General features: G+C 54.2%; 108 protein-coding genes, 3 tRNA genes, 3 rRNA genes, 3 pseudogenes and 2 riboswitches (2 of these 119 only partly in view). Of the genes and pseudogenes, 69 read left to right on the top strand and 48 right to left on the bottom strand.

Going from position 1 to position 114,628, the window contains the following annotated elements; all coding sequences use genetic code 11:
- The 4 genes from ACLM7Z_RS00800 to ACLM7Z_RS00785 form a co-directional block, all read right to left on the bottom strand.
- A protein-coding gene (locus ACLM7Z_RS00800) for a P-II family nitrogen regulator (protein WP_087020931.1) crosses the window boundary here: on the bottom strand, nucleotides 1-315 show its start. Its footprint begins 384 nt before the window's first position; 315 of the gene's 699 nt are visible here — the first part of the coding sequence; its start codon is at nucleotides 313-315; the stop codon falls past the left edge of the window.
- A 28-nt stretch (nucleotides 316-343) separates the two neighbouring features.
- Nucleotides 344-1,885, bottom strand: coding sequence for a DUF1538 domain-containing protein (locus ACLM7Z_RS00795; RefSeq protein WP_242969850.1), 1,542 nt, complete (start codon nucleotides 1,883-1,885; stop codon nucleotides 344-346).
- A gap of 168 nt (nucleotides 1,886-2,053) precedes the next feature.
- On the bottom strand, nucleotides 2,054-2,752 hold the full coding sequence (gene sigK / locus ACLM7Z_RS00790; RefSeq protein WP_087020928.1) for an RNA polymerase sporulation sigma factor SigK: 699 nt from the start codon (nucleotides 2,750-2,752) through the stop codon (nucleotides 2,054-2,056).
- 52 nt (nucleotides 2,753-2,804) lie between these two features.
- Complete coding sequence (locus ACLM7Z_RS00785; protein WP_087020925.1) at nucleotides 2,805-3,143, bottom strand: hypothetical protein; 339 nt, start codon at nucleotides 3,141-3,143, stop codon at nucleotides 2,805-2,807.
- A 110-nt stretch (nucleotides 3,144-3,253) separates the two neighbouring features.
- Between ACLM7Z_RS00785 and ACLM7Z_RS00780 the strand changes: the two genes are divergently transcribed.
- Entirely contained in the window at nucleotides 3,254-3,523 is a 270-nt protein-coding gene (locus ACLM7Z_RS00780) for a helix-turn-helix transcriptional regulator (RefSeq protein WP_273349397.1), read from the top strand.
- A 58-nt stretch (nucleotides 3,524-3,581) separates the two neighbouring features.
- Here ACLM7Z_RS00780 and ACLM7Z_RS00775 read toward each other — a convergent pair.
- Together ACLM7Z_RS00775 and ACLM7Z_RS00770 are read right to left on the bottom strand one after the other, a co-directional pair.
- Nucleotides 3,582-4,987, bottom strand: a pseudogene (locus ACLM7Z_RS00775) (IS1182 family transposase).
- A gap of 131 nt (nucleotides 4,988-5,118) precedes the next feature.
- Entirely contained in the window at nucleotides 5,119-6,132 is a 1,014-nt protein-coding gene (locus ACLM7Z_RS00770; RefSeq protein WP_087020919.1) for a Gfo/Idh/MocA family protein, read from the bottom strand.
- A gap of 260 nt (nucleotides 6,133-6,392) precedes the next feature.
- Here ACLM7Z_RS00770 and ACLM7Z_RS00765 point away from each other — a divergent pair, with 260 nt between their 5' ends.
- The 7 genes from ACLM7Z_RS00765 to ACLM7Z_RS00735 all read left to right on the top strand — a co-directional run bounded on the left by ACLM7Z_RS00765 (nucleotide 6,393) and on the right by ACLM7Z_RS00735 (nucleotide 16,606).
- On the top strand, nucleotides 6,393-7,403 hold the full coding sequence (locus ACLM7Z_RS00765; RefSeq protein WP_165761136.1) for a LacI family DNA-binding transcriptional regulator: 1,011 nt from the start codon (nucleotides 6,393-6,395) through the stop codon (nucleotides 7,401-7,403).
- Nucleotides 7,404-7,622: 219 nt separating this feature from the next.
- Nucleotides 7,623-9,338: a Na/Pi cotransporter family protein gene (locus tag ACLM7Z_RS00760; protein ID WP_087020911.1), complete on the top strand. Its 1,716-nt coding sequence runs from the start codon at nucleotides 7,623-7,625 to the stop codon at nucleotides 9,336-9,338.
- A 568-nt stretch (nucleotides 9,339-9,906) separates the two neighbouring features.
- Nucleotides 9,907-11,428 (top strand): 16S ribosomal RNA (locus ACLM7Z_RS00755).
- 342 nt (nucleotides 11,429-11,770) lie between these two features.
- Nucleotides 11,771-14,608: ribosomal RNA gene (locus ACLM7Z_RS00750) — 23S ribosomal RNA — on the top strand.
- Nucleotides 14,609-14,695: 87 nt separating this feature from the next.
- Nucleotides 14,696-14,812: ribosomal RNA gene (rrf, locus tag ACLM7Z_RS00745) — 5S ribosomal RNA — on the top strand.
- The 16S, 23S and 5S rRNA genes sit together here, the layout of an rRNA operon.
- Before the next feature lie 105 nt (nucleotides 14,813-14,917).
- Nucleotides 14,918-16,096 (top strand): suppressor of fused domain protein, encoded by a 1,179-nt coding sequence (locus ACLM7Z_RS00740; RefSeq protein ID WP_435645459.1) that lies wholly within the window; start codon nucleotides 14,918-14,920, stop codon nucleotides 16,094-16,096.
- A 30-nt stretch (nucleotides 16,097-16,126) separates the two neighbouring features.
- A complete protein-coding gene (locus ACLM7Z_RS00735) occupies nucleotides 16,127-16,606 on the top strand; it encodes a YcxB family protein (protein WP_165761005.1) in 480 nt (159 codons plus the stop codon).
- A gap of 54 nt (nucleotides 16,607-16,660) precedes the next feature.
- On the opposite strand, the gene proC is transcribed toward ACLM7Z_RS00735, so the two are convergent.
- From proC to thiS, 7 genes are all read right to left on the bottom strand, one after another.
- On the bottom strand, nucleotides 16,661-17,470 hold the full coding sequence (gene proC, locus ACLM7Z_RS00730; RefSeq protein WP_087017012.1) for a pyrroline-5-carboxylate reductase: 810 nt from the start codon (nucleotides 17,468-17,470) through the stop codon (nucleotides 16,661-16,663).
- Complete coding sequence (locus tag ACLM7Z_RS00725; RefSeq protein ID WP_165761006.1) at nucleotides 17,467-18,609, bottom strand: MGDG synthase family glycosyltransferase; 1,143 nt, start codon at nucleotides 18,607-18,609, stop codon at nucleotides 17,467-17,469. The genes proC and ACLM7Z_RS00725 overlap by 4 nt, the downstream gene beginning before the upstream one ends.
- Nucleotides 18,610-18,752: 143 nt before the next feature.
- Nucleotides 18,753-19,322: a thiamine phosphate synthase gene (locus ACLM7Z_RS00720; protein WP_242969758.1), complete on the bottom strand. Its 570-nt coding sequence runs from the start codon at nucleotides 19,320-19,322 to the stop codon at nucleotides 18,753-18,755.
- Between the two features lie 11 nt (nucleotides 19,323-19,333).
- The gene (gene thiH, locus ACLM7Z_RS00715; RefSeq protein WP_087017018.1) at nucleotides 19,334-20,521 is read right to left on the bottom strand and encodes a 2-iminoacetate synthase ThiH; all 1,188 of its coding nucleotides are present in this window, start codon (nucleotides 20,519-20,521) and stop codon (nucleotides 19,334-19,336) included.
- Nucleotides 20,522-20,534: 13 nt separating this feature from the next.
- Complete coding sequence (locus ACLM7Z_RS00710) at nucleotides 20,535-21,299, bottom strand: thiazole synthase (protein ID WP_087017020.1); 765 nt, start codon at nucleotides 21,297-21,299, stop codon at nucleotides 20,535-20,537.
- Nucleotides 21,300-21,349: 50 nt separating this feature from the next.
- Complete coding sequence (thiF, locus tag ACLM7Z_RS00705) at nucleotides 21,350-22,156, bottom strand: sulfur carrier protein ThiS adenylyltransferase ThiF (protein ID WP_273349503.1); 807 nt, start codon at nucleotides 22,154-22,156, stop codon at nucleotides 21,350-21,352.
- Nucleotide 22,157: 1 nt separating this feature from the next.
- Entirely contained in the window at nucleotides 22,158-22,352 is a 195-nt protein-coding gene (gene thiS, locus ACLM7Z_RS00700; RefSeq protein ID WP_087017024.1) for a sulfur carrier protein ThiS, read from the bottom strand.
- An 88-nt stretch (nucleotides 22,353-22,440) separates the two neighbouring features.
- Nucleotides 22,441-22,549: riboswitch (TPP riboswitch) on the bottom strand.
- A gap of 163 nt (nucleotides 22,550-22,712) precedes the next feature.
- On the opposite strand from thiS, the gene ACLM7Z_RS00695 reads away from it, so the two are divergent.
- The gene (locus ACLM7Z_RS00695) at nucleotides 22,713-23,597 is read left to right on the top strand and encodes an aldose 1-epimerase family protein (RefSeq protein ID WP_087017026.1); all 885 of its coding nucleotides are present in this window, start codon (nucleotides 22,713-22,715) and stop codon (nucleotides 23,595-23,597) included.
- Between the two features lie 56 nt (nucleotides 23,598-23,653).
- On the opposite strand, the gene ACLM7Z_RS00690 is transcribed toward ACLM7Z_RS00695, so the two are convergent.
- Complete coding sequence (locus ACLM7Z_RS00690; protein WP_087017028.1) at nucleotides 23,654-24,151, bottom strand: YbhB/YbcL family Raf kinase inhibitor-like protein; 498 nt, start codon at nucleotides 24,149-24,151, stop codon at nucleotides 23,654-23,656.
- A 172-nt stretch (nucleotides 24,152-24,323) separates the two neighbouring features.
- On the opposite strand from ACLM7Z_RS00690, the gene yajC reads away from it, so the two are divergent.
- From yajC to ACLM7Z_RS00660, 6 genes are all read left to right on the top strand, one after another.
- On the top strand, nucleotides 24,324-24,641 hold the full coding sequence (yajC, locus tag ACLM7Z_RS00685; RefSeq protein ID WP_407922947.1) for a preprotein translocase subunit YajC: 318 nt from the start codon (nucleotides 24,324-24,326) through the stop codon (nucleotides 24,639-24,641).
- A gap of 65 nt (nucleotides 24,642-24,706) precedes the next feature.
- Nucleotides 24,707-25,111, top strand: a complete 405-nt coding sequence (locus tag ACLM7Z_RS00680; RefSeq protein WP_087017030.1) for a DUF3792 family protein — start codon at nucleotides 24,707-24,709, stop codon at nucleotides 25,109-25,111.
- Nucleotides 25,112-25,155: 44 nt separating this feature from the next.
- A complete protein-coding gene (gene scfA, locus ACLM7Z_RS00675; protein WP_087017032.1) occupies nucleotides 25,156-25,299 on the top strand; it encodes a six-cysteine ranthipeptide SCIFF in 144 nt (47 codons plus the stop codon).
- A 79-nt stretch (nucleotides 25,300-25,378) separates the two neighbouring features.
- Nucleotides 25,379-26,752 carry a thioether cross-link-forming SCIFF peptide maturase gene (scfB, locus tag ACLM7Z_RS00670; RefSeq protein WP_087017034.1) on the top strand — a complete coding sequence of 458 codons (1,374 nt, stop codon included), beginning with the start codon at nucleotides 25,379-25,381 and terminating at the stop codon, nucleotides 26,750-26,752.
- 169 nt (nucleotides 26,753-26,921) lie between these two features.
- Complete coding sequence (locus tag ACLM7Z_RS00665) at nucleotides 26,922-27,407, top strand: hypothetical protein (protein ID WP_133058241.1); 486 nt, start codon at nucleotides 26,922-26,924, stop codon at nucleotides 27,405-27,407.
- A gap of 74 nt (nucleotides 27,408-27,481) precedes the next feature.
- Entirely contained in the window at nucleotides 27,482-28,081 is a 600-nt protein-coding gene (locus ACLM7Z_RS00660; protein ID WP_133058242.1) for a hypothetical protein, read from the top strand.
- Nucleotides 28,082-28,123: 42 nt separating this feature from the next.
- Here ACLM7Z_RS00660 and ACLM7Z_RS00655 read toward each other — a convergent pair whose 3' ends face one another.
- The 4 genes from ACLM7Z_RS00655 to ACLM7Z_RS00640 all read right to left on the bottom strand — a co-directional run bounded on the left by ACLM7Z_RS00655 (nucleotide 28,124) and on the right by ACLM7Z_RS00640 (nucleotide 30,886).
- The gene (locus ACLM7Z_RS00655; protein ID WP_087017040.1) at nucleotides 28,124-28,954 is read right to left on the bottom strand and encodes a glycosyltransferase family 2 protein; all 831 of its coding nucleotides are present in this window, start codon (nucleotides 28,952-28,954) and stop codon (nucleotides 28,124-28,126) included.
- Between the two features lie 277 nt (nucleotides 28,955-29,231).
- Nucleotides 29,232-29,798 carry a chromate transporter gene (locus tag ACLM7Z_RS00650; protein ID WP_087017042.1) on the bottom strand — a complete coding sequence of 189 codons (567 nt, stop codon included), beginning with the start codon at nucleotides 29,796-29,798 and terminating at the stop codon, nucleotides 29,232-29,234.
- A gap of 3 nt (nucleotides 29,799-29,801) precedes the next feature.
- Nucleotides 29,802-30,344: a chromate transporter gene (locus ACLM7Z_RS00645; protein ID WP_087017044.1), complete on the bottom strand. Its 543-nt coding sequence runs from the start codon at nucleotides 30,342-30,344 to the stop codon at nucleotides 29,802-29,804.
- Nucleotides 30,341-30,886 carry an SLOG family protein gene (locus tag ACLM7Z_RS00640; protein ID WP_273349170.1) on the bottom strand — a complete coding sequence of 182 codons (546 nt, stop codon included), beginning with the start codon at nucleotides 30,884-30,886 and terminating at the stop codon, nucleotides 30,341-30,343. The genes ACLM7Z_RS00645 and ACLM7Z_RS00640 overlap by 4 nt, the downstream gene beginning before the upstream one ends.
- Before the next feature lie 78 nt (nucleotides 30,887-30,964).
- Here ACLM7Z_RS00640 and ACLM7Z_RS00635 point away from each other — a divergent pair, with 78 nt between their 5' ends.
- The 4 genes from ACLM7Z_RS00635 (at nucleotide 30,965) to ACLM7Z_RS00620 (ending at nucleotide 33,966) form a co-directional block, all read left to right on the top strand.
- Complete coding sequence (locus tag ACLM7Z_RS00635; RefSeq protein ID WP_087017048.1) at nucleotides 30,965-31,909, top strand: putative RNA methyltransferase; 945 nt, start codon at nucleotides 30,965-30,967, stop codon at nucleotides 31,907-31,909.
- A gap of 95 nt (nucleotides 31,910-32,004) precedes the next feature.
- Complete coding sequence (locus ACLM7Z_RS00630; RefSeq protein ID WP_165761007.1) at nucleotides 32,005-32,904, top strand: YihY/virulence factor BrkB family protein; 900 nt, start codon at nucleotides 32,005-32,007, stop codon at nucleotides 32,902-32,904.
- Between the two features lie 15 nt (nucleotides 32,905-32,919).
- Nucleotides 32,920-33,543 (top strand): flavodoxin family protein, encoded by a 624-nt coding sequence (locus ACLM7Z_RS00625; RefSeq protein ID WP_087017051.1) that lies wholly within the window; start codon nucleotides 32,920-32,922, stop codon nucleotides 33,541-33,543.
- A 180-nt stretch (nucleotides 33,544-33,723) separates the two neighbouring features.
- A complete protein-coding gene (locus ACLM7Z_RS00620; protein ID WP_087017053.1) occupies nucleotides 33,724-33,966 on the top strand; it encodes an HPr family phosphocarrier protein in 243 nt (80 codons plus the stop codon).
- Between the two features lie 97 nt (nucleotides 33,967-34,063).
- Here the strand turns inward: ACLM7Z_RS00620 and ACLM7Z_RS00615 are convergent, their stop codons facing one another.
- From ACLM7Z_RS00615 to ACLM7Z_RS00605, 3 genes are all read right to left on the bottom strand, one after another.
- On the bottom strand, nucleotides 34,064-34,831 hold the full coding sequence (locus tag ACLM7Z_RS00615; protein WP_435645458.1) for a 4Fe-4S binding protein: 768 nt from the start codon (nucleotides 34,829-34,831) through the stop codon (nucleotides 34,064-34,066).
- Between the two features lie 125 nt (nucleotides 34,832-34,956).
- Nucleotides 34,957-36,279 carry an aspartate--tRNA(Asn) ligase gene (gene aspS / locus ACLM7Z_RS00610; protein ID WP_087017057.1) on the bottom strand — a complete coding sequence of 441 codons (1,323 nt, stop codon included), beginning with the start codon at nucleotides 36,277-36,279 and terminating at the stop codon, nucleotides 34,957-34,959.
- A 150-nt stretch (nucleotides 36,280-36,429) separates the two neighbouring features.
- A complete protein-coding gene (locus ACLM7Z_RS00605; protein ID WP_087017059.1) occupies nucleotides 36,430-37,014 on the bottom strand; it encodes a hypothetical protein in 585 nt (194 codons plus the stop codon).
- A 207-nt stretch (nucleotides 37,015-37,221) separates the two neighbouring features.
- On the opposite strand from ACLM7Z_RS00605, the gene csaB reads away from it, so the two are divergent.
- The 10 genes from csaB to ACLM7Z_RS00555 all read left to right on the top strand — a co-directional run bounded on the left by csaB (nucleotide 37,222) and on the right by ACLM7Z_RS00555 (nucleotide 48,667).
- A complete protein-coding gene (gene csaB / locus ACLM7Z_RS00600) occupies nucleotides 37,222-39,978 on the top strand; it encodes a polysaccharide pyruvyl transferase CsaB (protein WP_435645457.1) in 2,757 nt (918 codons plus the stop codon).
- Nucleotides 39,979-40,400: 422 nt separating this feature from the next.
- Nucleotides 40,401-40,895, top strand: a complete 495-nt coding sequence (gene purE / locus ACLM7Z_RS00595) for a 5-(carboxyamino)imidazole ribonucleotide mutase (protein ID WP_435645456.1) — start codon at nucleotides 40,401-40,403, stop codon at nucleotides 40,893-40,895.
- Between the two features lie 32 nt (nucleotides 40,896-40,927).
- Nucleotides 40,928-41,629 (top strand): phosphoribosylaminoimidazolesuccinocarboxamide synthase, encoded by a 702-nt coding sequence (locus tag ACLM7Z_RS00590; RefSeq protein WP_087017065.1) that lies wholly within the window; start codon nucleotides 40,928-40,930, stop codon nucleotides 41,627-41,629.
- Between the two features lie 64 nt (nucleotides 41,630-41,693).
- Nucleotides 41,694-43,169, top strand: coding sequence for an amidophosphoribosyltransferase (gene purF / locus ACLM7Z_RS00585; RefSeq protein WP_087017067.1), 1,476 nt, complete (start codon nucleotides 41,694-41,696; stop codon nucleotides 43,167-43,169).
- Entirely contained in the window at nucleotides 43,162-44,199 is a 1,038-nt protein-coding gene (gene purM / locus ACLM7Z_RS00580) for a phosphoribosylformylglycinamidine cyclo-ligase (RefSeq protein ID WP_087017069.1), read from the top strand. The genes purF and purM overlap by 8 nt, the downstream gene beginning before the upstream one ends.
- Nucleotides 44,193-44,822 carry a phosphoribosylglycinamide formyltransferase gene (gene purN, locus ACLM7Z_RS00575; RefSeq protein WP_087017071.1) on the top strand — a complete coding sequence of 210 codons (630 nt, stop codon included), beginning with the start codon at nucleotides 44,193-44,195 and terminating at the stop codon, nucleotides 44,820-44,822. Before purM ends, purN begins: the two co-directional genes overlap by 7 nt.
- A gap of 33 nt (nucleotides 44,823-44,855) precedes the next feature.
- Nucleotides 44,856-45,560, top strand: a complete 705-nt coding sequence (locus ACLM7Z_RS00570; RefSeq protein ID WP_435645455.1) for an IMP cyclohydrolase — start codon at nucleotides 44,856-44,858, stop codon at nucleotides 45,558-45,560.
- A gap of 20 nt (nucleotides 45,561-45,580) precedes the next feature.
- Nucleotides 45,581-46,756: a phosphoribosylaminoimidazolecarboxamide formyltransferase gene (locus ACLM7Z_RS00565; RefSeq protein WP_087017075.1), complete on the top strand. Its 1,176-nt coding sequence runs from the start codon at nucleotides 45,581-45,583 to the stop codon at nucleotides 46,754-46,756.
- Between the two features lie 84 nt (nucleotides 46,757-46,840).
- Complete coding sequence (purD, locus tag ACLM7Z_RS00560) at nucleotides 46,841-48,100, top strand: phosphoribosylamine--glycine ligase (protein ID WP_087017077.1); 1,260 nt, start codon at nucleotides 46,841-46,843, stop codon at nucleotides 48,098-48,100.
- Nucleotides 48,101-48,136: 36 nt separating this feature from the next.
- Complete coding sequence (locus ACLM7Z_RS00555; RefSeq protein WP_087017080.1) at nucleotides 48,137-48,667, top strand: hypothetical protein; 531 nt, start codon at nucleotides 48,137-48,139, stop codon at nucleotides 48,665-48,667.
- A 56-nt stretch (nucleotides 48,668-48,723) separates the two neighbouring features.
- Here ACLM7Z_RS00555 and ACLM7Z_RS00550 read toward each other — a convergent pair whose 3' ends face one another.
- The 3 genes from ACLM7Z_RS00550 to ACLM7Z_RS00540 form a co-directional block, all read right to left on the bottom strand.
- Nucleotides 48,724-48,969: a hypothetical protein gene (locus ACLM7Z_RS00550; protein WP_087017082.1), complete on the bottom strand. Its 246-nt coding sequence runs from the start codon at nucleotides 48,967-48,969 to the stop codon at nucleotides 48,724-48,726.
- A 64-nt stretch (nucleotides 48,970-49,033) separates the two neighbouring features.
- Nucleotides 49,034-49,107 (bottom strand) — tRNA-Gln (locus ACLM7Z_RS00545).
- A 3-nt stretch (nucleotides 49,108-49,110) separates the two neighbouring features.
- A tRNA-Gln gene (locus tag ACLM7Z_RS00540) sits at nucleotides 49,111-49,184 on the bottom strand.
- Nucleotides 49,185-49,413: 229 nt separating this feature from the next.
- Between ACLM7Z_RS00540 and typA the strand changes: the two genes are divergently transcribed.
- The 22 genes and pseudogenes from typA (at nucleotide 49,414) to ACLM7Z_RS00430 (ending at nucleotide 71,312) form a co-directional block, all read left to right on the top strand.
- On the top strand, nucleotides 49,414-51,234 hold the full coding sequence (gene typA / locus ACLM7Z_RS00535; protein ID WP_087017084.1) for a translational GTPase TypA: 1,821 nt from the start codon (nucleotides 49,414-49,416) through the stop codon (nucleotides 51,232-51,234).
- Nucleotides 51,235-51,252: 18 nt separating this feature from the next.
- Nucleotides 51,253-51,630, top strand: a complete 378-nt coding sequence (locus ACLM7Z_RS00530; protein WP_087017086.1) for a RidA family protein — start codon at nucleotides 51,253-51,255, stop codon at nucleotides 51,628-51,630.
- Nucleotides 51,631-51,874: 244 nt separating this feature from the next.
- Nucleotides 51,875-51,965, top strand: a tRNA-Ser gene (locus ACLM7Z_RS00525).
- A 212-nt stretch (nucleotides 51,966-52,177) separates the two neighbouring features.
- Nucleotides 52,178-52,894 carry a UMP kinase gene (pyrH, locus tag ACLM7Z_RS00520; RefSeq protein WP_087017088.1) on the top strand — a complete coding sequence of 239 codons (717 nt, stop codon included), beginning with the start codon at nucleotides 52,178-52,180 and terminating at the stop codon, nucleotides 52,892-52,894.
- Nucleotides 52,895-52,927: 33 nt separating this feature from the next.
- Nucleotides 52,928-53,482 (top strand): ribosome recycling factor, encoded by a 555-nt coding sequence (gene frr / locus ACLM7Z_RS00515; RefSeq protein ID WP_087017090.1) that lies wholly within the window; start codon nucleotides 52,928-52,930, stop codon nucleotides 53,480-53,482.
- 108 nt (nucleotides 53,483-53,590) lie between these two features.
- A complete protein-coding gene (locus ACLM7Z_RS00510; RefSeq protein WP_087017092.1) occupies nucleotides 53,591-54,340 on the top strand; it encodes an isoprenyl transferase in 750 nt (249 codons plus the stop codon).
- A 5-nt stretch (nucleotides 54,341-54,345) separates the two neighbouring features.
- Complete coding sequence (locus ACLM7Z_RS00505) at nucleotides 54,346-55,170, top strand: phosphatidate cytidylyltransferase (protein WP_087017093.1); 825 nt, start codon at nucleotides 54,346-54,348, stop codon at nucleotides 55,168-55,170.
- 2 nt (nucleotides 55,171-55,172) lie between these two features.
- Nucleotides 55,173-56,315, top strand: coding sequence for a 1-deoxy-D-xylulose-5-phosphate reductoisomerase (locus tag ACLM7Z_RS00500; protein WP_087017095.1), 1,143 nt, complete (start codon nucleotides 55,173-55,175; stop codon nucleotides 56,313-56,315).
- A gap of 11 nt (nucleotides 56,316-56,326) precedes the next feature.
- Nucleotides 56,327-57,349: a site-2 protease family protein gene (locus ACLM7Z_RS00495; protein ID WP_273349151.1), complete on the top strand. Its 1,023-nt coding sequence runs from the start codon at nucleotides 56,327-56,329 to the stop codon at nucleotides 57,347-57,349.
- A gap of 30 nt (nucleotides 57,350-57,379) precedes the next feature.
- Nucleotides 57,380-58,441: pseudogene (ispG, locus tag ACLM7Z_RS00490) on the top strand (flavodoxin-dependent (E)-4-hydroxy-3-methylbut-2-enyl-diphosphate synthase); the annotation flags it as partial.
- Nucleotides 58,442-58,444: 3 nt separating this feature from the next.
- On the top strand, nucleotides 58,445-62,797 hold the full coding sequence (locus ACLM7Z_RS00485) for a PolC-type DNA polymerase III (RefSeq protein ID WP_087017102.1): 4,353 nt from the start codon (nucleotides 58,445-58,447) through the stop codon (nucleotides 62,795-62,797).
- Between the two features lie 181 nt (nucleotides 62,798-62,978).
- Entirely contained in the window at nucleotides 62,979-64,163 is a 1,185-nt protein-coding gene (gene hisZ / locus ACLM7Z_RS00480; RefSeq protein ID WP_087017104.1) for an ATP phosphoribosyltransferase regulatory subunit, read from the top strand.
- Nucleotides 64,160-64,807 (top strand): ATP phosphoribosyltransferase, encoded by a 648-nt coding sequence (gene hisG, locus ACLM7Z_RS00475; RefSeq protein ID WP_087017106.1) that lies wholly within the window; start codon nucleotides 64,160-64,162, stop codon nucleotides 64,805-64,807. The genes hisZ and hisG overlap by 4 nt, the downstream gene beginning before the upstream one ends.
- On the top strand, nucleotides 64,804-66,093 hold the full coding sequence (gene hisD / locus ACLM7Z_RS00470) for a histidinol dehydrogenase (RefSeq protein WP_435645454.1): 1,290 nt from the start codon (nucleotides 64,804-64,806) through the stop codon (nucleotides 66,091-66,093). The genes hisG and hisD overlap by 4 nt, the downstream gene beginning before the upstream one ends.
- A complete protein-coding gene (locus ACLM7Z_RS00465; RefSeq protein ID WP_273350515.1) occupies nucleotides 66,090-67,157 on the top strand; it encodes a histidinol-phosphate transaminase in 1,068 nt (355 codons plus the stop codon). Before hisD ends, ACLM7Z_RS00465 begins: the two co-directional genes overlap by 4 nt.
- 32 nt (nucleotides 67,158-67,189) lie before the next feature.
- Nucleotides 67,190-67,807, top strand: a complete 618-nt coding sequence (gene hisH, locus ACLM7Z_RS00460) for an imidazole glycerol phosphate synthase subunit HisH (protein ID WP_087017113.1) — start codon at nucleotides 67,190-67,192, stop codon at nucleotides 67,805-67,807.
- Nucleotides 67,804-68,523: a 1-(5-phosphoribosyl)-5-[(5-phosphoribosylamino)methylideneamino]imidazole-4-carboxamide isomerase gene (gene hisA, locus ACLM7Z_RS00455; protein WP_087017115.1), complete on the top strand. Its 720-nt coding sequence runs from the start codon at nucleotides 67,804-67,806 to the stop codon at nucleotides 68,521-68,523. The genes hisH and hisA overlap by 4 nt, the downstream gene beginning before the upstream one ends.
- A gap of 4 nt (nucleotides 68,524-68,527) precedes the next feature.
- Nucleotides 68,528-69,301: an imidazole glycerol phosphate synthase subunit HisF gene (gene hisF, locus ACLM7Z_RS00450; RefSeq protein WP_087017117.1), complete on the top strand. Its 774-nt coding sequence runs from the start codon at nucleotides 68,528-68,530 to the stop codon at nucleotides 69,299-69,301.
- Between the two features lie 11 nt (nucleotides 69,302-69,312).
- Nucleotides 69,313-69,645, top strand: coding sequence for a phosphoribosyl-AMP cyclohydrolase (gene hisI, locus ACLM7Z_RS00445; protein ID WP_087017119.1), 333 nt, complete (start codon nucleotides 69,313-69,315; stop codon nucleotides 69,643-69,645).
- A gap of 33 nt (nucleotides 69,646-69,678) precedes the next feature.
- Nucleotides 69,679-70,005, top strand: a complete 327-nt coding sequence (gene hisE / locus ACLM7Z_RS00440; protein ID WP_087017121.1) for a phosphoribosyl-ATP diphosphatase — start codon at nucleotides 69,679-69,681, stop codon at nucleotides 70,003-70,005.
- Nucleotides 70,006-70,293: 288 nt separating this feature from the next.
- Complete coding sequence (locus ACLM7Z_RS00435; RefSeq protein WP_087017123.1) at nucleotides 70,294-71,049, top strand: exodeoxyribonuclease III; 756 nt, start codon at nucleotides 70,294-70,296, stop codon at nucleotides 71,047-71,049.
- A 59-nt stretch (nucleotides 71,050-71,108) separates the two neighbouring features.
- Complete coding sequence (locus ACLM7Z_RS00430) at nucleotides 71,109-71,312, top strand: rubredoxin (RefSeq protein ID WP_242969761.1); 204 nt, start codon at nucleotides 71,109-71,111, stop codon at nucleotides 71,310-71,312.
- Nucleotides 71,313-71,382: 70 nt separating this feature from the next.
- On the opposite strand, the gene ACLM7Z_RS00425 is transcribed toward ACLM7Z_RS00430, so the two are convergent.
- Complete coding sequence (locus ACLM7Z_RS00425) at nucleotides 71,383-72,315, bottom strand: AEC family transporter (RefSeq protein WP_087017125.1); 933 nt, start codon at nucleotides 72,313-72,315, stop codon at nucleotides 71,383-71,385.
- A gap of 171 nt (nucleotides 72,316-72,486) precedes the next feature.
- Here ACLM7Z_RS00425 and thiM point away from each other — a divergent pair, with 171 nt between their 5' ends.
- The 12 genes and pseudogenes from thiM (at nucleotide 72,487) to ACLM7Z_RS00365 (ending at nucleotide 82,578) form a co-directional block, all read left to right on the top strand.
- Nucleotides 72,487-73,311: a hydroxyethylthiazole kinase gene (thiM, locus tag ACLM7Z_RS00420; RefSeq protein ID WP_087017127.1), complete on the top strand. Its 825-nt coding sequence runs from the start codon at nucleotides 72,487-72,489 to the stop codon at nucleotides 73,309-73,311.
- Nucleotides 73,298-73,954, top strand: coding sequence for a thiamine phosphate synthase (thiE, locus tag ACLM7Z_RS00415; RefSeq protein ID WP_087017129.1), 657 nt, complete (start codon nucleotides 73,298-73,300; stop codon nucleotides 73,952-73,954). The genes thiM and thiE overlap by 14 nt, the downstream gene beginning before the upstream one ends.
- Nucleotides 73,951-74,595: an HAD family phosphatase gene (locus ACLM7Z_RS00410; RefSeq protein ID WP_273350518.1), complete on the top strand. Its 645-nt coding sequence runs from the start codon at nucleotides 73,951-73,953 to the stop codon at nucleotides 74,593-74,595. Before thiE ends, ACLM7Z_RS00410 begins: the two co-directional genes overlap by 4 nt.
- Entirely contained in the window at nucleotides 74,588-75,367 is a 780-nt protein-coding gene (gene thiD, locus ACLM7Z_RS00405; RefSeq protein WP_435645453.1) for a bifunctional hydroxymethylpyrimidine kinase/phosphomethylpyrimidine kinase, read from the top strand. The genes ACLM7Z_RS00410 and thiD overlap by 8 nt, the downstream gene beginning before the upstream one ends.
- 40 nt (nucleotides 75,368-75,407) lie before the next feature.
- Nucleotides 75,408-75,656 carry a hypothetical protein gene (locus tag ACLM7Z_RS00400; protein ID WP_435645452.1) on the top strand — a complete coding sequence of 83 codons (249 nt, stop codon included), beginning with the start codon at nucleotides 75,408-75,410 and terminating at the stop codon, nucleotides 75,654-75,656.
- Between the two features lie 185 nt (nucleotides 75,657-75,841).
- Nucleotides 75,842-78,151: an anaerobic ribonucleoside triphosphate reductase gene (locus ACLM7Z_RS00395; protein WP_087017136.1), complete on the top strand. Its 2,310-nt coding sequence runs from the start codon at nucleotides 75,842-75,844 to the stop codon at nucleotides 78,149-78,151.
- 97 nt (nucleotides 78,152-78,248) lie between these two features.
- A pseudogene (nrdD, locus tag ACLM7Z_RS00390) lies at nucleotides 78,249-78,413 on the top strand (anaerobic ribonucleoside-triphosphate reductase); the annotation flags it as partial.
- Nucleotides 78,414-78,424: 11 nt separating this feature from the next.
- On the top strand, nucleotides 78,425-78,940 hold the full coding sequence (gene nrdG / locus ACLM7Z_RS00385; RefSeq protein WP_087017140.1) for an anaerobic ribonucleoside-triphosphate reductase activating protein: 516 nt from the start codon (nucleotides 78,425-78,427) through the stop codon (nucleotides 78,938-78,940).
- A 423-nt stretch (nucleotides 78,941-79,363) separates the two neighbouring features.
- On the top strand, nucleotides 79,364-80,200 hold the full coding sequence (gene modA / locus ACLM7Z_RS00380) for a molybdate ABC transporter substrate-binding protein (protein WP_087017142.1): 837 nt from the start codon (nucleotides 79,364-79,366) through the stop codon (nucleotides 80,198-80,200).
- Nucleotides 80,201-80,230: 30 nt separating this feature from the next.
- Nucleotides 80,231-80,911, top strand: coding sequence for a molybdate ABC transporter permease subunit (gene modB, locus ACLM7Z_RS00375; RefSeq protein WP_273350521.1), 681 nt, complete (start codon nucleotides 80,231-80,233; stop codon nucleotides 80,909-80,911).
- Complete coding sequence (locus ACLM7Z_RS00370; RefSeq protein ID WP_087017146.1) at nucleotides 80,908-81,906, top strand: sulfate/molybdate ABC transporter ATP-binding protein; 999 nt, start codon at nucleotides 80,908-80,910, stop codon at nucleotides 81,904-81,906. Before modB ends, ACLM7Z_RS00370 begins: the two co-directional genes overlap by 4 nt.
- Before the next feature lie 93 nt (nucleotides 81,907-81,999).
- Nucleotides 82,000-82,578, top strand: coding sequence for a xanthine phosphoribosyltransferase (locus tag ACLM7Z_RS00365; RefSeq protein ID WP_087017148.1), 579 nt, complete (start codon nucleotides 82,000-82,002; stop codon nucleotides 82,576-82,578).
- A 77-nt stretch (nucleotides 82,579-82,655) separates the two neighbouring features.
- On the opposite strand, the gene ACLM7Z_RS00360 is transcribed toward ACLM7Z_RS00365, so the two are convergent.
- Together ACLM7Z_RS00360 and ACLM7Z_RS00355 are read right to left on the bottom strand one after the other, a co-directional pair.
- Nucleotides 82,656-84,062, bottom strand: coding sequence for an IS1182 family transposase (locus tag ACLM7Z_RS00360; protein ID WP_435644792.1), 1,407 nt, complete (start codon nucleotides 84,060-84,062; stop codon nucleotides 82,656-82,658).
- 117 nt (nucleotides 84,063-84,179) lie between these two features.
- Complete coding sequence (locus ACLM7Z_RS00355; RefSeq protein ID WP_087017150.1) at nucleotides 84,180-85,523, bottom strand: butyryl-CoA:acetate CoA-transferase; 1,344 nt, start codon at nucleotides 85,521-85,523, stop codon at nucleotides 84,180-84,182.
- 221 nt (nucleotides 85,524-85,744) lie between these two features.
- Here ACLM7Z_RS00355 and ACLM7Z_RS00350 point away from each other — a divergent pair, with 221 nt between their 5' ends.
- On the top strand, nucleotides 85,745-86,677 hold the full coding sequence (locus ACLM7Z_RS00350) for a DMT family transporter (protein ID WP_273350523.1): 933 nt from the start codon (nucleotides 85,745-85,747) through the stop codon (nucleotides 86,675-86,677).
- Between the two features lie 184 nt (nucleotides 86,678-86,861).
- A complete protein-coding gene (locus ACLM7Z_RS00345; protein ID WP_435645753.1) occupies nucleotides 86,862-87,059 on the top strand; it encodes a helix-turn-helix transcriptional regulator in 198 nt (65 codons plus the stop codon).
- A 111-nt stretch (nucleotides 87,060-87,170) separates the two neighbouring features.
- Here the strand turns inward: ACLM7Z_RS00345 and ACLM7Z_RS00340 are convergent, their stop codons facing one another.
- Complete coding sequence (locus ACLM7Z_RS00340) at nucleotides 87,171-88,526, bottom strand: MATE family efflux transporter (protein WP_273350524.1); 1,356 nt, start codon at nucleotides 88,524-88,526, stop codon at nucleotides 87,171-87,173.
- A gap of 280 nt (nucleotides 88,527-88,806) precedes the next feature.
- Here ACLM7Z_RS00340 and ACLM7Z_RS00335 point away from each other — a divergent pair, with 280 nt between their 5' ends.
- A complete protein-coding gene (locus tag ACLM7Z_RS00335) occupies nucleotides 88,807-90,030 on the top strand; it encodes an MFS transporter (RefSeq protein WP_435645451.1) in 1,224 nt (407 codons plus the stop codon).
- 70 nt (nucleotides 90,031-90,100) lie between these two features.
- Here ACLM7Z_RS00335 and ACLM7Z_RS00330 read toward each other — a convergent pair whose 3' ends face one another.
- The 8 genes from ACLM7Z_RS00330 to ACLM7Z_RS00295 form a co-directional block, all read right to left on the bottom strand.
- Nucleotides 90,101-91,891, bottom strand: coding sequence for a [FeFe] hydrogenase, group A (locus ACLM7Z_RS00330; RefSeq protein WP_087017160.1), 1,791 nt, complete (start codon nucleotides 91,889-91,891; stop codon nucleotides 90,101-90,103).
- Complete coding sequence (locus ACLM7Z_RS00325; protein ID WP_087017162.1) at nucleotides 91,885-93,723, bottom strand: NAD(P)-binding protein; 1,839 nt, start codon at nucleotides 93,721-93,723, stop codon at nucleotides 91,885-91,887. Before ACLM7Z_RS00325 ends, ACLM7Z_RS00330 begins: the two co-directional genes overlap by 7 nt.
- 249 nt (nucleotides 93,724-93,972) lie before the next feature.
- Nucleotides 93,973-95,388 (bottom strand): [FeFe] hydrogenase H-cluster radical SAM maturase HydG, encoded by a 1,416-nt coding sequence (hydG, locus tag ACLM7Z_RS00320; RefSeq protein WP_205703596.1) that lies wholly within the window; start codon nucleotides 95,386-95,388, stop codon nucleotides 93,973-93,975.
- Between the two features lie 30 nt (nucleotides 95,389-95,418).
- Nucleotides 95,419-95,667 carry a TM1266 family iron-only hydrogenase system putative regulator gene (locus ACLM7Z_RS00315; RefSeq protein WP_087017166.1) on the bottom strand — a complete coding sequence of 83 codons (249 nt, stop codon included), beginning with the start codon at nucleotides 95,665-95,667 and terminating at the stop codon, nucleotides 95,419-95,421.
- A 265-nt stretch (nucleotides 95,668-95,932) separates the two neighbouring features.
- The gene (locus ACLM7Z_RS00310; protein WP_273350526.1) at nucleotides 95,933-96,757 is read right to left on the bottom strand and encodes a L,D-transpeptidase family protein; all 825 of its coding nucleotides are present in this window, start codon (nucleotides 96,755-96,757) and stop codon (nucleotides 95,933-95,935) included.
- Between the two features lie 156 nt (nucleotides 96,758-96,913).
- Entirely contained in the window at nucleotides 96,914-97,702 is a 789-nt protein-coding gene (locus ACLM7Z_RS00305; protein WP_087017169.1) for a sporulation initiation factor Spo0A C-terminal domain-containing protein, read from the bottom strand.
- A 351-nt stretch (nucleotides 97,703-98,053) separates the two neighbouring features.
- Nucleotides 98,054-99,583, bottom strand: a complete 1,530-nt coding sequence (locus tag ACLM7Z_RS00300) for a sodium/proline symporter (RefSeq protein ID WP_435645450.1) — start codon at nucleotides 99,581-99,583, stop codon at nucleotides 98,054-98,056.
- A gap of 156 nt (nucleotides 99,584-99,739) precedes the next feature.
- Complete coding sequence (locus ACLM7Z_RS00295; protein WP_087017173.1) at nucleotides 99,740-100,327, bottom strand: TetR/AcrR family transcriptional regulator; 588 nt, start codon at nucleotides 100,325-100,327, stop codon at nucleotides 99,740-99,742.
- Between the two features lie 341 nt (nucleotides 100,328-100,668).
- On the opposite strand from ACLM7Z_RS00295, the gene ACLM7Z_RS00290 reads away from it, so the two are divergent.
- The gene (locus tag ACLM7Z_RS00290) at nucleotides 100,669-100,962 is read left to right on the top strand and encodes a hypothetical protein (protein ID WP_087017175.1); all 294 of its coding nucleotides are present in this window, start codon (nucleotides 100,669-100,671) and stop codon (nucleotides 100,960-100,962) included.
- A gap of 73 nt (nucleotides 100,963-101,035) precedes the next feature.
- Nucleotides 101,036-101,623 (top strand): imidazoleglycerol-phosphate dehydratase HisB, encoded by a 588-nt coding sequence (gene hisB / locus ACLM7Z_RS00285; RefSeq protein ID WP_087017177.1) that lies wholly within the window; start codon nucleotides 101,036-101,038, stop codon nucleotides 101,621-101,623.
- A gap of 100 nt (nucleotides 101,624-101,723) precedes the next feature.
- Here hisB and ACLM7Z_RS00280 read toward each other — a convergent pair whose 3' ends face one another.
- From ACLM7Z_RS00280 to ACLM7Z_RS00230, 11 genes are all read right to left on the bottom strand, one after another.
- On the bottom strand, nucleotides 101,724-101,906 hold the full coding sequence (locus tag ACLM7Z_RS00280) for a hypothetical protein (RefSeq protein WP_087017179.1): 183 nt from the start codon (nucleotides 101,904-101,906) through the stop codon (nucleotides 101,724-101,726).
- 322 nt (nucleotides 101,907-102,228) lie between these two features.
- Nucleotides 102,229-103,107 carry a transporter substrate-binding domain-containing protein gene (locus tag ACLM7Z_RS00275; RefSeq protein WP_165761009.1) on the bottom strand — a complete coding sequence of 293 codons (879 nt, stop codon included), beginning with the start codon at nucleotides 103,105-103,107 and terminating at the stop codon, nucleotides 102,229-102,231.
- 28 nt (nucleotides 103,108-103,135) lie between these two features.
- Nucleotides 103,136-103,882, bottom strand: coding sequence for a sulfite exporter TauE/SafE family protein (locus ACLM7Z_RS00270; protein WP_087017183.1), 747 nt, complete (start codon nucleotides 103,880-103,882; stop codon nucleotides 103,136-103,138).
- A 30-nt stretch (nucleotides 103,883-103,912) separates the two neighbouring features.
- The gene (locus ACLM7Z_RS00265; protein ID WP_435645449.1) at nucleotides 103,913-105,202 is read right to left on the bottom strand and encodes a dicarboxylate/amino acid:cation symporter; all 1,290 of its coding nucleotides are present in this window, start codon (nucleotides 105,200-105,202) and stop codon (nucleotides 103,913-103,915) included.
- Between the two features lie 14 nt (nucleotides 105,203-105,216).
- Nucleotides 105,217-105,480 (bottom strand): sugar nucleotide-binding protein, encoded by a 264-nt coding sequence (locus tag ACLM7Z_RS00260; RefSeq protein WP_435645752.1) that lies wholly within the window; start codon nucleotides 105,478-105,480, stop codon nucleotides 105,217-105,219.
- 35 nt (nucleotides 105,481-105,515) lie between these two features.
- A complete protein-coding gene (locus ACLM7Z_RS00255) occupies nucleotides 105,516-106,514 on the bottom strand; it encodes an IS3 family transposase (protein ID WP_435645448.1) in 999 nt (332 codons plus the stop codon).
- Nucleotides 106,451-106,927 (bottom strand): transposase, encoded by a 477-nt coding sequence (locus ACLM7Z_RS00250; protein WP_435645000.1) that lies wholly within the window; start codon nucleotides 106,925-106,927, stop codon nucleotides 106,451-106,453. Before ACLM7Z_RS00250 ends, ACLM7Z_RS00255 begins: the two co-directional genes overlap by 64 nt.
- Nucleotides 106,894-107,550 carry an SDR family oxidoreductase gene (locus tag ACLM7Z_RS00245; protein WP_435645447.1) on the bottom strand — a complete coding sequence of 219 codons (657 nt, stop codon included), beginning with the start codon at nucleotides 107,548-107,550 and terminating at the stop codon, nucleotides 106,894-106,896. The genes ACLM7Z_RS00250 and ACLM7Z_RS00245 overlap by 34 nt, the downstream gene beginning before the upstream one ends.
- Nucleotides 107,551-107,825: 275 nt before the next feature.
- A complete protein-coding gene (locus tag ACLM7Z_RS00240) occupies nucleotides 107,826-108,857 on the bottom strand; it encodes a hypothetical protein (RefSeq protein ID WP_165761010.1) in 1,032 nt (343 codons plus the stop codon).
- A 186-nt stretch (nucleotides 108,858-109,043) separates the two neighbouring features.
- Complete coding sequence (locus tag ACLM7Z_RS00235; RefSeq protein WP_087017191.1) at nucleotides 109,044-109,910, bottom strand: response regulator; 867 nt, start codon at nucleotides 109,908-109,910, stop codon at nucleotides 109,044-109,046.
- The gene (locus ACLM7Z_RS00230) at nucleotides 109,903-111,147 is read right to left on the bottom strand and encodes a sensor histidine kinase (protein WP_165761011.1); all 1,245 of its coding nucleotides are present in this window, start codon (nucleotides 111,145-111,147) and stop codon (nucleotides 109,903-109,905) included. Before ACLM7Z_RS00230 ends, ACLM7Z_RS00235 begins: the two co-directional genes overlap by 8 nt.
- Nucleotides 111,148-111,352: 205 nt before the next feature.
- A riboswitch (glycine riboswitch) is annotated at nucleotides 111,353-111,461 on the top strand.
- A gap of 75 nt (nucleotides 111,462-111,536) precedes the next feature.
- Here ACLM7Z_RS00230 and ACLM7Z_RS00225 point away from each other — a divergent pair.
- The gene (locus tag ACLM7Z_RS00225) at nucleotides 111,537-112,985 is read left to right on the top strand and encodes an alanine/glycine:cation symporter family protein (protein ID WP_087017194.1); all 1,449 of its coding nucleotides are present in this window, start codon (nucleotides 111,537-111,539) and stop codon (nucleotides 112,983-112,985) included.
- A gap of 63 nt (nucleotides 112,986-113,048) precedes the next feature.
- Here the strand turns inward: ACLM7Z_RS00225 and ACLM7Z_RS00220 are convergent, their stop codons facing one another.
- Nucleotides 113,049-114,628: the 3' portion of a Tex family protein gene (locus ACLM7Z_RS00220; protein ID WP_087017195.1), read on the bottom strand. 571 nt of this gene lie beyond the right edge of the window; only the last 1,580 of its 2,151 coding nucleotides appear in the window; its start codon lies beyond the right edge, outside the window — the gene reads right to left on this strand; the stop codon is at nucleotides 113,049-113,051.

Below are 114,628 nucleotides of genomic sequence, written 5' to 3'. Positions count from 1 at the left end.
GAGGAAGAACAGCGGCTTTTTCCCGCCAATGCTGCTCAGCGGGATGAGAAATGCGATGCCCGTGCCGGGAACATCGATTTTGATTTCCTTTTCCAGACTGGCTTTGATTTTCTTCCAGGTGGTGCGGGTTACGACGGAAAAAACAATTCCCTTTTCCGCCTGCTCCAGTCCGAGAGAATCCAGTGTTTCACTCACCGCAGTGCCATCACCGAGTGTGCTGAAGGTCACATCGACACCGTGTCTTCGGTACAGCTCGATGAATTTTTTTGCCTTGCTGCGGTCGGTGATGGTTGTCATAAAATATAATTCACTCATATGGCTCTCCTTTTTCTTTTATGCAGCCTCAGAGCTCAATGATGGCATCATCGTCGAGCAGCTCAAATTCCAATGCGGGTGTGAGCGCAGGCGGTTCCGTCTTGGCATCGCGCCGCTTTTGCAGCTGGTACAGCATGCCGAGCAACTGGATAGTGATGAGCGGTGTCATGGCGACCATGGATACGACGCCGAACGCATCGGTTACAATATTGCCGCCGACTGCAATGCAGGCGCCCTGTGCAAACGGCAGCAGGAAGGTTGCTGTCATCGGACCGGAGGCGACGCCACCGGAGTCGAATGCGATTGCGGTAAAGATTTTGGGGACAAAGAAGGAAATCCCGAGTGCAATGGCATAGCCGGGGATCAGAAACCAGAGGATTGGGATTCCGGTCAGCACACGCAGCATGGCGATGCCGATAGAGACCGCCACGCCGACAGACAATGCGGTTCCCATCGCTTTTGCGGAAATGCCGCCGTCCGTGATCTCCTCGACCTGTTTGTTGAGGACATAGACCGCCGGCTCTGCCTTGACGATAAAGAAACCGATGAGCATGCCGATCGGGATGATGATCCAGTTGTAATGGAGGGAGGCCATGACCTGTCCGAGGTAGTTGCCTGCCGGCATAAAACCGACATTTGCACCGGTCAGGAACAGTACAAGGCCGATATACGTATAGACCAGGCCGACGATGATCTTGCGCAGGCGGCGTTTGGACAGCCGGAGTACGGCGATCTGGAAAATTCCGAAAAAGACGACGATAGGCAGCAGGGAGACTGCAATTTCCTTCAAATAGGTCGGAAGGGCAACGCGGAATAAATTCCACAGCTCCACAGAATTGCTGATTTCCGGCACAGCTGCCGGCGTATAGGTGCTCTCGTTTGGCTGGAACACCATGCCGAGGATGAGCACAGCGAGCACAGGCCCGATGGAGCACAGCGCGACAAGGCCAAAGCTGTCATCTGATGCATGCCGGTCGTTTCGGATGGCGGCAATGCCGATGCCGAGTGCCATGATAAACGGTACGGTCATTGGGCCGGTTGTGACGCCGCCGGAATCGAATGCGACCGCAAGGAAATCCGGTGAGACAAAGCCTGCCACAATAAAAACAGCCAGATAAAAGACAACAAGCAGCTGAGGCAGCGGAATACCGAACAGCATGCGCAGCAGCGCAACGACGAGGAAAATACCGACGCCGACTGCAACCGACAGGATCAGTGTCATGTTGGGGATAGACGGCACCTGCTCTGCCAGCACCTGCAAATCCGGTTCGGATATCGTGATGATGAAGCCGAGAATGAAGCCGATTGCGATGATGAGCAGCAGATTTTTGCTTTTGGTGATCGCGGTACCGACGCGCTCGCCCATCGGTGTCATGCTCATCTCCGCACCCAGCGTAAAGAACATGATGCCGACAACGATCATGGCGGCGCCCATCAGGAAGCACAGCAGGATGCTGGCGGAAATCGGTGCGATGGTGAAGCACAGAACCATCACAATTGCGATAACCGGCAGCACCGCGCGCAGTGCTTCTGACAGCTTTTCGTTGAGATTTGCGAGGGAATGTTTCAATGTGTCAACTGCAATCCTTTCTGTTTTGGGGATATCAATACTATATCATACCGGTCCGTAGGTTTGCGATGGGTAATGTATACATATTTCATATGATTTTATAATTGTAACAACTTCCTAACGGCCTTCCAACGGAAACCCGGCATGAGAGGACTGCCCGCGTCCATCTTACAGGATAGTGCCGAATTCTGCGCGGAGCTTTTGCAGGGCTTTTTTTTCAATGCGTGATACATAAGAACGAGAGATGCCGTGCAGGCGGGCGACTTCGCGCTGTGTGAGTGGCGTATGCCCGCCGAGACCGTAGCGCAGGGAAATAATCTCCTTTTCGCGCGGCTCCAGCACCTGCATGGCACCGGAAATCAGACGAATGCGGTCATTCAGTTCAATGCGTTCGAGGGCATCATCATTGCAGCTGAGAACATCCTTCAGTGCCAGCGCGCTGCCGTCGCTGTCCGGCTCAATCGGCTCTTCAAGCGAGACTTCACAGGACAGCTTTTTGGAGGAACGGAAGTACATCAGGATTTCATTTTCAATACAGCGGGAAATATAGGTTGCCAGCCGGACATTTTTCCCCGGATCAAAGGTTGAGACACCTTTAATCAGACCGATGGTACCGATGGAAATGAGGTCATCGGAATCCGCGCTGGAGGAATAATATTTTTTGACGATGTGTGCGACCAGCCGGAGGTTGTGTTCGATGAGCTTTTCCCGCGCCTGTTTGTCGCCGTGCTGCATGGCCTGAATGCAGGCGGCTTCCTGTTCGGCGCTGAGCGGGCGCGGGAAGGAGCCGGACGGCGAGGAGACACGAAGGATACAAAAGGCTGCGCCGCAGAGCAGTGCAGTTGTGATGGAGAACAGCACGATCATACGCCCTTTCACAATCAGGATGGTTCAGCATATGCAGGCGGATGCTGTCCGGTTACTCCGGCTTCGGAAAAAGGGGAACGGGACAATAAGAAGATGCATTCATTTCATCGAACCAGTGGCCGAGCAGTGTGAGCTTGTAGGCGACATATTCTTCCGGCGTAGGCGAAGAACCTGCAAGCCGGACATCACCCCATGCGATCCGGTTGCTTTCGCGGGCAATCCGGTTGATCTGGTCTATTTTGCGCTGAAAAAAGGCGCGCTCTGCTGCCAGACTGTGCTGATGTTGGGCTGCCCACATTTTGAGAAGAATTTCGGCACAGGCGAGGTCAGTCTCGCTGAGCACAATATATTCCTTCGCCAGCCAAGAGGAGCATTCCGGTACATAATTCATAAAATCCCTCCGTTCACAGAATTGACATTTAGTGAATGTCCAATTTATCCTCAGTTTAACATAAGATAAATCCGTAATTGACAAATTGTGTGTGTCATACGGGGATACAGATGTATAAAAATAAATTGGTGAACGGATGGAACAATGTCTGCGGATTAAAAATAAAAGAGCTTCGCAAGGCGATGCCGGAGCATCCGTCCCAGCGTCGGTTTGCAGATATGCTCCAGATTGTCGGACTGGATCTGGATAAAAATGCAGTACAGCGCATTGAGAGCGGCAGCCGGTTTGTGACAGATATTGAACTGGTCTGTATTGCCAGAGTGCTGGGCGTATCCTATGAGGAACTGTTGGACAGCACGGCGGAACACCTGCGAACATAAAAAGAGGATCACAGATGATCTGTGATCCTCTGAGCCTGTCGAAGAACCCGGCTGCGCATTAAGCGAGAGCCAGATTTTGGCACATATAGGGAAAAAGCCGGAAAACTGGAATAGGGAAATGGATCTTCCACTTCCACATAGCCAGCTTTTTCAGATTCATGGCAGCAAATTTAAGCTTCACCCAGTTGGTAACTTGAGCCAAGCCTCGATATTGTGTATAGCGCATACCATGCTTTTCTTTGGCATCTGCAAATACACGTTCAATCTTTTGTTGTCGGAGTTTATATAAGTCACGATATTCAGTCATATGACGTGCGTCTTCTGCCAACTCTACATAATCAGCCCATACGTGTCTGGTGACAGTCTTTTCAAACTTTGCACTCGATGTACACAGCTCTCTGGTCGGACAATGTTCGCAGACGTATGACCTGCTCTTATATTCACGATATCCATCTTTGTTCGTTGTTGCATAATGAAGTGTTTTATACTCCGGACAGATTACACAATCATAATACTCATCATAAACATATTTCCACCATTCATGACCGCCTTTCTTTGTCATTGGACGTTTATATGCTGTAGATAATACTCTTCCACTCTCAAAAATACGTTTACAAATCGAAGGAGTTTTGTAGGCGCTGTCTGCTACTATCGTTTTATGTTCTGGGTAATGTTCGCAAAGCTGGTCATATAACGGGTCAAATGCTACACTGTCATGTACATTTCCTGCTGTTACTTCTACGTCGAGAATAAAATTATGCTTGTCACAGGCTGTATGCGCTTCGTAGGCAAAACACTTCTTGTGTTCACCTTTATGGAATACGCCGGCATCCGGATCCGTTGTCGAAACTGTTATTTCTTTCTCCTTTGGCGGTGTTGAATCGTCATCATCGTTGAATGGCTTTTTGTCGTGTTCTTCGCGATCTCTGTTAATTTCTTCCGCAGCTCCTTTGCATATCGTTTTGCTTCAACTGGAACAGCTTTTCGTGCTTTTTTCTTCATGTTTGCACTTGCTTTGATATGTGTCCCATCGATAAAAATTGCACTCGTATCCAGAAATCCTTCCTTTGCTGCTGTGTTCAATATCCACCGAAATATATATTCTACAGTTGCTGTTGTAAAACGATGCTTAAAATTATAGCTTACTGTTGAAAAATGCGGCACCTGCTCATTCAATGGATAACCGATAAACCACCTGTATGCAACATTCATATTCACTTCTTCCAGCGTCCGCCGGAGCGATGGTATCCCATATATGTGCTGTATCATTACAATCTTAAACAATACTACCGGATCGATACTTGGCCTGCCGTTGTCCTTGCAGTACAAATCATCTACAAATTCATAAATTTGTTTGAAATCTACTGCTGCATCTATTTTCCTCAGTAGATGATCCTCGGGCACTAACATATCCAGACTTACAATCTCTACTGCCTCTCTGTTTTCCTTCCCTTTTACTATCATTTTATCACCTGTCTCTCTTATCTTTATTATAACAGAAAAAGCCGCCTTTCGGCGACTTTTTCGACAGGCTGAGAGGATCACAGATGATCTGTGATCCTCTTTTTATATAAAGATGGGGGCTTTGATGAAAATTACAGCGCGACAACCTTGCCGGATTTCCATGCTTCGGTGGTGCCGAAGGCAATGGCGGTGGACTTGGTGCCGTCATAAACGGTTACGCCCGGCTTTCTGCCTTCGCAGACACAGTTGATGAATTCCTGCATCTCGAGCAGATAGGCTTCTGCAAAGCGCTGCGGGAAGCCTTCGACGCATTCGGTGACAACGCCGTTGGAATTGTACAGCATAGCCAGATTCTTTTCCGGTACCGGGCTGATGCGGATGCTGCCTTCCGTGCCGACGATTTCCGTTTCAACATGGTAACCATGCGGTGCAGTGCGGCCGACATGGATGACACCGATGCCGCCATTCTTGAACTTATAGGTTGCAACTGCGGTTTCGTCGTCGCCGACGGCCTTGAATTCCGGATGTTTGAAGGTAGAGCCGATGGCATAGACCTCAGTCGGCTCGTCGTCGAGGAACCAGCGCATCAGGTCGATGTCATGAACGGCCATGTCGATGAAGATGCCGCCGGAGGTTGCCGCGAACTTGATCGAGCCTTCGACCAGTGCTTCCGGGTCAATGCCGGTTGCCTTTACCATGTACGGCGTGCCGATGGCACCTTCCTGAATCTTCTGCTTTGCATAGGCGTAGGAAGAATCATAGCGGCGCATAAAGCCGAGGAAAAAGATTTTGTCCGGATGGCGCTCGACAGCAGCTTCCGCCTGCTTGCACTCCTCCAGATTGACGCCCAGCGGCTTGTCGGAGAAGACATGCTTGCCTGCGTCCAGTGCTGCTTCAATCTGCCAGCAGTGTTCGGAAGAGGTGGTGACAATAGCAACGGCATCGATGTCAGCCTTTGCGAGCATTTCGCGGAAATCGGTGTAGACGTCGGTGACGCCCAGCTCCTTCTGTGCGTATTCCAGCTCAGCCGGAACAATCGAGCAGGCTGCGGTCAGTTCCGCGTTCGGGATTTTGAATGCGATGTTGTTTGCATGTACCTTGCCCAGACGGCCGAGGCCTGCGATGCCAACCTTGATCTTTTTCATGACAATACCTCCAAATTTATGGTGCTGTTTTTGGGAATCCTCTGCGGGTTTGTTTTTGCTCTCTTTGTTGTGACTGTATTGTATAATGTTTTCAAAAAGAAGTCAATATGCTTTAAAATGCTTTGTATACATGCTTAAAAGTTATTTTTTTATTCATGCATTGTCAACAATGAAAGGCTGGAATTTTGCTCGGAATTTCCGTGACGCGTGACAAAAATGCGGCAGACTGTGGTATACTGAGACAGATGGGAGGAGAGCATATGAAGCATACGGTGCGAAGTATAGCCGCATTGGCAGGTGTCTCGCGTGGGACAGTCAGCCGGGTATTGAACAACCAGCCGGATGTCAGTCCGGAGGTGCGTGCCCGCGTCCTGCGTATTATCGAGGAAACCGGCTATCGCAAGGACGATCGGTTTACAGGCGGCGACCGGATTTGTATTGGCGTCATTGTCGCGCACTGGCAGGATGAATATTTTACCAACGGCACGCTGCGCGGCGTGCATATGGCGGCGCGCGAGATCAATGCGGGAAAGGTCACACTGGAGGTGCGGCGCATGAACAGCCGTTCAGATGAGGAATATATCCGCCTGTGTGAGCAGATGCTGGAGTTAGGCGTGCGTGGTTTGGTGCTCAATGTACCGGATAACATTTATATAGCGGCAGAAATCGAACGGCTGCATCAGGCGGGCGTGGTTGTCGTGACGTATAATTCCGACCTGCCGGACAGCGCACGCGTCTGCCATGTGGGACAGGATTTAATCAAATCCGGCCGCATTGCCGCCGGATTGATGGCGCGCTGCATTTCGCCGCGCGACCAGCTGCTTGTTGTCACGGGTAATATGGAATTTCGTTCCCACCGCCTGCGGGTAGATGGTTTTCTGGAGCGGTGGAAGGAGCTCGGTTTTGCATCGGACAGCTATCGGCTGGCAGAATGCTATGAGCAGTATGAACTGACCTATGATACGGTGCGCTGTGCCCTGGAGGAAAATCCGCACCTTCATGGGATTTATATGGCGACGGAAAACGTGCGCGCCTGTGTGGATGCGCTGGCGCGCGTGCGGCGGCGGGTTGCCGTCGTGGTCAACGACCTGACGCCGGAGGCACGGCGTTCCCTGCGCAGCGGCCGGATTGATTTTGTTGTGGAACAGGATTTTTCTGCGCAGGTTTATCGTGCAATTATGATTCTGCATGAGCTGCTGGTTTACGGGCACAGCGTGAAGCTGCCGGTTGTCTATGTCAATACGTCTATTATTACGCGGGAATTATTGTAAAACGCGAGAAAATTGCAAACAAGGTAAAAATTAGGATTTCGACACAAAAAGTCACAAAATAGCTGTTCAAAGTAAAATTTTCTTTAAGAAACAGAATGATTTCCGGGTATTTCACTGGCTTCTTTGTAAAAAACCATACAAAAACTTTACATAGAACAGGGCGAAAACTTTACATGCGCCTGTTAGGATGATACCAGGAATGACAAAAGGAGAAAATTTATGAACAGTGAAATGGTAACAACCATTACCGGCTTGCTCGGCGGTCTGGCCGTATTCATCTACGGCATGAACCTGATGAGCGAGGGTCTGCAAAAGGCAGCCGGTGAGAAAATGAAGAAAGTGCTTGGCATTCTAACCAAGAATCCGATTGTCGGCATGCTGGCGGGCGCACTGGTTACAGCAGTTTTACAGAGCAGCTCGGCGACGACTGTTATGGCAATCGGCTTTGTCAGTGCGGGACTGATGACTCTGCCACAAGCAATTTCTGTTATTTTTGGTGCCAACATCGGTACAACGATGACCGCTCAGATCATTGCATTTAAAATTGATGACTTTATCTGGCCGATTGTCTTCATCGGCTTTGTACTCTACTTCTTCCCGAAAAAGGAATCCATTAAGAATATCGGTCAGTCTGTTTTTGCGTTTGGCCTGTTGTTCGTTGGCATCACGACGATGAGCAATGTCATGAAGCCGCTTGCGGACAGCCCGGTATTCCTGAGTATGATTGAACAGGTTGCACATATCCCGATTCTTGGTGTCTGTGTCGGTGCGCTGATGACGCTGGTTGTGCAGTCCAGTTCCGCGACAATTGCTGTGCTGCAAAACTTTGCGTCCCAGCCCATGGCGGATGGTGTAACCAGTATCCTTGGCCTGACCGGAGCGATCCCGATTCTGTTGGGTGATAATATCGGTACAACCATCACTGCACTGCTGGCATCTGTCGGCCAACCTAAAAATGCGAAGCGTACAGCTGCGGCACATTGTGTCTTTAATGTTACAGGTACGTTTGTATTCATGTGGTTTGTCCCGTTGTATGCAAAGTTTATCCAGTTTATCTCGCCGAAGGGTCCGGAAATTGAGGTCATTTCACGCCAGATTGCAAACGCACATACTTTCTTTAATATAACCAATACGATTATCTGGCTGCCGCTTATTCCGCTTATGGTTAAGATCGTTATGAAGCTGATCCCGGATGGCAAGCAGCAGGCCGCAGAGCAGCCGTTGTATCAGACACGGTTTCTGGATACCAATGTCCTGAAGCAGCCGGAGGCTGCCATACGCCTTGCCATGCTTGAGCTGACCCGCATCACCGAGTATGTCACCGAAATGGCGGGTCATGCAAAGAAGGCATTCCTGCGCGGAGATACCGATGCAATCGGTGCCGTGGACAGCCTTGAGGATGTGGTAGATATTTTGCAGGACAGCATCACGAATTATCTGTCCAGCCTGTGTAAGACAGGTAAGCTGACGCAGGGACAGTCGCAGCGTGTCGCGGGAATGATCCGCGCTGCCAGCGATATTGAACGCATCGGCGACCAGTACACCAGCATCACCAATTTCGCAAAGCTCAAGCGCGAGAAGGAGTATACCTTTACGGAGGAGGCAATGGGCGAGCTGGAGGAAGGTTTTAATCATGTACAGGAAATGCTGCGCCTGACGATCCGCACACTGCATGACAGTGATCTCGAAACTGCCCGGCAGGTTGTCCACCAGCAGGAGAGCGTTGAAGATCTGGAGCGTCGCCTGAGCCGCAAGCATATGGAACGCCTGAACCTCGGCTCGTGCTCTCCGGAAAATACCGTTGCGTTTACTGATGTTCTGCATGATTTGGAGTGCATTGGCGAATACTGCTCGGATATCGCGGAAATGCTGTTGAATGAGAAGGACAGTGTGATTAAAATGGAAAAAATCGATCAGAGAATGAACGAAGCATAAGAATAAACACATGGACAGCCGTCGGACAGAGCAAGAAGTTTCTGTGCCTGACGGCTGTTTTGCATCGCCAGAATGTTACGGTAAAAAGGTTTTTAAGAAAAACATCAAATTTTCTGAAAGTTTTTGTTGACATCGCGTGCTCAGGGTGGTATTATATACAGGCACTCAACGAGAGCGACACGAAAAACCGAAGAATTTGTTGAGATTACTGGCCGGGAGGCAAAAAAGTGCTTGACAAAGTGGTTTGAATGTGTTAAAATAAATAAGTTGCCGCTGAGAGATCGGCGAAACAATCGAATCAAGTTTGAAAAAAGAAATGAAAAAAGTTCTTGACAAACCTCTGGTGAGATGATATAATAACTAAGCTGCTACGCTGAAAGGTGAACAGCGAAAAGCATTGTACCTTGTAAATTAAACAACGCAAGTTTGAACGAATTACAAACCTGAAATTCTTTTGAAGTTTATACTCAGAAGACCACCGGAAGCTGTAACTTCGGTATAAAAAACAACAGCAAGCCAGCTTAAAGCTGAAATTTGATTATAACGGGCTTTGCTCGTGATAATACAATTTTTAGAGAGTTTGATCCTGGCTCAGGATGAACGCTGGCGGCGTGCCTAACACATGCAAGTCGAACGGAGCACTGAGACTTCGGTTTTTGTGCTTAGTGGCGGACGGGTGAGTAACGCGTGAGCAATCTGCCTTTCAGAGGGGGATAACGACTGGAAACGGTCGCTAATACCGCATAACGTATTTTGCAGGCATCTGCGAGATACCAAAGGAGCAATCCGCTGAAAGATGAGCTCGCGTCTGATTAGATAGTTGGTGAGGTAACGGCCCACCAAGTCGACGATCAGTAGCCGGACTGAGAGGTTGAACGGCCACATTGGGACTGAGACACGGCCCAGACTCCTACGGGAGGCAGCAGTGGGGAATATTGCGCAATGGGGGAAACCCTGACGCAGCAACGCCGCGTGATCGAAGAAGGTCTTCGGATTGTAAAGATCTTTTATCAGGGACGAAGAAAGTGACGGTACCTGATGAATAAGCTCCGGCTAACTACGTGCCAGCAGCCGCGGTAATACGTAGGGAGCGAGCGTTATCCGGATTTACTGGGTGTAAAGGGCGAGTAGGCGGGCTGGTAAGTTGGAAGTGAAATGTCGGGGCTTAACCCCGGAACTGCTTTCAAAACTGCTGGTCTTGAGTGATGGAGAGGCAGGCGGAATTCCTAGTGTAGCGGTGAAATGCGTAGATATTAGGAGGAACACCAGTGGCGAAGGCGGCCTGCTGGACATTAACTGACGCTGAGGAGCGAAAGCGTGGGGAGCAAACAGGATTAGATACCCTGGTAGTCCACGCCGTAAACGATGGATACTAGGTGTGGGAGGTATTGACCCCTTCCGTGCCGCAGTTAACACAATAAGTATCCCACCTGGGGAGTACGACCGCAAGGTTGAAACTCAAAGGAATTGACGGGGCCCGCACAAGCAGTGGAGTATGTGGTTTAATTCGAAGCAACGCGAAGAACCTTACCTGGTCTTGACATCCCGGTGACCGGCATAGAGATATGCCTTTCCCTTCGGGGACAGCGGTGACAGGTGGTGCATGGTTGTCGTCAGCTCGTGTCGTGAGATGTTGGGTTAAGTCCCGCAACGAGCGCAACCCTTATTGTTAGTTGATACATTTAGTTGATCACTCTAGCGAGACTGCCGTTGACAAAACGGAGGAAGGTGGGGACGACGTCAAATCATCATGCCCCTTATGACCAGGGCTACACACGTACTACAATGGCAGACATACAGAGGGAAGCAAAGCTGTGAGGCAGAGCAAATCCCTAAAAGCTGTCCCAGTTCAGATTGCAGGCTGCAACCCGCCTGCATGAAGTCGGAATTGCTAGTAATCGCGGATCAGCATGCCGCGGTGAATACGTTCCCGGGCCTTGTACACACCGCCCGTCACACCATGAGAGCCGGTAATGCCCGAAGTCCGTAGTCTAACCGCAAGGAGGACGCGGCCGAAGGCAGGACTGGTAATTAGGGTGAAGTCGTAACAAGGTAGCCGTATCGGAAGGTGCGGCTGGATCACCTCCTTTCTAAGGAGACCATGAAGCTTGAAACAGAGCTTTGTAAATTCCTAGGTCAATTCAGGAATGAGTCATTCAAACGAACGTTGTTTAATTTAGAGGGCATAATGCCTTCTACTCTGCACCTTGAAAACTGAACAGCGAGAAAACGACAAAGCAACAATAGGAAATTAAAATTGTTATTCTGGAAATTGCGAAAAGCAAACTGAAATAAAAGGTTTTAACGATCCAATTGTGGCGAAAGTACGAAAGTACTACTACAAATTAGCTATAACAAAAGATAACCGAGATTACTCACAATCTTAAGTTACTAAAATAATTCCTGATCTGACCGGATCAGGTCTTACAGCTGGTCAAGCTGTAAAGGGCGCAAGGGGAATGCCTTGGCACCAGGAGCCGATGAAGGACGTGACAAGCTGCGATAAGCTTGGGGGAGCTGCAAATAAGCATTGATCCCAAGATTTCCGAATGGGGAAACCCGCATGAGAGAAGCTCATGCAGCTCATACTGAATCAAATAGGTATGAGTGGGGAACCGCCTGAACTGAAACATCTAAGTAGGGCGAGGAAGAGACATCAACAGAGATTCCGCTAGTAGTGGCGAGCGAACGCGGAAGAGGCCAAACCTGAGGTAGCAATATCTCAGGGGTTCGGACTGCAATATGTAGTGTGAAAGATAGCTGAACGCTTTGGGAAGAGCGGCGAAACAGGGTGACAGCCCCGTAAGCGACATCGGAAGCACGCTAGCAGTATCCAGAGTACCACAGGACACGAGGAACCCTGTGGAAGACGGGTGGACCATCATCCAAGCCTAAATACTACCTGGTGACCGATAGCGAAGCAGTACCGTGAGGGAAAGGTGAAAAGGACCCGGGAGGGGAGTGAAAGAGAACCTGAAACCTTGTGCCTACAAGCACCGAGAGCACGTTCATGTGTGATCGGGTACTTTTTGTAGAACGGTCCGGCGAGTTAATGTATGTAGCAAGGTTAAGTGACTGGAGTCACGGAGCCGCAGCGAGAGCGAGTCTGAACAGGGCGAATTAGTTACATGTATTAGACCCGAAACCGGGTGACCTATCCATGAGCAGGCTGAAGTTGCGGTAAGACGCAATGGAGGGCCGCACCCACGTCCGTTGAAAAGGCCGGGGATGACTTGTGGATAGCGGAGAAATTCCAATCGAACTCGGATATAGCTGGTTCTCCCCAAATAGCTTTAGGGCTAGCGTTATGATAGATTACCGGAGGTAGAGCACTGAATGGGCTAGGGGCCGCGAGGTTACTGAACCCTATCAAACTTCGAATGCCGGATAATTGGTTCATGGCAGTCAGACCATGTGAGATAAGTCGCATGGTCAAAAGGGAAACAGCCCAGATCCGCAGCTAAGGTCCCAAATGAATACTAAGTGGAAAATGATGTGAAATTGCTAAGACAACCAGGATGTTGGCTTAGAAGCAGCCACTCATTCAAAGAGTGCGTAATAGCTCACTGGTCGAGTGATTTTGCGCAGAAAATTTAACGGGGCTAAGTATTCAACCGAAGCTCGGGCAATGTTTGAAACATTGGGTAGGGGAGCGTCGTATGCGGGGTGAAGCGTGATCGGAAGGACACGTGGACTTCATACGAGTGAGAATGCCGGAATAAGTAGCGAGAATTATGTGAGAATCATAATGGCCGAAAATCTAAGGTTTCTTGGGGAAGGTTCGTCCGCCCAAGGTTAGTCGGGAGCTAAGGCGAGGCCTAACGGCGTAGTCGATGCACATACGGTTGATATTCCGTAACCACCGAAGATGTTAAGCTGAGGGACACTTTCATTAAGTCTGACCCGGGCGATGGTTGCCCCGGGCGTAAGGGACCGAAATATAGTAGGGAAGCAGATGGCGTGAGAGGCGAGAAAAGCTCAGTGTATTGTCCAGGTGCCCGTACCGCAAACCGACACAGGTAGATGGGATGAGTATTCTAAGGCCAACGGGAGAATGGTTGTTAAGGAACTCGGCAAATTGGCCCCGTAACTTCGGAATAAGGGGCGCCTCTGAGAAGAGGCCGCAGTGAAAAGGCCCAAGCGACTGTTTAGCAAAAACACAGCTCTCTGCTAAATCGAAAGATGACGTATAGGGGGTGACGCCTGCCCGGTGCTGGAAGGTTAAGAGGAGATGTTAGAGCAATCGAAGCATTGAATTTAAGCCCCAGTAAACGGCGGCCGTAACTATAACGGTCCTAAGGTAGCGAAATTCCTTGTCAGGTAAGTTCTGACCCGCACGAATGGCGTAACGATTTGGGCACTGTCTCAACAGCCAGCCCGGCGAAATTGTAGTACCGGTGAAGATGCCGGTTTCCCGCAACTAGACGGAAAGACCCCATGGAGCTTCACTGTAGCTTGATATTGGATTTCGATATTTCATGTACAGGATAGGTGGGAGGCTTGGAAGCAAGTGCGCCAGCATTTGTGGAGCCAACCTTGGGATACCACTCTTGGAATATTGGAATTCTAACCTGCGGCCATGAATCTGGTCGGGGGACACTGTCAGGTGGGCAGTTTGACTGGGGCGGTCGCCTCCTAAAGAGTAACGGAGGCGCTCAAAGGTTCGTTCAGCACGGATGGAAATCGTGCAGTGAGTGTAAACGCAAAAACGAGCCTGACTGCGAGACTGACGGGTCGAGCAGGAACGAAAGTTGGAGTTAGTGATCCGGCGGTATGTGAATGGAAATGCCGTCGCTCAACGGATAAAAGCTACCCTGGGGATAACAGGCTGATCTCCCCCAAGAGTCCACATCGACGGGGAGGTTTGGCACCTCGATGTCGGCTCATCGCATCCTGGGGCTGAATTCGGTCCCAAGGGTTTGGCTGTTCGCCAATTAAAGCGGTACGCGAGCTGGGTTCAGAACGTCGTGAGACAGTTCGGTCCCTATCTGTTGCGGGCGTAGGAAATTTGAACGGAGCTGTCCTTAGTACGAGAGGACCGGGATGGACATACCTCTGGTGCACCAGTTGTTCTGCCAAGGGCATAGCTGGGTAGCTAAGTATGGACGAGATAAACGCTGAAGGCATCTAAGCGTGAAACTCCCCGTAAGATAAGATTTCCCATTCTTCGGAAGTAAGACCCCACGTAGACGATGTGGTTGATAGGTCAGGAGTGGAAGTACAGTAATGTATGCAGCGGACTGATACTAATAGGTCGAGGGCTTGACCTGAATTATGATTTGGGTAAACTCGGAAAAAGCTTCTGTCACGAGTATTGCTGTTCAGTTTTGAGGGCGCAGATAATGCAAAACTCAATAGTAGGTGTTTTTTGTGATGAGGGTACACCCGTTCCCATTCCGAACACGGTAGTTAAGCTCATTTACGCCGACAATACTTGGCTGGCGACGGCCCGGGAAGATAGGTCGATGCCTACATATTTGACCGGAACTGATTTCAGTTCCGGTTTTTTCTTGTTTGTTGATACGGATTGCCGTATCCTCTACAATAGAGAAAACAATGCATGTAAAGGAGGTATCCCGGTGTATTTCAGTGAATCGGAGTTATATGACGACGAGCAACGGATTGCTGTAGAAGACCATATTGAGACATATTTCGGTGAATTTGACTTTGTCTTTCACGAAACGGTGGAACAAGGCATTCGTGTCGATGTATATGTCATTGAGCCGAATGCGGAACGGGATTTCTATACGCTGGTGACAGTTGGTATGGGTGCACATGAGATGAATGTCCCTGTTGAACCGGAATTCCGCAATAAATCCAGAGCAGAGCTGGTGCTCTGTGTTCCGTCAGATTGGGATATGGAAACAGGCGGCTGGGCTGTCCAGCTGCTGATGGAAACCGCACATTTTCCTGTAGAGGAAAATGCCTGGCTGGAGGCCGGACATTCCATTGAAATGGATGGGCCGGTTGATGAAACGGCAGCGTTTACCGGCGTTATCCTCACCAGCACCTATGTACAGGAACGTGAGGCGGACAGCTGCGTTCTGCCAGATGGCGATACCGTCTGTTTTTATCAGGTCATCCCGTTGTTTTATGAAGAAATTCGCACTTATTCATCGACGGATCTCGTGGATTTTGCGGAACAGTGCCTGAGCTATATTGGGTTTATCGCTGATCCGGAACGTGAAAATACCTGTATTACCGTGCAACAGGAATGTTCAGATATTCAAAAGCAGGTTTTTGCCAGCATAGAGCAGTGTATGGATGATGCGCAATGGCATTACAGCAAAATTGAGGAAAAAGGTCTTCCGCTCAATGAGGCCACCGGATACCAGCATCTGGCGATTTATCTGCGCTGGTGTATGGAGCATCAGCTGATGAGCGCGACATTTATGCAGGAATATGGAGACATTGCCGACTATGTGAGAGAACAGGGCAGTCGGCCTGACAACCGCTTGCTGTTGGAATGTGATTTGCGTCATTTCCTCCGGGAGGAATTTGACGGGATTCTGCATCCTGCGATGTTCAATCCGGAAGGACAGGCTTTTGCTGCGTGGTATTACGGCGAAGGGCAGACAGAACCATATTTCCCGGCGGATATCGACCTGTATGCCTGCGCCTATTTTGGAGAAGAACGATATCACAGCGAGGTATTCCAGGATGAAGCCTATCTGTTTCTTCCGTGGGAAGAGATGTATTATCAGAATATGGCAAGACTGATGGACAAACGGTTCCGTCAATGGAAGGCACAGAAATAAAAGAAAACAGTTATGAGGAGAGAAGACCGTATGAAACTATTATTTGAAACGAAATCTGAATACACCTATGACGAATACCTCAAGTTCAGTCGCACTGTACAGAACAAAGTTCAGCGCCTATGGCTGCTCCAGCTGGCGATGGTTGCGGCGTTTTTGGTGCTGGCATGGCTTGGCTGGAAGAAAGGCAGTACCGTAGAGGCTATCGCTGGAATCATTGTGGCAGTACTCATTCCGGTGATTTTTTATCTGGTCAACAGTTGGGTCATCAAGCGGCTGTATCAATCCAATCATGCGCTCCAGGGACAGGTTTCCACCTTCCGGTTTTACCGCGACCATTTTGAGCAGGACAATGCCCTTGGTCATACCAGCATTCCATATGACGAGCTCACGGAGATTGTGGAGACAAAGACCAATTTTTATCTGATGGTGGATAAAAATCAGGGTATGATTTTGATAAAAGAGAATTGTACGCCGGAGTTGACAGCTTTTGTACAAAATCTGAAAAAATAACGAATCCCGCACGGAATTGTGTTTACCGTGCGGGATTTTTGCATATTTCAGCGATTATTTGCTCATTTCCTTTGATTTTCTAACACAGGTGTCCACTGCGTCGATGACAGCAGCGCGCAGGCCGTTGCTTTCCAGCGCGGCGACCGCTTCAATCGTCGTGCCGCCGGGCGAGCAGACGTTATCCTTGAGCGCTCCCGGATGCATGCCGGTTTCCAGTACCATTTTCGCCGCGCCGAGCACCGACTGTGCTGCGAAAGTATAGGCCTGTGCACGCGGCATGCCGTGCAGGACGGCGGCATCTGCCATTGCTTCAATGAACAGGTACACATAGGCCGGAGATGAGCCGCTGACACCGGTGACAGCATCCATCAGCGTTTCCGGAACTTCTTCCGCACGGCCAAAGCTGTTCAGCATATCCATGACAATTTTTTTGTCGTCTGCGGTAATGTTTGTATTGAAGCAGACAGCAGACATTGCTTCGCCCACCAGTGCCGGTGTGTTCGGCATGACGCGGACGAGTTTGACCGGTCTTCCAAAGCGAGCTTCATTTGCGGCAATGGTCTGGCCTGCGGCAATCATAACCACAATGGCATCCGGTCTGACCATGTCCTTGATTTCGGCGATCACACGCTCATACAAATATGGCTTGACCGACAGGATGACTACATCAGACAGCTTTGCGGCGGTCTTGTTGTCTTTCAGGATGGTTTCAATGCCGAATTCTTCTTTCAGCAGGTCGAGCTTTTGGGCGGACGGATTGCTGGCGACCACACAGTCCGGCTTTGCCAGACCGGAGGTGACGATGCCGCCGATCATGGCCTTTGCCATGTTGCCGCTTCCGATAAATCCGTAGGTAATGCTCATTGCAGTTCCTCCTTTTTCTCTATGATGGTTTTTGCGATGATACGGCACAGATCGCGCGCCGCGTTTGGTTTTGCAATGCTGCGGATGCTCTCTTTGATGCGTTCCAGTCGGCCGGGATTGCGGAACAGCAGGAACAGTGCATCCTCAATTTGGAAGGTCTTGGTGATATAAATCGCTGCGCCGTTTGCCTGTAGAAATTCGACATTACGGTCTTCCACACCCGGCAGTGGGTCAATCATCAGCATAGGCAGCGTCTTTGCCAGCGATTCACAGGTTGTAATGCCGCCCGGCTTGCTCAGCAGGCAGTCGCAGGCGTCCATAATTTCATCCACATTGGTGACAAAGCCATAGACAGTCATCGGCTTCTGTGTCTCCATCTTGGAAATTTTCTGATGCAGCTTTTCATTTTTTCCGCAGATGACGACGATTTGCAAATCGAGCGGGGTTTCATCGATGGCTTTGACGTCTTCTTCAATGTTGCCGAACCCCATGCCGCCGCTCATGACGAGCACAGCCGGGCGGGTTTCGTCCAGACCGAGCTTGCGCCGCATGGCCTGCTGATCCTGCTTCTGAGCAAACTGTTCATGAATCGGGATACCAAACGGCAGGACACGGTCAAAATCAATGCCGCGGCGTGTGAACTGCGGCTCGAGATATTCACTCGGCGCAACAATATATTCAAAGTTCTCAACGTCACACCAGTAATTCTGTACGGTGAAATCCGTGATGATGCCAAAGCACGGGCAGGTGACCGCGCCGCGCTCTTTGAGCAGGTCGACAACCTGTGCGGCAAATACCATGGTGCAGACAATACAGTCGGGCGCATAGTCATGGATGGCATGGCGCAGTTCAGATGCCATAAATTCGTTGGTGAGCCGGGCGGGCGTGTATTCATTGAATTCACGTTCGCTCTGTATGTCGATGATGCCGGACGCCATGCCATGAAATTTGGATAGCGTTTTCATCGAGAGAAAATAACCGCTCGCTGTGGCTTTTTTCAGGTTCGGGCTGATATATTCGTACATATCCAGAATTTTGCATTCGGATTCCGGAAACATCCGGAGAAAGCAGTCAGACACAGCGCCGGCAACCGCATTGTGCCCGTTGCCGAGTGGAGCTGTCACAATCAGTAATTTCATGAAATCCATTCCTCCTGTGATCCTTTACCATTTTAGTATAAAGCAACTGGAGGAAAAAGCAAGCGAAGGCGGGGGAAGTTTGCAGAATAGAAACAAAATCCCCTCCTGTATCCGGTGCAGACCGGACAGAGAGGGGATTGCACTTATAAAAAGGGCCGCATGGTTTCTTCCATGTTCTGACAGGTCATCAGACCGGACATGACGCAGGCGCCTGCCGCGCCGGTTTTCCGCACGGCGGGATAGCGGGCCGCTGTAATGCCGCCGATGCCGAAGACCGGCAGACTGGTCGCTTGACAGACATTGCGCAGGAAGGACAGGCCGCGCGGTGGCACCCCTGCCTTGCAGTCGGTCGGGAATACATGACCCGCCTGCACATAGGTTGCGGGTGTGCCTGCCAGCTGTGCGGCTTCTTCCGGCGAATGCAGCGACACGCCGACGCGCGTGAAATCCTCCAGCTCGTCTTTGTACTGCATCAGCAGGTGGAACGGCAGATGGACGCCGCCGCAGCCGATGCGCCGCGCCACTTCGATGTGTGTGTTGACATTCAGCGGGACATGATAGCGTTTGCAGATGGCGAGACAGTCGCGCGCCAGCGCTTCATATTCGCTCTCAGACAGGTCTTTTTCGCGCAGGACAATGGCATATGGGTGCTGCGCTGCAATGCGCTCCAGCCGTGCCGAAAAATCATCGGGGCACAGCAGCCGATGCGTCACACAAATCAGCATCAGCCAACATACATGTAGTCGGAGAATACCGGCTGAAGACCCTGGTCGAGAATTGCCTGACGAACTTCATCGACATTGCGGCCGTCATCGATGATGAACTGCGGATCGCCCTTGGATTCGCCTTCGTCGATGTGCTCGCCGATGCCGGTGGAGACACCTGCGGAAATTTTGGTTGCGGCAATGTTGATGATGCCGTTGCGGAAGCCCGCGCGCTCACGCGTGGAAATCGTGATGCTGGCAAACGGCATAAACAGGCGATAGGCACAGACAATCTGTGTCAGCTGGGTCTCGTGTACATCCTTCGGGTTGATCTTGTCGTTGTTAATAATCGGACGCAGGCGCGGGCAGGAGAATGCGATTTCCGCATGCGGATATTTTTTCTGGATCAGATAGGCATGCATGCCGGTCGCAAAGGCATCCTTGCGGAAGTCATCCAGACCGAGCAGCGCGGCAAAACCGACACCGCGCATGCCGCCCATCAGTGCGCGCTCCTGTGCGTTCAGACGGTACGGGAAAATGCGCTTGTGACCGCCCAGATGCAGCGTTTCATATTTGTCCGGGTTGTAGGTTTCCTGAAAGACAGTGACATAGTCGACGCCGCATTCATGCAGATAGCGGTATTCATCCGAGTTGAGCGGATAGATTTCGACACCGATGACAGTGAAATACTTGCGGGCAATTTTACATGCTTCGCCGATGTAGTCCACCGGGGACATGGAGCGGCTCTCGCCGGTCAGAATGAGGATTTCCTTCAGACCGGACTTGGCGATGGCAGACATTTCCTTGTCCACCTCCTCCATGTTCAGCTTGCCGCGGCGGATCTTGTTGTGGCAGTTAAAGCCGCAGTAGATGCAGTAGTTTTCACAGTAGTTGGCAATGTAGCACGGGGTAAACATCATGACAGAATTGCCAAAATGCTTGCGGGTTTCCTGTTGGGCGCGTTTTGCCATCTGCTCGACATATGGCTGTGCCGCAGGAGAAAGCAGTGCAGCGAAGTCCTCCGGCGCCAGCACATCCTTTGACAGGGCACGGATGACGTCCGCGGCAGTGTATTTTGTTTCGTCATAGCTTTCGCGCGCATCCAGAACCTGATCGATGATATTGCCGGGGACAATTTCCATGCCCGGCTGGTATTCCATATGGTTGGTTTCGCGTGTGATATATTTTGCGTTGATGATTTCACTCATGATGCTGTCCTCCTTAGTCCGCGAGGAAGCCGGTCAGCGGGGAAGAAGCGGATGCTTTTTCCAGAATACGGCCCATACCGGACAGGTAAGCGGTACGGCCAGCCTCGATGGCCTGCTTGAAGGCGCCAGCCATCGCCGGAATATCGCCTGCGGTTGCAATCGCCGTGTTGGACATGACAGCGGCACAGCCCATTTCCATTGCCTCACATGCCTGGCTCGGCTTGCCGATGCCCGCGTCAACGATGACCGGCAGGTCAATTTCATCGACGAGAATCTGGATAAATTCCTTGGTAACAAGCCCCTTGTTCGTGCCAATCGGCGCACCGAGCGGCATGACAGCGGCGGCACCGGCATTGACGAGGTCGCGCGCTGCGTTCAGATCTGGATACATGTACGGCAGGACGACAAAGCCTTCCTTGGCGAGGATTTCTGTCGCCTTGATGGTCTCATAGTTGTCCGGGAGCAGGTACTTGGACTCATGGATGCATTCAATCTTGATGAAATCACCGCAGCCGACCTCACGGGCGAGGCGTGCGATGCGGACAGCTTCTTCGGCGTTGCGCGCACCGGAGGTGTTCGGCAGCAATGTGACGCCCTCCGGGATGTAGTCGAGGATGTTGTCGATGCTGCCGAGGGTGGCACGGCGCAGGGCAAGCGTGACGATCTGTGCGCCTGCATATTCGACAGCTGCCTTGATGAGGTCGAGCGAGTATTTGCCGGAACCGAGGATAAAGCGGGAGGTAAATTCATGTCCGCCGAGGGTAAATGTATCAGCCATTGGTGTCAGTCTCCTTTGAAAGATGTTTTTGATAAAGATAGGTAGGGGCGTCACGGCTGCCCGATCCCGAGCAGCAGGCGAAGAGCCATATTTGCCTGATGACCGGCACAGACCGAGACGCGCGGCGCCATCAGGCCGACGCCGTTTGCCGCGGCAGTTTCGCCATCGCCGCAGACATACAGGCGTGACATTCGTTTTCTGGTCAGAATTTCGTTGGAAGAGCCATAGCCTGCCATACCGGAACCCGCGACAATGCGGATCGTGTCCGAGCTGCTGAGCAGCGCGGAGACCAGTTCCGCCTTACAGACGGGGTTGTCGAATGCCTCACAGACCACATCACAGCCGCCAAAGATGTCCGCCGCATTGTCCTCTGTGATGCGAACCGTGTGCGTTTCTACTTCGATAAACGGGTTGATCTGGCGGATGATGTCCGCTGTCGCGTCGGTTTTGTGCATCCCGAGGTGCGAGACATAATAGTTCTGGCGGTTGAGATTGCTCGGTTCGACAACGTCGAAATCCGCGAGGATCAGATGCCCGACGCCGGTGCGCGCGAGCATGGCAGCGATGTTGGAGCCGAGCCCGCCGAGGCCGGCGATGCCGACACAGGCGCGCTTGACCGTTTCATGCACGTGTGGGGAGTGCCGCGCTGCCATCATGTGCTCGAGCACCTCCTGCGGCGGCAGGACGCCCTTTTCAATCAGTGTGATGCTGTCGCCGTCCTCGAGGAGGACATCTTCGTTTGTCTGAAAGCCGTTGCGGATGACCACGGATGCGGACGGCATCAGCGCATGTGCGGTCTGTTGCAAGCGTGCGCCGTCTTCCAGCACCAGCGGCTTTCCGTTACAGGTGATGGTCATGTCAGCCACCGCCCACGAAGCAGACAATTTCTACTGTATCCGCATCGTGCAGTGCGAACGTATCGTATTGCGCCTTGGGCACGATTTCGCCGTTGACTTCGACGGCAATGCGCGTGAGCGGATAGCCCTGCTGTTCGAGCAGCGCGCAGATGGTCATGCCCTCTTCTGCCGGGACAGATTTGCCGTTCACCTTCATGCAGCATTCCTCCTTGTGTGCTGAAAATAAAATACAAAAGAAAAAGACCACCGGCACCCGGAAGCCGTGGTCTCATATCGTTCAAAACTGTGAATACCTCGAAACTCCCTACGTCGGTACTAACCAGACAGGTTCAATGAGTAAGGAGGCAGTTACTCCACTCTCAGCCGCTTGCCGCGGATCCCCAGTTCAAGAACAAGTGTTCAGTTGTCTTTCGGGTGTATTATACGGCGAATCCGGCGAAATGTCAATGATTTTTTATGTGGCTCTGTGTGACATTGACGAACGGCGGGCTGCATGTTACACTGAAATTATGAAAAAACCGCTGAACCACCCGGCGGGCACAGAGGAGAGAGAACGATGCAATATACGATTCAGAATGAAGTTTTCACGGTTGTCATTGACAGCAAGGGCGCGGAGCTCAGCTCCATGAAATCCAGAGCCTCCGGCACGGAATATGTCTGGCAGGCAGACCCGTCGATCTGGGCACGCCATGCGCCGATCCTGTTTCCGATTGTCGGCCGCCTGAAGGACAAGACGTATACTGTCGGAGGGAAAGAATATACCATCACACAGCACGGCTTTGGCCGCGATCTGGAATTTGCCTGCACGGCGCAGACGGAAACCAGCATCGACTTCACCCTTCTGCCGATTGATTACACCCGTGCGATGTATCCGTTTGATTTTGCGCTGACCGTGCGCTATACGCTGGACGGCGCGACGCTCAAAAAGGAACATATCACGAAGAACAACGGCGATACCGACATGTATTACGAGGTCGGCGGACATGATGCGTACAATGTCGCACTGGAGGACGGCGAGACGATGGCGGATTATTATGTCGATTTTGGTGACGGGGACGCCGTGCACCCGCTCATCAACAACGAAGCGCTGATGATTACGAAGGAAAAACGTGACGTGCCGCTCACCGACGGAAAGTTGTACCTGACCGATGAGCTGTTTGCGCTGGATGCGCTCATTCTGGACGACGTGCAGACGCGGTCGGTCTGTGTAAAAAGCGACAAATCCGCACACTGCATCCGCATGGATTTCGAGGATTTCCCGTATCTCGGCATCTGGAGCAAGTACACGGGCAAGCCAACCAATTATGTCTGCATTGAGCCGTGGAGCACGCTGCCGGATACGGCCTATCTTGACCACGCGCTGGAAAACAAAATTGGCGTGCGCTGCCTGAAGCCGGGCGAGAGCGAGACGCTGACCTTCTCCACAACCATTACGGAATAACGCGATTGGGCGAAAAAAAGCCGGAGGGCGGGGGCCGTCCTCCGGCAGCGCTGCCATTAAGCCCGGTACATCGCGGAAACGCGTGCGTGTGCCAGCACATGCCCGCGCATGGCGCGCAGCATTTCGTTGAGGTAAAAGCCCTCTGTGAGATCCAGCGTGCAGTCGAGCGCGTATACCGTCAGGGTGTATTCGTGGTCGGCGTCCGGGGGTGCCATGCCGCCGTAGCAGGAGGCTTCGGCGCGCGTCTCGTCGCCCGCTGCGCTGTGGAAACTTGTCGAGCCCTGAATAAAGTCAGGACTGTTCCGGCTGGCATCCTCCGCGACCTCCGCCTGTGTCAGGTTGCACAGCGTCCAGTGAATCCAGTTGAATCCACAGACCGGGATGGCGTCCTTGTCGTCGAGAACGACGGCAAAACTAACTGTGCCTGCCGGCGCGTCCGAGATGGAAAACGGAACGGAGCGGACATTTTTTCCCTTCGCGGAGAGATCACTGCCGAATTTTCCGAACCGGTCGGCCCAGAAGCCGTTTTCGATGCCTGTACTTGTCACTTTCATGGTTTCAAACCTCCTGTCAGAGCTGATCTGTCCCCATTATACACCGAAATGCATGCGGCGCAAAGACAAAGCGTCAAACATTTCATGGACAAACGGGAAAAATGCTTGTAATTTGCAGGTTGATTGTATATAATTGACTTATTGTGAATTCGACAGGAGGTGTAAAGTCGAAATGATTCCATTTGCACTGGATACACAGATGCCGGGTGCGGAGACCTATCTTTCGTTCGTCCCGCTGATTCTGATTTTTGTACTGTTCTACTTCATGCTGATCCGTCCGCAGAAGAAGCGCGACAAGCAGGACAAGGAAATGCGCGATTCGATCATTGTCGGTGACCGCATCTGCACAATCGGTGGCATCATCGGCAAGGTCGTATCGGTACGTGACGACGAAATTGTCATCGAGACCAGCGGCAACCGCATGAAGTTCTATAAGTGGGCGATTCGCTCCAAGATTGAAAAGGACTCTGATGCGTCCGAGGAAAAATAATCCGTATGATTTTCCGGCGTCCCGCGTAACGTATTCGTGAGAACGAATGCGGGAGGGATTTTTGGATGAATCGTGCGGAATCGACAGACGGCAGGGCGGCGGTATACTGGGCAGCTCCCATGCTGCTCGGCCTGCTGCTGGTGTTCGGCGGCACGCTGGGCGGCGCGGCTCTGCTTTCGACCGGTACGCTCGGCCAGCAGCTTGCACCGCTGGCGGCGTATGTGCCGCTGGCAGCCGGCAGCTTTGCAGCGTCCTTCTGGGGCGCGCGGCGGGCGCCGGCGCATAAGCTGCCGATGGGGCTGCTCATCGGCGTGCTGCTGCTGGGCTGTCTGTTCCTGCTGGGGCTGACGCTGCGCGATGCGGCGTTTGCCGCTCCGGCCGCCGGACTGACCTCCGGCATCACATTGGTCGCTTCGCTGCCGGGTGCATTTGCCGGCGCGGCGGCAAAAAAGAAAAAAAGGCGCAAATAGTAATATCTGCGTTTCATAGTTTAACTTAGGAAGGAGAAATTACCATGACTCACATCAAGACTCTGAATTCCTGCACGTTTAAGGAAACTGCTGCCAAGGGCGGCTGCGGCGAGTGCCAGACTTCCTGCCAGTCTGCCTGCAAGACTTCCTGCACGGTAGCAAACCAGAAGTGCGAGCACGACAAGTAAGACACAGCTTATCCAATACAGGATCGGGACTGGCGTTTTGTCAGTCCCGAAATTTTTGTTTGACAGGAGTACATTTTTTATGATACATCGTTTTTCCATGAAGGGTGTCAATATCCTGATGGACATCAACAGTGGATCGGTGCATGTTGTCGACGATGCGGCCTATGCACTGTCTGCCGTTGTCGCGCCCGGTATGACGGAGGAATGTCCGGAGGATATCCTCCGCAGCTTGTCTGACCAGTTCACTCCGGAACAGCTGCGCGAGGCATACCGCGAACTGTATGAGCTGGAACAGGCCGGCTATCTGTTCGCAGACGACGATTACATCAACATTGCGGCAGCCATTCCGACCGGCGCGCCGATCAAGGCGCTGTGCCTGCATGTCTCACATGACTGCAATCTGCGCTGTAAGTACTGCTTTGCCGATACCGGTGATTTCGGTATGGGCAAGCGCATGACGATGGATTTTGATGTGGCGAAAAAGGCGATTGACTTCGTTGTCGAGAAATCCGGCGCACGCCGTAACATTGAAATCGATTTCTTCGGCGGTGAGCCGCTGATGGCGTGGGATACTGTCACGAAGACGATTGACTACGCCCGTTCCATCGAAGAGGAAAAGAACAAAAAATTCCGCTTCACCATCACCACCAACGGTTTGCTGCTGGATGATGAAAAGATTGACTACATCAACGCAAATATGGACAACTGTGTCCTGTCGCTTGACGGCAGAAAGTGCGTCAACGATGAGATGCGCCCGACAGCGGGCGGCTGCGGCAGCTATGATGTCATCGTGCCGAAGTTCAAAAAGCTGGTGGCACAGCGCGGCAAGGATCGCGACTACTATGTGCGCGGCACATTCACCAGCAAAAACCTCGACTTTACCAACGACGTGCTTTCGATTGCGGATGAGGGCTTTGACCAGCTGTCGGTTGAGCCGGTCACCAGCGAGCCGGGAACCGGTTATGACCTGAGCGAAAAGGATCTTCCGCGCATCGGCGAGGAGTATGAAAAGCTGGTTGACATCATGCAGCAGCGCAAAAAGGAAGGACGCAGCTTCAATTTCTTCCACTTTATGGTCGATTTGCAGCAGGGTCCGTGCGTCATCAAGCGCCTGCGCGGCTGTGGTGCAGGCTATGAATATGTCGCCGTGACGCCGGACGGCGAAATCTATCCATGCCATCAGTTTGTCGGCCATCCGGAGTTCCTGATGGGCACGCTGGATGACGGAAAATTGGACATGGATATTTCCAACCATTTCTCCGGTCTGAACGTCTGCACCCGTCCGAAGTGCAAGGACTGTTGGGCAAAATTTTACTGCTCCGGCGGTTGTGCGGCGGCGAATTTCAACATGAACGGCGACATTGAAACACCGTATGAGATGGGCTGTGAGTTACAGAAAAAACGCCTGGAATGTGCAATTTATCTCAAAGCGGCCGAGATGATTGGGGAATAATCTGGCAACACGCCAAAATATCAAAACAAGACAATAATTTAGTTGAAATTTCGCAAAATCGCTCTATAATGAAAATAATAATACTCGATCTTTGCCTGCACAGGCAGACAGAATTCCGGTGAATCCTTTCCCCGCGCCGGGACAGAGTAATATGACAGAGGTGATTTTCATGCCACATAGCATAGGACTTGGTATGATCGGAATGACGGAGTTTTCCGAACGTATCCTGGACGGTATTTTAAAAAATAATGTAGTAACTCCGAAGCATATTCATATTGCGGAAAAGGATGCCATCCGCCGCGAGCATTATCTCGGCCTCGGCATTGACTGCGCACCGGATGTCTCCGCATCCATGCTGCGCTCTGAGATTATGATTGTCTCCAGCGCACGGCAGGAGTTTTCTACCCTGCTCTCGTCTATCTGCGGAACGACACGCGGCCGCGTGCTTGTTTCCACCATTCCGGGACGGAGCTGCGAATACATTCAGGATCGCGTTGCGAAGGCGACCAATGTCGTCTGCGTGGAGAGCGAACAGCGGGAGGACGGCACACAGTTGAGCCGCCTGACCTATTCCAAGCGCTTCCCGAACCACATGAAATCTGCGGTGGAGGACATTTTCCGATCGATCGGCGAAATTGAGACCGTCCAGCTGTAACAGGCGGACAAAAGCGAATAACAGAAACAGGCTGAGAATATCTTGTTAGCAGGGAACCGGAAAGGGGAACGGCGATGAAACGAGGTATGCTCAGCTTTTCTGATGTCCGGCGGCTGCGGCAGTCGCCGGTGTTCGCATTTCTGGTGGCGGCGCTGCTGTGCGGCGTGCTGGCAGGCAGCTTTACCGGCATGCACATCCCGCAGTCCGCGGGCAGCTATGCCGGCGATCTCGCGGCGCTGGTGGCGGAGAATGCCACCGGGGAACTGCCCTCGCTGCGCACGGTCGTGGCGTGTATCGGCGGTACATTCGGCTGGGCAGTCGGCGCAGTTTTGCTCGGCGCACTGCCCGGACGTATGATGTGGGTCGGACTGCTGACCGCGCTGCGCGGTTTTCTGCTGGCATTTTCGGCGGCAGCAGCGCTGGTCGAATCGGGCTGGCGGGGGATTTATATTTCCGTCGTGTCCATCGGCATTTCAGCGGTATTCTGGATTCCGGCGCTGCTGCTTGTGTGCGCGGCGGTGTTGGATGCGGCACAGGGGCGCGGCAACCGCGGCTATTTTACCGCGCTCGGACGGTTTGGCGGCGTGCTCGGTATCAGTACAGCGCTGCTATGCGGCTCAGCACTGTGGCGGCTGTTGGCCGTGCCGGTGCTGCTGGGGCTTGTGGGCGCATAGAAAAAGGATGTGTGCGGCGTATTCCGTACACATCCTTTTTTATCAGCCATCTTTGGCTGTAGCGACCAGAAATTTGTAAATTTGTTTTTTATTTTCCTCAAACATGCCCAGCTCGGTGCAGAATACCTTGTAGTATTCAAACAGCTGCCGCCGGATGGCGATGGAGGAATGTGGTGTCAGCGTGGTTGCCGTCAGGCTTTTGTCGTTTTTCACGTAGTAGTACAACGGCGTGCGCACGGCACAGATCCGGTTAGTACACAGGATATAGGTCAGATTAAACAGGAAATCCTCGCACCAGCTGAGCTGCTCATAGCAGTAGATGCGATGGCGGCGGATGATATCGCGGCGGTACAGCTTGTTCCACATGACGCCGTAATAAAAGCTGGCGGGATTGCGGATGAGCTCCTGTGCGAATTCCAGACGGTTCATGCAGGCTGAGGTCTCCAGAAAGCCGTGCACGGTGGTTTTTTCCCCATCCACACGGCAGTAATGTGAGATGATGAAATCTGCCTGCTCGCGTTCCGCGCGCTGCACCAGCAGGAAGGTCATGTTTTCATCAATCCAGTCATCGCTGTCGACGAACTGGATGTATTTCCCCGTGGCGGTCTCGATGGCGTTGTTGCGCGCGGCGGAAACGCCGCTGTTCGGCTGAGACAGCACATGAATGCGCGCGTCACGGTAGGCGAACTTGCGGCACACTGTCAGGCTGTCATCCGTTGAGCCGTCATCGACGAGAATAATTTCAAGGTTCTGATAGGTCTGTGCGCAGATGCTGTCCAAACAGCGCGGCAGCGACTGCTCCGCATTGTATACGGGCACGATTATGCTGACAAGCGGCTGGTCTGCGACAGAAACGAGATGATTGTCCGGCATAGCATATGACAGGGGAGAAATTCCCCAAACCTCCAAAATAGTACTAGGGCGTATCTGAAAAGTCGAAAATTTTGACTATTTATAGAAATATGGACTGCTTCTTCGTTAAAAACACTTGAAATCCGAAAGGCTTTCAGCGTGCTTTTGTCTTGAACCAGTCTCGCCTTTGCGAAATATTCGTCATTTCTTGGTTTTCAGACAGCGCCTAAATTTGATTGTATTCTATTTATTGCACAATTTCAAGGGATATGTGCAAAACAAGCGAAAGAAGTACGCGTTATAGCCGGAGAACGATGCCGAGAACTGCACCGCAGATAATAAACACGATAGGGTGCAGCTTGGGCAGGCGGAAGACGCCGACCAATGCCGCAAGATAGACGACAATCGGAATAAAACGGAACAGGTCGAGCAGTGAGCCGCTGGCAGCATAGGCCTGTGTGTCGAACAGCGACAGTACAAATACCTCAAACATGGCGCCTGCAATCAATCCGGCAGTTGCCGGACGAATGCCGTAAAAGATGTTGTTGACCAGCGGGGAGTTGCGGAATTTCTCCATGAAGCGGGATACAATCAGGATGATAAAATAAGACGGCAGTACCAGCGACAGCGTGGATACAATTGCACCCGGGATCCCGGCGGCATGGAAGCCCGCATAGGTCGACATATTGATGCCGATCGGGCCGGGCGTCGATTCGGAAATGGCGATCATGTCGGTCAGCTGGCTGACCGAAAACCAGGAATGCGTCTGTGCGATTTCCTTGAGGAAGGGGAGAGTGGCGAGACCGCCGCCGATGGCGAGCAGACCGGTTTTAAAGAACTCAACAAACAGCTGGAGATAAACCATTGCTTACACCCCCTTCTTTGTTCCGCCGTGCAGCAGTGCGCCCGCAAGGCCGCAGACAAGGACAGCGGCAACCGGCGAGACACCGAGCAGCGCAACCGAGCAGAATGTCAGGATAAAGATGACAAGCGTCGCTGCGTCGATTACATTTTTCTTTACGAGTGTGTAGATGGTCTTGGTGACCAGAGCACAGACCGCGATGCGGATACCGGCAAAGGCATGCTGGACGACCGCATATTCCGCGAAATGCGTCAGACACGAGGCGATGACCGTGATGATTACAATAGACGGGAAAATCACGCCCAGTGTGGTGAAAATGGCACCGACCGGTCCGCGTTTTTTATTGCCGATATACGTGGCGACATTGACGGCGATGACGCCCGGCGTGCACTGGCCGATGGCATACATATCGGTCAGCTCATCGTCGGTACACCAGCCTTTTTTTTCGACGACCTCGCGCTGTAAAATCGGCAGCATGGCATAACCGCCGCCAAAGGTAAACGCGCCGATGCGCGCAAAGGTCAGGAACATGGAAAGCAGTTCTTTCATGGGACATTTCCTCTCATAATGGTTTCGTTTTCAAAAAGGGACAGCTGTGGGTCTGCCAGATTGACAATCTCCAAACCGCGGCGGCGCGCGAGCCCGACAGTATATGCTGTTCCGCCCGGTGTGCCGTCAAAAAAGCAGATGCATGCGCTGCTTTGCTCGACGAGAAACCGGTCGCGCGTCGTGTAGCAGTCCGGCTGATACCGGTCATACAGGGCGAACACACGGGCAGCCTGGTCGAGCACGGCGTCATAGCGTCGGCTCCATTCCGGCTCCCAGTATTTTTGCATGCCGGGAAACGCGATGGCAGCCCAAAGGTCAATCGGGCAGCCCTCCCGCGCCAGCTCGAGTACGGCCTCTGCTGCCCAGAGGTCAAAGCCGCGGCTCATGCCGGACAGGAAATGCCGGCAGCCGCTGTCAGCCTTTCGCCGGACAGCGCGCCGCAGGCGCTGCTGCATGTCACAGAACGCAGGGGAACCTTCCGGCATATCGGCGGGCATTTTTTCCGGGCGGTAGCCGGAAAAACAGCATACGGATGAATTCAGAGAAATCCCTCCCTAAAGTAGGATTTGGCAACCATTATTGTAGCACCGCAGGAAAGAAAAGGCAACCGGAGTCGGATTGTGTCATTTGTTTCGGATTTGAAACCGACAGGACACCTGTGCTATAATATCAGCTATGTGAATAACGAAAGGAACGAGGAAATCATGTTGATCTGTCCGCACTGCGGCGCGCCGCTTGTCCGCGAGGAGCATGCCCTGCGCTGCCGGAATGGCCACAGTTATGATATTGCGCGCGCAGGCTACTGCAATTTATTGCAATCGTCGCGCCCAGGAGAGCACACCGGCGACAGCCGGGAGATGGTGATGGCGCGCCGCCACTTTCTCGACCGCGGCTATTATGCCGGGCTGGCGGAAGGTCTGTGCGCACAGGTGCGCCGTCTGGCGGCGGGAAACTCTGCCGTGCGGCTGGTGGATGCGGGCTGCGGCGAGGGCTATTATACGCGGCAGCTGGCACAGGTGCTGCACGAAGGCGGGCAACTTGCGGGCAGCGTCGGCATAGATATCTCCAAGTCTGCGACACAGTACGCGGCAAAGCGCGATGCCTTTACCCAGTATGTCACAGGAAGTGTGTATCATATGCCTGTCGCCGACAGCTGTGCGGATATCATCTGCTCGATTTTCGCGCCGACACCTGCGGAGGAATTTCATCGGGTGCTCAAGCCGGATGGCGCCGTGCTGTGTGTCGTGCCGGGGGCAGACCATTTGTGGGAGCTCAAATGCGCGGTATACGATACCCCATATAAAAACCGCGAAGAAAAGCACGGGCTGGACGGATTTCAGCTGGCAGAGCGGCACAAAATAACCTATCAGGTGCATATTGACGATGCGGCGGACATTCAGACGCTGTTTGCAATGACGCCATATGCACACCGCACACCGCGCCGCGGATTGGAACGCCTGCACGCCCTGCGCGAGCTGGACGTGACGCTGTCCTTTTTGTTGCTGACGTTTCGTCAGCAAATGGAACAAAGTGCTTTCCCTGAAAAGAGAAATATGGTATACTGAATAAAAGCAGAGGGGAGGCGGGGATCCTGTCAAACCGGTCGAATCATATCAATCATCCAAACGAGCCAGGTACAAAGGAAGTCATAATACAGCTCGTGCGCAGCTATTTTTCGGATAATATTCCGAAGGCGTCTGCGGAGCTGTCCTATTACCTGCTGTTTTCTATTTTTCCACTGCTGCTGATCGTCAGCTCCCTGTTGTCTGTAACAAAGGTTTCGCAGACAACGCTGCTGCATCTGCTCAGCGTGCTGCCGGGAGATATTCAGCGCATTGTTTCGCCGATTATCACGCGATATATCGGGAATATTTCTTCCGCTGAACTGATCTGGCGCATGATCGGCTTCATTCTTCTCGGCATCTATTTCCTGAGTCGGACGATGAGCTCAATCATGTACAATGTCAACCGCATTTATAATATCCCGAACCGCCGCGGCGGCATCGGTCAGCTGTTGTTCGAGATTTTGACAGCGGCGGGCTTTATTTTTGCCATTGTGTGCAGCTTTATCCTGCTGATTCTCGGGCGCAGCATCAATGCGCTGATTACCAAATATATCGATATTCCGCAGCAGCTGATGTGGCTGATGGATCTGTGGCATTATGGGCGGTATATCATCCCAATCGGGCTGATGTTTCTGTTTCTGCTGCTGCTGTGTTATCTCGCGCCGAACTGCATCATGAAAATACGAGATGCGCTGCCGGGCGCAGTGTTCACACTGCTCGTGTGGATTGTCTGCACGATGATTTTTACGTTCTATATCAACAACATCAGCCGGTATGATGCGCTGTATGGTTCGCTCAGCGCAATCATGGTGCTCATGTTGTGGATGTATATGACAGGAATTATTCTGTTTCTGGGCTTTGAACTGAATTTTATTTTGATGAAGCGCAGGCACAGGAATTTTATCTGCAAGGGAAAACCCTGGTATATCCGTCTGATGTCCCACGCTGTCCGCAGCCACCGGCAGAAGCGGAAAAAGCAAAGAAGCAACCGATGAAAGGAAGGTTATCATATGAAAGTAGTTGCATTTAACGGCAGCCCGCGCAAGGGCGGCAATACGGAGATCTGTCTCAACCTGATCGGCGAGGAGCTGAACAAACAGGGCATTGAGCTGGAAATTGTACAGGTCGGCAATAAGGCAAAGCCGTGCATGGCATGTAATTATTGCCTGAACACCGGCAGCGGATACTGTGCGCAGAAGGACGATGAGGTTAACGCATGGATTGACAAGATGGTGGAGGCAGATGGCATCATTCTCGCATCCCCGGTCTATTACGGCGGCATCGCCGGCGGCATGAAGTGCTTCCTCGACCGCGCATTTTTTGCCGCAGGCAGCAAGCTGCACCACAAGGTCGGCGCAGCTGTCGTCACCCTGCGCCGTTCGGGCGGTCTGGAAACCTACCAGCAGCTCAATGCGTACATGAATACCATGGAAATGGTCATGGCCACCTCGGATTACTGGCAGGCAGCACATGGCCTGAACAAGGGTGACGTCATGCAGGACACCGAAGGCGTCGAGGTCATGCAGAAGCTCGGCCGCAACATCGCCTGGCTGCTCAAGCTCATCGAGAACGGCAAGGGTGTTGTGGATCCCCCGGTGACCGGCCAGCGTACGATGACAAATTTTGTCCGCTAAAATGAGCTTGGATGGGGTAATTTTTGGTGCTTTTGTGGAAAATTCCACAGCATTCAAAAAAATAAGGCAATCCCTTTGACAAAATAAAACACTATGATATAATGAAGCCAATGAAGTACAATCCGGCTTTTCTTCACCCATACAGCCGGAGTCGCATGATACTTAAGGAGGTCTATTGAAATGACAAGATCCATTCGCGTAAAGAACACTGAGGACATTCAGAAGATCAACAAGATCGTTACCCAGTTCCCGTATGATATCTGGATTCACGGCAAGTCCGGTATGGTTGACGCAAAGTCCCTGCTCGGCATGTTCCTGCTCAGCCTGAACGAGCCGCTCAAGCTGGTTGTTGAGGACGACATCGATACCAAGAAGCTGTTCAAGGCTCTGGAAGATTACCTGGATATCGAGGACGACGACTAATTGTCTGCTGCAAACGGCGGAGCTGAAGCTCCGCCGTTTTTTGTGCGCAAAAATGGGCGGTATCCGTGGAAAACAGATACCGCCCGTACGATTTTTGTTACAGGAACAGCTCGTTTTGCTTTCGTTCACCGCATACTGCGCCCAGTTTCTGCGCGAGGCCGGCGAGCATGTCCGGGTTGAGGGCGCGTGCGCCGTTCGGACAGACTGCAATACACCGCATGCATGAGATACATGCGTCGGCATTGGTTTCCGCGGGCGTGTCCGCCGGAATTGCGCCGACCGGACATAGGGAAGCACATTTGCCGCAGCTGTTACAGGCAGTCGGATCGGCCTGCGGTTTGAGCGGCACGCCGCCGAACGCGCGGTAGGGCACATTGCCCGGTACGGTAAGCGGTTCGGGGATTTTGCCGCTCTCCAGCCGTTCCCGAATTTTGGCAGCAAAGCCTGAGAGCTGCGCTGCATCGGCGGCATCCGGCTGGCCGGCGGCAATCTGCCGTACAATCGAATGCTCGGCGAGAGCTGCGACCGCTGCAACCGGGCGGAAGCCTGTGGCTTGCAGTGTGTCGCGCAGCTCAAGCAGTGTGTCCTCAAATGCGCGGTTGCCATAGACAGCGACAAGAACGGCGCGTGCACCGCTGCCGTGCAGCTGCCGCAGGCGTAAAACCGCAATATCCGGCACGCGTCCGCCGTAGACGGGTACCGCGACAATGCAAACATCATCGGCAGAAAACGGGATGGATGCAAAATCCAACGTGCGGTCGGTCAGGTCGATCACGGTATGAGCCGGGGAGAGAGCGTTTGCCAGCAGGTCAGCGCATTTCTGCGTGCCGTCGGTCGGGCTGAAGGTGATGGTAAAAACAGTCATGATACAGGCACCTCTGTGTGTTTTTTTCTATTTTTTATTGTATCGCGCTGTGCGCGGTGCGTCAACCTGCGAAAAAAGACATGGCCCGGAGGCCATGCCTTTGCTTGTATCTGTGTGTTGTCCGCTTACGGGATGAGGCGGGACATGTCGCGCGGGAAGTATGCGGCTTCGCGGATGTTCTTGAGACCAAGCAGCTGCATGGTCAGACGCTCCAGGCCGATGCCCAGACCGCCGTGCGGCGGCATGCCGTACTTGTGCAGCAGCAGGAACGATTCAAACAGGCTGACATCCATATCGCGCGCGTTCAGCTTGTCCACCTGCTCCTGATAGTCGTTGATGCGCTGGCCGCCGGTCGTGATTTCCAGGCCGCGGAACAGCAGGTCGAAGCTCAGTGCGAGCGACGGGTCAGACGGATCGTCCTTTGCATAGAACGGACGCTTTGCGGACGGGAAGTGGGTGACGAAGATAAATTCGCTGCCCAGTTCACTCTTGGCGTAATCGCACAGCATCTGCTCCTCATCCGGGTTGAGGTCAAAGCGGTTCTTCGACTTGTGACCGAACTTGTCCAGCATGATCTGCTTTGCGTCCTTGAACGTGATGGACGGGATGGTATCGATGGTCGGGATATCTGCCTTCAGCAACTCCAGCTCCGGCTTGCAGTGTGCACGGATATAGTCCATGACATACTTGAGCATGCCGGTTTCCATCTCCATGACGTCCTTCATCGAATCGATATAAGCCATCTCGAAGTCAAGGCCGATATATTCATTCAGGTGGCGGGAGGTGGAGTGGCGTTCTGCGCGGTAAACGCCGCCGATCTCAAAGACGCGGCCGAATACGCCCGCGAGGTACTGCTTGTAGAACTGCGGGGACTGTGCCAGATATGCCTTCTGACCGAAGTAATCCAGCTTGAAGATATTTGCGCCGCCCTCAGCGCCGGCAGCGACAATCTTCGGCGAGTTCATATGGACAAAGCCCTGCGACATCATATATTCTGCAAAGCCGTCGCACAGTGCACCCTGAATGCGGAAGATGGCCTTCATGCGCGGATGGCGCAGCGTAACCGGACGGTATTCCAGATTGGTGTCCAGATTGATGCCCATATATTTTTTGCCCAGCGGTACCGGCATTTTGTCGTACGGCTTTGCAAGCACGGAGACAGCGGAAAGCTCGACCTCGAAGCCGTTTTCTGCGCGCGGCTCCTCATGAACCGTGCCGGAGACCTCGACGACCATGCCGTCACGGATGTCAGACTTGGTGATGCCGTCCAGCTCATTCTTGAGCAGGCACTGAATCAGACCGCGGTCGACGCGGACGATGACGAAGGCGAAGTCGGACATGTCGCGTACACGGTGCACCGTGCCGCGGAACGTAACCGATTCACCGATATGTGCGGCGCAGAGCTCAACTGCATCCACATACGGTTTGGGAAGGGAAATAGATTCCATAGTTAGTCCTCTCTATTCTTGTTTCCGGGCTTCCCCTGGCGGGAAAGCGCGGAATCAGTAGTAAAAACGAATGTCATACTTTACTATTATAATAAATGACCGGCGATGAATCAAGCATGCCGCATAAAAAAGTTAGAAATTCTGTGAGAATTACACACAATCCGCGCCGTATTTCGCGCGCAGCCAAGCAATCAGGACAGGCGTCCGCGTGTCGATATCTTCGCGGGAGATGCCGCGCAGGCAGGTGATGCGGTCGGCGAGCGTATCTGAGCCGGTGACAAGGCAGTAGCCGGTGGAGGTTTCGGCGCAGATGCGCACCGGCATCGGTGACCATGAGAGGCCGCACCCGGCAGTGCGGCGCTCAAATGCTGCCTGTTGTTCGGTGTACAGCGCACATCCGGTGTCGGTATTTGAGACCTCCATGCAGCGAATGTCCAGCCGCAGGGTTTTCGCGAGCGGGAGTGCGGCATCCAGCCGGGCGTCGGGGTCATGCGGCAGCCAGTCCGCATCTTCCGGAAAAGCGGTTTCAATGACGGCGAGTGCCGTGCGTGCGCACTGGATGTCATCCGGCGGAAGCTGGATGAGCGGATATTCCGCCTGTATCTGTGTCAGAACATCGGACAGCGGCATTTCGCACGGTACGAGCGCGGCGGCATGCCGCTCCAGCAGGCGGTCGACGAGGTCGGCGGTTTCGCTGTCAATGCGTTTGTCTGTCAAAGCGTCAAAATAATCCATTGGTCGTCCCTCCGAGTGTCAGTATAGCAGAAAATGCGCCGAATAGGAAGGGGAGGCTGCGTTGACATTGCAGGAACGGTGTGCTATCATTTTCGTGAAAACGCATGGGAACGGTTTCTGTGCGCAGTTTTTCCGGACAGCTGTAAAACATGCAGAGAAATGCGGTTGTCTGAAGATATTTCCAGATTATTGGTAAGAGGATATTGAATGAAGATTATCCATATTATGGACGGCGGCACTGCCGGACAGGGTATGACGGGTACAGCGGCGCTGGCAGAGCAGCTCGGAGAGGGCTATGAGATTGTCCCTGTCCGGATGAAGGCGGGCGGCGTGCCAGAGGCCGTGCTGCACGGCGCGCAGCTGCTGTATTGCCACGGCGCTGTGGCAGCACGCTGCGGCAGCAGAATTGCAAAACAGCGCGGCATCCCGTTCGTGTTTGAATGCGCGGGCGAGGACGTCATGGCATATGGCAGACGGGAGTGCGCGCTGCTGCATGCGGCGGACTGCTGTGCGGCAGACGGTGCGCAGCTGGATGCGTGTATGCTGAACGGGTTGGGTGTTGACCCGGCGCGTGTGCGCGCGGTAAGTGAAACGCCGGAGCAGCTCGCGGAGCTGTACCGGCATACCGTACATATGACACAGCGGAGTGCGGACAGACGGCGCGACGGTGCGGTGATCTGCGGCGCTTATGGGCGCGGCAATGCGGGGGATGACGCGATTTTAAATGCGATCATCCATGAGCTGCATCAGGCGGATGCAGAAATGCCGGTCTATGTCACCTCCCGCCGCCCGGAGGAGACACGGTGCAGAAACGGTGTGCAGGCGTGTCATACGTTTGACTTTCCGGCACTGTGGAAGGCACTGGGACAGGCTGTACTGTTTATCAGCGGAGGCGGCAGCCTGATTCAAAACGCGACATCCCGCCGATCACTGTATTATTATCTGCTGCTGCTGTGCATGGCAAAGCTGCGCGGCTGCCGCGTGATGATGTATGGCTGCGGCATCGGGCCGGTCTACGGCGGCCTGCACCGCTGGGCAGCGGCACGCGTCATTGACAAATGCGTCGATATTATCACGCTGCGCGATGACGATTCCGTGCAGGAGCTGGCGAACATGGGGGTTTCCCATCCGCATATTGTGCGCACGGCAGACCCGACCATCTGCATCCAGCAGCTGGAATCCGGGCAGACGGAGCAGCTGTTCGCGCGGCTGGGCATCCCGGCAGACGGGCGCTATATCGGCTTTGGTCTGCGCGAATGGAAGGGGTTTGACCGCGCGGCGCCGGAAATTGCGCGCGCAGCCCAATATGCGTGGGAGACCTATGGACTGGTTCCGGTTTTTGTCCCGATTGAATACCCGCACGACTGTGACGCGGCGGAAAAAGTCATCCGCCAGTTGCATTGCCCATATTTTCTTATTTCGGAACAGATTGCCATCAATGAGACCATTTCCGTGCTCTCGCGCATGTCGCTCGTTGTCGGCATGCGGCTGCACTCACTGATTTTTGCCGTGGAAAACGGCGTGCCGAGCATCGGCATTTCCTACGACATGAAGGTCGATGGCTTTTTGAAGTCCATCGGGCGGCAGGATGTGACACTGCATGTGCAGGATGTCACGGGTGAGCAGCTGATGGAGCAGATCGACCGCTTGCAGGGCGAACAGGAACGCAGCCGCTGGAAACAGGCAGCCGGACAGCTGACTGCGGAGGAGAGCGGAAATCTGGAACAGATGCGGGCGCTGCTCGCATCCATCGCACAGCAAAGCCCGGATGCTGCTCCGGACAAACAGGGCGGATATCTTAGCAAAAGAGGATCATCTAGTGTGAAAACGAACAAAATATATCTGACCAGCCTGCATCTGAAGCATGGCGGCGTGGAGATGGTAATTTCGACGCTTGCCAACGCACTGGTGGAGCAGGGGTTTGAAGTGGAAATATTGTGTACCTATCGATTGGGTGAGCCTGTGTATCCGTTGAACGACAACGTCGTTGTGACCTATCTCACGAAGGATGCGCCGAACCGTCGGCAGTTTTCCGATGCACTGCATCAGAAAAATCCGATTCGGATTTTGCAGGAGGGTGTGCGCGCGGTCAAAATACTGTACCGCAAGCACAGCACGATGAAGCGCGCGATTCAGGCGATTTCAGACGGCACGGTCATTGCCACGCGCAATGAACATGCCATTCTGCTGTCCAAATATGGTGCGTCGCAGGTGAAAAAAATTGTACAACTGCATGCCGACCATCAGTTCGACAAAAAGCTGATTCACGATTTCCAGACAAAATACCAGAATATCGATTATTTCGTGCTGCTGACCGACCAGACTACACGGGAAATCCGTGAATTTATGCAGGGGCACAACAGCAGAATTCAGTGCTTGACCATCCCGAATTTCATCGAGCCGCCGGATATCCCGCCGGTTTCGCACAGGGAAAAACAGGTCATCGCAGCCGGACGCCTGCATGCGGACAAGGATTTTCCGTCGCTGCTGCGCATCTGGGCAAAGGTCGTTCCGACCCATCCCGACTGGATGCTGAAAATTGCGGGCGAGGGCGAGCTGGAACAGATGCTCAAACAATACGCGGCCCAGCTGAAGATACAAAACAATGTCTGTTTTACAGGCGCGCTGGAGCACCGCGTGCTGCTGACGGAAATGGCGAAATCCGCCTGCTTTGCGCTGACCTCGGTTTCAGAGAGCTTTGGACTGGTGCTGGTCGAGTCCATGTCGTGCGGCACGCCGCCGGTTGCCTTTGACATCCGTGTCGGCCCGGCGACCATTATCGAAGACAATGTCAGCGGATTCCTCGTGCCGAATCGCGACGAAGACCTGTTCGCACAGAAGCTGATTCAGCTGATTGATGACGCGGAACTGCGCGCCGCGATGAGCGGCCGCGCGACCGAACGTGCAGCGGTTTTCTATAAGGATCATGTTTTACAGCAGTGGTTGAAACTGCTGGGTGCATAATCGGCACAGGCGGGCGGCATCTGCCCGAAACGTCAGCACAAAAAGGTCAAAAACTGTCGGAAAAGCACCGCGTTCGTTGGTAAATTTTCCGAGATTTTTACAAAAGTAAAACTTTGTATTGCACAGATTACATAACTGTAATACAATAATGATATACGATCGATTCTTTCGCGGTTTGGCTGAAAGGAGCCCTGAAACACATGTTTGCTGGATATTCCGACAACATAGCTCCGTCCCTGGGCTGCGCTGTACAGCGTTTCTGCCAGGGGGATTTTTGCAGCCATTTTTCAGCGGAAAACGGTCAATGATGCAAAACAACAGCAGGACGTCGCCTTTTGTGCGCGATGTCCTGCGTTTTTGTTGCAGATGGTTTTGAATGGTTGTTCAAAAAACGGTCTGTGTACAAGAAAGAAGGAGCCTGTATGAAGAAAGTATGTATTGTCATGGGATCGGACAGCGATCTCAAGGTTATGGAGGGCTGCATCAACAAGCTGGAATCGTTCGGTGTTCCGTTTGATGTGCGCGTTATCTCTGCGCACCGCACCCCGGCGGCAGCGGAGAAGCTGGCAAAAAATGCGGCAGCGGATGGCTATGGCGTCATCATTGCGGCAGCAGGCAAGGCAGCACATCTGGGCGGCGTGCTTGCGGCATACACGACGCTGCCGGTCATCGGTGTGCCGATCAGGTCGTCGTTCATGGACGGACTGGACAGCCTGCTCTCCATGGTACAGATGCCGTCTGGCATCCCGGTCGCGACGGTAGCAGTCAACGGCGCGGACAACGCTGCCATTTTGGCGGTACAGATGCTGGCACTCGGCGATCCGTCGCTGACCAAAAAGCTTGCACAGTTCAAGGCGGACATGCAGGCGAAGGTGGAAGCAAAGGACGCGAAGGTTTCCGCCGAATACAGCAAGTAAGGCACGCGCCGGTACGGTAGGAAGTGTTGTTCATGGAGAAGAAACAGCTGCTGTATGAGGGCAGGGCCAAGCAGGTCTATGCGACCAACGACCCGGAGCTGCTCATCGCCGCGTATAAGGACAGCCGGGGAACGGCTGCCGTTCCGGGGCGGGGCGCGGTCAACAACCGCGTATCCGTCTGTCTGATGCAGATGCTGGAACGGGAGGGTGTTCCGACCCACTTCGTCGAACAGCTCTCCGACAGGGAAACCGTCATTCGGCGGGCGCACATGGTTCCGCTCAAGATCGTCGTCCGCAACGTGGCCGCAGGTTCGCTGTGTCCGCGCATCGGCCTGCCGGAGGGCACGCGGCTGCACGCTGCGATTCTGGAGTACTATTACCGCAGCGCGTCGCTGGGCGACCCGATGATAAACCGGTACCATGCGTTTGAGCTGGAGCTGTGCACCCCGGAGGAGCTGGCGGTGATCGACAGATATGCATTCCGTATCAATGATATCCTGAAGCCGTTTCTGCGCGGGCTCGGTGTTGATCTGATCGACTTCAAGCTGGAGTTCGGACGGCTGTCCGACGGAACGATTGTTCTGGCGGACGAAATCACACCGGACACCTGCCGACTGTGGGATGCGGAAACCGGCGAAAAGCTGGACAGGGATCGCTTCCGACGTGACCCCGGCGGTGCAAAGGATGTCAGTGAGGCAATCCTGCACAGGATGACCGGAGGAAATTTTATGTAATCTCGGGCGGGCAGACCCTCGCCTAAATCCACGGCAAATCTCAATTTTCGGACAAAGGGCTTATATGAAATATAAAATGAGAAAAGCAGACTGCACGCCGTTCGGCATGCAGGACAAGCTGCATGAAGAATGCGGCGTATTCGGTATCTATGTAAACGAGAAGGACGTCGACAAGATCAGTCCGGCGCATGACACGCATACCGCGCTGTTCGCACTCCAGCACAGAGGACAGGAGGCGTGTGGCATCGCGGTCAACAAAAACGGTGTCATCAAGTGCCATAAAGACCTCGGCCTGGTCAACGATGTGTTCAACCAGGAGATTCTGGACGGCATGCCGGGCACGATGGCAATCGGCCATGTCCGCTATTCCACGACCGGACTTCAGTCGCGTGAAAACGCGCAGCCGGTCTGCATCACGCACTGCAAGGGCAATCTTGCAATTGCACACAACGGCAACCTTGTCAACGCAGGCGAGCTGCGCAAGGCAATCGAGCTGGACGGCGGCATTTTCCGTTCCTCTTCGGATACAGAGGTTCTGGCGTACACCATCGTGCGCGAGCGCCTCAAATGCGGCAGCATTGAGGACGCGGTGCTCAACGCAATGTACCGCGTGCAGGGCGCATATTCGCTGCTCGTCATGTCGCCGCGCAAGCTGATCGCGGCGCGCGACCCGCATGGCTTCCGCCCGCTGGTACTCGGCAAGCTGTATGATTCGTATATCTTTGCCTCGGAGACCTGTGCGCTGGATGCACTGGGCGCGGAGTTCATCCGCGACGTCGAGCCGGGCGAGGTCATCATCATTGAGGATGGCCAGATGCGCACTATGAAGTGCGATATCCACTGCAACCACACCACTTGTGTGTTTGAGTATATTTACTTTGCCCGTCCGGATTCCGTCATCGACGGCGCTTCGGTCGCGTATGCGCGGCAGGAGGCGGGACGCTATCTGTATGAGGAAGACCCGATTGAGGCGGATGTCGTCATCGGCGTGCCGGACAGCGGTCTGACCGCTGCCATCGGTTATTCCAAGGCGTCGGGCATCCCGTATGACGTCGGTCTGATTAAGAACCGTTACATTGCCCGCACGTTCATTCAGCCGGGACAGGACAACCGCGAGCGTTCGGTACGCATCAAGCTGAATGCCCTGCGCAACAACCTCGAAGGCAAGCGCGTCGTCATGGTCGATGACTCGATTGTTCGCGGCACGACCTGTGCCCGTCTGGTCAAAATTCTGCGCGACGCAGGTGCAAAGGAAGTGCACATGCGCGTTTCCGCGCCGCCGTTCCTGCATCCGTGCTTCTTCGGCACCGATGTACCGGATCGCAAGTATCTGATTGCCTACGGCCGCACGGTCGAGGAGATCCGCGATCTGATCGGCGTTGATTCACTCGGTTATCTGTCGCTGGAAGCGACAAATAAAATAGCAGTTGGCGCAAGATGCGGCTTCTGCAACGGATGCTTCAGCGGAGAATATCCGATTGAGGTTCCGGACACCATCGAAAAGAATATATTTGAAAGTGGGATTGGAGAAAATGCTTAACAGCCGTTCTGAAAGTTACAAGGCAGCCGGTGTCGACGTTACCGCCGGCTATGAAGCTGTCAAAAAAATGAAGCCGTTTGTCGAGAGCACCTACATTCCGGGCGTCCTCGGTTCCATCGGCGGCTTCGGCGGCATGTTTGAGCCGCCGGTACAGGGCATGAAGCGCCCGATTCTGGTTTCCGGCACCGACGGCGTCGGAACCAAGCTCAAGCTGGCCTTCCTGATGGACAAGCATGACACCGTGGGCATCGACTGCGTTGCGATGTGTGTCAACGATATCGCATGCTGCGGCGCACAGCCGCTGTTCTTCCTCGACTACATCGCAGTCGGCAAGAACTATCCGGAGCGCATCGCAGAGCTGGTCAGCGGCATCGCAGAGGGCTGCCGTCAGGCAGGCTGCGCACTGGTCGGCGGAGAGACCGCGGAAATGCCGGGCTTCTATCCGGTGGACGAGTACGATATGGCGGGCTTCTCTGTCGGCATCATCGACCACGACAAGATGATTGACGGCTCGAAGCTGGCAGCCGGCGACGTCCTCATCGGTGTAGCGTCCTCCGGCGTACATTCCAACGGTTATTCGCTCGTACGCAAGACGCTGGGAATCAATGAAAAGTCCGTCCGCCGCTATATTGCCGAGTTCGGCAAGACGCTGGGCGAAGAGCTGCTGACCCCGACCAAGATCTATGTCAAAACCATCCAGTCGCTCATCAAGGCAGTCGATGTCAAGGCGATGAGCCATATCACGGGCGGCGGATTCTATGAAAACATTCCGCGCATGCTGCCGGACAACATCTCCGTCTTTATTGAGAAGGGCGCGCTGCCGACCCCGCCGATCTTCGACCTGATCGCCAAGACCGGCAACATCCCGGAGCGCGACATGTACAATACGTTCAACATGGGTGCAGGCCTCGTCGTTGCCGTTCCGGCTGACCAGGCGGAAAAGGCACTTCAGGCAATCGCTGAGGCGGGCGAGACCGGCTACATCATCGGCGAGTGCAGAAACGGCGAGAAGGAAGTTCAGTTATGGTAAATATCGCAGTCCTGGTTTCCGGCGGCGGTACGAATTTACAGGCAATTCTGGATGCGCAGGCGCGCGGCGAGATCAAAAACGGCCGCGTGCGCGCAGTCATTTCGTCCAACGAAAGCGCGTATGCACTGGAGCGCGCCAGAAATGCGGGCGTTCCGGGTTATGTCATGAAAAAGCGGGATTATGCGTCCGGCGCAGAGTACTGTGCCGCGCTGGCGCGGTTCCTGCACGAAAAGGATGTGGAGCTGGTCGTGCTGGCGGGCTTCATGACCGTGCTGGACGAGGGCTTCTGCCGTGAGTTTGAAAACCGCATCATCAATGTGCATCCGTCGCTCATCCCGTCGTTCTGCGGCGATGGCTATTACGGTCTGCATGTGCATGAGGCGGCACTGCGCAAGGGCGTGAAGGTCACGGGTGCAACCGTGCACTTCGTCAACGCCATTACCGACGGCGGCCCGATTATCGCACAGAAGGCAGTTGAGGTACTGCCGGGCGACACGCCGGAGGTGCTCCAGAAGCGTGTTATGGCACAGGCGGAGCATGTGCTCCTGCCGCATGTGGTCTCCCTGTTCTGTGAGGGAAGACTGTCGGTATCGGACGACGGTATCGTCACGATTTCGGAATAAATCCGCAATTTCGAGTAAAGGAAGACATATTTCATGGAAATTTTTGATCTTGCAGCGCAGCTTCGCGCGAACAGCTATCCTGGCCGCGGCATCGTGCTCGGCCGCAGCGCGGACAACAAGTCTGCGGTGATTGCATATTTTATCATGGGCCGCAGCGAAAACAGCCGCAACCGCATCTTTACGGAGACCGAGGACGGCATCCGCACGGAGGCATTTGATCCGTCCAAGATGGTCGATCCGTCGCTGATTATCTATCAACCGGTTCGTGCGTTCAACGGTGCGACCATCGTCACCAACGGCGACCAGACCGACACCGTCCGCGACGGCCTTGCAGCTGGCAAGAGCTACATCGAGGCACTGCGTACCCGCCAGTTTGAGCCGGATGGCCCGAACTATACCCCGCGCATCTCCGGCATCGTGGAGCCGGACGGCGCCTATGAGCTGTCCATCCTCAAGAGCTTCGACGGCGATCCGGCCTGCAACAAGCGTTTCTTCTTTGAGTATGACGCACCGCGCGCCGGTCTGGGTCATTTCATCCACACCTATATGGGTGACGGCTCGCCGCTGCCGTCTTTCGAGGGCGAACCGGAGACCGTCCGCATCGAGGGCGATCTGGAGTCGTTTACCGATCTGGTATGGGAGAACCTCAACGAGGACAACAAGGTTTCGCTGTACGTCAGCTTCATCGACCTGGAGACCGGCAAGGCATCCAGCGTAATCCGCAACAAGCATTGCTGAAAACGGGAGGAAATGGAATTATGACAGAACTCGAATTGAAATACGGCTGTAACCCGAATCAGAAGCCGTCCCGCATTTATATGAAGGAAGGCGAGCTGCCGATCACTGTGCTCAACGGCAAGCCGGGCTACATCAACTTTATGGATGCCTTCAACAGCTGGCAGCTGGTGCGTGAGCTGAAGGCCGCAACCGGCATGCCGTCCGCCGCTTCGTTCAAGCACGTCAGTCCGGCAGGTGCTGCCATCGGCACGCCGCTGTCCGACGTCGAGAAGCAGATTTATTTTGTCGATACTGACGAGGAGCTTTCCCCGATTGCCTGTGCGTACATCCGCGCCCGCGGCGCAGACCGCCTGTGCTCCTACGGTGACTGGGTTGCTCTGTCCGACGAGTGTGACGCGCAGACCGCAGCATATCTGAAGGGCGAGGTTTCTGACGGCATCATTGCACCGTCTTATTCGGATGAGGCGCTGGAGATTCTTAAAAGCAAGCGCGGCGGCCGTTACACGGTCATCCAGATTGACCCGGCATATGAGCCGGCAGCAATCGAGCGCCGTGAAATCTTCGGCATTACGTTCGAGCAGGGACATAACAATCTCAAGATCGATGCGGACATGCTGACCAACATCGTAACCGAGAACAAGGAGCTGCCGGAACAGGCAAAGCTCGATATGATTGTATCGCTGATTACGCTGAAGTACACCCAGTCCAACTCCGTCTGCTACGTCAAGAACGGCCAGACCATCGGTGTTGGTGCGGGCCAGCAGAGCCGCATCCATTGTACCCGTCTGGCAGGAAACAAGGCGGACAACTGGTTCCTGCGTCATCATCCGAAGGTACTCGGCTTGCAGTTTGTCGACGGCATCCGCCGTCCGGACCGCGACAACGCGATTGACATCTATATTTCCGACGAGTATGAGGACGTTCTGGCAGAGGGCGTATGGCAGACCAAGTTCAAGGTCAAGCCGGAGCCGCTGACCGCAGAGGAGAAGAAGGCATGGGTTGCAACCCAGTCCGGCGTCACCGTCGGTTCGGATGCATTCTTCCCGTTTGGCGACAATGTCGAGCGCGCAAAGAAGTCCGGTGTCGCATACATCGCACAGCCGGGCGGCTCGATCCGCGATGACAATGTCATTGAGACCTGCAATAAGTATGGCATCGTGATGTCGTTCACCGGCATCCGCCTGTTCCATCACTGATTGAAACAAAACCGTGACAACAAAGTCAGGTGCGCCGGGGTCGGCGTGCCTGGCTTTTGGCGGTATATAGAGGAGGATTTCCATATGAAGGTTCTGGTTATCGGCGGCGGCGGACGCGAGCATGCAGTCTGCATGACGCTGGCAAAAAGCCCGAAGGTAGATAAAATCTGGTGCGCACCGGGCAACGGCGGCATTGCCGACATTGCGGAGTGTGTCAACATCAAGGCGACCGACATCGACGGTGTCGTTGCATTCTCGAAGGAGAACAAGCCGGATCTGGTTGTCGTTACGCCGGATGATCCGCTCGCACTGGGCATGGTCGACGCGCTGGAGGCGGAGGGCATCCGTGCCTTTGGCCCGCGCAAAAATGCGGCGATCATCGAGGGCTCCAAGTCGTTTGCAAAGGATTTGATGCACAAATATAACATCCCGACGGCGGGCTATGCAGTATTTGAAAACAGCGACGAGGCGATTGCATATATTAAGGAGAACGGCGCGCCGATCGTCATCAAGGCGGACGGCCTTGCGCTCGGCAAGGGCGTCACGGTTGCCATGACTGAGGACGAGGCAATTGCAGCCGTACATGACGCGATTGACGGCGGCCGCTTCGGCGGCGCGGGTGCGCGTGTTGTCATCGAGGAATTCCTCACCGGCCCGGAGGTCTCCGTGCTGGCATTTGTCGACGGCGAGCACCTGTCCACCATGCCGTCGGCACAGGATCACAAGCGCGCTTACGACAACGACGAAGGCCCGAACACCGGTGGTATGGGCGCATTTTCTCCGTCCCGCTTCTATACGGATGACATTGCGCAGACCTGCATGGATACCATCTTCAAGCCGACGGTTGCTGCAATGAAGGCGGAAGGCCGTCCGTTCAGCGGCGTGCTGTATTTCGGTCTGATGCTGACTCCGAAGGGGCCGAAGGTCATCGAGTACAATGCGCGCTTCGGCGACCCGGAGACGCAGGCAGTTCTGTGCCGTCTGGAAAGTGACCTGTTTGACATTATGAATGCGGTCATCGACGGCAAGCTGGATGAAATGGATATCAAGTGGGCAGACAATGCGGCGTGCTGTGTTGTCATGGCGTCCGGCGGCTATCCGCTTGCCTATGAAAAGGGCAAGGAAATTACCGGCATGGACAACGTCACCGAGTCGATTGTGTTCCATGCGGGCACGGCGCGTACCGATGACGGCAAAATCGTCACCAGCGGCGGCCGCGTGCTCGGCGTGACGGCGACAGCGGCGACGCTCGATGAGGCCATCAGAAAGGCATATGCCGATGTGGAAAAGATCCACTTTGAAAAGGCACATATCCGCCACGATATCGGCATTAAAAAGGGCTGAGAGACCCAAAATTAACTTAGAGTGAAGGTGAAAGCAATGGAAGAAACCAAGCAGCGCGTGCTTGCCTGCATGGCAGACGTCATCAAGCAGAACGGATTCCGCACGGAATTTTTTGACGGCAAGGACGGCAATCCGGCGATGACGCGGGTAGAACTGGTCAAGCAGGGCAAGGTACAGCAGGATGTCATCATCGACATGTGGTTCCCGCCCGCAAAGATGGCGCGCGAGGAAACCGCACTGTTCCAGATGCATGCGACCCTCCTTCAGATTGATCCGAAGGGCATGGAGCGCAACCTGCCGGAGCTGAAGCGTGCGATTTTCTACAGTAATAATTTCTGCACCATCGGCCAGTTCGGCCTGTACGAAGAGGACGGCGTGATTTATATGCGCCATAACATCGTGCTCAACATGCAGGATGACCTCGAGCGCATGGTGACCGATATCTGTGATTATTTCTCACTGATGCTGTCCGGCATCCAGCGCTTTGTCGATGCGCTGGCACAGATCGCGATGGGTGCGGCAAATATAGAAGTCGCAAAGGAAATGGATCTTCTGCCAAACATCTGATTGCGTTGCATACAAAAGCAAAACCGCTCCGGAGCTTCCGGGGCGGTTTTTTCGTGTCAGTTCAGTTCTACATAGCCGACAATCATCCCGCTGATGCCGTCGGCTTCGTCCTCCAGCTCGAGGACTTCGGCAAATTCGCGCCCGTCGCGCGTGTGGTAGTTGGGCTGGCCATCGTCGAAAATCACGCAGCCGTTTTCCAGCCGCAGCCCGCAGGTATCTCCGTCGAAAATACCGCTCAGAACCGGCTCGCCGTTCAGCGGGCGCAGGCCGGTGTGTTCGTCTGCAATCATCATGCGCGGCATAGGGAGGCCTCCTTTTCACAGGGATAAAGAAAAACCGCTCAGAGGATTCTGAGCGGTCAGATTCTGGTTGCCGAAGAAGGATTCGAACCCTCACAAACAGAGTCAGAGTCTGTCGTGCTACCCTTACACAATTCGGCAATATGGTTGCCGAAGAAGGATTCGAACCCTCACAAACAGAGTCAGAGTCTGTCGTGCTACCCTTACACAATTCGGCAATATTGGTTGCTGTGCTCTCGTGAACCAGCGAATATTATTATACGCACAATCCGACTGCTTGTCAAGAAAAAGTTTAAAAATATTTCTGAAAAAAATGCACAAAAACAGGCGAAATTTTGACGATATCGGAGATAGAAAAAGCATAGTATACGGGGTATAATAAGATACGTATAAAAATCAACGAAATTATTTTAATATTCGCATTTGTTTTGCGTTTGGAGGATCTTCATGGTCAGAAATGATTTGAGAAACATTGCAATTATCGCACACGTCGACCACGGCAAGACGACGCTGGTTGACCAGATGCTCAAGCAGGGCGGCGCATTCCGCAAGAACCAGGTTGTGGAAGAGCGCGTCATGGACAGCAACGATCTCGAAAGAGAGCGCGGCATTACCATTCTTGCAAAGAATACATCGGTACACTACAAGGATACCAAGATCAATATTGTTGACACCCCGGGACATGCGGACTTCTCCGGCGAGGTCGAGCGTATCCTGAAGATGGTAGACGGCGTTATTCTGCTGGTCGATGCCTTTGAGGGACCGATGCCGCAGACCCGCTTCGTGTTGGAAAAGGCACTGGAATTCGGCCACAAAATTATCATCGTTATCAATAAGATTGACCGTCCGGATGCGCGTCTGTCCGATGTCGGCGACGAAGTCCTCGAGCTGCTGCTGACACTGGATGCCAATGATGAGCAGCTGGACAGCCCGATTCTGTACTGCTCCGGCCGTGACGGCACGGCAAGCCTGTCTCCGAATATCCCGGGTGAAGACCTGACCCCGCTGTTTGAGACCATTCTGAACCACATCCCGGCGCCGCATGTCGACACCGAGGGCGACCTTCAGATGCTGGTTTCTTCCATCGATTACAACGATTATGTCGGTAGAATTGCCATCGGCCGTGTCGAGCGCGGCACGATGCATGTCGGTCAGGACGTGACGGTCTGCAATTACAACAAGCATACCGATCCGTACAAGGCGAAGATTGCGTCGATGTACACCATCGACAGCCTCGGACATACACCGGTTGAGGACATTTCCGCAGGTGATATCGTCTGTGTTTCCGGCATCGAAAATGTTACCATCGGCGATACGCTGTGCGCACCGGAAAATCCGAAGCCGCTGCCGTTCGTCAAGATTTCCGAGCCGACGGTTGAGATGTATTTTTCCGTCAACGACTCCCCGTTTGCGGGCCGTGAGGGCAAATATGTCACCTCCCGCCAGCTGCGCGAGCGCCTGCACCGTGAACTGCTCAAGGATGTCTCGCTCCGCGTACATGAGACCGAAAACACGGATACCTTCCGCGTTGCGGGCCGCGGCGAGATGCATTTGTCCATCCTGATCGAAACCCTGCGCCGTGAGGGCTATGAATTCCAGGTTGGTGCACCGCGTGCGCTGTATAAGATTATTGATGGCAAGCGCTATGAGCCGATTGAGCGCATGGTTGCGGACGTACCGGCAGATGCACTCGGCTCTGTTATGGAGAAGATGGGTGCGCGCAAGGGCGAACTCCAGCATATGGCACCGCAGGGCGACCGCATGCGTGTCGAGTTCCTGGTTCCGGCGCGCGGCCTGTTCGGCTATAAGAACGAATTTTTGACCGATACCAAGGGCGAGGGCATTCTGAGCTCGGTATTTTATGATTACCAGCCGTACAAGGGCGAGATTTCCAAGCGTTCCACCGGTTCGCTGATCGCATTTGAGACCGGTACGGCAGTCGCTTACGGTCTGTTCAATGCGCAGGAGCGCGGCCAGCTGTTTATTGGCGCAGGCACGGAAGTATATGAAGGCATGATTGTCGGCGTATCCCCGAAGAATGAGGATATGGCGGTCAATGTCTGCAAGAAGAAGCAGCTCACCAACATGCGTGCATCCGGTTCGGACGATGCCCTGCGCCTCGTTCCGCCGCGCATCATGTCGATTGAGGAAGCAATGGAGTTCATCGGTGAGGATGAGCTGATTGAAATCACGCCGAAGAGCGTTCGCATGCGCAAGGCAATTCTGTCCAATACCGAGCGTATGAAGAAGGCAAAGGGCGGCAAGTAACGAGAGGAGATGCGCGAAATGAAAAAGGTAATTTCCACCCCGAAGGCACCGGCAGCAATTGGCCCGTATTCGCAGGCGATTGAGACCGAGGGCTATCTGTTCACCTCCGGCCAGATTCCGATCAATCCGGCAACCGGCGAGGTCGAGGGAACAACCATCGAGGAACAGGCAGAACAGGTCATGCAGAACATCGGCGCGATTCTGGAAGAAGCTGGTCTGACGTTTGCAAATGTCGTGAAGACCACCTGTTTTCTGGCTGATCTTGCGGATTTCGCCGCATTCAACGCAGTTTATGCGAAGTATTTCCCGGAAGCGGCTCCGGCACGCTCCTGCTTCGCAGTGGCAGGCCTGCCGAAGGGCGCAAAGCTCGAGGTAGAGACCATCTGCATCAAGTAATCCGAACAAAAGCCGGCTGTATGTGCAGCCGGCTTTTTCTGTCAGGTGGAAGCTTTTTCTGTCAGGTGGAAGATGATGGAGAATATTCTGTAAAACTGGCATTTCACTCAAGAATCGGGTATTTTAGATGCGAAAAAAGATAAAAATAAAATTTTTAAAAAAATTCAAAAAAACTCTTGACGAAAACGGGAAGATTGGATATAATATTACCTGTCGCTGAGAGAAAACGACAAAAACCGAAGATGGAGAGTTGGCTGAGTGGTCGAAGGCGCACGACTGGAAATCGTGTGTGCGTGATGAGCGTACCCAGGGTTCAAATCCCTGACTCTCCGCCATTGAAACCCCGAAAAGCTTGCTTTTCGGGGTTTTTGTTTTGCCGAAAACCAGCGTCGCGTCCGGGAAGAAGAATTCTGCCCGTGCAAGGGAGGTTTTTGCCGGAAACCGTTTGCAATCTGTACGGCAATCATGTATGATATAGAATGAAAAACAATACAGGGTTTTACTTTGCAGCCTGATTCAAACAAATCGCACATGGAGGAAATAGTTTATGGATACACCGAAGTATAAACGTGTTTTGATTAAGATCAGCGGCGAGGCACTGGCGGGCGATAAGAAATTCGGCCTGAATTTCGACGTCATCGGGCCGGTATGCGATGTCATTCAGAGATGCGTTGAAATCGGTACACAGGTCGGCATTGTTGTCGGCGGCGGCAACTTCTGGCGCGGCGTCAAGGACGGCGGCGGAAAGATGGAGCGCTCCCGCGCGGACCACATGGGCATGTTGGCCACCACCATCAACTCTTTGGCACTGGCGGATGCGCTGGAGCAGCGCGGCGTCGATGTGCGCGTACAGACCGCCATTGAGATGCGCCAGATTGCAGAGCCATATATCCGCAGCAAGGCAACCCGTCATCTGGAAAAGGGCCGCGTTGTCATCTTCGGCTGCGGCACCGGCAACCCGTATTTCTCTACCGACACGGCAGCAGCGCTGCGTGCGGCAGAAATCAATGCAGACATCATTCTGCTGGCGAAGAACATCGACGGCGTATATGATTCCGACCCGGCGGTCAATCCGGATGCGAAGAAGTATGACCAGTTGTCCTATATGGATGTGCTCAAGGAGCGTCTCGGCGTCATGGACACCACGGCGACCAGCCTGTCGATGGACAACAGCATTCCGGTTCTCGTGTTCGCACTGAAGGACCCGGAGAACATCTACCGCGCCGTTCTGGGCGAGGATATCGGTACACTGGTAAAGGTATAAATTGATTCCAAACAGAGAGAGGAGTTTGACGATATGAAACCCGAGATGAAACCGTTTGAAAGCAAGATGCAGAAGACGCTGGACGTTCTGGATTCCAATCTGGCAGGCATCCGCGCAGGCAGAGCCAATGCAGGCGTGCTCAACAAGATCAATGTGGACTATTATGGTGCCGCAAGCCCGATTTCCCAGGTCGCTGCGATTTCTTCCCCTGACCCGCGCACGCTGACCATTCAGCCGTGGGACGCATCCCTGCTCAAGGAGATTACCAAGGCCATTCAGACCTCTGATATCGGCATCAACCCGCAGAACGATGGCAAGGTCATTCGCCTGACCTTCCCGCCGCTGACGGAGGAGCGCCGTAAGGAGCTCATCAAGCAGGTTTCCAAGGAAGGCGAGGCTTCCAAGGTTGCCATCCGGAATATCCGCCGCGATGCAATGGATAAGTGGAAGGCTGCAAAGAAGAAGTCCGAGATGACGGAGGATGAGCTGAAGGACGCCGAGAAGGAGATGCAGAAGCTGACGGATAAATATATCAAGCAGATCGATGCTACGACGGTGAAGAAGTCGGAAGAGCTGAAGTCTGTCTGACACGCATTTGCTACACGTTCGGGACATGTGGGCGGCTGGAGAGCAGCCGCCCATATCGCGTATTCAGCGGATTCATGCCTGAAAAGGAAAGGTCGGTGTTATAGTAGCGTGGCGTTGTTCAATATACTGAAAAAAGACGCAGAGCAGCCGCAGGAACGTCCGGTTCCGCAGCATATCGCTGTGATTATGGACGGCAATGGGCGATGGGCGAAAAAGCGCGGCCTGCCGCGCACAGCGGGACACAAGGTCGGTGCGGAAACCTTCCGCACGATTGCCACATACTGCAAGGATATTGGCGTCAAATACTTTACCGTGTATGCGTTTTCCACGGAAAACTGGAAGCGCCCGGCGGAGGAAGTAGAAACCCTGATGAACCTGTTCCGCCGGTATCTCAGGGAAGCGATTGATACAATGGCGGAAAACAATGTCGCCGTGCAGGTGCTGGGCGATCTGTCCGTGCTGCCGGAGGATATCCGCGCCCTCATCGACGAATGCAACGAGGCGGCGGCAAAGCTGGAACATCCGGCAATTGCCAGCCTGTGCATCAATTACGGCGGGCGAGATGAAATCAAAAATGCCGTGCGCGCGATTGCAAGGCGCGTACAGGCAGGCGAGCTTGCACCGGAGGACATCACGGAGGACACGGTTTCCGAAAGCCTGTACACGGCGCATATGCCCGACCCGGATCTGATTATCCGTCCGAGCGGTGAGATTCGCATTTCTAATTTCCTGCTGTGGCAGGCTGCGTATGCGGAGTTTTATTTCACCGATGTTCTGTGGCCGGACTTCAAGCCGGAGCATCTGGAACAGGCAATTGAAAGCTATAATGGAAGACAGAGAAGGTTCGGAGGCGTTTAAAAGATATGAAGACTCGAGTCACATTTGGCGTGGTCGGTGCGATCGTTGTCGTAGTCGTGCTGTTTTTCTGCCCGCCGATTGTCGCACAGCTGTGCATGATGGCGCTGTCGGTCATCGCGGCGCAGGAATTTACGGCGGCGGTCGCAGGAAAGGACGGCAGGCATTTGCAGGTCGCTGCGATGCTGCTGGCGCTCGGCACCTCGATGGCGAGCGCGCGCAACAGCTACAATGAATACTGGCTGCGCGCGATGCTGCTGGCGGGCGTGGTGGTACTGTTTGCCATTCTGCTGCGCTGCCACAAAAAAATCGGGTTTACCGAAATTGCGGGTGCATACTTCGGCGGTATTATCATTCCGTATATGCTGATGAGCCTGATCCGCATGTTCACCATGACCGAGGCAAACGGCAAGGTCTATATCCTCATCCCGCTGCTGGCGGCGTGGGGCTCGGATACGTTTGCACTGTTTGCAGGCATGGCGTTCGGCAAGCACAAGCTCGCACCGGTTATCTCGCCAAAGAAGACCATCGAGGGCTCGGTCGGCGGTGTGGCCGGCGCTGTGGTGCTGATGGTGCTCTACGGCCTGGCAGTCAATGCATTGGCGGATGCGGGTATGTCCATCGCACTGTGTGTTGCCATCGGTCTGTTCGGCGCGGTGCTCGGTCAGGTGGGCGACCTGTCGTTTTCCATTGTCAAGCGCAAGGTCGGCATCAAGGACTATGGCAAAATCTTCCCGGGACACGGCGGCGTGCTCGACCGCTTTGACAGCGTGATCTTTGTTGCACCGGCAGTGGAACTGCTGTTGCATTTGTTTACGACTTTGGGGATATAATCATGAAGAACATTGTTATTCTCGGCTCTACCGGTTCCATCGGCACGCAGACAGTCGATATTCTCGATTCGATCGATGCGCGCGTGTGTGCGATTTCGGTGAACACCAACATTGTGCGTGCGGAGGAGCAGGCGCGTCTGCTGCATCCGTCGCTGGTTGCGGTATACGATGCGGCAAGCGCCGCAGAACTGGCAAAAAAGCTGGCGGATACCGATATCCGCGTCGTGTCCGGCATGGACGGACTGATTGAAGCGGCGACGCTGCCGGAGGCAGACGTTGTTGTGACTGCCGTTGTCGGCATGGTCGGACTGCTGCCGACGATTGCCGCGATTGACGCGGGCAAGGACATCGCGCTCGCCAACAAGGAAACGCTCGTGTGCGCGGGACAGATTGTCATGCAGCGTGCGCGGGACAAGGATGTCGCCATTCTGCCGGTTGATTCCGAACACTCGGCAATTTTCCAGTGCCTCCAGGGCGCGGCGGGCAACCGCCTCAGCCGCATTTTGCTGACGGCTTCCGGCGGCCCGTTCTTCGGCATGAGCGCACAGCAGCTGCGCCATGTCACCAAGGAGCAGGCGTTGCGTCATCCGAACTGGAGCATGGGCGCAAAAATTACCATTGATTCCGCGAGCATGATGAACAAGGGTCTCGAACTGATCGAGGCAATGTGGCTGTACGATGTGGAGCCGGATGACATTGATATTGTCGTGCACCGCGAGAGTATCGTGCATTCGGCAGTGGAATTTGAAGATGGTTCGGTTATCGCGCAGCTGGGCAACCCGGATATGCGCCTGCCGATCCAGTACGCACTGACGTATCCGCAGCGTGTACCGTGCAAGGTGCCGCCGCTCGACCTGCCGCGCCGCCACAATCTGACGTTTTTTGCGCCGGATGAAGAGGCATTTCCGGCACTCGGACTGGCTCGCCGTGCGGCAGCTGCCCGCGGCAATCTCGGTGCGGTCATGAACGGTGCGAATGAAGCGGCTGTCGATCTGTTTCTGCATGACCGCATTCCGTTTTACCGCATTCCCGAGCTGGTGCGTGGGGCGATGGATGCGGTGGATTATCTGCCGGAGATCACGGTGGATGATGTGCTTGAGAGCGACCGCGCGGCGCGCGAGGTCGTCTATTCCCTCGCAGAGTAAGAGGTGTTTTTTTGACCATAGCAACTGTAATTCTGGCCATTCTTGCGTTTGGCTTCCTCATCATTGTGCATGAATTTGGCCATTTCATGGCGGCGAAGGCGGCAGGTGTGCGCGTCCTGGAATTCTGGGTGGGCATGGGTCCTGCGATCCTGCACCATAAATTCGGTGAGACTGATTTTAAGCTGTGTCTGCTGCCGTTTGGCGGCGCCTGTGTGATGGATGGCGAGGATTCGGAGGACGAAGCGCCGGGCACGCTGTCCGGTGCGCCCATCGGCTGGCGTGCGCTCATTCTCGCCGCCGGTGCGCTGATGAATTTCCTCATCGGCTTTCTCATCGTCCTGCTGCTCGTTCTGCCACAGAAAGAGGCTGCGATTCCGGTGATTGAGTCGTTTGCAGACGGCTTCCCGTCGCAGGGGGAGAGCATGCTGATGGAAGGCGACCGTATTGTGCGCATCGATGGCTTCCGCATCCTGCTCTCCTCGGACATTTCGACCGGGCTGAGCCGCGGCGATGATACAACGTATGAAATTGTCGTCGAGCGTGACGGCAAAAAGCTGACGCTGACCGATGTGCCGTTGGAGCCGGCGGAATATGACGGCACCCTGCGGTACGGTCTGAATTTTGAGGTGACGGAGCTGGGGATTGCAGGCAGGCTGCAACAGGCGGCGTATAAATCGATTGATTTTGCGCGGCTGGTGTGGATCAGTCTGGGCGATCTGGTGACCGGCAAGGTCGGCATGGATCAGATGTCTGGCCCGGTCGGCGTCACGGATGTGCTCGCACAGACCGCACAGAGCAGCATGCAGAGCTTCTTCCTGCTGGTCGCATTTATTTCGATTAACCTTGGCGTGATGAACCTGCTGCCGATTCCGGCGCTGGACGGCGGGCGGCTGCTGTTTGTTCTCATCGAACTGGTTGCGCGGCGTCCGGTTCCGCGCAAATATGAAGGCTATATTCATCTGGGTGGATTTGCCGTCCTCATGCTGTTTATGCTGTATGTCACCTGTCAGGATATCCTGCGTATGGTCGGCTGAGCGGTGTGAAAACGGGCAAAAACAAGGAGACAGCATATGAATACCAAACAGATTATGGTGGGAAGTGTTCCGGTCGGCGGCGGCGCGCCGATTGCTGTGCAGTCGATGACCAACACGGATACGCGCGACACGGCGGCCACGCTGGCACAGATTGAACGTCTGGCGGCGGCGGGCTGCCACATTGTCCGCTGCACCGTGCCGGACATGGAAGCCGCAGAGGCCATGCAGACCATCTGCGCGCAGTCGCCGATTCCGGTGGTTGCGGACATTCATTTTGATTACCGGCTGGCGCTGGCGTCTGCCGAAGCGGGTGTGGGTGCAATCCGTATCAATCCGGGCAACATCGGCGCGGAGGAACGCGTGAAGGCGGTTGCAGAGGCGTGCAGAGAGCGGCATATCCCGATCCGCATCGGCGTCAATTCCGGCTCGATTGAAAAGGAAATCCTGAAAAAATACGGTTCGCCGACGCCGGAGGCAATGGTGGAAAGTGCGCTGTATCATGTCTCGCTGCTCAATAAATATGATTTCGATGACATCTGTATTTCGCTCAAGTCGTCCAGTGTGCCGACGACCATGCGCGCGTATCAGCTGATGCATGAGAAGACCCATTATCCGCTGCATCTCGGCGTGACGGAGGCGGGCACGGAATACATGGGTACGATCAAGTCGGCGGCGGGTATCGGCGGACTGCTTGCGCTGGGTATCGGCGACACCATCCGCGTTTCGCTGACGGCAGACCCGGTGCATGAAATCACCGCGGCGTATGCGATCCTCAAGGCAGTCGGCCTGAATGACACGGGTGTGAACATTGTTTCCTGCCCGACCTGTGGCCGGACAAAAATCAATCTGATTGAGATTGCCAATGAGGTCGAACAGCGCGTGGCAGGTTTGGATGCCAAGCTGAAGGTCGCTGTCATGGGCTGTGCGGTCAATGGGCCGGGCGAGGCGCGTGAAGCCGATATCGGCATCGCGGGCGGCGACGGTGAAGGTCTGATTTTCCGCAGGGGCGAAATCCTGCGCAAAGTGCCGCAGGAGCAGCTTGTCGATGAACTGATGAAGGAAATTCATGCGATGATAAAGGAGAGCAGATAACCCTTGACAACATTGGGAGACCTGTTTGAACGATATGACGACCAGGATCATGGAGCATACCTTTCCGGCGGAGAGGTATGCTCCGTTGCGGTCAGTCATGACAAAAAAGCAGTGATTTGCAAGGTGCATTTTGACGAAATTGTGCCGCGAAAGGCACTGTTTGATATGGAAAAGGGCATCCGCTCGGCCTATGGCTTTTCGCGTGTGCGCATCGCGCCGCGCTATGACCTCGGCAGCTTGACGGAGCCGTATCTCCAGAGCCTGCGCGATTATCTTGTGCTGCGCAGGCCGTCTGCACAGGGCTATCTGGCGGATAGCCGCTGGCAGGTGACGGACGACGGGCTTTCGGTTTCTATGCTGTCCACCGGCGCGGAATACCTTTCCACCGACCTGCGTCAGCTGCCGGAGATCATTCGCACGGAAACCGGACTGGAGTGCCCGGTGAATATGGTGCACGCGGATGAGGAAGCCGAGCGGAAATTCGACGAAAAAACCGCGGAAAAGCGCGCGGAGCGCCTGCAAAAGGCGGCTGAGGCGGAAGTGTCCGCTCCTGCGCCGGATAAGCCCAAAAAGGAGGAGCCGCGCCCGGCGAAGAAGGAAAAGAGCTATCGCCCGCGCAAGTCGTTTGCGGTTAAAAAGAACGAAAATGTCCTGTTCGGCAAGCTGTTTGACCAGCCGATTGTGTCCATTCGCGAGGCAATGGGTGCGGTGGACAGCGCGACCATCCGCGGCGAGGTGTTCTTTGTCGAGCACCGCGAGATCAAGAGTAAAAATACCGGAAGGGAATGGATCAAGGTCGGCTTTGATATCACCGACTGGACGAGTTCCATGCGCGTCAGCAAGTTTATGGCGAAGGAAAAGGCCGGGGAACTGATGGACGTCATCAAAACCGGCATGTATCTGACCGTGCAGGGCAAAATCAGCTATGATACCTATGAAAAGGAGACCATCCTTGAACCGACCGGCATTGTACTCAGCAAGAAGCCGGAACGCCAGGATACGGCGGAGAAAAAGCGCGTCGAGCTGCATCTGCACACGAATATGTCCACCATGGACGGCATTTCCCCGATGAAAAATCTGATGAAGCGTGCCAAATCGTGGGGACATACGGCGATTGCCGTGACGGACCACGGCGTTGCACAGGCATTCCCGGACGCAATGCACGCCATCGAGCGCAACGGCATCGACCTCAAGGTGCTGTACGGCGTCGAGGCATATTATGTCAACGATTCCGGCGGCGTTTCGGTTGTCAAAGGCAAGTATGACGCGCCGCTGGATGAGACCTTTGTCTGCTTCGATACGGAGACTACGGGTCTCAAGCCGGAATTTGAGGAGATTACGGAAATCGCGGCGGTTAAAGTGCGCGGCGGCGAGGTGCTGGAGGAATTTCAGACCTATGTCAATCCACACAAGCCGATTCCGGCGAATATCACCGAGCTGACCGGCATTTCAGATGAAACCGTTGCCAATGCGCCCGACCTGTCGGACGCACTGCCTGCTTTTTTGGAGTTCGCGGGCGATCTGCCGCTTGTCGCGCACAACGCGGGCTTTGATATGGCGTTTGTCAACAAGGGCTGTGAGCGGCTGGGCATCCAGCGGGACTTTACCTCGATTGACACCGTGGAAATGTCCAAAATCCTGTTTCCGGACATGGCGCGCCACCGCCTGGACAGCATGGCAAAGGCACTCAAGGTCGGCCCGTTCGACCATCACCGCGCCAGCGAGGATGCGGCGGTGCTGGGGCGTATCTTTATCAAGCTGATTGAAAAAATGCGCACCGAGCTGCATGCGGAGAAAATCTCTGACATCAATCCGTTGCTGGCGGGCCTGAAGGCGAAGACGGGCAGTCTGAAAAACCTGCGCCGCTATCATTTTATTATTCTGGCAAAAAATCAGGTGGGTCTGAAAAATCTCTACAAGCTGATTTCCTATTCTCATCTGAAGTACTATAATAAGAAGCCGATTATGCCGCGCAGCGAGCTAATCCGTCACCGAGAAGGCCTGATTTTCGGCTCGGCATGTGAGGCGGGCGAGCTGTTTTCCGCGCTCATCGGCGGCGCATCGCATGAGGAGCTGCTGCGCATCGCGGACTTTTACGATTATCTGGAAATTCAGCCGATTGGAAACAACAAATTCCTCATTGCAAACGGCACGGCACGCGATGAAGAGGATCTGCGCAATTACAACCGCGAGATTCTGGCGATTGCGGACGAGCTGGGCAAGCCGTGTGTCGCTACGGGTGATGTGCATTTCCTCGAACCGGAGGACGAAGCGTTCCGCCGCATTCTGATGGCAGGCATGGGCTTTAAGGACGCAGACAATCAAGCGCCGCTGTATCTCAAGACGACGGATGAAATGCTGGAAGAATTCTCTTATCTCGGAGAAGACCGTGCGATGGAGGTCGTCGTCACTAACACGAATTTGGTTGCGGACTGGTGCGACACATTGCGCCCTGTCCCGCGTGAGAACTATCCGCCGAAGATGGAGAATTCGGCGGAGGAACTGGAAACCATGTGCTACGAGAAGGCGAAGCGCATGTACGGTGACCCGCTGCCGGAGAAGGTACAGGCGCGCCTGGAGCGCGAGCTCGGCTCGATCATCGGAAACGGCTACGACGTCATGTATATGATTGCGCAGAAGCTGGTTGCCAAATCGCTGGAGGACGGCTATCTGGTCGGCTCACGTGGTTCGGTTGGCTCATCGCTTGTCGCGTTCATGTCGGACATCACGGAGGTAAATTCCCTTGCGCCGCATTACCTGTGCCCCGATTGCCATTATATTGAATGGCATGAAAATGAAGGCTATGGTTGCGGTGTCGATTTGCCGGAGAAAAAATGCCCGAACTGCGGTGCGGAGCTGCGGCGTGAGGGCTTTTCCATCCCGTTTGAGACCTTCCTCGGTTTCAACGGCGACAAAGTGCCGGATATCGACCTGAATTTTTCGGGCGAATATCAGCCGAAAATTCACTGGTATACCGGTGAGCTGTTCGGGCATGACCATGTATTCCGTGCGGGTACGATTGGTACAGTCGCAGAAAAAACCGCTTACGGCTATGTCAAAAAGTATATGGATGAGCGCGGCATTCAGGCAGGACGTGCAGAGGAAAACCGCCTGACTGCCGGCTGCACAGGCATCAAGCGCACAACCGGACAGCATCCGGGCGGCATCGTCGTTGTCCCGAAGGAGGTCGACATTTATGACTTCTGTCCGGTACAGCATCCGGCGGACGATCCCAATTCCGACATCATCACCACCCATTTCGAGTACCATTCCATCGACGAAAATCTGCTCAAGCTGGACGAGCTTGGTCACGATGATCCGACGATCATCAAGCATCTGGAGGAATTGACCGGTGTCAATGCGCGTGAAATCCCGCTCAATGACCCGGACGTCATGAGCCTGTTCACTTCCAACAAGGCGCTGCATTATGTTTCCGACGAGCCCGACCCGATTCTGGGTGATCTGGGCTGCATCGCCGTGCCGGAGTTTGGCACAAAATTCGTTCGCGGCATGGTGCGCGACACCAAACCGACGTCGTTTGACGAGCTGTTGTGTATTTCCGGCCTGTCGCACGGCACGGATGTTTGGCTGGGCAATGCGCAGACACTGGTCGAGCAGGGCGTTCCGCTGAAAGAATGTATCTGCTGTCGAGACGATATCATGAACTACCTGCTGGGTAAGGGTGTCGAACCGAAGCTCAGCTTCCAGACGATGGAATCCGTGCGAAAGGGCAAGGGCCTCAAACCCGAAATGGAGGAAGCCATGCGCGCACAGGATGTGCCGGAGTGGTATATCGATTCGTGCAAAAAGATCAAGTATATGTTCCCGAAGGCACATGCGGTCGCCTATGTCATGATGGCGTTCCGCATTGCGTGGTTCAAGGTACACAAGCCGCTCGCATTTTATTCGGCCTATTTTTCCATCCGTGCGAAGGGCTTCGATGCGTCGTGTATGATCTGCGGCGACACAGTCTGTGTGGACAAAATCCACGAATTGCAGCAGAAGACGCGCGAAAAAACAATTTCCGCTGCGGAGAACGACATGATGACGACACTGGAGGTCGTGCATGAGTTTTACCGGCGCGGCTTTGTGTTTGAGCCGATGGATATTTACAAATCGGATGCAACCACATTTCTGGTCACGGAAAACGGGCTGATTCCGCCGTTTACCTCCATGCCGGGTATCGGTGAGCAGGCGGCGCTCTCCATCGTGGAGGAGCGCAAAAATGGTCCGTTCCTCTCGCAGGAGGAGGTTGTTATCCGCTGTCCGAAGGTATCGAAGGGTGTTGTCGAGCTGCTCGGGCAAATCGGCGCGCTGGCGGACATGCCGGAGAGCACGCAGGTCTCGCTGTTTTGAATTTTGTCTGTTTTGCACAATGTTACACGCGTAGAATGCGCGGGATTTGAACTGAATTTTGCTTTTTTGGATTTGTTTTGCGCGAAATGGCAAAGAATGCTTGACAGCAAATTGCATAAATGGTATTATGTTAACGCGTTAAAGTGATAAAATAATAAATGGTATAGAGGTACAAAACATTATGAATCAATATGCGATCTCCACACCGGAGGGCAGCCGCGACCGTTTGTTTGGCGCGACACGCTTGTTCCGGCAGAATGAGAGAAGAATCCGTAATCTGTTAGAAGCGCGCGGATATGAGGAAATCATTACCCCGTCGCTGGAATATTATGACGTCTTTGTGCAGGCGGGCTCGTCTATCGGGCAGGAAAAAATGTACAAGCTGACCGACCGCAATGGTCGCCTGCTGGTGCTGCGCCCGGACAATACGACCCCGATTGCACGCGTCGTGACCACAAAGCTGGATGACGAAGCGCTGCCGCTTCGCCTGTACTATGTACAGAAGGTACATCGCGCCAGCTCGTTCCACCGCGGCCATTCGACTGAAGTGATGCAGGCGGGCGCGGAGCTGCTCGGCGCAAAGGGTATGATGGCGGATCTGGATATCCTGACGGCGGCATTTGAGGCACTTGCGGCGGTCAAGGGTGAGACCTTCCGTATTGAGCTGGGTCACGCGGCGATTTATAAGGCGCTGATTTCGTCGCTGGATGTCGATGCGGAGACAGAAGAAACCATCCGTTCGCATATTGAAAACAAGTCGTATGCGGCGCTGGGCGATGTACTCGAGCCGTTCAAGGATCGTGAGGCGTATCAGGCGCTCAAGGCGATGCCGACGCTGTTCGGCGGCGGCGAGGTGCTCGAAGAGGTTGCCCGTCTGACCGACAACAGTGAGGTGCTGCGCGCGGTCGAATACCTGCGCGACTTGATCGATGCGATCACTACCGCAGGCTTTGGCGAGAATGTCATGATTGACCTCGGTCTGGTACAGGAAATCGACTATTATACCGGCATGATGTTCCGCGGCTATATGGGCGGCGCAGGTGCTCCGGTTCTGGTCGGCGGACGGTATGACAGCCTGTGCGGGAAGTTCGGCAGGGATATCCCGGCGACCGGCTTTGCCATCGATATCGACGCGTTGTCCGATTCCGTTGTACTCAAACAGGAGCAGACTGCTGAGGAGCTGGTGTTCTGCGGTGCGGGCTATCTCAAGCTGGCGCTCGATTACATCCATGTCAGCGGGAAGCTGGCAGAGCTTGCGCCGTGCGATACGCTGGAGCAGGCGATGGAAATCGCAAAGAGAAAGGGCTACCGCACGCTGGTGACCTTTGACAAAAACGGCATTCAGAAGACGGAGGTGCAGGCATGACACCGGAGAATACAATCCGTATCGCCCTGACCAAGGGCAGACTGGAAAAGAAAACACTGGAGCTGCTGGAGCACTCCGGTTATGATGTCAGCGAGCTGCGCTCCGGTTCGCGCAAGCTGATTTTTAAGCTGCCGGATTCCAATATTGAGCTTGTCCTCGCGAAGGCGGCGGACGTCATCACCTACGTCGAGCACGGCGTGTGCGATATGGGTGTCGTGGGCAAGGACACGATCATGGAAAAGGGCGGTGCCTTTTATGAAACGCTCGACCTCGGCTTCGGCAAGTGCCGGTTCTGTCTGTGCGGCAAAAAGGGCGAGGATTTTTATGCGGGCTACCATACCCGCACCATTGCGAGCAAATATCCCGAAGTAACCCGTGCGTTCTTCTCGAAGAAGCATATGGACGTCAATATCATCAAGATTGAGGGCAGCGTCGAGCTCGCGCCGTTGCTTGGCCTGGCGGATGCCATTGTCGATATCGTCGAAACCGGCACCACGCTGAAGGAAAACGGACTGGAGCCGTATGAGACTGTCGCACCGATCAGTGCGCGTGTCATCGTCAATCTGGCGAGCATGAAGATGAAAAAACAGCAGATCCAGCAGCTCACACAGCAGTTGCAGGATGGTCTGGAGGCAGACAAATGAGCTTTTTGAAAGTAATCCGCGCCGATGGTCAGACGGAACAGCGTCAGATCGCAGAAATGAAGGCGCGTGCGGCGGAGACTGCCGCCGATATTGACCGCAAGGTTGCGGCCATTATGGAGGATGTGCGCAAAAACGGCATGGAAGCCGTCGAGCGCTATTCGGTACAGTTTGATAAAAACAAGCCGTATATCGTTTCGGAGGAGCGCATTCAGCAGGCATATGACGCCTGCCCGCGCGACCTGCGCGATGCACTCGAGCTGAGTGCGAAGAACATCGCCGACTATCATGAAAAGATGATGGTGAAGACGTGGGAATATGACCGCGCGCCGGGCGCAAAGCTCGGACAGGTTGTGCGCGGTCTCGCCCGTGTCGGCATCTATGTGCCGGGCGGCACGGCGGCGTATCCGTCCACCGTCCTGATGAACGCCGTCACCGCGAAGGTCGCGGGTGTCGGCCAGATCATCATGGTAACCCCGCCGACGGAGAACCTCAGTGATGTCGTGCTTGCGGCGGCAAAAATTGCGGGCGTCGATCAGGTCATTGCCTGCGGCGGCGTACAGGCGATTGCCGCGCTGACCTACGGCGCAGGCTTTATCCCGGCGGTTGACAAGATTGTCGGCCCGGGCAATGCCTTTGTCGCGGCGGCAAAGAAGCAGGCATTCGGCAAGGTGGATATCGACATGATTGCAGGCCCATCTGAGGTTCTGGTCATTGCCGATGAGACCGCTGATCCGGTCTATGTTGCGGCCGACCTGCTGTCGCAGGCGGAGCACGACCGCATGGCGTCCGCCGTCCTGCTGACCGACAGCGAGGCGCTGGCAAACGCAGTTTCCGAGGAGATGGATCGTCAGTCGGCAGACATGCCGCGCCGCGATATCATCGAGGAATCGGTCAAAAATTATGGCATCGGACTGGTGTTTGACAATCTCGAGGACGCCTGTGTGATGGCGGATGAGGTTGCGCCGGAGCATCTGGAGGTCGTCACCCGTGAACCGCGTGCCCTGCTGTCCAGACTGCACAATGCGGGCGCGATTTTCCTCGGTGCATATTCGCCCGAACCGCTCGGCGATTATATGGCAGGCCCGTGCCATGTTCTGCCGACCTCCGGCACCGCGCGCTTTTTCTCGCCGCTGTCCACAGACACCTTCCTCAAGAAGACCAGCGTCATTGAGTATTCAGAGGAGGAGCTGCTGAAGGTCGCCGACGGCATCATTGCCATGGCAGAGAGCGAAAAACTGACCGCACATGCCAATTCTGTCCGCCGGAGAAAGGAAGCCCGCGCATGATTACATTACCCGAAAAGCTGTCCAGCATGACGCCGTATGACCCGTGCGAGGACATTTATCAGATTAAGCTGGACGCAAATGAGAGCTTTTTCTCCCTGCCGGAAGACCTGCGCGACGCGATTGCGGCGGGCATCGATACGATTGATTTCAATCGGTATCCCGATCCGACAGTGGACGGCCTGCGCCGTCTGGCGGGACGCGAATTCCGCGTGGCGCCCGGCAATATTGTCGTCGGAAATGGTTCGGATGAACTGATTTCGCTGATTATGAACACGTTTGCACCGCGCGGCGGAAAGGTCATGGTGCTGTCGCCCGATTTCTCGATGTACCAGTTCTATGCAGAGGTTGCAGAGCTGGAAGTCGTCAATATGCTCAAGGATGACGAGTTCATGTTGACAGAACAGGACGTCATTGAACGCGCGCAGAAGGAGAAGCCGGATATTCTGATTTTCTCCAACCCGTGCAATCCGGGCGGACAGGGCTTTACACATGCGGAAACGGTTCGCATTTGCAATGCGCTGGAGGATATGCTGGTCGTTGTGGATGAAGCGTATATGGACTTCTGGGATCAGAGCATTCTGGATGTGTCCACCGCGCTGGAAAATGTCCTCGTCATGAAAACACTGTCCAAGGCATATGGTTGTGCCGCGCTGCGCTGCGGCTTTGTCATCGGCTATTCCGAGCTGGTCGATCAGTTGAACAAGACGCGCTCGCCGTATAACATCGGCTCGCTGGTGCAGATGGCGGCATGTATCGTGTTGGAGGATACGGCATGGCAGAAAAAACAGTGCGCAGAGATTATTGCGCGCAAGGAGGAGCTGGAGCAGGCGTGCACCAGGCTCGCAGAGGATTGCGGCGTGTTCACTGTCCTGCCGACACATACCAATTTTGTCGTGCTGCGTACCCCGAAGTGCAGTGAAATTTTTGAAGAGTTGAAAAATCGCAGCATTTGTGTGCGTTGCTTCCCGAAATATGAGATGCTGCGCATCACAACCGGCAGCGCTGTGGAAAACGCACAGCTGCTGGAGGAGCTGAAGGATATCTGTGCGGGTATGCAGGGCTGAACCGCATCCCGCAGTCAAAGGAGTATCGACGAATGGGCTACATAGGAATTGTAGATTACGGCGCAGGAAATCTGATGAGCGTATCCAAGGCGCTGGATTTCCTCGGGCTGGAAAATAAGATTGTCACCAACCCCGATCTGATGGAACAGGCGTCCGGCATCATCCTGCCCGGCGTCGGTGCGTTTCCGGACGCCATGCAGGCGCTGGCGGAATCCGGACTGACACAGTCGCTGATTCATGCGGCAAAGACACGCCCGTTCCTGGGCATCTGCCTCGGCGCGCAGATGCTGTTTGAGGAGAGCGATGAGATGCACCTGACAAAAGGCCTCGGCCTGCTGCCGGGACGTGTCCAGCGTATTGATACCGATCTCAAGCTGCCGCAGATCGGCTGGAACAGTCTGGAATACCACAAAAATGACCCGCTGCTGGCGGGTGTGCCGGAGGGCTCGTATGTCTATTTCGTGCACACATTCAAAATGTGCCCGGCGGAGCGCAGCGACCTGATTGCAACCTGTGATTACAATGACAGCGTCACGGCACTGGTCGGGCGCGGACAGCTGTACGGCAGCCAGTTCCACCCGGAAAAGAGCGGCGAGGTCGGTATGACCATCCTGCGCAACTTCGGAAACATGGTAGGAGGGGCAGAATGAGAATTTTACCTGCAATCGACCTGCACGACCAGATGTGCGTGCGCCTGGTCAAGGGAGATTATGCGACTGCGCACAAGGTTGCGGAGGACGCAGTAGAAACCGCGCAGTCGTTTCTGGCGGCCGGTGCGGAGCTGATTCATATGGTTGATCTGGACGGCGCGAAGGACGGCACGCATCCGAATTATCCGGTTGTGCGCCGCGTCATTGAGGAAACAGGTGCATCGGTCGAGCTGGGCGGCGGCATCCGCTGCATGGACGATGTCGCACGTGTGCTTGATCTCGGTGTCAAGCGCGTCATTATCGGATCGGCAGCGGTCAAAAATCCGCAGTTTGTCAAGGAAGCATGTGAGAAATACGGCGATAAAATCGCGGTCGGCATCGATGCACTTGGCGGCACCGTCCGCACCGAGGGCTGGATCAAGGACAGCGGCACGGATTATATTGCGTTCGCGAAGCTGATGGAATCTTACGGCGTAAAGACGATTATTTTCACCGATATCGACAAGGACGGCATGCTGTCCGGTCCGAATTTTGCACAGCTTCAGGCACTGCGCGATGCGGTTTCCTGCGGCATTGTCGCTTCCGGCGGCGTTTCGACGCTGGAGGACATCGCAAAGTTGCGCGATATGGGCATTGAAGAAGCCATTGCGGGCAAGGCGGTTTATACCGGCCAGCTCGATGTAAAGAAGGCCATCGAAGTGGCAGGGGAGGCGTAAGAATATGCTGGCAAAACGAATCATTCCCTGCCTTGACGTCAACGATGGGCGTGTTGTCAAGGGCGTCAACTTCGTCAACCTGCGCGATGCGGGCGACCCGGTTGAGCTGGCGAAGTTCTATTCCCAGCAGGGCGCGGACGAGGTGGTTTTTTTGGATATCACCGCGACATATGAAAAGCGCCATACGATTGTCGATGTTGTGCGCCGCACGGCACAGCAGGTGTTTGTCCCGCTGACAGTCGGCGGCGGCATCCGCACGAGCGATGATTTCAAGGAGCTGCTGCGCGCGGGTGCGGACAAAATTTCCGTCAATTCCGCTGCGGTCAAAAACAAGCAGCTGATTGCGGATGCCGCAAAAAAGTTTGGCAGCCAGTGCGTTGTTGTTGCAATTGATGCGCGCAGCTGTGACGATCTGGAAAAGTGCCCGAGCGGTTATGAAGTGTATGTCGCAGGCGGCCGCAAGCCGGTCGGCCTGGACGCAGTCGCATGGGCAAAGGAAGTGTATGAGCTGGGCGCGGGTGAAATCCTGCTCACCTCGATGGACAAGGACGGCACAAAGTCCGGTTTTGAGCTGAATCTGACCAAAATGGTTGCGGATTCGGTCGGCATCCCGGTCATCGCCTCCGGCGGTTGCGGCACGCTGGAGCATTTCTCCGATGTATTCGAGCAGACCGGCGCAGATGCGGCGCTTGCCGCATCGCTGTTCCATTATGGCGAGTTGACCGTGCCGCAGGTCAAGGAATATCTGCACGGGAAAAATATCCCGGTCAGACTGTGAGGAAAGTACAGATGAATCTCGATAAATTTTTTCAGAAGGGTGAGCTGATCCCGGTTATCTGTCAGGATGAGCGCACCAATGAGGTGCTGATGCTGGGTTATGCCAACAAGCAGGCGCTTCAGAACACTATGGATACGGGCACAGCGTGGTTTTTCTCCCGCAGCCGTCAGAAGCTGTGGAACAAGGGCGAGACCTCCGGTAATTTCATCTTTGTCAGTGAAATCCTGACGGATTGCGATGATGATACCTTGATTTACCGCGGTATTCCGAAGGGCCCGACCTGCCATACCGGCAACCGCACGTGTTTTTATCAGCCGCCGATCTGGCAGAAAATCGAAAAATAATCATTATTTGTGTATATAGAGGAGTAGAAAACAATGTCGAAAGCATTTGAAAGCATGGAATATGTCATCCAGCAGCGCCGTGAGCAGCCGATGGAGAAGTCCTACACCTGTTATCTGTTTGAGAAGGGCATGGACAAGATTCTGAAGAAGGTTGGCGAGGAAACTGCTGAAACCATCATCGCAGCGAAGAACGGCGACCATGAGAATCTGGTCGGCGAGATCAACGATCTGCTGTATCATCTGATGGTTATGATGAACGAAGCGGGCGTCACGCTGGCTGAGGTCGAGGAAGAGATGGACAAGCGCGCCGGCAAGATCGGCAACCTGAAGCAGTTCCATGTCAGCGACCACAACACCTGATTGATGCAAAATGAACAAAACCTCCTGCCGCAGAGCAAGCGGCGGGAGGTTTTTGTTGTCTGATTTCATAGAGAAAAAGGATGATGGTATTGGAAATGGAACTTTACAAAGAACTGCGGGCAATCCACAGTGTTTTGCAAAAATAGAACGGAGGATCTGTATTTTGGAGAAGGCAGGCAGCAATGGCGACGTGCGGCATAATTTTGGCTGACGGCAGCTGTATTGAGATATTCCCTCTGGTATGGTACAATAGCGTCAGCAAACAAGAAACTGCGGAGGAAAACTGCAATGAGACTGATTTCATGGAATGTCAACGGCCTGCGCGCCTGCCTCGGCAAAGGCTTTCAGGACGTTTTTCACGCACAGGATGCGGATATCTTTTGCTTACAGGAGACCAAAATGCAGCCGGGACAGGCACAGGTCGACTGCGAGGGCTATGAGGAATACTGGTACAGCGCGGAGAAAAAGGGCTACAGCGGTACGGCGGTGTTTACAAAGAAAAAACCGCTGCATGTCATCTGCGGCATGGGCATGGATGCACATGACCACGAGGGACGGCTGATAACAGCGGAATATGAGAATTTTTATCTTGTCACATGCTATACACCGAATTCACAGAATGAACTCAAGCGGCTGGATTACCGCATGCAGTGGGAGGACGATTTCCGCGATTATGTGAACAAGCTGGATGCCAGGAAGCCGGTGATTATCTGCGGCGACCTCAATGTCGCACATGAGGAAATCGACCTCAAAAACCCGAAGACCAACCGCGGCAATGCGGGCTTTTCGGATGAGGAGCGCGCGAAGATGACTGAGCTGCTCGATTCGGGTTTCACCGACAGCTTCCGCTATCTGTATCCCGATGTGACCGGCGTGTACAGCTGGTGGTCGTATCGGTTCAAGGCGCGGCAGAACAACGCGGGCTGGCGCATTGACTATTTCCTTGTGTCTAACCGAATCGCGGATAAAATACAGAAGGCAGAAATTCTGACCGATATCATGGGCAGTGACCACTGCCCGGTGGCGTTGGAAATTGACCTGTGACACGCGCATATCCATCCGGTATTGCGGGAAAACTGACAGAGCGAAAGGAGCGATGTCAGATGCAGAGCGATATGCGGCGGTACAGCTGTTCCGTGTGTGGCTATGTCTATGACCCGATTCACGGTGAGCCGAAGGAAGATATCGGTGTGGGTATCCCGTGGTCTTATGTGGATGAAAGTTTTCACTGCCCCGTTTGCGGACAGGGGAAGGCGGCATTTCAACCCATCCGCACAAAGGACTTTCGGGGCAAAGCGAGTCTGTAACAGCATATAAAAAGAGCCGGACGGTGAAATCGTCCGGCTTTTGTGTATATTGGGACAATATCGGGATGTCTTACGCCGCGAGCAGCTGATACAGGCTGAGCATGACCGGCATCGTGATGGCGGAGAGCAGCGTGGAAAACGCGATAATCCGGCTGGAATAGCGGTAATTTGTGCCGTACATCTGTGCAAACATCGAAGCGGCGACCGCACACGGCATGGAAATGCTGATGATGAGCACCGCGGAAACACTGCGGTCAAACGGCAGGAGCATCAGCAGGACAATGGTAATAAGCGGCACAACTGCCAGACGGAACAGGGAAACGATGTACATCGAGCGGTCTTTGATGATTTCCTTCAGATTGGACTGCGCCAGATACACGCCGAGCACAATCATGGCGAGCGGCGTGTTCAGGTCGGCGAGGAAGGACACTGTGCTGTCGGCGATTTCCGGCAGCTGAAATGAGGTCAGGAAAATCGCAAGGCCGACAAAAAAGCCGATGGTGCCCGGATTGAACAGGATTTTTCGCCAGTTTACGCCGCCGGAGGCGCGTCCGCTTGCGCGCGAGAGCAGCCAGACGCCATATGTCCAGATGAGGATATTGGTGGCGACAATATTGATCGAGCCGATGAATACGCCATCGTCGCCATACAGTGCCTGTAACAGCGGCAGCGCCATAAAGCCGTTGTTGGAAAAAATCACGCACATGCGCTTGTCCGCATAATCCGGCGTCCCCTTGCGGAACACCAGTGTGGTGAGCCCGATGCTGACTGCGAGCAGCAGCACAGACATGGCAAATGAAGTAATCAGTTTGCCGAGCATGGCGGGATCGAAGGCGCGGCAGAACGAATGGATGATGACGCAGGGTGCGACAAAGGTCATGATGAGGGTGGACATCTGTCCCGATCCCTCGTCGGTGATGATGCCGCGTTTATAGCAGATCGCGCCGACACCCATCAGCAGGAACATGACAATAATCTGTGTGTATAAGGCAGAAATATCCAAGGTGCAGTTGTACCTTCCTTTCAAAAAAATTCAAATCATTACTATGATAGCATCCGCATTGCCGGATGTCAAAGTATAAAAGAATAACGGTCATTGACAGTCCGCGCCGGACAACGGTATACTGTTAGGGCGGGCTTTTTTTCGCAGTTTTTTTGGAAGGGATGAAAACCTGTGTTTGAACAGATTCTGGACAATGTGCGTCAGCGCGCGCCGCTGATTCACTGCATTACCAATTATATTACAACGAATGATTGTGCCAATATCGTGCTTGCGTGCGGTGCGTCGCCGACGATGGCGGAGGCTGAACAGGAGGCTGCTGATATTGCGTCCGTGGCGGGCGCAGTGGATATCAACATCGGCAACCTCAATACGATGACTGTACGGGCGATGCACCGGGCAATCGCCGCAGCCAATCAGGCGGGTGTACCGGTTGTGCTCGACCCGGTTGGCGCGGGCGCATCGGCATACCGCATGGACACACTGCGCGAATTTTTTTCAGCTTATCAGTTTGCTGTCGTGCGCGGCAATGTATCCGAGCTGCTGGCAGTCGGCGGTGCGGCGTCTAATACGAAGGGCGTCGACGCGGGCGCGGCGGATGCTGTGACGGAGGAAAATCTGGAGGAGCGCGTGGCGTTCTTCAAGCAGTTGAGCGCATCGCTCGGTGCGGTGGTTTCGGTCAGCGGTGCCATTGATATCATTGCATCGCCGGAGCGCGCGTATATCTGCCGCAATGGGCATCCGATGATGTCGCGGGTGACCGGTACCGGCTGCATGCTCTCCGCACTCACGGCGGCATTCTGCGGTGCCAATCACGATCAGATTCTGGAGGCAGCCGCGGCGGCAACTGCCGTTATGGGTGTGGCGGGCGATATTGCCCGCAAAAAGACCGAAGAAATGGGCGGCGGAACCGGTACGTTCCGTGTCTGCCTGATGGATGCGGTCAGTCTGATGGACGCACAGACATTACAGGGAGGAATGAACATTGAAATTCGATAAAGCACAGCAGGTAAAAAATTCCATGCTGTTATATGCCGTCACCGACCGCGCATGGACGGGTGACAGCACACTGTATCAGCAGGTCGAGCAGTGCCTGAAAGGCGGTGCGACACTGGTACAGATCCGGGAAAAGGGTCTTTCTCATGAGGAATTCGTCGCAGAGGCAAAGGATATTGTACAGCTGTGCCACAGCTACGGTGTATGCTGCATCATCAATGACGATGTACAGGCATGCCTGGAGAGCGGTGCGGACGGCGTACATGTCGGACAGGATGACATGGAGGCAGGCGATGTGCGCACGCTGCTGGGCGAGGAAAAAATCATCGGCGTATCGGCGCATTCGGTCGAAGAGGCACAGCTGGCACAGAGCCGCGGGGCAGATTATCTCGGTGTCGGCGCGGTGCACAGCACGTGGACCAAGACGGACGCCGCCCCGCTGACCCATCACGATATCTGTGATATCTGCGCGGGCGTTGCCATTCCCTGCGTTGCCATCGGCGGAATCAAGCTGGACAACATGCTGGAGCTCACGGGAACTGGTGTCGCAGGCGTGGCGATTGTTTCCGGTATTTTTGCCGCACCTGACATTCAGGCGGCGACGGCGGCGCTGCGCGCGCGTGCAGAGGAGCTGGTACAGGCATGAAGCTGAAAGGTGCAATTTTTGATCTGGACGGCACGTTGCTCGATTCTATGCCGTTCTGGGAGACAGTCGGCTCCCGCTATCTGGAGGAGCGGAATATTCCGGTGCCGGATGACCTGCCGCTGCGGCTGAAGACGATGACGCTGCCGGAGGCAGCGGAATATTACCGCCAGGATTTCGGTATTACCGAATCGGTGGACACCATCTGCCGCCAGATCAGCGATATGATAGCGGAGGATTACCGCAGCCGTGCGCCGCTCAAGGCGGGCGTACGCGCGATGTTGGACAGCCTGAAGGGAAAGGGTATCCCTATGTGCATTGCGACCGCCACAGGGCGCGAGCTGGTCGAGATGGCACTCCGTCGGTTGGGGATTGGAGAGTACTTTTCGTTTCTGCTCACCTGTGGGGATTTGAATACAAGCAAAAACCTGCCGTATATTTTTGACGAATGTGCGCGCAGGCTGGGCACGCCGAAGCAGCAGACGGTTGTCTTTGAGGACAGCCTGCATTGTATTGAAACCGCGGTCCGGGCAGGCTATCCGGTTGTGGGCGTGTATGACCATTCCGCGCGCAGTGAGGCAGAGGTGATCCGCCCGTTGTGCCGTCAGTACATCATGGGCTGGGAGGAATTCTGCTGTGAATAAGGTACTCACCATTGCCGGTTCGGATTGCAGCGGCGGCGCGGGCATCCAGGCGGATATCAAGACCATCACGGCACACCGCATGTATGCCATGAGCGCGATTACAGCGCTGACTGCACAGAACACAACCAGTGTGTACGGCGTGCAGGAGACACCGGCGGATTTCCTGGCACAGCAGCTGGACTGTATTTTTACCGACATTGTGCCGGACGCCGTGAAAATCGGTATGGTTTCGTCTGCGGAGAACATTTCAGTCATCTCGGACAGGCTGCGGCACTACGGTGCGCAAAATATCGTGCTGGACACCGTCATGTTTTCCACCTCCGGACGTGCACTGCTGAAGCCCGAGGCGATGGATGCGCTGCGCACGCAGCTTCTGCCGCTGGCACAGCTGATTACGCCGAACATTCCGGAGACGGAAGCGCTGTGCGGCAGCCGGATTGAAACGAGGGAACAGATGGAGCAGGCGGGCTTTGCCATTGCGGCGCAGACCGGCGGTGCGGTACTCGTCAAAGGCGGGCATCTTGCCGGAGCTGCGGACGACCTGCTCGTCTGGAACGGACAGGCGTTCTGGTTTGAGGGTACGCGTATCGACAACCCGAACACACACGGCACGGGCTGTACACTGTCCTCCGCGATCGCCTGCGCACTGGCGGCAGGTGCCTGCATGCCGGACGCTGTGCGCCAGGCAAAGGCATATTTGACCGGTGCCCTGCGCGACGGTCTGAACCTCGGCGCGGGCAACGGGCCGCTCAACCACTGCTGGAATCTGTGACAGCCGGCATAGACCACAATATGTTGTGGTCTGAAGAGGTGTGGACAACAAAAATAAAAAATTTTTAAAAGTTCGCTTTTGCGTTTTGCGGCGGGCAGAACTGCCTGCCGGAAAATCTCCGGCGGGGACAGAGGATTTGTTTGCAAAACGTTGCTTCTCTGCCCACCAGCCCCGGTTTTTGAGCAAAATCGTTCCCGACCCGGCGGGCGGTTCGCACCGGTTTGGCGGATTGGCAAAGACGGGCACTCTGGCCAAAAATCAAGAAATAGGAATGATTCCTACCAGCTGAGACACACCACAAGGGGGCATTGCGCCCTTGACAGATGCGCCTCGGCGTACTAAAATATAAAACAGTTCTGGGTCACACTGAACACAATATGTTGTGTTCATGAGTGTAAAAAACGTGCATATTTTGTATTATGCGCGCAACAGTCGGAACTTATTTTATCAGAGTAACCAGAGGAGCAGCAATAGATGATTCAGCAGATTGAGAAGAGAGACGGCAGATGTGTGTTTTTTGATGTGACGAAAATCGCAAATGCCATCTACAAGGCCGCGGAAGCGTCCGGCGGCCACGATTACCAGATGTCGATGCGGCTGGCTTTGGATGTGGCAGACTATGTGGAGGCGCACAGCCCCACACCGACGCCGTCAGTGGAGTATGTACAGGACGCGGTCGAGAAGATCCTCGTCGAAAGCGGCCACGCAAAGACCGCAAAGGCCTATATCCTGTACCGCAATGAGCGTTCCCGTCAGCGCGAGATGAATACCGGACTGATGAAGATTTATGAGGATCTGACGTTCCAGTCCGCAATTGAGAACGACATCAAGCGCGAAAATGCCAACATCGACGGTGACACCGCGATGGGCACGATGCTGAAATATGGCTCGGAGGGTGCGAAACAGTTCAATGAGATGTTCCTTCTGGAACCGCACATTGCCAAGGCACACCGCGAGGGCGATATCCACATTCACGACTTCGATTTCTACACCCTGACTACGACCTGCACGCAGATTGACCTGCTCAAGCTGTTTGACGGCGGATTTTCCACCGGGCACGGCTTCCTGCGTGAGCCGAATGACATCATGAGCTATTCGGCACTGGCGTGCATCGCCATTCAGTCCAACCAGAACGACCAGCACGGCGGCCAGAGCGTGCCGAATTTCGACTACAGCATGGCACCGGGCGTGCGCAAAACCTACTGGCATAAGTACCGCGACAACCTCGCCAAGGCGCTGGAGGCGTACGGCGTGGAGGATGACGCACTGGAGACCGCGAAGACGCTGGTTGAGGCGTGTGAGCAGAAGCCGGTGCTCGCAGATGACAACGGTGCAACAGAATGCATCCGCGGCCGTCTGTTGGAGCGCACGGATGCGGAGACCGCGGACAAGATTCTGGCGTTTACCGTCAAGTATGCGCGCCGGGAAACCGAGCGCACCACGTATCAGGCGATGGAGGCGCTGGTGCATAACCTCAACACCATGCACTCCCGTGCAGGCGCACAGATTCCGTTCTCGTCGCTCAACTATGGCACGGATACCTCTCCGGAGGGTCGCCTTGTCATGAAGAGTCTTCTGCTGGCAACTGAGGCCGGACTGGGCAATGGTGAGACCTCGATCTTCCCGATTCATATCTTCAAGGTCAAGGAAGGCATCAACTACAATCCGGGCGACCCGAACTACGATTTGTTCAAGCTGGCGATCCGCGTTTCTGCGAAGCGCCTGTTCCCGAACTTCTCGTTCCTCGACGCCCCGTTCAACGCACAGTACTACAAGCCGGGATATCCGGAAACCGAGGCGGCTTATATGGGCTGCCGGACCCGTGTCGTCGGCAACAATTACGATCCGTCCAGACAGATTGTCTATGGACGCGGAAACCTCAGCTTTACGTCGATCAATCTGCCGCGCATCGCCATTAAGTCGAACGGCAATGCGGAGGCATTCTTCCAGGAGCTTGACGAAAAGCTCGATCTGGTCATCGATCAGCTCAAGGCACGCTTTCAGATTCAGAGTGAGAAGCGCGTGCGCAATTATCCGTTCCTGATGGGTCAGGGTGTCTGGATTGATTCCGACAAGCTCGGCCCGGACGACAAGGTCGGCGAGGTGCTCAAGCATGGCTCCCTGACCGTCGGATTCATCGGCCTTGCCGAGTGTCTCAAGGCGCTGATGGGCAAGCATCACGGCGAATCCGAGCAGGCACAGCGTATGGGGCTGGCCATTGTCACCCGTATGCGCGAGCGCATGGATCGTGAGAGCCGCGAAACCGGCCTGAACTTTACCGTCATTGCGACACCGGCAGAGGGTCTGTCCGGACGGTTTACCCGTCTGGACCGCGAGCGATATGGCGTGATTCCGGGTGTTACCGACCGCGATTATTACACCAACTCGTTCCATGTGCCGGTTTATTATCCGATTTCGGCATTCCGAAAAATTCAGCTTGAGGCGCCGTATCACGCGCTTACCAACGGCGGACACATCAGCTATGTCGAGCTGGACGGTGATCCGACGCAGAACCTCGATGCATTTGAGGCTGTCATCCGCTATATGAAGGAATGCGGCATCGGCTACGGTTCTATCAACCATCCGGTTGACCGCGACCCGGTGTGCGGCTATACCGGTATCATCGACGATGTATGCCCGCGCTGCGGCCGCCGCGAGGGCGAAGCAGTCAGCGTAGAAAAGCTGCGCCAGCTGGGCGTCTATAAAAACCACAACAGTGACACCATCGGATATCACGGCGACCCGAATGAAGAGCGTGACCGCCGTCCCAATCCGCTTTCTTAATTCAGATACAGATTCACCTGAGGAGGTATTTATCATGAAGGAGCTCAATCACATCACATACAATGCAAACGGCGAGGAAATGGTAGGAGAGGGCGTCGGCTTTGAGCGCATCCGCCGCATTACCGGTTATCTGGTCGGCACGCTGGACCGCTTCAACAACGCCAAGCGCGCAGAGGAAAATGACCGCGTCAAGCACGATGTCTATCGCAAAATGGAAAATCCGCAGGATTGCGCATGCCGTGACATCCGCCACAGCGCATAACGCATAAGTCCATGATAGATCAAAATCTTCGCATTGCCGGAGTCATCGACGAATCCATTGTCGATGGCCCCGGCATACGCTTTGTCATTTTTACGCAGGGCTGCCCGCATCACTGTCCGGGCTGCCACAATCCGCAGACGCATGACTTTGCGGGCGGGCAGGAGGTCAAAATCTCCCGTCTGCTGGCAGATGTGCAGGCCGATCCGCTTATCGGCGGCGTGACGCTGTCCGGTGGTGAGCCGTTCTGTCAGCCAAAGCCGCTGGCAGAGCTGGCGCGCGTGCTGCGCCTGGGCGGCAAGCATATCATGACCTATACCGGCTATACATGGGAGCAGCTGCTTGAGATGGATGATCCGGATGTGCTCGCACTGCTGCGGCAGTGTGATGTGCTGGTGGACGGCCCGTTCGTACAGGAACAGCGCGACCTGTCGCTGCGCTTCCGCGGCAGCCGCAACCAGCGCCTCATCGATGTACCGACGTCGTTGGAGCAGGGCCGTGTTGTAACCACAACCTGCGCCCATCTGTAACACGGGAATTCCCTCACTTCTGTGTTGTTTGTGTGCAAAAGGAAAAATGTTATTGACAATTACATTTGAATTGCTATAATTAAATCATAAAGTACACATTTTCGTCGGATGCCGGAGCGCACATGCCGCGTGTAGTAAGGGGAAAGACTGCGGGCGGTGCTCCTTTTGTTCATCCGTGCCGGGATCAGGCGCATACCCTCCGGGTATACAGATCCGGAATCCGCGTGCGCTGGTTTCGGTTCAGAAAATTATGTGAGACGGTACTTTGTAACCAGCGAAAGGGTTGTTCTGTAGGAGAGCGGAACAGCCCTTTTCCATTGCCTAAAACACGAAAACAGATATAAAATAATTTTTTAGCACCATTGACAAATTTTGTACATGCGTTATACTTAAGTGAGAATAACGAATCGGGAGGAACTCGACATGAAAATGAAAAAGTGGACAGCGGCAATTCTGGCAGCGGCACTGTCTGTCAGCATGCTGGCGGGCTGCGGAAGCAGCAGCAACAACAGCAATACCGATGCGGATGCCGGCAGCGCGGCGGATACGGCTGCAACCAGCTCACTGAGCGGGGAAGTCACTGTGTTTGCAGCAAAGAGCATGACTGATTGCCTGGATGAGCTGATTGAGGATTATAATGAGGAGAATCCGGACGTTGCAATTACGGCAAACTATGCGGGCTCGGGCGATTTGCAGAGCCAGATTGAAAACGGCGCGCCGTGCGATCTGTTCCTGTCTGCGGCACAGAAGCAGATGGATGCGCTGTGCGATGAGGGGTTGATGGCGGACGAAACACGCAGCGACCTGCTGACCAACGAGGCAGTTCTGGTTGTGCCGAAGGATTCAGACGCGGTTACCTCGTTTGAAGATCTGGCTTCGGATTCCGTCGCAAAGGTTGCCATCGGCAACCCGGACAGTGTACCGGTTGGCCAGTACGCGCAGGAGATTCTGACCACACTGGGCATCTGGGATGCAGTCAACGCGAAGGCAGTTCTCGGCTCGGACGTCCGTCAGGTACTGGCTTGGTGTGAGACCGGTGAGGTTGATGCAGGTATTGTATATGCGACCGATGCGGCAGTTACCGACAGCGTAACGGTTGTCTGCGCGGCACCGGAGGACAGCTGTGCTCCGGTCATCTATCCGATTGCACTGACCAAGGATGGCGCAGAAAATGAAGCGGCACAGAGCTTTTTGGAATTCCTTGAGGCGGATGATGCCGCAGCGGTATTCGAGAAATACGGCTTTGGCATTGCAGAGTAAGGATATCTGACACATACAGGAGAACGGAACATGGATGTATCGCCCCTCTTTTTGACACTGAAAATCGCATTGCTGGCGACAGTATTTTCGGTCGTGCTCGGCATCGGCGCGGCGTGGCTTGTGCTGCGCCTGCGCCGCGGGCAGGGGCTGGTTGACGGCATTCTGACGCTGCCAATGGTGCTGCCGCCGACGGTAGTAGGCTTTGGTCTGCTGCTGTTGCTCGGCAAATACGGCCCGCTCGGCGCAGTATTGAATGCACTCGGCATTTCCATTATTTTTACACCGACGGCGGGCGTCATTGCGTCCACCGTCGTCGCGTTTCCGCTGATGTATCGCACGGTGCGCGGCGCAATGGAACAGCTTGATCCCGACTTCGCGGCGGCAGGGCGTACACTGGGTATGAGTGAATGGAGTATTTTTCTGCACATCACGCTGCCCGGCTGTACACCGGGCATTGCCGCGGGAACCGTGCTTGCCTTTGCGCGCGCACTCGGTGAATTCGGCGCGACGGTTATGATTGCGGGAAACATTCCGGGCAAGACACAGACAATGTCTGTGGCGATTTATTCCGCTGTGCAGGCAGGAAAAGCGCATTACGGCGAAGCGGCCTTCTGGGCAGGCACGATCTGCGTGCTGTCGTTCGCGGGCATGATTGCAGTCAATATCTGGAACAGCCGTTATGTACGGCGAAAGGAGGGGAAGCCGCGGTGAGTCTGTGTGTGGACATTCACAAAAAGCTGGGCGGATTTTCGCTCGATATGCAGGCGGAATTTCCCGACGCACCGACGGCGGTTATCGGGGCATCCGGCAGCGGCAAGAGCATGCTGCTGCGCTGCATCGCAGGCATCGTCGTACCCGACAGAGGGCACATTGCTTTGGGAGAAAAGACATGGTATGACAGCACAGCGCGCACCTGTCTGCCGCCACAGCGCCGCCATGCCGGATATCTGTTCCAACAGTATGCACTGTTTGAGAACAGGACGGTGGCGGGGAACATCATGATGGGCATGCGCGGCACGAAGCAGGAAAAACAGCAGGCGTGCCGCGCATTGATGGAGCGCTTTCAGCTGACCGCGCTGGCAGAGCATCGCCCGGCACAGCTGTCCGGTGGGCAGAAGCAGCGCACCGCACTCGCACGCATGTTGGGCGCACAGCCGGAGGTGCTGCTGCTCGACGAGCCATTTTCCGCGTTGGATACGCATCTGCGCGGTGAGGTACGCCAGCAGATGGCAGAGGTGCTCGCGCGGCATGTGGGGGTATCCCTGCTCGTCACACATGATTTTTCTGAGGCAATGCAGCTTTGCTCACGTGCGGCTGTCGTGTCCGGCGGACGCATTGTCGAGCAGGGAAGTTGTATTGATCTGTGGCACAATCCCAAAACACGTGCCTGCGCGGAGCTGACCGGCATGCGCAACTTTTTCCCGCTGCCAGATGGCATGCAGCCAAACGATTCCGCCCCCTGCTGCCTTGGCATCCGTCCGGAGGATTTGCGGCCTGCATGCGGCGGCGATACGGTGACAGTTTCCGGCACGGTGCAGCGCATGCTGCCCGGTATCCATACGGATCAGGCCATTGTGCAGACATCACACGGCATGCTGCTCTGGACCGTGCCACATGATGCAGATTCTCCGCCGCAGGCGGGTGATCCTGTCATGCTTTCCGCCGACCCCGACCGGTTTCATATCCTGAAAATCGATAAAACCTGACAGGTTCTGTCAAAAGATACTTGCAAGCGCATTTGGAATGTGATACGATACAAACACGCAATTACATCACAAATCGGAAAGGATGCGTATGGTATGGAGCTTCTGGAGCAGTATATTCGTGAAAAGGGCGTAGTCAAGAAAGGAAATGTCCTCAAGGTGGACAGCTTCCTCAACCATCAAATGGATGTACATCTTTTTTCCGAAATGGGACGCGAATGGAAGCGCCTGTTTGCGGATGCACCGATCAATAAAATACTTACCATCGAGGCCTCTGGCATTGGCATTGCATGTATTGCAGCACAGCTGTTTGAGGTTCCGGTGGTTTTTGCAAAAAAAGCACAGTCGATCAACATTGACGGAGAGGTATATGCCTCCAAGGTACAGTCATTTACCCATAAGCGCGTATATGACGTCATTGTATCCAAAAAATTCCTTTCCCCGGACGATCATATCCTTGTGATCGATGACTTCCTTGCGAATGGCTGCGCGGTCAACGGATTGCTCGATATCATTGAAGCATCCGGTGCTACGTTGGAAGGTGTCGGCATCGCAGTCGAAAAGGGTTTCCAGGAGGGCGGAAAGCTGCTGCGTGAACGTGGTGTTCGTCTGGAATCACTTGCTATTGTCGATGCGATGGATGCAAAGACCGGCGAGCTGACATTCCGCCATTGATCTTCTTTCCGAAAACAGAAAAAAAACGCCGACGGCATGTGCCGTCGGCGGAGCCTGTCGAAGAACCCGGCTGCGCATTAAGCGAGAGCCAGATTTTGGCACATATAGGGAAAAAGCCGGAAAACTGGAATAGGGAAATGGATCTTCCACTTCCACATAGCCAGCTTTTTCAGATTCATGGCAGCAAATTTAAGCTTCACCCAGTTGGTAACTTGAGCCAAGCCTCGATATTGTGTATAGCGCATACCATGCTTTTCTTTGGCATCTGCAAATACACGTTCAATCTTTTGTTGTCGGAGTTTATATAAGTCACGATATTCAGTCATATGACGTGCGTCTTCTGCCAACTCTACATAATCAGCCCATACGTGTCTGGTGACAGTCTTTTCAAACTTTGCACTCGATGTACACAGCTCTCTGGTCGGACAATGTTCGCAGACGTATGACCTGCTCTTATATTCACGATATCCATCTTTGTTCGTTGTTGCATAATGAAGTGTTTTATACTCCGGACAGATTACACAATCATAATACTCATCATAAACATATTTCCACCATTCATGACCGCCTTTCTTTGTCATTGGACGTTTATATGCTGTAGATAATACTCTTCCACTCTCAAAAATACGTTTACAAATCGAAGGAGTTTTGTAGGCGCTGTCTGCTACTATCGTTTTATGTTCTGGGTAATGTTCGCAAAGCTGGTCATATAACGGGTCAAATGCTACACTGTCATGTACATTTCCTGCTGTTACTTCTACGTCGAGAATAAAATTATGCTTGTCACAGGCTGTATGCGCTTCGTAGGCAAAACACTTCTTGTGTTCACCTTTATGGAATACGCCGGCATCCGGATCCGTTGTCGAAACTGTTATTTCTTTCTCCTTTGGCGGTGTTGAATCGTCATCATCGTTGAATGGCTTTTTGTCGTGTTCTTCGCGATCTCTGTTAATTTCTTCCCGCAGCTCCTTTGCATATCGTTTTGCTTCAACTGGAACAGCTTTTCGTGCTTTTTTCTTCATGTTTGCACTTGCTTTGATATGTGTCCCATCGATAAAAATTGCACTCGTATCCAGAAATCCTTCCTTTGCTGCTGTGTTCAATATCCACCGAAATATATATTCTACAGTTGCTGTTGTAAAACGATGCTTAAAATTATAGCTTACTGTTGAAAAATGCGGCACCTGCTCATTCAATGGATAACCGATAAACCACCTGTATGCAACATTCATATTCACTTCTTCCAGCGTCCGCCGGAGCGATGGTATCCCATATATGTGCTGTATCATTACAATCTTAAACAATACTACCGGATCGATACTTGGCCTGCCGTTGTCCTTGCAGTACAAATCATCTACAAATTCATAAATTTGTTTGAAATCTACTGCTGCATCTATTTTCCTCAGTAGATGATCCTCGGGCACTAACATATCCAGACTTACAATCTCTACTGCCTCTCTGTTTTCCTTCCCTTTTACTATCATTTTATCACCTGTCTCTCTTATCTTTATTATAACAGAAAAAGCCGCCTTTCGGCGACTTTTTCGACAGGCTGCGCCGACGGCATGTGCCGTCGGCGTTTTGCGCGATATTGGGAAGTTTTATCTGCGGTTGGAGGTTCTCCAGATCTTGAGCTTTTCCGCTTCCTGAATCAGCTCATCGCGGAACTGCGGATGGGCGACAGAGATAATTGCCTCTGCGCGCTCCCAGGTGGACAGACCCTTCAGGCATACCTTGCCGTACTCAGTGACGAGGTAATGTGTGTTGGTACGGGTGTCGGTAACGGTGGAGCCCGGATTCAGGGTCGGCACGATGCGGCTCTTCAGCTCACCGCTGCGAGTGGTGAAGGTAGAGGAGCAGCAGATAAAGCTCTTGCCGCCCTTGGACAGATATGCGCCGAGGACAAAGTCCAGCTGTCCGCCTGCGCCGCTGATGTGCTTCACGCCTGCGGATTCCGCATTGATCTGGCCGGTGAGGTCGAGGTCAACTGCATTGTTGATGGAGATAAAGTTATCGATCTGCGCAATGGTGCGCGCATCGTTGGTGTAGCTGACCGGTGCGCTCATCAGGGCAGGGTTGTTGTCCATATAGTCATACATCTTTTGGGTGCCGGCACCGAAAGCGTAAACCTGACGGCCCTTGTCGATGTTCTTTTTGCTACAGGTGATCTTGCCGGCAGCCGCGATGTCGACAAAGCCATCGACGTACATCTCGGTATGTACACCCAGATCCTTCAGATCGGACTGTGCGATCAGCGAGCCGACTGCGTTCGGCATGCCGCCGATACCCAGCTGGAGGCATGCGCCGTTCGGGATTTCCTCAACGATCAGCTTGGCAACCGTCTCATCGATTTCGGAAGCGGCGCCGCCGCCACCCATCTGGCCAATCGGGGGATTGTTGCCCTCGACGATCATGTCAACCTTGCTGATGTGTACGCCTTCTTCAAAACCGCCGAGGCAGCGCGGCATGTTCTGGTTGACTTCAACAATGACGATTTTTGCGGTCTCGCAGACAGCGGCAAGATGGGATGCGTTCGGACCGAAGTTGAAATAGCCGTGCTTGTCCATCGGCGCGACCTGAATCATGACAACATCCGGCTTGTCAATGCTCTCACGGTACCAGCGCGGCAGTTCGGAATAACGCAGCGGTGCATAGTAAGCAATGCCGTCGTCAATCATGTGGCGTTCGATGCCGCTCATGTGCCAGGAGTTCCAGGAGAAATGCTTATTTGCTTCCGGAACCTGTGCGATTGCGAGCGGCCACAGCAGAATGCCGCCGCGGATGTTGACGTCATACAGCTCGTCCGCGCGTGCTGCGAGTGCCTTGTCCAGCTCGACCGGGATACCGGTGCACCAGCCAAAGTCCAGCCAGTCACCGCTTTTTACTACCTTGACCGCTTCTTCCGCGGTAGTCAGTTTGCTCTGATAGAGCGCCTGATAATCCATACCTAGAAATCCTCCATTCGTATAACATACTCAAAAAGAGATAAAAAACAGTGCAAAACATACAAAAATAACAGGGTTTTACACAATTTATTGTACCAGTGAGAGCGGCTTTCGTCAAGCAGGCTGACGAAAATTGCACAGAATTGCACCCTTGTATTTGGCAGCAGCATGATGTACCATAAACAGGATAAAAAAGAAACAACAAATAGGAGAAAAATGATATGAATGCAATCAAACAAGGCGGAATCTTTTTGCCGGCACTGCTGTGCACGCTGCTCTGGGGCAGCGCATTTCCATCGGTTAAGACAGGCTATGCGCTGTTTGGCATTGGGGATGATGCGTACAGCAAGCTGTTTTTTGCGGGTTGGCGGTTTATGCTGGCAGGCGTCGCAGTGCTCGCGGTTTCCGCCGTGCTGAATAAAAAGCTGATTTTTCCGAAGCGTTCGCTCTGGAAGGGCATCCTGCTGCTTGGCTTTGTGCAGACGACCCTGCAATATGTGTTCTTTTACATTGGCCTGTCGCACACGACCGGCGTCAAGGGCTCTGTCATCACGGCGATGTCGACTTTTCTGGCAGTCGGTGCATCCCATTTCCTGTTCCCGGATGACCGCCTGACGACAGCGAAGACAATTGGCTGTGCGGTCGGCTTTGTCGGCGTTATCATCATCAGTCTCAGCTCGATGGATGCACTCGGCGGCGGTTTTTCGCTGACCGGCGAGGGCTTTATGCTGCTGTCCACAGCGGCATCCGGTGCGGGCGCGGTCATCAGCAAATTTGTTGCAAAGGGGGAGTCTCCTATGCTGATTACCGGCTGGCAGTTGTTTTTTGGCGGCGCGGTGCTGCTGCTTGCGGGTGTATTCGGCGGCGGGCATTTTGTTACCGTAACGCCAAAGGCAGTTGCGCTGCTGGGCTATTTGATTTTCCTGTCGGCGGCGGCATTCAGCATCTGGACCTGGCTGCTCAAGAAATACCCGGTCGGCAAGGTTACGGTATACAATTTCCTTGTGCCTGTGTTTGGTACGCTGATGTCCGGCATGATTCTGCATGAGACTGTGTTCACTGTTCGCAATATGATCTCACTCGTGCTCGTCTGTATCGGTATTGTGCTGGTAAACCGGACAAAGAGTGAGAACGCCAAATCGCAGTCCTGCTGAACCTGTTGAGAAGTAAACGGTCTCGACAGAGAATATGATTTTCAAAACAGAACGATTGCCGATGACTCTCTGAAATAAAAACAGATAAAAATCCCGATAAACTGCCCGGCTGCGCGCTGGTTGCTGGCCGCAACCGGGGTTTTCTGCCATACTTTTTGCATCAGAATAGAAGGAAAGCGAACGCCTGAAGGCACACCGTGTCCGGTGCAAGATGACACAGGAATTTGTGGCAGAGCGTATCGGCGTGAGCCGTCAGGCGGTGTCGAAATGGGAACGCGGGGCATCCGACCCGAATACGGCAAACCTTCTGGCATTGGCAAAGCTGTACGGAATGGAACCGGAGGAGCTTTTGGCGGAAATCCGGGAACAAACCGAGGGATAAAATAAGCCTGTTCCGGCGTGAAATCGGAACAGGCTTATTTTGCGTAAAAATTTTTTCTGCGGCGTGCAATGAATGGGGTGCAGTTTAATCCGGCTGGCTCATTGCATGTAATCAGGTGTTCAGTTTTCGATATACCGTCCGATACATCGTTGTAAAGCATGCCACGCCACCGAGCAGGTTGGAAATCGGTTCGGCGAGGAACACGCCGTATACGCCGAGCCCGGCGACATGCGGCAGGATCAGCGTCAGCGGGATGACGACAATGCCTTTGCGGAAAATGGAAAAGAAAATTGCATACCGCGATTTCCCCAGCGCAGTGAACACTGACTGACCGGAAAATTGCAGTGCCATCAGGAAAAAGCCGAAGAAGTATATATGCATCGCGGGCACGCCTGCGGCGGTCAGCGCCGGATCTGTGTTGAAAATATGGATGAAAAAGTGCGGGAACAGTGAAATCACACCCCAGACCGCGAGGGAATAGACGATCAGTGTGAGAGACATGAACCGGATAGCCTGCCGCACGCGCGCGTGCAGTGCCGCGCCGTAATTGAAGCTGATAACCGGTTGGGCGCTGCCCGAAATGCCGTTGATCGGCAGCATGATGATCTCACGCACCGAGTTGAGCACGGTCATAACGCCGACATATACGTCGCCGCCAAAGAATTGCAGCGAACTGTTGCAGGCGACCTGCACCAGACTGTTGGTTACGCTCATCGTGAAGCCTGCCAGTCCGAGTGTCAGGATTTTTTTCACGCGAGCTGCCTGTAAGCGCAGATGCCTGCGCCGCAGGCGCAGCAGCGTGTGCGAGCCGGTCAGAAAGCGCATGGTCCACAGTGCCGCGACAAATTGAGAGAGCACGGTTGCGCACGCTGCACCGCGCACGCCCATGTGCAGGGCGAAAATGAAGATCGGGTCGAGAATCAGGTTGAGCACCGCACCGATGATAACCGTCAACATGCCGGTGCGCCCGAAGCCCTGCGCATTGATGAAGTTGTTCATGCCGAGTGACAGCATAACGAAGACATTGCCGATCAGATAGATTGTGATATAGGACATCGCATAGGGGAGCGTAACACTGCTCGCACCGAGTGCGAGCAGCAGCGGACGGCGCACCAGCAGGCCAATGGCAGTCAATCCGAAGCCAAAGCACAGCAGTAGGGTCAGGCAGTTTCCCATAATGCCCTCGGCTTCTTCGTCCTGCCCTGCACCACGCTGCATGGAGAACAGCGGCGCGCCGCCCATGCCGATCAGGTTGGCAAAGGCAACTACCATTGTAATGATGGGAAAGCATACGCCGAGACCCGTCAGTGCATTGGTCGCGTCTGTACCCATGCGGCCGATGTAAATGCGGTCGACGATGTTATACAGCACGTTGACAAGCTGTGCCAGCGTCATCGGCACTGCAAGGCGGATGATGTTGGACGAGACACTTCCTTTTGAAAAATCGGTTTCCGATTGTAGATTCATGATAAAACACAGTCTTTCTGTCGAGATTGTATTGCTATTATAGCACTGCCCGATGCAGCGTGCAAAGAAAAGAAATGGCATTACGGGCTTCCAAAAGATGATGAAAGAAAAAAGCACAAAACACGGGAGGAAAATGCGGGGATCTTTGACAGGAATTGAGAAGTTTTTTTGCATAACAAAAGAATGGGGAAATGCAATTGACTTTTGTATCGAACTGGACTACTCTTTCAGTTGGTTCGTTTTATTTACGTTTGGAAAAAGGAAATTGCGGAGGTACAAAATGCAACAAAAGGAGTCGTTTTTCCGTTCAATCGGGCGGGATAACCGGTACATTGTCGGAAACCTGTTTTATGCGTATTTTGCGCAGGGCTTCGCGCTGATTATGCTGGGTGCAATTTTGCCGGTGCTCAAGGCGGATTATGCGCTCGACTATCAGGTCGGCGGCATGCTGCTGTCGGTGCAGTCGGTCGGCTATGCCGTTGCAGGTCTGGGCGCGGGTTTTCTGCCGCTGTATTTCGGCTTGAAAAATTCATTTATCCTGCTGACATCCGGCGTTGCCATCGGCATGGGCATGCTTCTGGTCAGCGGAAATCCGGTCTGGCTGCTGATTGCGATGGCGCTCATCGGCATCAGCAAGGGTGCTGTCACCAACTACAACAACCAGATTATGAGCGATCTGGCGCGCGGCAATGCCGGCCCGCTGAACATGCTGCATGCATTTTTTGCCATCGGTGCGTGTATTGCACCGTTTGCTGTGCTGTTCTGCTCGAAGGTGGATGCATCCGGCTGGCGTCTGGCGGCGGCGATTGCGACGGCAGCGGCAGTGCTCGGCCTGCTCGCCATGTCGCGCATGAAGCTGGACAACACGCGTGCCTCCGGTGGAAAGGCGGAAAAATCCGCAGTTTCGTTCGGCTTTTTCCGGGAAAAGATTTTCTGGGTCACAGTGTTGATTGTCTTTTTCTATCAGTGCATTGAGGCGTCTATGATGGGTTGGCTGACATCATTTTTCGTCGATTCGGGCGTTATGACCAATGATTTTGCACAGGTTGTCACCTCTGCATTGTGGATTGCACTGCTGGTCGGCCGGTTCAGCTGCTCCGGCCTTGCGCTGCGTTTTCGTCCATATCAGATGATTGTGGTTATGGCGGCGGGACAGCTCGGCTTTCTGTATCTGCTGATCCATAGCCACAGCTTTGCGATGATGATGGTCGCAACCGTCGGTCTGGGCCTGAGCATGTCCGGCATGTATGGTACTTCTGTATCCAATGCGGGAGATCTGTTCGCGCGTTATCCGGTCTGCATGGGTTTCTTTGTCCTGCTGACCAGCATGGGTGCCGTTGTCGCGCCGTCTGCCGTCGGCATGGTGGCAAATGTCGCAGGCATGCGCACCGGCCTTGCTGTCCTGTTGATTGCTGCCGTTGCACTGATTGTCATGGCTGTGTACAATGCGGTGATGGTCTGCGGCCGCGCAGTCAGAAAGCATGCAGTAAAGCATCACGCATAACGAATTGCATTGAGAAAACGGAAGCACCCGCGATTCTTCGTGAATCGCGGGTGCTTTTGGGTATGTGCGGTTAGTTCTCACCGAAATGGATGGTTGTATCCTCGGTGTCCTGCATTTGCAGACGCAGGCTGAGCGGCATCGTCCAGCTGTTGTGGTCGGTGTGCAGCAGGTCTTCTGCGCGTTCCGAGAGCGGTTCGCCGAGATACTGGTCATACAGCGCTTTGATCTCCGGGTTTTCGTGCGAATAGCGCAGCGGGCTCAGACGGTCGAGCTTGTAGAGCAGCTCACCGCGGATTTCCGCCTGTTCGGACTGTTCAAACGGAATCGGCTGTCCGCCGCCGCCGACACAGCCGCCCGGACATGCCATGACTTCCACGAAATCATAGTGTGCCTGTCCGGCCAGAATAGCTTCAATCAGATGGCGCGCATTGGCAAGACCGCTGGCAACCGCACAGCGGACAACTGTGCCGTTCATGTCAAATTCCGCTTCGCGCCAGCCCTCCTGTCCGCGAACTGCGCGGAATGCATCGGGCGACGGATTGGTGCCGACAACCGAATAGTAGGCGGTGCGCAGAGCAGCTTCCATGACGCCGCCTGTTGCGCCGAAGATGACGCCTGCACCTGAGCCGACGCCGAGCGGGGAGTCAAACTCTGCTTCGGGCAGGCTGGAAACATTGATGTTTTCCGAACGAATCAGGCGATCCATTTCACGCGTTGTGAGCGCAATGTCGACATCCTGAATGCTGTCTGTCTGCTTGACATACATGTGGCCGTTCTTTTCCGCCTTTTTGGCGAGGCACGGCATGATGGAAACACAGCAGATTTTTTCCGGCGGGACACCGATCCGTTCGGCAAAATAGCTCTTTGTGACTGCGCCAAACATCTGCTGCGGGCTTTTTGCCGTGGAGAGGTACGGCACGAGCTGCGGATACTGCGATTTGAGGAAGCGAACCCAACCCGGGCAGCAGGAGGTGAACATCGGATATTCCTTCAGTTCTCCGGCGGTGAAGCGCTTGAGGAACTCCGCCGCTTCTTCCATGATGGTCAGGTCAGCGGAGAAGGTGGTGTCGAAGATGTAATCGAAGCCCATCGACCGCAGGGCAGCGGCAAGACGGCGTACCGTCGCCAGCTCACGCGGCAGACCGAGCGATTCTCCCCAGGCGGCACGGACTGCCGGTGCGATCTGTACAACCGTGATTTTGTCCGGATCTGCCAGTGCGTCGAGCACTTCGCTTGTGTCATCGCGCTCGCGCAGTGCGCCGACCGGGCAGTGCGTGATGCACTGGCCGCACAGGGCACAATCCGCTTCTTTGATGCGGCGGTTGTAGGTGACGTCAATGGTGGCACGGCTGCCCGAACCGGTCATCTCCCAGATGCCGAGCGACTGAATTTTTTCACAGTACTGCACGCAGCGCATGCACTTGATGCACTTTTTCGGGTCGCGGAACAGTGGGAAGGTGGTCGTCCACAGGCCCTTCGGCAGATCCTGCGGGTATGGATTGCGCAGAATGCCGAGGTCGTTGGCTACATGCTGTAATTTGCAGTTGCCTGAGCGCACACAGGTGGCACAGGTGCTGTCATGCTGGGACAGCAGCAGTTCGACGTTGATGCGGCGCGCCTGACGGGCACGCGGTGAATTGGTGTATACCACCATGCCCTCATAGACAAGGTTATTGCATGAGGAAACGAGGCGGCTTTCGCCCTCAACCTCGACGCAGCAGACGCGGCAGGCACCGATTTCATTGATTTCCTTCAGATAACACAGAGAAGGAATCGTGATACCGGCTTTTGCAGCGGCTTCCATGATGGTTGTGCCTTCCGGCACGCGCACGGCAATGCCGTTGATTGTTACGTTTACCATTGTCTCATTCGTCCTCCTCTGAAGTTGCCGTAGCCGTAATGGTCGCAGCGCAGGCAGCGCGATGCTTCCTGCAAAACCTCGTCCTCGGTCATCGGCTCCTTGATGTCGTCAAAGTTGGCGACGCAGTCGCAGGCCGGACGGGTGCGCAGGTTGACGCGGCCGCAGGCCGGAGCAGGAGACAGCGGTGCCTCCGGGATGTCCTCAACGGCTGCATGAATGACATGGTTGTAGCCGAGGAAATTGTCGATGTTGGCTGCGGCGACCTTGCCCGCAGCAATTGCGCGGATGACGGTAGAGGGACCGGTGACGGCGTCGCCGCCCGCAAAGACCTTCGGGCTGCCCTCAACAAAGCTGTCCGGCAGCGCGGAAATGCGGTCGCGGTTGGTTGCGACACCTGCGGCAGTGAATGCCTTGGAGTCGATGCCCTGGCCGATGGCGACAATGACAATATCACAGGGGATGGCCTGCTCCGGCTTGTTTGCGGCAACCGGCTTCGGGCGTCCATCACGTCCGACTGGGCCGATCTGCTGCGGCTGGGTGATGAGCGCGGTGACATGTCCGTCTTCGTCGCGCTCGATGCGCACCGGAGCCTGAAGCGGCAGAATGGTTGCGCCCTCGGCAGCTGCCTCTTCGATTTCTTCGGACAGCGCGGTCATATCGTCGACACGGCGGCGGTAGACTGTCGTGACACTGGATGCGCCCAGACGGAGCGCGGTGCGGGTGGCATCCATCGAAACATTGCCGCCGCCGATGACACAGACACGCTTGCCCGTGAAGTCGGGCGGATTGCCCTCGCCGATGTCACGCAGCATTTCGACAGCGGAGACGACACCGATGCTGCTCTCACCCGGAATACCGATCTTGCGGTCGATGTGCGCGCCAATGCATAGAAATACCGCATCATACTGGTCTTCAATTTCATGGAACGAGATATCACGGCCGACGGAGATATCGGTATGTACCTCGACACCGGTGCTGAGAATGACATCGATGTCATTGTTCAGCATGTCTTCCGGCAGGCGATAGCGCGGGATGCCGTAGCGCAGCATGCCGCCGAGCTGCGGGCGCTGTTCATAGACAACTGCATGGTGTCCCATCAGCTGCAAATAGAACGCGCAGGACAGACCGCCGGGGCCGCCGCCGATAATGGCAATGCGCTTGCCGGTGGACGGCTGGTTTGCAACCGGCGCGACATGCAGCGCATGCGTGACGGCAAAGTGCTTGATGCCGCAGATGTTGACTGCATCGTCGACCATGTTGCGGCGGCAGCGCGCCTCACATGGATGCTCACAGACAAACGCGCAGGCAGTCGGGAACGGGTTGTCTTTGCGGATGAGCTTGACCGCGTCTTCATACCGTCCGGCGCGGACGAGAGCGATATAGCCCGGTACGTCGACATGTGCGGGACACAGTGCGACGCACGGAACCGGCTGGGTCAGACCGCTGGTGCAGCGGTTGTTGGTGACGTGCTCGACATAGTCGTCGCGGAAGCCCTGGACGCCGCGCAGAACCATGTTGGCGGCTTCGTAGCCGATGGCACAGTCTGCGGTGTCCGCGATGGTTTTCGCCGTCTTTTCAATGCGGTCGATGGTTTCCAGTGTTGCACGCTCGCTGAGGACATCGTCCATCAGGCGTGCGAGCTGTCCGAGACCGATGCGGCAGGGGGAACATTTGCCGCAGGTCTGTGCATGGCACAGCTTCAGGAAGCCGAGGGAAATGTCAACGGGACACAGTCCCGGGGGGCTGGCGGCGATACGCCGCTCCAGATCCTTGTACAGGCTCTCGACAACGGTCTGTGCCTGATTCGGGGTTTCCAAACTTAATCTGCTCAATGCTGTTTCACTCCAAAAGATTTTCTTTTCGTCGCGTGCATTTTGTCAAAAAACACACAAAGATGCTCATAAAGTAATCACAAAACAAGCAAAACTACTTATCTTACATTGTACGCTTTTTGGGAAAAAAATCAATCGATTTGGCACAATTATTTTGATTTTTTGCAAAAGGAGCTGGATTTGAAGGAATTCAGCCAAAAAAAGTGTCCAAAGACAGATTTCTGCCTTTGGACACGTGAACGCGGTCACTCAGAAGCGGAAATCGCGCTGTCCTTCGTGGATGTTTTCGATGTATTCGGTTGCCTTTCTCCGGACGATCTCATTCGGGATGGTCTTCAGTTCCTTTGCAATCAGAGCTTCGCCGACCGCCTTGGTCTCCGGGGACGCATAGTCTTCCAGATATTCCTTCAGCGTCATCAGTGCGTTCGGATGGCAGCAGTTGACAATCTGTTTGCTCTTGAGCAGCGACATGAAGCGGTCACCGGTGCGGCCCTCGCGGTAGCAGGCAGTGCAGAAGCTCGGGACATAGCCGAGATCCATCAGCCAGTGCACGACTTCATCGAGCGTGCGGCGGTCATCGACGTCAAACTGCGTGGTGTCCTCCGGCCGGATGGCCTCGGTATAGCCGCCGACACTGGTGCGTGAGCCGCCGCTGATCTGGGAGATGCCGAGGTCGAGCACGCGCTCGCGGCTCTTCTGGCTCTCGCGGGTGGAGACAATCATGCCGGTATACGGCACGGCGATGCGGATGCATGCGACAATTTTGGCGAACATATCGTCGGAAATGCCGTTGTCAAAGACATCCGGGTCGATGTCATCTGCGCGGCGCACGCGCGGCACGCTGATGGTGTGCGGGCCGACACCCTTGTATGCTTCCAGATGTTCGGCATGCATGATGATGCCGGTGAAGTCATAGCGGTAGTTGTTCAGGCCAAACAGGACGCCCAGCCCGACGTCATCGATGCCGCCGTCCATGGCGCGATCCATCGCCTCGGTGTGGTAGGCGTAGTCGTGCTTCGGTCCCGTCGGGTGCAGTTTTTCATACGATTCCTTGTTATAGGTCTCCTGGAACAGGATATAAGTGCCGATACCGGCCTCCTTGAGCTTGCGGTAGTTTTCTACCGTTGTCGCGGCAATGTTGACATTGACGCGGCGGATGGCGCCGTTTTTGTGCTTGATGCTGTAGATTGTCTGGATGGATTCGAGGATGTATTCAATCGGGTTGTTGACCGGGTCTTCGCCGGACTCGATGGCGAGGCGCTTGTGGCCCATGTCCTGAAGAGCAGTGACCTCGGCGACAATTTCCTCCTGTGTCAGCTTTTTGCGCGGGATGTGCTTGTTTTTGAGGTGATACGGACAGTATTCACAGCCGTTGATGCAGTAATTGGACAAATACAGCGGTGCGAACATGACGATGCGGTTGCCATAGAACTCTTCCTTGATCTTGCGGGCAAGTGCATAGATTTCCTGATTCTTGTCCTCCAGATCGCAGTCGAGCAGGACGAGCGCCTCGCGGTGGGATACACCCTTCATTTTGCGCGCTTTTTCGAGAATCTGGTCGATCAGCTCACGGTTATGCTTATTTTTTTCTGCATAATCGAGACAATCGCGGATTTCCTCATCGCTGATAAATTCTTCTGCCTTGGGTGACATCATGTTGTACATAGTCATATACCTCCTGAATAGCGGGTGCAGTCAGAGCTTAGAGTAAACTGCCTTTGCGGTGATGCCGTCCAGCATGCCGATTTTGCCGGACATGGCGCTGATGATACCGGTCGGGGCGTCGACAGCCACGCTGATGAGTGAGATGCCGCGTTTGTCATACGGGATGCCCATTCGGCCGATGATATACTGTCTGTACTGATGCAAAATCTGGTTGAGCTGTTCGGCATGCGCGGGATTTTCCACGACAATAGCCAGAATCGCCACTCTGGTCTGTTCCATGCGAAGCGTTTCCTTTCTGAGAGAATAAAAAAGCATTCCTGTGCCGCGGCACAGGAATGCTGCATAAACGGATTGTTGCCGCAGAGCGGCAGAAATAAGCTGGCATGAAATCGTTGCATGTCTTCTCCGTCAGGCGTTGTTCCTTGTGGGTCGGTACATTTGCAGTATAGGCGGTTTGCGGTGGGAACCATGTTCTTCCCGCGCACCTGATTTCTGTCATTATACCACGCCTGTCAAAAAAATACAACCGGTGATTGTGGTTCTGTTATGGTAAGATGGTGACCTTTGTACCCACCTTGCAGTACTTCCAGAGGATGTCCATGACCTTGTTGTTGACGGCGACACATCCGGTTGTCCAGTCGGTCTGTCCGCCGAGGTTGCCCTTCTGGCCATGGATCATGATCTGTCCGCCCAGAGGGGTGTACCAGTCCGGCTGCTCGCCGGCGGCGAGGGAAGCCATGATGCTGTCATACTGCTGCTGCGTAATCAGGCCGGATTTGAGGCCGCGTGCGGCGTCGTTTGCATTCGGATAGGACAGGCCGAGCGAGAGGTAGAACCTGCTCTGGTTGTTGAGCACGCAGATGTAATATTCACCCTCTGGCGTGCGTTTGTCGCCTTCTTTTTCTTTTGCACCCTCTGCGGATGCGCTGCCGAGACCGACGGAATACTGAGCAATCACACTCTCACCGTTGTACACGGTCAGCAGGTGATCTGCTTTATGCACAACAATGGAAACGTCCTGTGCCTGTTCAGGCGTCAGCGACGGTTCTACAATCGGCAGTTCCTGATGCACGGTGAATTTCGCGCCATCAATTTCCTGTACCTGCGTCTGCTTTGCCTTTTCGGCAGCAGCTGCTTCGGCCGCTTTCTTTTGCTCAGCTTCCTCCTGCTTTTCCACTTCGGCAATTGCGTCGGTCAAATCTACAGTCTCTCCTACATTTTGTTCGCTGAAAACAGCGTCTGTCGCCTGGTCATCGTCAGCGCGGAAGACGGCCTGACTGAGCACTGCCGCCGAGGTTACTGAGATGGCACAGATGGCGGTGAGCAGTGCAAATCTGAACTTTGAAACAGCGTTTTTTCGATTCTTCATTGTAATTTTATTCTCCAATCATCATACGAGAAAGTCCACATGTTATTTATTATAAAGGTAAAGAGGGAGAACGTCAATGGCGTAAATGGGTGATAATCTACAAAAAAAGACGCTGATTCGTGCAAATCAGCGTCAAAATATGCAAAATCTACGGCATTAGCTGAAAATACCGTCATGCGGGGAAGGGACATCTGCGCACAGATCGAGGTGCAGTTCATAGCGAATCCGGTCAGCAAGTGTCAGGATCAGCTCACGGTTTGCCGGACGGCGGGAAAAGCTGTAACCGGGGAACGAGCTGCCGCAGCGATTCCATGCAATGGATACGGCGTTGCGCATATCGCGTTCCACACTCGTCCAGGTGGTGTTGTATTTTTTGGCGATGGCAGGATACAGCAGCTTGGTCACGGAGTCCGCAACAGAGGGATCTTCGATTGTCATCAGAATACTGTCGCGGAGATAGCGATAGCCCATGACATGCGCCGGAAACTGGAGGTCACCGAGCAGATGCCGGATCTGAAGGACGATATCGTATTGTGTCGGCGCTTCACTGGCATGGGGTGCAGATAGCCGTGCTGCCGCGCCATAGCGGGAGAGAATATCAATGAGAGAGGCTATGGAAACCGGCTTTCGCAGAAAGAAATTGATGCCGAGCCGGTCGCATTCCGCAGAAATCTCTGCGGAAACGAAGGAGGACAGGACAAAAATGCAGGGACGTTGACGCTCAGAAAGCCCATCCAGTTCGCGCAGGGCAGTGAGTGCATCGGGCAGCATCAGATCAAGCAGCAGGACATCCGGATTCGTTTCGCGCACAATATTCTCCAGGCCGGTGGCAGTCTGATAGATCCCGGAGACCGCAAAGCCTTCCGCAGCGCGCAGCGCCCGGCAGAGCAGGTGCGTAAATTCTGTGTCACCGTCTGCGATCATGACCTGAGTAATATGTATCATATGAATCTCTCCTTATATCGAAAAGCTATAGATAGTATACAATAGCGCGCCATGCTTCACAATGCGGAAAATTCACAAAAACATAGAAAAAAACAGGCGCCAACAAGCCGGTTCGACAGCATTCAACACAGAATGTCGAAAATTGCTGTTCTATTTGAAACGAAAAAAAACAGAAAAACAACCAAAACAGAAACAAATTTGACACGAAAATCTCAGGGACGACACATTTGTGTAACACTCCAATAAAATAATTCGCCAATATTCGACAATAAGTGCGGAAAGAAAGAAAAAAAAGCAGACCTCCATACAGTGCTGCGGGGAGATCTGCTCATATGTTGATGTGAAATGAAATTACATTTTTGCAGCGACAGCATCAAAGGTATCGGTAACTTCGCTGGACGGAGCCGGTGTCAACAGGCTGACCACAACATTGACAATGCAGGCAATGACAAATGCGGGCAGCAGCTCGTAGATCGCAAAGACACCACCGAGCGTTGCGATGCCGAACTTCCAGACAAACACCATGACGCCGCCGGCAATCATGCCTGCCAGTGCACCCCACTGGTTGGAACGCTTCCAGAACAGGGCGAGCAGGACGACTGGGCCGAAGGTGGCACCGAAGCCCGCCCAGGCGAACGAAACGATCTTAAAGACCGAGCTGTTCGGGTTGCGTGCGAGGAAGACCGCAACAATTGCGATGAGAATAACCGTCACGCGTGCGGTGTTCATGCTCTTCTTTTCGGACATCTTGACGCCGAACAGGTCACGAATGATGTTCTGTGATACGCTGGATGCGGCAGCCAGCAGCTGCGAGTCCGAGGTAGACATGGTGGAAGCCAGAATACCGGACAGGATGATACCTGCGATGAGAGCCGGAATGATGCCATGCTGGCTGATAATATGTGCGATCTTGATGATAATGGTCTCGGAATCCTCCAGCATCGGCAGAACGCCTGCCTTGCTCATGGAGAGGCCGACAATGCCGATCAAGACGGCTACACTCATGGAAATGACAACCCAGATGGTTGCGATGCGGCGGGAGGTCTTGAGTTTGTCTTCATCTTCTGTCGCCATAAAGCGGAGCAGGACATGCGGCATGCCGAAGTAGCCGAGACCCCATGCCAGCGTGGAAACGATGGTCAGCGCACTGTAGGAAGACGAGGTGCCGGCCGACGGATCATAGATTTCAGTCAGGCTCAGATAGCCCGGCAGTGCTTTGGCGTTGTCGACAACGGCATCCCAGCTGCCAGCCGAGGAAATGCCGAAACAGATGACAATAAACAGCGCAATTGTCATGACGATGGATTGAATCAGGTCGGTGGTGCTGGCCGCAAGAAAGCCGCCGAGCGCACAATAGCCGACGATGATTGCCGCACTGACCAGCATAGCCAGCATGTAATCGATGCCGAACAGCGAGTTGAACAGCTTGCCGCAGGCGGCAAAGCCGGATGCCGTGTACGGGATAAAGAAAATAATGATAATAACCGCAGCGACGGAAGACAGCAGGTGCTTTTTGTCACTATAGCGGTTGGAGAAAAAGTCCGGGAGAGTGATGGAACCCGTGGTGTGCGAATACACGCGGATGCGGCGGGCAACGATCAGCCAGTTGAGATAGGTGCCGATGGCAAGGCCGATTGCCGTCCATGCGGCGTCCGCAATGCCGGTGGCATAGGCGACGCCCGGCAGACCCATCAGCAGCCAGCTGCTCATATCGGACGCCTCGGCGCTCATTGCGGTGACAATCGGGCCGAGCTTGCGTCCGCCCAGATAAAAGTCGTCAACGTTGCTGTTGCGCTTGGAACAGGCGTATCCGACGTAAAGCATCATTCCCAGATAGAGCACAATGGCAATGATGATACAGATGGTGGATGACATAAACATTGATAGCTCCTTTTTATCATGTGATATTGGTTATTGTAGCACAGGGGAAAATAATCGAAAATATGAACTGAATACTAGAATATAGTTTGTACTGAATATTGTAATCTAAAAAGAAATATACATATTATATCGGGAATTTAGACAGAATATTGGCTATTATCCGCAGCGATACGATTGTAAAAACATAGGAAGTGTTGTACCGGAGTATTGATAAAGAGAATAATCTCCATTGCAGATACACCAGTCGTAGATCATCGCGCGTTCACACATGGCATAAGCTTTCACGATTTCATTGACGGATACATCGCTGCGCAGCTGCCCGCGTTTCTGCCCTTCGATGACGATTTTGCGCAGAACACGGTAATAGGTGCGTCCCTGATTGAGCAGGTGACGCTCTCCGAACGTCACCAGCTGGGAAGAATACATGCGCGCGAGCAGATCCATCGGGATACTGTTCTCAATCATGAGGAAAAGCTCGTGGTTGAGGTACATCAGCTTGTCAAAGCTGTCCATTTCCGGGTCAATTTCCTCCATCAGCTGTTCATATTTTGCATCGAACAAATAGGAGAGCGAGGAGAGCAGTGCATCCTTGCTGTCAAAATAATGGTAAAAGGAACCCTTGGAAGTTTCAGAGCGTTCTACAATATCGTCTATGGTTGTTTCATCATAGCCCTGCTCATAAAACAGCGCCCAGGCAGCGTCAACAATGCGTCCTTTGGTATTTCTGGCGTCTTTTTTTGCCATACTGGAATCCACCTCTTTTGTGTGATAGGATAAGAGTATTATAAAACGTATTGCATGCCATAGACAAGAGGATTTTTTCTGTTCATAATTTTGTGGAAGGATTTTGATAAATTGTTTACAAATAGTTCGTTGACGAACCGGTTAGAAAAAAGTATGATAGATTCATAATCGGATACAGAGGGGTAATATCATTCGACAGACTGGCAGAAATGGGGAAATGATGGGAATATTTTGGCGGTTTTTGCAAGACAACTAGAGCTCTATGTGTTTCAAAAAAGAACTGCCGGGGCAAGGCAGGGAGACACGATCATCTCCCTGTTGCATTGAAGGAGTGAGCAAGATTGAAACAGGAACGATATCATATTTTCTTTGACAGTCCGAGCGGTCTGCTGCCGGGTTCGCTTGACCTGTGCCAGACGGATGACGGCGTTTCCGGACATATCACGATCATGGGGCGCGGTTCAAACATCACGGACGGGTCGATGGACGGTGATATGCGGGATTTCGGCGGAACGATCTGGTTCCGGCAGCAGGAGATGCCGTTCCATGCGAACGGAGAGATTTCCGACGGCGTGTTGGACCTCGATGTGACCGTAGGATCGGAGGTTTTCGCGCTGACTGGTTTCCCGGTCTGACATTCGCCATTGCGCGGTGTGCCGCAGCTTGCTATAATGGTATCAGTTGATACCATTCAGGAGGAAAAAAGCTATGGCACGAACCAGCAGCATCGAAAGAAATACAAATGAAACCAAAATCCGGCTGGATTTGAATCTGGACGGCACCGGAAAAGCAGATATTCACAGCGGTGTGGGCTTCTTTGACCACATGATGAACGGCTTTGCGCGGCACGGGCTTTTTGATGTAAACCTGCACGTCGACGGAGACCTGGAGGTGGACTGCCACCATACAATTGAAGATACCGGCATCGTGCTGGGCAACGCAATCCGCGAGGCGGCGGGCGATAAAAAGGGCATCCGCAGGTATGGCTCGTGCATCCTGCCGATGGATGAGGCACTGGTATTGTGTGCCGTCGACCTGTCCGGCCGGCCGTACCTTGTCTTTGATGCGGAATTTACCGCAGACCGCTGTGGCGATATGGATACCGAGATGGCGCGGGAGTTTTTCTATGCGGTGTCGTATGCGGGCGCGATGAACCTGCATATCAAGGTTCTCTACGGCTCCAACAATCACCATATCATGGAAGCCATGTTCAAGGCATTTGCAAAGGCGCTGGATACGGCAACGATGTATGACGAGCGCATCACAGACGTCCTTTCGACCAAGGGCACACTGTAAAACAGGATACAGAATCCTTTGAAAATAGCAAGAGACATGTTCGATCCGAACATGCCTCTTTTTATATGTGTGTGAGCAGAGAGTAGGAAGCTTTTACTGGTTAGTGGCGTGCTGCAAGGGAAATCATCGCCAGAGCAAGTTCTTCCTCGTGGCGGGCAGCCGAACCGGCGCTGTGAGAGGTCAGAAAGTCGGACGAATACATCTGCCTGTCCTCCAGAAGAGATTTGAGCTGTTCGACCGAACCGGACTTCGAGACCTGATGGATTTCACTTAACATTCCCATGGAACACACCTCCTTGTTACAGTTTGTACCTGCTTGGTATGTGCCTATCATACGACTTTTTTCGGGAAATGTCATGTTACGAATTGTATGAAAAAACAAATGCTTTTGATAGTGAATTGGGTATCCTTTACAGATGTCTGTTTGGTCACATTGTCAAAAGCAGCGATATAACTAAAAAATAATCAAAATAAAGGCGCAACATGGACAATATAGACAATCTGGCCGAAAATACTCTGCGCGGTGCGTACAACTGTCCGTGTACAGCGCAGAAAAAAGCGCATCCGGCGGAGTTGCGGATGCGCTTTTCTGCTCTGTTTGGTTGTCAGCTGTCGATATTCCGGCTGCGGATCAATTCGGAAAGCGTACTGTCCTGCGAAATTTCGTCCAGCGTCTGCTGTGCAAATTCCGCAAGCTCGGTGTTTGCCTTTGCCGTCGCGATGCCGTAATTTTGATAGGCGAATTTGTCCGGCAGGATGGTGGTTTTATTGTCCACGTAGCCATACAGGATGCTGCGGTCGACGGAAAATACGTCGATGGTACCGGCATCCAGTGCCTGTTTCAGTGCGTCATAGCTGCCGAACTCCATAAACTGCGGTGTGATGTCGAGGCCATTGCGGTCAAGGTAGGCGAGCAGGTCAGCGCGTGTCGTGGTGTTGCGCGCGACACCGATGATCTTGCCGTCCAGCTTGCTGATGGAGGTAATGGCTTGGGTGCCGAGGGAATTGGAATCGGTCACGGCTTTTTCTACCATCAGGCCGAGGGAATCGGTATAATACGGTGTGGTGAAGTTCCACTGCGTTTTGCGTTCCTCTGTGATGGAGAATGTCGCAATGGTGAAATCCGCTGTGCCATCGTCGAGCACCTTGCCGCGCTCGTCATAGGTGACACCGATGAAGTTGACCAGACCGTCCTCTTTTGCCTGTTCCGGCTCGACGTCAAACAGCGATGCGGCGAGCTCATAGGCAATGTCAACCTCCAGGCCCTCAAAGCTGCCATCTTCATTCTGATAGCCGAAGTTCGGGACATCGGTTTTGACCGCGACATTGATGCAGCCGCGCTCTTTCAGGTCATCCAGCGTTGCCGTCGGCTCAGAGGAAGAGGAAGCCGTACCGCTTCCGTTTTGTGGGGCAGAAGTGCCGCAGCCGGCCAGTGCGGAGACCGACAGGAGCAGCGCGCCCAGCAGGGCAAAATGTTTTTTCAAAAGGAACACCTCCTGAGGAGAGTGGGAATTATCCGAGGATGATTTTCAGGAACAGAAGAACCAGAACGACGATAATGATCGGTTTGACAATCTTATTTCCGTTTTTCATAACGAGGCCGGAGCCCATGTAGTGCCCGACCAGACAAAAGGCCGCGCCTGCCAGACCGAGCGCAATATTGACCGCCCCGCTGAACAGGAAGGTCGCCAGAGCTGCAATATTGGACGACAGATTGATGAGCTTGACGTTGCCGGAGGCCGTGCGCACGTCCATATGTGCACATTTGGTCAGCGCGAGCAGCAGGAAGGTGCCGGTGCCCGGCCCATAAAAGCCGTCGTACATGCCGATGACGAGCGCGGCGATGCAGGAGATTGCCATGCGCCGCGAAGCCGGGAAATCCGGGTTCGCATGGCCATCCCCCTTGTCCAGAAAGACAAGGATGGCCACGATCGGCAGGACAGCGATCAACAGCCAGCGCAGATAGGTGTCATCGACAAGCAGCACGAGCCGGGCGCCGAGCGTCGAGCCCGCGAGCGCGAGAACAATGCTCGGCAGGGCAATCCTGCGGTCAAAAAAGCCATTTTTGCAGTAACGCGCCGTGGAAACCGTCGTGCCGACGGAAGAAGACAGCTTGTTTGTTGCGATGGCAGTGTGCATGGGAAGCCCGGCGAACAGAAAGGCCGGGAGTGAAATCAGTCCGCCCCCGCCGGCGATGGAATCGACCAGGCCGGCGAGGAAGGTGAGCGGGCAAACGATGAGAAATGGAATGAGTGTCATAATCGTCCTTTGTGTCTTGAAATTTTTGTGTTATGCTGCGTCGTCATCCGACTGAACCGTGGCATAAAAACGCTCGCGGTCGACCAGACCGCTCTGGTGTGCGATGATGGTCGTGCAGACGGCGTCGCCCGTGATGTTAACAGCGGTACGTGTCATATCGAGGATGCGGTCGATGCCCATAATCAGGCCGATTGCTTCGACCGGCAGGCCGACGGAAGCGAATACCATGGACAGTGTGACAAGGCCGACACCCGGGACGCCTGCGGTGCCGACGGACGCGAGTGTTGCGGTCAGAATGACGGTCAGATAGTCCGCGCCGGACAGGTCAATGCCGAACGCCTGTGCGGCAAAGACAACCGCAACGCCCTGCATGATGGCAGTGCCGTCCATGTTGATGGTCGCACCGAGCGGGATGGTGAATGAGCTGATCTTGCGCGATACGCCCAGCTTGACATCCAGCGTCTCGGTGGACAGCGGAATAGTCGCGTTGGAGGTCGCTGTCGAGAAGGCGAACGCCATGACAGGGAAGAATTTCTTGAGGAATACCAACGGATTGAGTCCGGTCGTGATCTTGAGCAGACCCTGGTATACGACAAGGCACTGGATTGCCAGAGCAAGCAGGACGCCGATCATATATTTGAGCAGCGGAACAAACGCACTGAAGCCGATGCCGGAGAAGGTCTTTGCAATCAGACAGAAGACACCGATCGGTGCGACATACATGACCGCAGAGGTCATTTCCATCATGATATCATTGCACTGCGAGACAAAATTGCTCACGAGGTTTGCGCGGTCACCCAGCTTTGCCAGCAGAATGCCGACAAACAGGGCAAAGAAGATGATCTGAAGCATCGTGCCGTTGGCGAGCGATGCGACCGGGTTTTCCGGAATGATGTTGAGCAGCGTGTCCGCGACGCTGGTGGACTCTGAAACAGAGGTTTCCTGCGCCTGGATGGCTGAGGTATCCAGACCGATGCCCGGATTGATGATATTTGCGACGCCGAGTGCGACAGAGATTGCCAGTGCAGTGGTCAGCAGATAGAACAGCAGGGTTTTAATGCCGACCTTGCCGAGACTCTTGGTGTCGCCCATCGCCATACTGCCGCAGATCAGCGAGCAGAAAACCAGCGGGACAACGAGCATCTTCATCAGACGCAGGAAGCCGTTGCCCACAACATAGAAGACGCCGTTTACAATGATGGTATCGCGCACATAGCCCTCCGGCACAAAATAGTGCATAATGATGCCGCACAGGCAGCCGAGAATCAGTGCGATAAAGATTTTAGTCGTAAGACCGAGCTTTTTCTTTTCTTTTTTCATTAGTACCTCCTAACTCACAGGGTAGGGTGAAAGCCGCATTCCGTCAGGAACTCCGAGAGAGCTTCCTTCCAGTCCTTCGGCTCTTCCATGCCGCTGATGCGCAGCATCATGTTGTCGAGGACGGAATACGACGGGCGTTCCGAGCCGTCACCGAGAACCGGCACCAGATGAATATCCTTTCCGGTCAGCTTTTTGAGCATTTCCGCGTATTCATAGCGGGTAACCGGGCCGCCGGTGCAGACGGCATGATATGTACCGTAATTGGATGAACCGAGCAGCGAAAGAAGGGGGTGCGGACAAAATCTTGGACTGATTATGCAGCAAAACCAAGATGATGTCTATACTCAATCGGGCTCATCCCACCTAGAGATAACTTGATGCGTTTATGGTTATACCAATTGATATAGCGGTCAATCTCCCGGCTAAAATCGTCAAGCGAGACTCCTGTCCAAGAGCGGCCATAGAACATTTCGTTTTTGAGCCTTCCAAAGAAACCTTCGCAGGCTGCGTTATCGGGGGAGCAGCCCTTCTTAGACATAGAGCGAATGAGACCGGCCCCATTCATCCGTTCAATCCATCCGGGCCATCGGTAATGGCAGCCCCTGTCAGAATGGACAATCGGATGACAGCCCTCTGGCAGATCGGCAATCACTTGATCCAACATGGTGTTGACCAGATCGGCATTGGGGCGGGTTCCGATCGTCCAGCCCACAACCATTCCATCAAAACAATCGATCATGGCGGAGAGATATAGCTTGCCGTTCGAAAGGGCAAATTCTGTGATATCCGTCAGCAACTTCTCATACGGCTGATTTGCATGGAAATCGCGTAAAATGATGTTCTCTACTTCGGGTGTGATTTCCCCCAAATACGAACTATATTTTCGTTTCTTCGAGCGCAAAACCACCAGTTTTTCTTCTTTCATGATCCGGCGGATGATCTTCTCGGAGAGCATAATCCCTTTGCGCTTCAGCGCCAGATAAATGCGACGGTAACCATATATGCCCCTGTTTTCGTGAAAAATCGAGGTGATTTGTGCCCGTTGGGATAGATATTTGTCGGGTTTGTTCATAACAGCTTGCTGGTAATAGTAACTGCTTTTGGCCATCTTAAAACGGGACAGCAGCGCTGGCAGTGCATATTTCCCCTTCAAGGCATCGATGATCACTGCCTTTTCACGGTTTCTGAGTACCGTTAGATCGATGCCGGGGTCTTTTTTTAAAACTGAGATGGTCTCCTTCAGCACATCTACTTCAAACTGCAGTTCCTGGAGTTGCGTTCGAAGATTCTCCAGTTCCTCAGATTCAGGCAATGCATGATCCTGAGGCAACGGCTCCTTGGTATGCTTTTTCTCTTCGCCATCAGACCCACCATCCCATACTTCAGATATTTCCTGCGCCAGACGTATATGCTCATACGGCTGTATCCGATTTCCCTTGATACATATTCTACATCTTCGCCTAATTCAAAGCAACGGTGAATTACCTCATATTTGAATTCTGCTGAGGGATGCCTTGGATGCCCCGATGTGTTGCAGTGATGATCCATCTCTGTGGGAGACTCTTCTGTGTGGCCATGTCTGTTCTCTAACCCGGCTTTTTTGCGCTCATACCAGCGGTAAAGCGTAGACTCGCTCGGGTATCCTAACCGACGGATTACAGCAGCTATTGATCCCAGCCGCTCGTATTCTCTTAGTGCGATTTCTTCCTGCTCTTTTGTATACATTCAGTTCCCTCCTTTTGGAGTCCAACTTTTTGTCCGCAGGCCCGAATGACCTTTGCCAGTTCCTTTGCACTGGTCGGGACGGCAATTTCATTGTTGGCGACCTTGAGCTCATCGCCTGCGCGCAGGAAGGTATCCACGAAGTCGGAACCGGTGCCGTACACCCACGAGGAGCGGATGATGATATGGCGTGCGCACAAATAACTGACGTATCGTTCGCCGGCGAGCTTGGATTTGCCGTAGATAGAATTTGGCACAGGCATCGGGTCAAATTCGTTGTACGGTGTGGTGCCTTGATTGCCGAATACATCGTCGGTAGACATCTGAATGAGGCAGGCACCGACGCGGTTGGCGGCAACGGCGAGGTTGCGCGCACCGAGCGCATTGACATTGTATGCCTGCTCCGGGTTTTGCTCACACAGCGCCGGGTTGGACAGTGCGGCGCAGTTGATGATTGCCACAGGACGATTCATGTCGGCGTACAGCTGGACATCTGCCGCATGCGTGACATCGACGTCGGTCTGGTTGGTACACAGAAGATGGTAGCCGTTGCCGGGCAGCAGCTTCTTGAGCGCAGAGCCGACGTGTCCGTCAGCACCTGTGATCCAAATCCAGTTTTTTGACATGGGAGTTGCTCCTTTCTCTGAGAGGGATTTTTCGCAAATTGAGTGCAAAAAAGCGCCCGGCTTCCGTCAATTGACGTGCATGGAACCAAGGCGCCTTGCTTTTCTGTAGTTTAGTATAAACCAAAACGACACCAACCGACAAAAAACGACGGGGAAAATACAAATGGTAACATCCGCCTGAACAGGAAAGGCGGATATACCGGAGAAATACACAGGGCGCATACAGAGCGGAAAAGCACCGTATGCGCCCGGATAAAGAGCGAAGACTTCAATGATCAGATATTGGCCGGACAGCTGATGATGCACGGACGGTCGGAGCGCAGTGCACGCTGGAGCGACGGGATCAGCTGAACCGCGCTGGAAACGGAGAGAACCGGAACACCGAAGCCGCTGAGCTCGGGAGTCTGCTCCGGACGATAGAGTACCAGTACGGCAGCCGGTGCGTTCAGCTGCTGCATCATGTCGAAATCGCTGCGGCTCAGGCCGGCGGGATCGGTGACAGCGAGCACGTGTTTGTCCGGCTTTGCCAGCTTTGCGGCAGCTGCGCCGATGACAGCAGTGCCGTGTGAACGGGTAAACAGGCAGGTTTCCGGCTGATAGCAGTCATAATAGCTCATGACATGATCCTCTGCGGCGCTCGCGTCGGTAATCAGGATGTCATCGAGTGCAAGGCAGTAGCGCACATCAAACAGTACCTTTTCCGGGCACATCGGGAACGCCAGATTGCGGCCAAACGCCATATCGCGGCGGAACAGCTCTTCGCCGGTGTGTACGGCTGTGTTCGGAAAGGATTTCTGATGGCACAGGCTGCGGATGCGTCCGAGTGCTTCGACCAGCGTGCAGGAGGTTTCCTCCTGCGTGTTTTCCAGATACATCACCGGGCAGGAAGCATGCAGTTCCCACAGCTCTGCGGCGGTGTCCAGCGCGAGGATGAAGTCGGCGCTGTCGATCAGCTTCTGGCACTCCTCCGAAGCACCCAGCGTGCAGACGGCATAGCGGTGGTCACACGGGATGATGCCCTTTGCCTTGTCGGTATAGATGACAGGAATATGCACATCCTCTGCCAGACGAGACAGCGCGTCACCTGCCTGTGCACGGACAGACGAATAGCCCGCGACGATGACCGGATGCTGTGCGGCGTTGATGTGTGCGGCGGCCTCTGCGGAAAAACGCACGGAAAGGGAGAACAGGTTTCTGTCATAGCTGGCACCGGTCAGGCGGGAGGCCAGCTGTTCCATGACAGCAGTCTGTTCCGCAGACAGTGCAGGCAGGGTCTGATTGCTCTTGTTCATCCATAATTCCATCATACTCATCTATCTCATCCTCTTTCTCTGATTGATCTCAATTCCTTCTGTTATCAGTATAGATCCGACCTACAGAAAACGACAGCAACCTATACAGAAAAATAGCGGGAAAGTTGCACAAAAATCGCGCTTTAAAATTTACATTATGCGGAAAATATGTCAATTATCATACGAAAGAGGTAGAAAGGATTACACGGTGATGCGGGAGAGAATGCCTTCCATAAACTTTTTTGTGTTGATTTTGCCCTGCTCCTCGCGCGGGCTGCGGATGTGCTTCATTTCCTGCTGTACCTGGCGGAAATCGAACAGCAGTGCGGCATATTCCGTAAACACGCTGTCATAATAATCCGCGCAGCCGATTTGCGCGATGGTGGACAGCGATTTCTGGATGGTGCGGCGGATTCGCTGCTCCAGCGCGCGCTGTGCCGCGTCGCTGTCCTTGCCGCGCGACTGGCACACGGCGCTGTAGATTTCTTTTAACTGGTATGGTTCGCGCGATTCGCGCCTGTGTGCGATGATTTTGAGCAGTACCGCTTGAATATCCTCAATGCCCGCCGTGCCGATCAGGCCGAGATCGCGGAAAATATCGCTCAGCTGTGCTTCAATGGACAGCGGCTGGGGGTTCTGTGATTCATCCGGCACGGAGAGAACCGTACTGCGGATGGTGTTCATCGTCTGTTTGAGGTGGACAAGCTCCATCGCGGAGCGCAGCACGCTGACCACTTCGATGGCATTGATTGGCTTGTTGAGGAAGAACAGGATGCCCGCCTCATAGGCGCGGGAAATCATTTGTCGGTCACTGATCTGCGACAGCATGACACATTTTCCGGCAAAGCCGGAGGAAACCAGCTGGCGCACAATGGTGACGCCGCCGGTGACCGGCAGTACCATGTCGAGCAGGACGATGTCCGGTTGATAGAACAGAACTTCTCCCACCGCACTTTCGCCGCTGTGCAGGACACACACAACGCGTCCGAGTCCGTTGCTGCGGATGAGCAGCTCGAGCATTTTGCACACAGCGGGGTCGTCATCGATAATCAGGAAGGTTTTATCCATGTGTTACCGCCCCCTTTTCCCAGCTGTGCGCGAGCGGAAGCCGGATGGTGAATATCGTAGTTTCACCGGAGGTGACATCAATTGTGCCGCCCATCCGGTCAACCGCATTTTTGACATGGCACAGGCCGATCCCGCTGGCGGCTTCGCCGGTTTGGGGATCAAATTTGGTGGAGAAGCCCGGGTGGAACAGCAACGGGATGAGGTCTTCTTCAATGCCGCTGCCGTTGTCGGATACCGTCAGTGTCAATGTGTCTTCCGATGCCTCCGCATGAACGTCAATGTGCCCGTTTGTGCCGCAGGCATCGACAGAATTGGAAATCAGGTTGTTCAAAATGGTAAAAATACTAAAATATTGCTCAATTTCAGCATCGCCCGTGCAGGAAAAGGAGATGCTGATATTTTTGTCGGCCATTTCCTGCCCGCGCACCGTGTTGTCCTGTAAGATACGGAAGATATCGTGCAGATGCAGCGTGTGCTCATGCTCGATGTCATCCGTCAGTGTTTGCAGCCCGCTGATGACACGGTCACAGTCCTTTCGGATTTTGTGCGCGCGGTTGGACAGCGCGAGTGCGTTTTGTGAAACCTGCGGGTCTTCTGCAGTTTCATACATGGCATAGCCATCGCGCACCAGAGCCTCCAGGTCGTCTGAGGTCTGTGAAAGAAAAAACACCTCTGAATGGATGCTGGCAGCGAGCTGGTTCAGGCGCGCATAGCGCTTCTGATGCTCTTCCTGTACGATATAGAGTGTCTGGCGGGAGTAGAACACATGCATGACCCAGATGAGCAGCGCGCGCGTCAGTGCGGTCAGCAGGATCAGCTGTACGCCCCGGACTGACAGCTGCCGGAGCAGGAGAAGTTCGACGGTATTGCTGACTGCGTCGAAGCAGCACATCACTGCGATTTTGAACAGTGTTCTGGATTGCGGCAGCTGCATGAGGCGGGATACCTGCACGAGCACGGCAAAGACAAAATAAAAAGTAAAGGTGGAATACAGGCTCTGGAGGACGTTGCCGCCGGAGACGAGCACAAGCAGTGCGCGCAGGACAGCGGTCATCACACCGGAGGTAACGGTAAAGGCAAACGGGTGGATGTCTGTCCCGTGGAGCAGAACCAGCTCCAGACAGATCACGCCTGCCGATACAACAAACACGGAGTCGGGTGACGGACAGATATAGATCTGACCGAGTACTGCGACAATCAGCGCATACAGGACATAGAGTTTCCAATGGGATTTCATGGGGACAAGGGCTCCTTTGTGTGGGGAATTTTTCCTCAGTGTATCACATTTTCGCAGGAAGGTAAACGCATTTGCTTTCCTGAAGCAGGAAAGAAGCCGCACACATGTAGGAAAAATATGGGAATATTCTGCCATTTTTTAATTAGATATTGTCAAAGAAAGAAGTATGTGGTATCATTGTAATTCGACAGCAGGCCAGGAACGTGCCTGCTGCTCTGGAGAGCTTCAAGGGGAAACGTATTTCTCTCTGAACGCCGAAGGTGTAAGGCGGCAGATGCCGCCGATCTCTCAGGCAAAAGGACAGAGCACAATATCTTTGTCTTTTCTCCAAGAGTCGAAACAAATCGTTTCGACTTTTATTTTTTACAAAAATGGAGGAATGAAATCAAATGTTTGCACAGATCAATGAGGGAATCAAGATCATTGACGGCTGGGTGTGGGGACTTCCGCTGATCGTCCTCATCCTGGTGACCGGTATTTATCTGACCTGCCGTCTGGGCCTGCTTCAGATGCGGCATCTGCCGCGGGCGCTGCGGTATATGGTGAAAAACGAGGAAGGCGGCGAGGGTGAGGTCACGAGCTTCGGCGCGCTGTGTACCGCACTTTCTGCGACCATCGGCACCGGCAACATTGCCGGCGTTGCAACGGCGCTGGTAACCGGCGGCCCCGGCGCGCTGTTCTGGATGTGGCTGGCGGCGTTCTTTGGCATGGCAACCAAGTACGCCGAGGGTTTACTCGCGGTCTACTATCGCACGGTCGACAAAGACGGCCATGCACTCGGCGGCCCATTCTATTACATCGAACGCGGCATGGGCAAAAAATGGAAGTGGCTTGCGTGCCTGTTTGCCTTTTTCGGCATGTGTGTCGGTCTGTTTGGCATCGGTACGTTTACACAGGTCAACTCCATTGCAACTGCCGTAACCAATCTGTTTGACCCGAATGCGGTGCACACAGTTTCGCTGTTCGGCAACGACTACAGCTATGCGACGATTGTCGCAGGTGTGCTGCTGACCATCTGCGTGGCGCTGGTTCTGCTGGGCGGCATCCGCCGCATTGCGAGCGTATCGCAGGTTATTGTGCCGTTTATGGCGGTGCTGTACATCGTGTTCTGCCTGATTCTGCTTGTCTATAATTATAAGAGCATCCCGGGCGCACTGGTACAGATTGTCAAGGGTGCGTTCAACCCGGCAGCCGTTACCGGCGGCGCAGTCGGTTCGCTGACTGTTGCGATGCAGAAGGGCATTGCGCGCGGCATTTTCTCCAACGAGGCGGGCCTCGGCTCCGCGCCGATCGCGGCAGCTGCTGCACAGACAAAGGAGCCTGTCCGTCAGGGACTCGTTTCCATGACTGGCACGTTTATTGATACTATCATCATCTGCACCATGACCGGACTGACCATCGTTATCACCGGTGCATGGAATGTACCGGGTCTGGACGGCGCATTGGTCACGAGCTATGCGTTTGACAACGGCCTGCCGTTCCTGCCGGGCTGGGTGACCTCCGGTGTGCTCATGCTGTGCCTGGTATTCTTCGCCTTTACGACGATTCTGGGCTGGGATTATTACGGCGAACGCTGCCTCGAATACCTGTCTGGCGGCAGCAGGCGTTCGATTCTGGTTTATCGCTGGCTGTATATTCTTGCGGTATTTATTGGCCCTTACATGACGATTGAGGCGGTCTGGAACATTGCAGACATCTTCAACGGCCTGATGGCACTGCCGAACCTGATTGCACTGTTGTCGCTGAGTGGTGTTATTGTGCGCGAGACGCGCTCCTATTTCGACCGCCTGCGCAGTGGAGATCTGAACGAGCAGTCGCGCCGTGCGATGAACAAATAATATATAGAGAGCCGAAAGCAAACGGGCGGAACCTGCGGGTTCCGCCCGTTTTATATGCCTGCGTTATTGCTTTACTTGTTTCATCGACAGTCCGATGCGTTTTTTTGCGGGATCGACCGAGAGGACGACTGCCTTGACGACATCGCCCACACGGACCACATGCGACGGGTGCTTGACAAATTGATTGGAAAGCTGGGAGATGTGTACCAGTCCGTCCTCATGTACACCGATATCGACAAATGCGCCAAAATCACAGACATTGCGCACCGTACCGACCACTTCCATGCCGGGCTTGAGCTGTTCAAGCGTCATGACATCTGCGCTGCGCAGCAGCGGTGCGGGCAGCTCATCGCGCGGATCGCGCCCCGGTTTTTGCAGCTCGGCGGCGATGTCGGTCAGCGTCGGCACGCCGACACCACAGCGCTCCGCGAGCGTCGCTTTTCCTACTGATTTGATGCGTTTGCCGAGATCAGCCAGCCTGCGTGCACGCACATCGTCTTCTGTATAGCCACACAGCGTCAGCAGCAGCTTTGCCGCCGGATAAGACTCCGGATGGACTGCCGTGCTGTCGAGCATCTCTGCGCTCTCGGCAACACGCAGGAAACCTGCACACTGTTCAAATGCCTTCGGGCCGAGCTTGGCAACCTTGAGCAGCTGTTTGCGGGAGGAAAATGCGCCGTTTTCCTCGCGGTATGCGGCGATATTTTTGGCAATTGCGGGAGAGATGCCGGAAATATGCTCCAGAAGGGACGGGGAAGCCGTATTGAGATCAACGCCGACTGCATTGACACAGTCCTCTACTACGCCGTCGAGCGTCTGGGACAACCGCGCCTGCGGCATATCATGCTGATATTGTCCGATGCCGATGGCCTTCGGATCAATTTTGACCAGCTCTGCGAGCGGATCCTGTAGGCGGCGTGCAATGGACACCGCTGAGCGCAGGGAAACGTCGAAATCCGGAAATTCCTGTGCACCCAGCTTAGAGGCGGAATAGACCGATGCCCCCGCTTCGCTGACGACCATGTAGGAAATCGGCAAACCGCTTTCACGGATAAAATCGGTCAAAAACTGCTCAGATTCGCGGCTTGCCGTGCCGTTTCCAAGTGCGACACAGGTGACACCGTGCTTTTTGCAGAGCGCCGTCAGTTTCTTCATGGATTCTTCCGTCTTGTTGTGCGGCGGGGTGGGATAGATGACTGCGGTGTCGAGTACGGCACCGGTGGGATCGACAACGGCCAGCTTGCAGCCGGTGCGATAGGCGGGATCAAAGCCGAGCACGACTTTGTTCTTGATTGGCGGCTGCATGAGCAGCGGGCGGAGGTTGAGCGCGAAGGTCGCAATGGCCTTCTCATTTGCATCGTCTGTCAACTCCTTGCGCAGCTCGCGGCTGAGCGAGGGGAACAGCAGGCGCTTCCAGGCATCCGCGCACATGGCGGACAGCTCGGCTTCGTATGGATGCGGCTTGCGGTAGACCGCGCGTGCAATCAGCTGTTCGGCGGCGTCTTCGTCGCAGGTGATGTCGATTTTCAAAACTTTTTCCCGTTCACCGCGGTTGAGCGCCAGAATCTGGTGGCTTTGCAGACGGCGCACCGAGCTGCAGAAGCTGCTGTATTGCGCATAGACCGTATCCTGTGCATCCTTGC

The organism is Butyricicoccus porcorum (genome assembly GCF_051246315.1).
In the GTDB taxonomy this organism is placed as follows: domain Bacteria; phylum Bacillota; class Clostridia; order Oscillospirales; family Butyricicoccaceae; genus Butyricicoccus_A; species Butyricicoccus_A porcorum.
This window is presented reverse-complemented; position numbering and strand designations above follow the sequence as displayed.

Excerpts from the sequence above, each read along its gene's own strand:
- sigK (WP_087020928.1), bottom strand. The coding sequence starts at position 2,752 with ATGATCGTGCTGTTCTCCATCACAACTGCACTGCTCTGCGGCGCAGCC.
- ACLM7Z_RS00785 (WP_087020925.1), bottom strand. The coding sequence starts at position 3,143 with ATGAATTATGTACCGGAATGCTCCTCTTGGCTGGCGAAGGAATATATT.
- ACLM7Z_RS00780 (WP_273349397.1), top strand. The coding sequence starts at position 3,254 with ATGTATAAAAATAAATTGGTGAACGGATGGAACAATGTCTGCGGATTA.
- ACLM7Z_RS00770 (WP_087020919.1), bottom strand. The coding sequence starts at position 6,132 with ATGAAAAAGATCAAGGTTGGCATCGCAGGCCTCGGCCGTCTGGGCAAG.
- ACLM7Z_RS00765 (WP_165761136.1), top strand. The coding sequence starts at position 6,393 with ATGAAGCATACGGTGCGAAGTATAGCCGCATTGGCAGGTGTCTCGCGT.
- ACLM7Z_RS00760 (WP_087020911.1), top strand. The coding sequence starts at position 7,623 with ATGAACAGTGAAATGGTAACAACCATTACCGGCTTGCTCGGCGGTCTG.
- ACLM7Z_RS00735 (WP_165761005.1), top strand. The coding sequence starts at position 16,127 with ATGAAACTATTATTTGAAACGAAATCTGAATACACCTATGACGAATAC.
- proC (WP_087017012.1), bottom strand. The coding sequence starts at position 17,470 with ATGAGCATTACCTACGGATTTATCGGAAGCGGCAACATGGCAAAGGCC.
- ACLM7Z_RS00725 (WP_165761006.1), bottom strand. The coding sequence starts at position 18,609 with ATGAAATTACTGATTGTGACAGCTCCACTCGGCAACGGGCACAATGCG.
- thiH (WP_087017018.1), bottom strand. The coding sequence starts at position 20,521 with ATGAGTGAAATCATCAACGCAAAATATATCACACGCGAAACCAACCAT.
- ACLM7Z_RS00710 (WP_087017020.1), bottom strand. The coding sequence starts at position 21,299 with ATGGCTGATACATTTACCCTCGGCGGACATGAATTTACCTCCCGCTTT.
- thiF (WP_273349503.1), bottom strand. The coding sequence starts at position 22,156 with ATGACCATCACCTGTAACGGAAAGCCGCTGGTGCTGGAAGACGGCGCA.
- thiS (WP_087017024.1), bottom strand. The coding sequence starts at position 22,352 with ATGAAGGTGAACGGCAAATCTGTCCCGGCAGAAGAGGGCATGACCATC.
- ACLM7Z_RS00695 (WP_087017026.1), top strand. The coding sequence starts at position 22,713 with ATGCAATATACGATTCAGAATGAAGTTTTCACGGTTGTCATTGACAGC.
- ACLM7Z_RS00690 (WP_087017028.1), bottom strand. The coding sequence starts at position 24,151 with ATGAAAGTGACAAGTACAGGCATCGAAAACGGCTTCTGGGCCGACCGG.
- yajC (WP_407922947.1), top strand. The coding sequence starts at position 24,324 with ATGATTCCATTTGCACTGGATACACAGATGCCGGGTGCGGAGACCTAT.
- ACLM7Z_RS00680 (WP_087017030.1), top strand. The coding sequence starts at position 24,707 with ATGAATCGTGCGGAATCGACAGACGGCAGGGCGGCGGTATACTGGGCA.
- scfA (WP_087017032.1), top strand. The coding sequence starts at position 25,156 with ATGACTCACATCAAGACTCTGAATTCCTGCACGTTTAAGGAAACTGCT.
- scfB (WP_087017034.1), top strand. The coding sequence starts at position 25,379 with ATGATACATCGTTTTTCCATGAAGGGTGTCAATATCCTGATGGACATC.
- ACLM7Z_RS00665 (WP_133058241.1), top strand. The coding sequence starts at position 26,922 with ATGCCACATAGCATAGGACTTGGTATGATCGGAATGACGGAGTTTTCC.
- ACLM7Z_RS00660 (WP_133058242.1), top strand. The coding sequence starts at position 27,482 with ATGAAACGAGGTATGCTCAGCTTTTCTGATGTCCGGCGGCTGCGGCAG.
- ACLM7Z_RS00655 (WP_087017040.1), bottom strand. The coding sequence starts at position 28,954 with ATGCCGGACAATCATCTCGTTTCTGTCGCAGACCAGCCGCTTGTCAGC.
- ACLM7Z_RS00650 (WP_087017042.1), bottom strand. The coding sequence starts at position 29,798 with ATGGTTTATCTCCAGCTGTTTGTTGAGTTCTTTAAAACCGGTCTGCTC.
- ACLM7Z_RS00645 (WP_087017044.1), bottom strand. The coding sequence starts at position 30,344 with ATGAAAGAACTGCTTTCCATGTTCCTGACCTTTGCGCGCATCGGCGCG.
- ACLM7Z_RS00625 (WP_087017051.1), top strand. The coding sequence starts at position 32,920 with ATGAAAGTAGTTGCATTTAACGGCAGCCCGCGCAAGGGCGGCAATACG.
- ACLM7Z_RS00620 (WP_087017053.1), top strand. The coding sequence starts at position 33,724 with ATGACAAGATCCATTCGCGTAAAGAACACTGAGGACATTCAGAAGATC.
- ACLM7Z_RS00615 (WP_435645458.1), bottom strand. The coding sequence starts at position 34,831 with ATGACTGTTTTTACCATCACCTTCAGCCCGACCGACGGCACGCAGAAA.
- aspS (WP_087017057.1), bottom strand. The coding sequence starts at position 36,279 with ATGGAATCTATTTCCCTTCCCAAACCGTATGTGGATGCAGTTGAGCTC.
- ACLM7Z_RS00605 (WP_087017059.1), bottom strand. The coding sequence starts at position 37,014 with ATGGATTATTTTGACGCTTTGACAGACAAACGCATTGACAGCGAAACC.
- csaB (WP_435645457.1), top strand. The coding sequence starts at position 37,222 with ATGAAGATTATCCATATTATGGACGGCGGCACTGCCGGACAGGGTATG.
- purE (WP_435645456.1), top strand. The coding sequence starts at position 40,401 with ATGAAGAAAGTATGTATTGTCATGGGATCGGACAGCGATCTCAAGGTT.
- ACLM7Z_RS00590 (WP_087017065.1), top strand. The coding sequence starts at position 40,928 with ATGGAGAAGAAACAGCTGCTGTATGAGGGCAGGGCCAAGCAGGTCTAT.
- purF (WP_087017067.1), top strand. The coding sequence starts at position 41,694 with ATGAAATATAAAATGAGAAAAGCAGACTGCACGCCGTTCGGCATGCAG.
- purM (WP_087017069.1), top strand. The coding sequence starts at position 43,162 with ATGCTTAACAGCCGTTCTGAAAGTTACAAGGCAGCCGGTGTCGACGTT.
- purN (WP_087017071.1), top strand. The coding sequence starts at position 44,193 with ATGGTAAATATCGCAGTCCTGGTTTCCGGCGGCGGTACGAATTTACAG.
- ACLM7Z_RS00570 (WP_435645455.1), top strand. The coding sequence starts at position 44,856 with ATGGAAATTTTTGATCTTGCAGCGCAGCTTCGCGCGAACAGCTATCCT.
- ACLM7Z_RS00565 (WP_087017075.1), top strand. The coding sequence starts at position 45,581 with ATGACAGAACTCGAATTGAAATACGGCTGTAACCCGAATCAGAAGCCG.
- purD (WP_087017077.1), top strand. The coding sequence starts at position 46,841 with ATGAAGGTTCTGGTTATCGGCGGCGGCGGACGCGAGCATGCAGTCTGC.
- ACLM7Z_RS00555 (WP_087017080.1), top strand. The coding sequence starts at position 48,137 with ATGGAAGAAACCAAGCAGCGCGTGCTTGCCTGCATGGCAGACGTCATC.
- ACLM7Z_RS00550 (WP_087017082.1), bottom strand. The coding sequence starts at position 48,969 with ATGCCGCGCATGATGATTGCAGACGAACACACCGGCCTGCGCCCGCTG.
- typA (WP_087017084.1), top strand. The coding sequence starts at position 49,414 with ATGGTCAGAAATGATTTGAGAAACATTGCAATTATCGCACACGTCGAC.
- ACLM7Z_RS00530 (WP_087017086.1), top strand. The coding sequence starts at position 51,253 with ATGAAAAAGGTAATTTCCACCCCGAAGGCACCGGCAGCAATTGGCCCG.
- pyrH (WP_087017088.1), top strand. The coding sequence starts at position 52,178 with ATGGATACACCGAAGTATAAACGTGTTTTGATTAAGATCAGCGGCGAG.
- frr (WP_087017090.1), top strand. The coding sequence starts at position 52,928 with ATGAAACCCGAGATGAAACCGTTTGAAAGCAAGATGCAGAAGACGCTG.
- ACLM7Z_RS00505 (WP_087017093.1), top strand. The coding sequence starts at position 54,346 with ATGAAGACTCGAGTCACATTTGGCGTGGTCGGTGCGATCGTTGTCGTA.
- ACLM7Z_RS00500 (WP_087017095.1), top strand. The coding sequence starts at position 55,173 with ATGAAGAACATTGTTATTCTCGGCTCTACCGGTTCCATCGGCACGCAG.
- hisZ (WP_087017104.1), top strand. The coding sequence starts at position 62,979 with ATGAATCAATATGCGATCTCCACACCGGAGGGCAGCCGCGACCGTTTG.
- hisG (WP_087017106.1), top strand. The coding sequence starts at position 64,160 with ATGACACCGGAGAATACAATCCGTATCGCCCTGACCAAGGGCAGACTG.
- hisD (WP_435645454.1), top strand. The coding sequence starts at position 64,804 with ATGAGCTTTTTGAAAGTAATCCGCGCCGATGGTCAGACGGAACAGCGT.
- ACLM7Z_RS00465 (WP_273350515.1), top strand. The coding sequence starts at position 66,090 with ATGATTACATTACCCGAAAAGCTGTCCAGCATGACGCCGTATGACCCG.
- hisH (WP_087017113.1), top strand. The coding sequence starts at position 67,190 with ATGGGCTACATAGGAATTGTAGATTACGGCGCAGGAAATCTGATGAGC.
- hisA (WP_087017115.1), top strand. The coding sequence starts at position 67,804 with ATGAGAATTTTACCTGCAATCGACCTGCACGACCAGATGTGCGTGCGC.
- hisF (WP_087017117.1), top strand. The coding sequence starts at position 68,528 with ATGCTGGCAAAACGAATCATTCCCTGCCTTGACGTCAACGATGGGCGT.
- hisI (WP_087017119.1), top strand. The coding sequence starts at position 69,313 with ATGAATCTCGATAAATTTTTTCAGAAGGGTGAGCTGATCCCGGTTATC.
- hisE (WP_087017121.1), top strand. The coding sequence starts at position 69,679 with ATGTCGAAAGCATTTGAAAGCATGGAATATGTCATCCAGCAGCGCCGT.
- ACLM7Z_RS00435 (WP_087017123.1), top strand. The coding sequence starts at position 70,294 with ATGAGACTGATTTCATGGAATGTCAACGGCCTGCGCGCCTGCCTCGGC.
- ACLM7Z_RS00430 (WP_242969761.1), top strand. The coding sequence starts at position 71,109 with ATGCAGAGCGATATGCGGCGGTACAGCTGTTCCGTGTGTGGCTATGTC.
- ACLM7Z_RS00410 (WP_273350518.1), top strand. The coding sequence starts at position 73,951 with ATGAAGCTGAAAGGTGCAATTTTTGATCTGGACGGCACGTTGCTCGAT.
- ACLM7Z_RS00395 (WP_087017136.1), top strand. The coding sequence starts at position 75,842 with ATGATTCAGCAGATTGAGAAGAGAGACGGCAGATGTGTGTTTTTTGAT.
- nrdG (WP_087017140.1), top strand. The coding sequence starts at position 78,425 with ATGATAGATCAAAATCTTCGCATTGCCGGAGTCATCGACGAATCCATT.
- modA (WP_087017142.1), top strand. The coding sequence starts at position 79,364 with ATGAAAATGAAAAAGTGGACAGCGGCAATTCTGGCAGCGGCACTGTCT.
- modB (WP_273350521.1), top strand. The coding sequence starts at position 80,231 with ATGGATGTATCGCCCCTCTTTTTGACACTGAAAATCGCATTGCTGGCG.
- ACLM7Z_RS00365 (WP_087017148.1), top strand. The coding sequence starts at position 82,000 with ATGGAGCTTCTGGAGCAGTATATTCGTGAAAAGGGCGTAGTCAAGAAA.
- ACLM7Z_RS00360 (WP_435644792.1), bottom strand. The coding sequence starts at position 84,062 with ATGATAGTAAAAGGGAAGGAAAACAGAGAGGCAGTAGAGATTGTAAGT.
- ACLM7Z_RS00355 (WP_087017150.1), bottom strand. The coding sequence starts at position 85,523 with ATGGATTATCAGGCGCTCTATCAGAGCAAACTGACTACCGCGGAAGAA.
- ACLM7Z_RS00350 (WP_273350523.1), top strand. The coding sequence starts at position 85,745 with ATGAATGCAATCAAACAAGGCGGAATCTTTTTGCCGGCACTGCTGTGC.
- ACLM7Z_RS00340 (WP_273350524.1), bottom strand. The coding sequence starts at position 88,526 with ATGAATCTACAATCGGAAACCGATTTTTCAAAAGGAAGTGTCTCGTCC.
- ACLM7Z_RS00335 (WP_435645451.1), top strand. The coding sequence starts at position 88,807 with ATGCAACAAAAGGAGTCGTTTTTCCGTTCAATCGGGCGGGATAACCGG.
- ACLM7Z_RS00330 (WP_087017160.1), bottom strand. The coding sequence starts at position 91,891 with ATGGTAAACGTAACAATCAACGGCATTGCCGTGCGCGTGCCGGAAGGC.
- hydG (WP_205703596.1), bottom strand. The coding sequence starts at position 95,388 with ATGTACAACATGATGTCACCCAAGGCAGAAGAATTTATCAGCGATGAG.
- ACLM7Z_RS00315 (WP_087017166.1), bottom strand. The coding sequence starts at position 95,667 with ATGGAACAGACCAGAGTGGCGATTCTGGCTATTGTCGTGGAAAATCCC.
- ACLM7Z_RS00310 (WP_273350526.1), bottom strand. The coding sequence starts at position 96,757 with ATGAAGAATCGAAAAAACGCTGTTTCAAAGTTCAGATTTGCACTGCTC.
- ACLM7Z_RS00305 (WP_087017169.1), bottom strand. The coding sequence starts at position 97,702 with ATGATACATATTACTCAGGTCATGATCGCAGACGGTGACACAGAATTT.
- ACLM7Z_RS00300 (WP_435645450.1), bottom strand. The coding sequence starts at position 99,583 with ATGTTTATGTCATCCACCATCTGTATCATCATTGCCATTGTGCTCTAT.
- ACLM7Z_RS00295 (WP_087017173.1), bottom strand. The coding sequence starts at position 100,327 with ATGGCAAAAAAAGACGCCAGAAATACCAAAGGACGCATTGTTGACGCT.
- hisB (WP_087017177.1), top strand. The coding sequence starts at position 101,036 with ATGGCACGAACCAGCAGCATCGAAAGAAATACAAATGAAACCAAAATC.
- ACLM7Z_RS00280 (WP_087017179.1), bottom strand. The coding sequence starts at position 101,906 with ATGGGAATGTTAAGTGAAATCCATCAGGTCTCGAAGTCCGGTTCGGTC.
- ACLM7Z_RS00270 (WP_087017183.1), bottom strand. The coding sequence starts at position 103,882 with ATGACACTCATTCCATTTCTCATCGTTTGCCCGCTCACCTTCCTCGCC.
- ACLM7Z_RS00265 (WP_435645449.1), bottom strand. The coding sequence starts at position 105,202 with ATGAAAAAAGAAAAGAAAAAGCTCGGTCTTACGACTAAAATCTTTATC.
- ACLM7Z_RS00250 (WP_435645000.1), bottom strand. The coding sequence starts at position 106,927 with ATGTATACAAAAGAGCAGGAAGAAATCGCACTAAGAGAATACGAGCGG.
- ACLM7Z_RS00245 (WP_435645447.1), bottom strand. The coding sequence starts at position 107,550 with ATGTCAAAAAACTGGATTTGGATCACAGGTGCTGACGGACACGTCGGC.
- ACLM7Z_RS00240 (WP_165761010.1), bottom strand. The coding sequence starts at position 108,857 with ATGATGGAATTATGGATGAACAAGAGCAATCAGACCCTGCCTGCACTG.
- ACLM7Z_RS00235 (WP_087017191.1), bottom strand. The coding sequence starts at position 109,910 with ATGGATAAAACCTTCCTGATTATCGATGACGACCCCGCTGTGTGCAAA.
- ACLM7Z_RS00230 (WP_165761011.1), bottom strand. The coding sequence starts at position 111,147 with ATGAAATCCCATTGGAAACTCTATGTCCTGTATGCGCTGATTGTCGCA.
- ACLM7Z_RS00225 (WP_087017194.1), top strand. The coding sequence starts at position 111,537 with ATGTTTGCACAGATCAATGAGGGAATCAAGATCATTGACGGCTGGGTG.